The 114498-nt window shown below is 66.8% G+C and carries 103 protein-coding genes, 2 pseudogenes and 3 riboswitches (2 of these 108 running past the window's edge); of the genes and pseudogenes, 34 read left to right on the top strand and 71 right to left on the bottom strand.

The window, feature by feature from the left end; genetic code table 11:
- The 9 genes from MAAFP003_RS28845 to bfr form a co-directional block, all read right to left on the bottom strand.
- Positions 1-1036: the 5' portion of an adenylate/guanylate cyclase domain-containing protein gene (locus MAAFP003_RS28845; protein WP_207768535.1), read on the bottom strand. It extends 899 nt beyond the left edge of the window; the window shows 1036 of its 1935 coding nt (coding positions 1-1036); its start codon is at positions 1034-1036; its stop codon lies off the left edge, out of view.
- Positions 1037-1280: 244 nt separating this feature from the next.
- Positions 1281-1715, bottom strand: coding sequence for an SRPBCC family protein (locus MAAFP003_RS14200; protein ID WP_096287869.1), 435 nt, complete (start codon positions 1713-1715; stop codon positions 1281-1283).
- Positions 1715-2548: a lysophospholipid acyltransferase family protein gene (locus tag MAAFP003_RS14195; protein WP_096287867.1), complete on the bottom strand. Its 834-nt coding sequence runs from the start codon at positions 2546-2548 to the stop codon at positions 1715-1717. Before MAAFP003_RS14195 ends, MAAFP003_RS14200 begins: the two co-directional genes overlap by 1 nt.
- A 114-nt stretch (positions 2549-2662) precedes the next feature.
- Complete coding sequence (locus MAAFP003_RS14190) at positions 2663-4162, bottom strand: multicopper oxidase family protein (RefSeq protein ID WP_096287865.1); 1500 nt, start codon at positions 4160-4162, stop codon at positions 2663-2665.
- 33 nt (positions 4163-4195) lie between these two features.
- Positions 4196-5317 (bottom strand): amidohydrolase family protein, encoded by a 1122-nt coding sequence (locus MAAFP003_RS14185; RefSeq protein WP_096287863.1) that lies wholly within the window; start codon positions 5315-5317, stop codon positions 4196-4198.
- Positions 5318-5319: 2 nt separating this feature from the next.
- The gene (locus MAAFP003_RS14180) at positions 5320-6663 is read right to left on the bottom strand and encodes a type I glutamate--ammonia ligase (RefSeq protein ID WP_096287861.1); all 1344 of its coding nucleotides are present in this window, start codon (positions 6661-6663) and stop codon (positions 5320-5322) included.
- Positions 6664-6693: 30 nt separating this feature from the next.
- Entirely contained in the window at positions 6694-7188 is a 495-nt protein-coding gene (locus MAAFP003_RS14175) for a carboxymuconolactone decarboxylase family protein (RefSeq protein ID WP_096287859.1), read from the bottom strand.
- Between the two features lie 45 nt (positions 7189-7233).
- On the bottom strand, positions 7234-9327 hold the full coding sequence (locus tag MAAFP003_RS14170) for an MDR family MFS transporter (RefSeq protein ID WP_096287857.1): 2094 nt from the start codon (positions 9325-9327) through the stop codon (positions 7234-7236).
- Between the two features lie 89 nt (positions 9328-9416).
- On the bottom strand, positions 9417-9905 hold the full coding sequence (gene bfr, locus MAAFP003_RS14165) for a bacterioferritin (protein ID WP_096291151.1): 489 nt from the start codon (positions 9903-9905) through the stop codon (positions 9417-9419).
- A 241-nt stretch (positions 9906-10146) separates the two neighbouring features.
- Here bfr and MAAFP003_RS14160 point away from each other — a divergent pair, with 241 nt between their 5' ends.
- On the top strand, positions 10147-10344 hold the full coding sequence (locus tag MAAFP003_RS14160) for a (2Fe-2S)-binding protein (protein ID WP_096291150.1): 198 nt from the start codon (positions 10147-10149) through the stop codon (positions 10342-10344).
- Here the strand turns inward: MAAFP003_RS14160 and MAAFP003_RS14155 are convergent.
- The 4 genes from MAAFP003_RS14155 to MAAFP003_RS14140 form a co-directional block, all read right to left on the bottom strand.
- On the bottom strand, positions 10341-11099 hold the full coding sequence (locus tag MAAFP003_RS14155) for an enoyl-CoA hydratase/isomerase family protein (RefSeq protein WP_096287855.1): 759 nt from the start codon (positions 11097-11099) through the stop codon (positions 10341-10343). The genes MAAFP003_RS14160 and MAAFP003_RS14155 overlap by 4 nt on opposite strands.
- Before the next feature lie 37 nt (positions 11100-11136).
- Entirely contained in the window at positions 11137-11580 is a 444-nt protein-coding gene (locus MAAFP003_RS14150; RefSeq protein WP_096287853.1) for a TIGR03618 family F420-dependent PPOX class oxidoreductase, read from the bottom strand.
- A 9-nt stretch (positions 11581-11589) separates the two neighbouring features.
- A complete protein-coding gene (locus MAAFP003_RS14145) occupies positions 11590-12291 on the bottom strand; it encodes a hypothetical protein (protein WP_096287851.1) in 702 nt (233 codons plus the stop codon).
- Between the two features lie 76 nt (positions 12292-12367).
- Entirely contained in the window at positions 12368-13303 is a 936-nt protein-coding gene (locus MAAFP003_RS14140; protein ID WP_096287849.1) for a hydrogen peroxide-inducible genes activator, read from the bottom strand.
- Between the two features lie 107 nt (positions 13304-13410).
- Between MAAFP003_RS14140 and MAAFP003_RS14135 the strand changes: the two genes are divergently transcribed.
- Genes MAAFP003_RS14135 through MAAFP003_RS14125 form a run of 3 tightly spaced genes read left to right on the top strand, consistent with a single transcriptional unit; the run spans position 13411 to position 15872 of the window.
- Positions 13411-13998 carry a peroxiredoxin gene (locus MAAFP003_RS14135; RefSeq protein ID WP_096287847.1) on the top strand — a complete coding sequence of 196 codons (588 nt, stop codon included), beginning with the start codon at positions 13411-13413 and terminating at the stop codon, positions 13996-13998.
- Positions 13999-14012: 14 nt separating this feature from the next.
- On the top strand, positions 14013-14549 hold the full coding sequence (locus MAAFP003_RS14130) for an alkyl hydroperoxide reductase (protein WP_096287845.1): 537 nt from the start codon (positions 14013-14015) through the stop codon (positions 14547-14549).
- A gap of 9 nt (positions 14550-14558) precedes the next feature.
- On the top strand, positions 14559-15872 hold the full coding sequence (locus MAAFP003_RS14125; protein ID WP_096287843.1) for an alpha-amylase family glycosyl hydrolase: 1314 nt from the start codon (positions 14559-14561) through the stop codon (positions 15870-15872).
- On the opposite strand, the gene MAAFP003_RS14120 is transcribed toward MAAFP003_RS14125, so the two are convergent.
- A complete protein-coding gene (locus tag MAAFP003_RS14120) occupies positions 15869-16303 on the bottom strand; it encodes a DUF1810 domain-containing protein (RefSeq protein WP_096287841.1) in 435 nt (144 codons plus the stop codon). The genes MAAFP003_RS14125 and MAAFP003_RS14120 overlap by 4 nt on opposite strands.
- A gap of 18 nt (positions 16304-16321) precedes the next feature.
- On the opposite strand from MAAFP003_RS14120, the gene MAAFP003_RS14115 reads away from it, so the two are divergent.
- The 7 genes from MAAFP003_RS14115 (at position 16322) to MAAFP003_RS14085 (ending at position 22793) form a co-directional block, all read left to right on the top strand.
- On the top strand, positions 16322-17557 hold the full coding sequence (locus MAAFP003_RS14115) for an alpha-hydroxy acid oxidase (protein WP_096291149.1): 1236 nt from the start codon (positions 16322-16324) through the stop codon (positions 17555-17557).
- A gap of 48 nt (positions 17558-17605) precedes the next feature.
- Positions 17606-18154: a CGNR zinc finger domain-containing protein gene (locus MAAFP003_RS14110; protein ID WP_096287839.1), complete on the top strand. Its 549-nt coding sequence runs from the start codon at positions 17606-17608 to the stop codon at positions 18152-18154.
- Positions 18155-18264: 110 nt separating this feature from the next.
- Positions 18265-20583: an endopeptidase La gene (gene lon, locus MAAFP003_RS14105; protein WP_096287837.1), complete on the top strand. Its 2319-nt coding sequence runs from the start codon at positions 18265-18267 to the stop codon at positions 20581-20583.
- A gap of 35 nt (positions 20584-20618) precedes the next feature.
- The gene (locus MAAFP003_RS14100) at positions 20619-21008 is read left to right on the top strand and encodes a nitroreductase family deazaflavin-dependent oxidoreductase (protein ID WP_096287835.1); all 390 of its coding nucleotides are present in this window, start codon (positions 20619-20621) and stop codon (positions 21006-21008) included.
- A gap of 40 nt (positions 21009-21048) precedes the next feature.
- Entirely contained in the window at positions 21049-21381 is a 333-nt protein-coding gene (locus MAAFP003_RS14095) for a TfoX/Sxy family protein (protein WP_096287833.1), read from the top strand.
- A gap of 36 nt (positions 21382-21417) precedes the next feature.
- Entirely contained in the window at positions 21418-22062 is a 645-nt protein-coding gene (locus tag MAAFP003_RS14090; protein ID WP_096287831.1) for an endonuclease, read from the top strand.
- On the top strand, positions 22059-22793 hold the full coding sequence (locus MAAFP003_RS14085; RefSeq protein WP_096287829.1) for a DUF72 domain-containing protein: 735 nt from the start codon (positions 22059-22061) through the stop codon (positions 22791-22793). The genes MAAFP003_RS14090 and MAAFP003_RS14085 overlap by 4 nt, the downstream gene beginning before the upstream one ends.
- On the opposite strand, the gene MAAFP003_RS14080 is transcribed toward MAAFP003_RS14085, so the two are convergent.
- The 3 genes from MAAFP003_RS14080 to MAAFP003_RS14070 form a co-directional block, all read right to left on the bottom strand.
- A complete protein-coding gene (locus tag MAAFP003_RS14080; protein WP_096287827.1) occupies positions 22790-24916 on the bottom strand; it encodes an NAD-dependent epimerase/dehydratase family protein in 2127 nt (708 codons plus the stop codon). The two genes, MAAFP003_RS14085 and MAAFP003_RS14080, sit on opposite strands and share 4 nt — an antisense overlap.
- A 111-nt stretch (positions 24917-25027) precedes the next feature.
- On the bottom strand, positions 25028-26512 hold the full coding sequence (locus tag MAAFP003_RS14075; RefSeq protein WP_096287825.1) for an acetyl-CoA acetyltransferase: 1485 nt from the start codon (positions 26510-26512) through the stop codon (positions 25028-25030).
- 9 nt (positions 26513-26521) lie between these two features.
- A complete protein-coding gene (locus MAAFP003_RS14070; RefSeq protein WP_096287823.1) occupies positions 26522-28918 on the bottom strand; it encodes a CaiB/BaiF CoA transferase family protein in 2397 nt (798 codons plus the stop codon).
- A gap of 132 nt (positions 28919-29050) precedes the next feature.
- Between MAAFP003_RS14070 and MAAFP003_RS14065 the strand changes: the two genes are divergently transcribed.
- The 5 genes from MAAFP003_RS14065 to MAAFP003_RS14045 are packed head-to-tail and all read left to right on the top strand — an operon-like array spanning position 29051 to position 34589.
- Positions 29051-29962, top strand: a complete 912-nt coding sequence (locus MAAFP003_RS14065; protein ID WP_096287821.1) for an undecaprenyl-diphosphate phosphatase — start codon at positions 29051-29053, stop codon at positions 29960-29962.
- Positions 29963-29979: 17 nt separating this feature from the next.
- Positions 29980-30456, top strand: a complete 477-nt coding sequence (locus MAAFP003_RS14060) for a DUF427 domain-containing protein (RefSeq protein ID WP_243394035.1) — start codon at positions 29980-29982, stop codon at positions 30454-30456.
- A gap of 42 nt (positions 30457-30498) precedes the next feature.
- Entirely contained in the window at positions 30499-31347 is an 849-nt protein-coding gene (locus MAAFP003_RS14055) for an SDR family oxidoreductase (protein WP_096287818.1), read from the top strand.
- Positions 31348-31393: 46 nt separating this feature from the next.
- Positions 31394-33781 carry a phosphoketolase family protein gene (locus tag MAAFP003_RS14050; protein WP_096287817.1) on the top strand — a complete coding sequence of 796 codons (2388 nt, stop codon included), beginning with the start codon at positions 31394-31396 and terminating at the stop codon, positions 33779-33781.
- 37 nt (positions 33782-33818) lie between these two features.
- A complete protein-coding gene (locus MAAFP003_RS14045) occupies positions 33819-34589 on the top strand; it encodes a CPBP family intramembrane glutamic endopeptidase (RefSeq protein ID WP_096287816.1) in 771 nt (256 codons plus the stop codon).
- Between the two features lies 1 nt (position 34590).
- On the opposite strand, the gene MAAFP003_RS14040 is transcribed toward MAAFP003_RS14045, so the two are convergent.
- From MAAFP003_RS14040 to modA, 7 genes and pseudogenes are all read right to left on the bottom strand, one after another.
- Positions 34591-35625: a zinc-binding alcohol dehydrogenase family protein gene (locus tag MAAFP003_RS14040; protein ID WP_096287814.1), complete on the bottom strand. Its 1035-nt coding sequence runs from the start codon at positions 35623-35625 to the stop codon at positions 34591-34593.
- Positions 35626-35680: 55 nt separating this feature from the next.
- On the bottom strand, positions 35681-35959 hold the full coding sequence (locus MAAFP003_RS14035; RefSeq protein WP_096287812.1) for a GlsB/YeaQ/YmgE family stress response membrane protein: 279 nt from the start codon (positions 35957-35959) through the stop codon (positions 35681-35683).
- A 186-nt stretch (positions 35960-36145) separates the two neighbouring features.
- Positions 36146-36445 carry a GlsB/YeaQ/YmgE family stress response membrane protein gene (locus tag MAAFP003_RS14030; protein ID WP_096287810.1) on the bottom strand — a complete coding sequence of 100 codons (300 nt, stop codon included), beginning with the start codon at positions 36443-36445 and terminating at the stop codon, positions 36146-36148.
- 78 nt (positions 36446-36523) lie between these two features.
- A pseudogene (locus MAAFP003_RS14025) lies at positions 36524-37511 on the bottom strand (alanine and proline-rich secreted protein Apa).
- 98 nt (positions 37512-37609) lie between these two features.
- Positions 37610-38734: a sulfate/molybdate ABC transporter ATP-binding protein gene (locus tag MAAFP003_RS14020; protein WP_096287808.1), complete on the bottom strand. Its 1125-nt coding sequence runs from the start codon at positions 38732-38734 to the stop codon at positions 37610-37612.
- A 3-nt stretch (positions 38735-38737) separates the two neighbouring features.
- A complete protein-coding gene (locus MAAFP003_RS14015; RefSeq protein WP_096287806.1) occupies positions 38738-39532 on the bottom strand; it encodes an ABC transporter permease in 795 nt (264 codons plus the stop codon).
- Between the two features lie 9 nt (positions 39533-39541).
- The gene (gene modA, locus MAAFP003_RS14010; protein ID WP_096287804.1) at positions 39542-40306 is read right to left on the bottom strand and encodes a molybdate ABC transporter substrate-binding protein; all 765 of its coding nucleotides are present in this window, start codon (positions 40304-40306) and stop codon (positions 39542-39544) included.
- Between the two features lie 256 nt (positions 40307-40562).
- Between modA and MAAFP003_RS14005 the strand changes: the two genes are divergently transcribed.
- Together MAAFP003_RS14005 and MAAFP003_RS14000 are read left to right on the top strand one after the other, a co-directional pair.
- A complete protein-coding gene (locus MAAFP003_RS14005; protein WP_096287802.1) occupies positions 40563-41240 on the top strand; it encodes an SDR family oxidoreductase in 678 nt (225 codons plus the stop codon).
- A 293-nt stretch (positions 41241-41533) separates the two neighbouring features.
- Positions 41534-42922 carry an NAD(P)/FAD-dependent oxidoreductase gene (locus MAAFP003_RS14000; protein ID WP_096287800.1) on the top strand — a complete coding sequence of 463 codons (1389 nt, stop codon included), beginning with the start codon at positions 41534-41536 and terminating at the stop codon, positions 42920-42922.
- Here the strand turns inward: MAAFP003_RS14000 and MAAFP003_RS13995 are convergent.
- Complete coding sequence (locus tag MAAFP003_RS13995) at positions 42919-43560, bottom strand: urease accessory protein UreD (RefSeq protein WP_207768534.1); 642 nt, start codon at positions 43558-43560, stop codon at positions 42919-42921. The genes MAAFP003_RS14000 and MAAFP003_RS13995 overlap by 4 nt on opposite strands.
- Positions 43550-44218 carry an urease accessory protein UreG gene (gene ureG / locus MAAFP003_RS13990; RefSeq protein WP_096287798.1) on the bottom strand — a complete coding sequence of 223 codons (669 nt, stop codon included), beginning with the start codon at positions 44216-44218 and terminating at the stop codon, positions 43550-43552. The genes MAAFP003_RS13995 and ureG overlap by 11 nt, the downstream gene beginning before the upstream one ends.
- 187 nt (positions 44219-44405) lie before the next feature.
- A riboswitch (guanidine-III (ykkC-III) riboswitch) is annotated at positions 44406-44468 on the top strand.
- Between the two features lie 111 nt (positions 44469-44579).
- Here ureG and MAAFP003_RS13985 point away from each other — a divergent pair.
- The 4 genes from MAAFP003_RS13985 (at position 44580) to MAAFP003_RS13970 (ending at position 50580) form a co-directional block, all read left to right on the top strand.
- Positions 44580-45743 (top strand): agmatinase family protein, encoded by a 1164-nt coding sequence (locus tag MAAFP003_RS13985; protein WP_096287796.1) that lies wholly within the window; start codon positions 44580-44582, stop codon positions 45741-45743.
- 467 nt (positions 45744-46210) lie between these two features.
- Positions 46211-47572, top strand: a complete 1362-nt coding sequence (locus MAAFP003_RS29935; protein ID WP_096287794.1) for a PPE family protein — start codon at positions 46211-46213, stop codon at positions 47570-47572.
- The gene (locus MAAFP003_RS13975) at positions 47569-48966 is read left to right on the top strand and encodes a PPE family protein (protein WP_243394033.1); all 1398 of its coding nucleotides are present in this window, start codon (positions 47569-47571) and stop codon (positions 48964-48966) included. Before MAAFP003_RS29935 ends, MAAFP003_RS13975 begins: the two co-directional genes overlap by 4 nt.
- 57 nt (positions 48967-49023) lie before the next feature.
- Positions 49024-50580, top strand: a complete 1557-nt coding sequence (locus tag MAAFP003_RS13970; RefSeq protein WP_096287792.1) for an APC family permease — start codon at positions 49024-49026, stop codon at positions 50578-50580.
- A 21-nt stretch (positions 50581-50601) separates the two neighbouring features.
- Here the strand turns inward: MAAFP003_RS13970 and MAAFP003_RS13965 are convergent, their stop codons facing one another.
- The 5 genes from MAAFP003_RS13965 to MAAFP003_RS13945 are packed head-to-tail and all read right to left on the bottom strand — an operon-like array spanning position 50602 to position 54041.
- Positions 50602-51237 (bottom strand): urease accessory protein UreF, encoded by a 636-nt coding sequence (locus MAAFP003_RS13965; RefSeq protein WP_096287790.1) that lies wholly within the window; start codon positions 51235-51237, stop codon positions 50602-50604.
- Position 51238: 1 nt separating this feature from the next.
- Complete coding sequence (locus MAAFP003_RS13960; RefSeq protein WP_096287788.1) at positions 51239-52960, bottom strand: urease subunit alpha; 1722 nt, start codon at positions 52958-52960, stop codon at positions 51239-51241.
- Positions 52960-53271, bottom strand: coding sequence for an urease subunit beta (locus MAAFP003_RS13955; protein WP_096287786.1), 312 nt, complete (start codon positions 53269-53271; stop codon positions 52960-52962). The genes MAAFP003_RS13960 and MAAFP003_RS13955 overlap by 1 nt, the downstream gene beginning before the upstream one ends.
- Positions 53268-53570 (bottom strand): urease subunit gamma, encoded by a 303-nt coding sequence (locus tag MAAFP003_RS13950; RefSeq protein ID WP_096287784.1) that lies wholly within the window; start codon positions 53568-53570, stop codon positions 53268-53270. Before MAAFP003_RS13950 ends, MAAFP003_RS13955 begins: the two co-directional genes overlap by 4 nt.
- Before the next feature lie 48 nt (positions 53571-53618).
- Positions 53619-54041, bottom strand: a complete 423-nt coding sequence (locus MAAFP003_RS13945) for a PaaI family thioesterase (protein WP_096287782.1) — start codon at positions 54039-54041, stop codon at positions 53619-53621.
- A 335-nt stretch (positions 54042-54376) separates the two neighbouring features.
- Here MAAFP003_RS13945 and MAAFP003_RS13940 point away from each other — a divergent pair, with 335 nt between their 5' ends.
- The 9 genes from MAAFP003_RS13940 to MAAFP003_RS13900 all read left to right on the top strand — a co-directional run bounded on the left by MAAFP003_RS13940 (position 54377) and on the right by MAAFP003_RS13900 (position 66832).
- Positions 54377-54769, top strand: a complete 393-nt coding sequence (locus MAAFP003_RS13940) for a BlaI/MecI/CopY family transcriptional regulator (RefSeq protein ID WP_096287780.1) — start codon at positions 54377-54379, stop codon at positions 54767-54769.
- Between the two features lie 38 nt (positions 54770-54807).
- Positions 54808-55758 carry a M56 family metallopeptidase gene (locus MAAFP003_RS13935; protein WP_096287778.1) on the top strand — a complete coding sequence of 317 codons (951 nt, stop codon included), beginning with the start codon at positions 54808-54810 and terminating at the stop codon, positions 55756-55758.
- A gap of 101 nt (positions 55759-55859) precedes the next feature.
- On the top strand, positions 55860-57338 hold the full coding sequence (gene gndA / locus MAAFP003_RS13930; protein ID WP_423790898.1) for an NADP-dependent phosphogluconate dehydrogenase: 1479 nt from the start codon (positions 55860-55862) through the stop codon (positions 57336-57338).
- A 26-nt stretch (positions 57339-57364) separates the two neighbouring features.
- Positions 57365-58801 carry a GuaB1 family IMP dehydrogenase-related protein gene (locus MAAFP003_RS13925; protein ID WP_096291145.1) on the top strand — a complete coding sequence of 479 codons (1437 nt, stop codon included), beginning with the start codon at positions 57365-57367 and terminating at the stop codon, positions 58799-58801.
- 142 nt (positions 58802-58943) lie between these two features.
- Entirely contained in the window at positions 58944-60311 is a 1368-nt protein-coding gene (locus tag MAAFP003_RS13920; protein ID WP_096287776.1) for a hemolysin family protein, read from the top strand.
- Positions 60308-61348, top strand: coding sequence for a hemolysin family protein (locus MAAFP003_RS13915; RefSeq protein ID WP_096287774.1), 1041 nt, complete (start codon positions 60308-60310; stop codon positions 61346-61348). Before MAAFP003_RS13920 ends, MAAFP003_RS13915 begins: the two co-directional genes overlap by 4 nt.
- A 224-nt stretch (positions 61349-61572) precedes the next feature.
- Positions 61573-63759: a malate synthase G gene (locus tag MAAFP003_RS13910; RefSeq protein WP_096287772.1), complete on the top strand. Its 2187-nt coding sequence runs from the start codon at positions 61573-61575 to the stop codon at positions 63757-63759.
- A gap of 53 nt (positions 63760-63812) precedes the next feature.
- On the top strand, positions 63813-65909 hold the full coding sequence (locus tag MAAFP003_RS13905; protein ID WP_243394031.1) for a substrate-binding domain-containing protein: 2097 nt from the start codon (positions 63813-63815) through the stop codon (positions 65907-65909).
- Between the two features lie 50 nt (positions 65910-65959).
- Positions 65960-66832, top strand: a complete 873-nt coding sequence (locus MAAFP003_RS13900; RefSeq protein WP_096287768.1) for a haloalkane dehalogenase — start codon at positions 65960-65962, stop codon at positions 66830-66832.
- Between the two features lie 12 nt (positions 66833-66844).
- Here the strand turns inward: MAAFP003_RS13900 and MAAFP003_RS13895 are convergent, their stop codons facing one another.
- From MAAFP003_RS13895 to MAAFP003_RS13835, 13 genes are all read right to left on the bottom strand, one after another.
- A complete protein-coding gene (locus MAAFP003_RS13895) occupies positions 66845-68116 on the bottom strand; it encodes an HNH endonuclease (RefSeq protein WP_096287766.1) in 1272 nt (423 codons plus the stop codon).
- 212 nt (positions 68117-68328) lie between these two features.
- Entirely contained in the window at positions 68329-71154 is a 2826-nt protein-coding gene (gene gcvP / locus MAAFP003_RS13890; RefSeq protein ID WP_096287764.1) for an aminomethyl-transferring glycine dehydrogenase, read from the bottom strand.
- 154 nt (positions 71155-71308) lie between these two features.
- Positions 71309-71406: riboswitch (glycine riboswitch) on the bottom strand.
- Between the two features lie 84 nt (positions 71407-71490).
- On the bottom strand, positions 71491-72123 hold the full coding sequence (locus MAAFP003_RS13885) for a MerR family transcriptional regulator (RefSeq protein ID WP_096287762.1): 633 nt from the start codon (positions 72121-72123) through the stop codon (positions 71491-71493).
- A gap of 248 nt (positions 72124-72371) precedes the next feature.
- Entirely contained in the window at positions 72372-72866 is a 495-nt protein-coding gene (locus MAAFP003_RS13880; protein ID WP_036469133.1) for a bifunctional nuclease family protein, read from the bottom strand.
- Positions 72867-72983: 117 nt separating this feature from the next.
- Positions 72984-73730, bottom strand: coding sequence for a transcriptional regulator FtsR (gene ftsR / locus MAAFP003_RS13875; protein ID WP_096287760.1), 747 nt, complete (start codon positions 73728-73730; stop codon positions 72984-72986).
- A complete protein-coding gene (gene garA, locus MAAFP003_RS13870) occupies positions 73730-74203 on the bottom strand; it encodes a glycogen accumulation regulator GarA (protein WP_423790916.1) in 474 nt (157 codons plus the stop codon). Before garA ends, ftsR begins: the two co-directional genes overlap by 1 nt.
- Positions 74204-74414: 211 nt before the next feature.
- Entirely contained in the window at positions 74415-74813 is a 399-nt protein-coding gene (gcvH, locus tag MAAFP003_RS13865) for a glycine cleavage system protein GcvH (protein WP_096287756.1), read from the bottom strand.
- A gap of 24 nt (positions 74814-74837) precedes the next feature.
- Entirely contained in the window at positions 74838-75689 is an 852-nt protein-coding gene (locus tag MAAFP003_RS13860; protein WP_096287754.1) for a DUF881 domain-containing protein, read from the bottom strand.
- Between the two features lie 5 nt (positions 75690-75694).
- Entirely contained in the window at positions 75695-76027 is a 333-nt protein-coding gene (locus MAAFP003_RS13855) for a small basic family protein (protein ID WP_096287752.1), read from the bottom strand.
- A gap of 16 nt (positions 76028-76043) precedes the next feature.
- Complete coding sequence (locus MAAFP003_RS13850) at positions 76044-76958, bottom strand: DUF881 domain-containing protein (protein WP_096287750.1); 915 nt, start codon at positions 76956-76958, stop codon at positions 76044-76046.
- Positions 76951-77571 carry a CDP-alcohol phosphatidyltransferase family protein gene (locus tag MAAFP003_RS13845; protein ID WP_096287748.1) on the bottom strand — a complete coding sequence of 207 codons (621 nt, stop codon included), beginning with the start codon at positions 77569-77571 and terminating at the stop codon, positions 76951-76953. The genes MAAFP003_RS13850 and MAAFP003_RS13845 overlap by 8 nt, the downstream gene beginning before the upstream one ends.
- Before the next feature lie 63 nt (positions 77572-77634).
- Positions 77635-79959, bottom strand: coding sequence for an accessory Sec system translocase SecA2 (gene secA2 / locus MAAFP003_RS13840; RefSeq protein ID WP_096287746.1), 2325 nt, complete (start codon positions 79957-79959; stop codon positions 77635-77637).
- Between the two features lie 35 nt (positions 79960-79994).
- Positions 79995-81635: an acetolactate synthase gene (locus MAAFP003_RS13835; protein ID WP_096287744.1), complete on the bottom strand. Its 1641-nt coding sequence runs from the start codon at positions 81633-81635 to the stop codon at positions 79995-79997.
- Positions 81636-81729: 94 nt separating this feature from the next.
- Here MAAFP003_RS13835 and bacA point away from each other — a divergent pair, with 94 nt between their 5' ends.
- Positions 81730-83649, top strand: coding sequence for a vitamin B12 ABC transporter pemease/ATP-binding protein BacA (gene bacA / locus MAAFP003_RS13830; protein ID WP_096291144.1), 1920 nt, complete (start codon positions 81730-81732; stop codon positions 83647-83649).
- 55 nt (positions 83650-83704) lie between these two features.
- Here the strand turns inward: bacA and MAAFP003_RS13825 are convergent, their stop codons facing one another.
- The 3 genes from MAAFP003_RS13825 to MAAFP003_RS13815 all read right to left on the bottom strand — a co-directional run bounded on the left by MAAFP003_RS13825 (position 83705) and on the right by MAAFP003_RS13815 (position 86554).
- Positions 83705-85195 carry an FAD-binding protein gene (locus MAAFP003_RS13825; RefSeq protein ID WP_096287742.1) on the bottom strand — a complete coding sequence of 497 codons (1491 nt, stop codon included), beginning with the start codon at positions 85193-85195 and terminating at the stop codon, positions 83705-83707.
- A 49-nt stretch (positions 85196-85244) separates the two neighbouring features.
- Complete coding sequence (locus MAAFP003_RS13820) at positions 85245-85745, bottom strand: VOC family protein (RefSeq protein ID WP_096287740.1); 501 nt, start codon at positions 85743-85745, stop codon at positions 85245-85247.
- Between the two features lie 125 nt (positions 85746-85870).
- A complete protein-coding gene (locus tag MAAFP003_RS13815) occupies positions 85871-86554 on the bottom strand; it encodes a TetR/AcrR family transcriptional regulator (protein WP_207768533.1) in 684 nt (227 codons plus the stop codon).
- Positions 86555-86671: 117 nt separating this feature from the next.
- Between MAAFP003_RS13815 and MAAFP003_RS13810 the strand changes: the two genes are divergently transcribed.
- Positions 86672-87115, top strand: a complete 444-nt coding sequence (locus MAAFP003_RS13810; RefSeq protein WP_096287738.1) for a nitroreductase/quinone reductase family protein — start codon at positions 86672-86674, stop codon at positions 87113-87115.
- 6 nt (positions 87116-87121) lie between these two features.
- Here the strand turns inward: MAAFP003_RS13810 and MAAFP003_RS13805 are convergent, their stop codons facing one another.
- Both MAAFP003_RS13805 and MAAFP003_RS13800 read right to left on the bottom strand, forming a co-directional pair.
- Positions 87122-87802 carry an Rv1815 family serine proteinase gene (locus MAAFP003_RS13805; protein ID WP_096287736.1) on the bottom strand — a complete coding sequence of 227 codons (681 nt, stop codon included), beginning with the start codon at positions 87800-87802 and terminating at the stop codon, positions 87122-87124.
- A gap of 119 nt (positions 87803-87921) precedes the next feature.
- Positions 87922-88863 carry a sterol desaturase family protein gene (locus MAAFP003_RS13800; RefSeq protein WP_207768532.1) on the bottom strand — a complete coding sequence of 314 codons (942 nt, stop codon included), beginning with the start codon at positions 88861-88863 and terminating at the stop codon, positions 87922-87924.
- Positions 88864-88943: 80 nt separating this feature from the next.
- On the opposite strand from MAAFP003_RS13800, the gene MAAFP003_RS13795 reads away from it, so the two are divergent.
- The gene (locus tag MAAFP003_RS13795; protein WP_096287734.1) at positions 88944-90140 is read left to right on the top strand and encodes an NAD(P)/FAD-dependent oxidoreductase; all 1197 of its coding nucleotides are present in this window, start codon (positions 88944-88946) and stop codon (positions 90138-90140) included.
- Between the two features lie 3 nt (positions 90141-90143).
- On the opposite strand, the gene MAAFP003_RS13790 is transcribed toward MAAFP003_RS13795, so the two are convergent.
- The 22 genes and pseudogenes from MAAFP003_RS13790 to MAAFP003_RS13685 form a co-directional block, all read right to left on the bottom strand.
- Positions 90144-90854, bottom strand: coding sequence for an MgtC/SapB family protein (locus MAAFP003_RS13790; RefSeq protein ID WP_423790897.1), 711 nt, complete (start codon positions 90852-90854; stop codon positions 90144-90146).
- A gap of 155 nt (positions 90855-91009) precedes the next feature.
- A complete protein-coding gene (locus MAAFP003_RS13785) occupies positions 91010-91339 on the bottom strand; it encodes a DUF732 domain-containing protein (RefSeq protein WP_096291140.1) in 330 nt (109 codons plus the stop codon).
- Positions 91340-91356: 17 nt separating this feature from the next.
- The gene (locus MAAFP003_RS13780; RefSeq protein WP_096287732.1) at positions 91357-91680 is read right to left on the bottom strand and encodes a DUF732 domain-containing protein; all 324 of its coding nucleotides are present in this window, start codon (positions 91678-91680) and stop codon (positions 91357-91359) included.
- 12 nt (positions 91681-91692) lie between these two features.
- Entirely contained in the window at positions 91693-93102 is a 1410-nt protein-coding gene (locus tag MAAFP003_RS13775; RefSeq protein WP_096287730.1) for a PPE family protein, read from the bottom strand.
- A gap of 73 nt (positions 93103-93175) precedes the next feature.
- Complete coding sequence (locus tag MAAFP003_RS13770) at positions 93176-94444, bottom strand: PPE family protein (RefSeq protein WP_096287728.1); 1269 nt, start codon at positions 94442-94444, stop codon at positions 93176-93178.
- 840 nt (positions 94445-95284) lie between these two features.
- Entirely contained in the window at positions 95285-95659 is a 375-nt protein-coding gene (locus tag MAAFP003_RS13765) for a DUF732 domain-containing protein (RefSeq protein ID WP_096287726.1), read from the bottom strand.
- A gap of 6 nt (positions 95660-95665) precedes the next feature.
- Entirely contained in the window at positions 95666-96862 is a 1197-nt protein-coding gene (locus MAAFP003_RS13760) for a PPE family protein (RefSeq protein ID WP_096287724.1), read from the bottom strand.
- Between the two features lie 21 nt (positions 96863-96883).
- Positions 96884-98089 carry a PPE family protein gene (locus MAAFP003_RS13755; RefSeq protein WP_096287722.1) on the bottom strand — a complete coding sequence of 402 codons (1206 nt, stop codon included), beginning with the start codon at positions 98087-98089 and terminating at the stop codon, positions 96884-96886.
- Positions 98090-98442: 353 nt separating this feature from the next.
- Positions 98443-98615, bottom strand: a riboswitch (M-box (ykoK) riboswitch).
- Between the two features lie 132 nt (positions 98616-98747).
- Complete coding sequence (gene eccA, locus MAAFP003_RS13750; RefSeq protein ID WP_096287720.1) at positions 98748-100580, bottom strand: type VII secretion AAA-ATPase EccA; 1833 nt, start codon at positions 100578-100580, stop codon at positions 98748-98750.
- The gene (eccE, locus tag MAAFP003_RS13745) at positions 100577-101776 is read right to left on the bottom strand and encodes a type VII secretion protein EccE (protein ID WP_096287718.1); all 1200 of its coding nucleotides are present in this window, start codon (positions 101774-101776) and stop codon (positions 100577-100579) included. The genes eccA and eccE overlap by 4 nt, the downstream gene beginning before the upstream one ends.
- A gap of 19 nt (positions 101777-101795) precedes the next feature.
- Positions 101796-103611: pseudogene (locus MAAFP003_RS13740) on the bottom strand (type VII secretion-associated serine protease mycosin).
- Positions 103589-105100: a type VII secretion integral membrane protein EccD gene (eccD, locus tag MAAFP003_RS13735; RefSeq protein WP_096287716.1), complete on the bottom strand. Its 1512-nt coding sequence runs from the start codon at positions 105098-105100 to the stop codon at positions 103589-103591. Before eccD ends, MAAFP003_RS13740 begins: the two are co-directional and overlap by 23 nt.
- A gap of 261 nt (positions 105101-105361) precedes the next feature.
- Positions 105362-106264 carry an ESX secretion-associated protein EspG gene (locus MAAFP003_RS13730; protein WP_090602183.1) on the bottom strand — a complete coding sequence of 301 codons (903 nt, stop codon included), beginning with the start codon at positions 106262-106264 and terminating at the stop codon, positions 105362-105364.
- A 91-nt stretch (positions 106265-106355) separates the two neighbouring features.
- Complete coding sequence (locus tag MAAFP003_RS13725; protein ID WP_036469090.1) at positions 106356-106640, bottom strand: WXG100 family type VII secretion target; 285 nt, start codon at positions 106638-106640, stop codon at positions 106356-106358.
- Between the two features lie 48 nt (positions 106641-106688).
- Positions 106689-106985 (bottom strand): WXG100 family type VII secretion target, encoded by a 297-nt coding sequence (locus tag MAAFP003_RS13720; protein ID WP_096287714.1) that lies wholly within the window; start codon positions 106983-106985, stop codon positions 106689-106691.
- 228 nt (positions 106986-107213) lie between these two features.
- Positions 107214-107513 carry a PE family protein gene (locus MAAFP003_RS13715; RefSeq protein ID WP_090602177.1) on the bottom strand — a complete coding sequence of 100 codons (300 nt, stop codon included), beginning with the start codon at positions 107511-107513 and terminating at the stop codon, positions 107214-107216.
- A 346-nt stretch (positions 107514-107859) separates the two neighbouring features.
- Entirely contained in the window at positions 107860-109089 is a 1230-nt protein-coding gene (locus MAAFP003_RS13710; protein WP_096287712.1) for a PPE family protein, read from the bottom strand.
- 88 nt (positions 109090-109177) lie between these two features.
- Positions 109178-110413 carry a PPE family protein gene (locus tag MAAFP003_RS13705; protein WP_096291139.1) on the bottom strand — a complete coding sequence of 412 codons (1236 nt, stop codon included), beginning with the start codon at positions 110411-110413 and terminating at the stop codon, positions 109178-109180.
- A 399-nt stretch (positions 110414-110812) separates the two neighbouring features.
- Positions 110813-112045 carry a PPE family protein gene (locus tag MAAFP003_RS13700; protein WP_096287710.1) on the bottom strand — a complete coding sequence of 411 codons (1233 nt, stop codon included), beginning with the start codon at positions 112043-112045 and terminating at the stop codon, positions 110813-110815.
- Between the two features lie 301 nt (positions 112046-112346).
- Positions 112347-113561, bottom strand: coding sequence for a PPE family protein (locus tag MAAFP003_RS13695; RefSeq protein WP_096287708.1), 1215 nt, complete (start codon positions 113559-113561; stop codon positions 112347-112349).
- 10 nt (positions 113562-113571) lie between these two features.
- The gene (locus tag MAAFP003_RS13690) at positions 113572-113871 is read right to left on the bottom strand and encodes a PE family protein (RefSeq protein ID WP_036469081.1); all 300 of its coding nucleotides are present in this window, start codon (positions 113869-113871) and stop codon (positions 113572-113574) included.
- A gap of 173 nt (positions 113872-114044) precedes the next feature.
- On the bottom strand, positions 114045-114498 hold the 3' end of the coding sequence (locus tag MAAFP003_RS13685; RefSeq protein WP_096287706.1) for a PPE family protein. Its footprint extends 782 nt past the window's final position; the window shows 454 of its 1236 coding nt (coding positions 783-1236); its start codon lies off the right edge, out of view; the stop codon is at positions 114045-114047.

The following is a 114498-nucleotide window of genomic DNA, read 5'->3' as shown; positions in this document are numbered from 1 at the left end:
CGAGCAGCGCGTCCTCGTCCTGGATGACGCTGGACTCCCGACCCAGTGCGATCAGGGTGCCCAGCTTGCGGACGCGCTCGCGCTCGGTGCCGAGCGCCTGCGCGCCCCGCTCGAGGACGGCGACCTGTTGCTCGGACAGCTCGAACCGGTCCGCGAGCCGTGCTGCGGCGGCGCCCGGTGCCACCTGGTCGCCACGCTCGCGGCGCTGCAGCACGTCGACCATCTCCTCCAGCGCCACGGCGTAATCGCGCCGCAGATCGGCGATGGTCTGCTGGGTGGCCAGCGCATCGAACAGCCCCCGGACCGAGCCTTCGCGGCGGAATTGCACCCGGGCGCTGTAGGCGATGAAGCAGAAGGCCAGAGTCATGAGCACGTGCCACAGCCACCATGAGGCGTGCCAGCTCATCCCGAGTGCCAACGCCACCGACGCCTCGGCCAGCAGCACGAAGGCACTGAGCACCGACATGACGACGACGGCGGGGCGTCGCCGATAGATCGGGAAGTAGGCCAACGCCGCGGCCGCGAACAGCACGCCCCCGGCCAGTGCCCCGGCCTGCTCGATGCCTTCCAGCTGCGGTTGATCCGGCAGCCGGTCCAGCGTGCCGCCCACGATCAGCACCGCGCAGGCCGCCATCAGCAACCAGACCAGTGCCGTCAAACGCCGGCGCCATGACCAGAGGCGGGCATTACGGGCCGGCGTGAAATTCACCGACGAGGCCAGCGCGATCACGCCGGCCAAGACGAGACCCATCCGGGTCGGCAACATGAACTCCGCGTCGGACGTGTCCATCAGCACCCCGGGCGTGAACAGCGCATGCACCCCGAAAAAGCCGGCGGTCGTCGTAAACACCAATGACACCAGCCAGAGACGGGCGTCATCCCGGGTGCGCGCCTCCCGGCCGATCAGGACACCCAACGCGACGCATACCAGCGCTGTCGACAGGACGAGCACGAAGTGCGCCATCCGGTTGTCCCATTCCAGGTCGACGCTGGGTATGCCGAGCAGTAACCACAACGCCAGCATCGGAAGGGACATGTGGATCAGCCAATTCGCGGTGCGGACCCGGGATCCGGGGCGTGCGCTACCGCTTGTCGTCCTCGGCCGGCCGTGCCAGCCAATCCGCCGGCTCCTGGCCCGCATCGAAAAGCCACCCCCCTCGCTGGATTGCCTCGAGACCAGCCGCCTGGTTCGATTCCAGCAAACGGGGCGCTGTGCCCGGAAATTCCCACTGATCGGCGATCGCGATGACAACGCGCGCTGTCGATCTCAGACGAATCGACTAGGACTCAGCGAGTTGCTTGAGGCACCTGAGTGTGTCGGACAGCGTGCGCCCCACCTGACGCACCGCGATTCGGTCGGCGATGTAGCCCAGGATTCCACCCGGGGCTTGATACGACAGCCGGAAAGTCACTTTCGTTTGGCCGGCGGCCTCGTCTCGCAGCCGGATGCGCCCCCGCAGCGTGACGCCGGTGATACCAACCCATGCCAGGTCGCGCCGCTCGTCGAATTCGACCACCTCGATCAGGCCGCCAACCGGCACCGACCCGATCTTCCAGTGGACGGTATACCGGGCACCCACGCCGGCCGCCCGCTCGTTCGCCGCTTCCCACCGTTCGAGGTTCGTCATGAACGTCGGGTAGCAGCCCGGGTCACTGACGATTTTCCACACGGACTGGCGGTCCGCCTGGATAACGCATCGGCGTTCGACGCGCATCAGCCGATCACCGGCAGACGACGTTTGGCGGCCAGCCGGTCGACGGCGCCCTGCAGGCTGGCGATGACCTTGTCATGCACCGCTTCGTCGGCGCCGTCGACGTCGATCGGTTCCTGCACCTCGATCGCGATCTTGGTGGGCAGCGGTATGTGGCCCGCCAGGTCGCCGATGTTCAACCCCCAGGGCAACGCCAGTGATATCGGAATGCTCTTGAGCCGCAGCAACTTATCCGCCATCAGAGCTTTGGCCAGCCACTGCCCGCGGTTGAGGAACAGCGCGCTCTCCTGTCCCCCGACGGCGGCGACGGGGACGATCGGCACGCCTGCCTCCCGGGCCAGCCTGACGTATCCCATTCGGCCACCGAAGTCGACCTTGTGGCGCTCCCACGACGGCCGGAACACTTCATAGTCTCCGCCGGGGTACACCAGTAGCGCCGCGCCGGAATCCAGTGCCAGACGGGCATTTTCGGGATTGGCGGCGACGGTGCCGAACTTACGCAACCAGCCCAGCGGCGGTGCTGAGACGACGAGATTGTGAGCCAGCTGGTAGAACGGCCGCTCGACGCCGAAGTACGAACAGAACGCGAGCGTGAAGACGAAGGTGTCGGGGGGCACGTTGCCGCCGCTGTGGTTACCGACCATCAACACCGGACCTTCGCTGGGGATCCGATCCAACCCCTGGACGTCTGCCCGGAAGTACAGCGATGCGAGCAGCCAGGTGCCCGGCAACTGGTCGCGGATGTAGTCGGGATCCCGCTGGTCGAGGTCGGCTTTGGGGACTCTGGACACGACCTGTCGACGGGTCCAGTCAACCGCCTCTCCTACGATCCCCATGTGCGCGTCCTGTCCTCGGCGTGCCTCGGGGTCGACTACCCGGATTGCCGGTCTTTCACACCACCATCCGTATTGCGGACGAAAACCGTTGCACCCCAACGTTGCATCCGGCGGCTAGGCGGCGTTGAGCAGCAGCATCAGCCCGTAGTCCATGTGGATCTGTTGATGGCAATGCAGCAGCGACAGGCCGGGCTGATCGGCGACGAAATCGATCTCCAGGCTTTGGTAGCCGCCGAGCATCGCGACATCCTTGTGCACGCCGGCCGTCGCTGTGCCGGCGAACTGGGTGATTTCGAACGTGTGGCGGTGCAAATGCATCGGATGCAAATCGTCGGTGGCATTGCGAAAGCGCAGCCGGTAGCGCCCGTTGCGCTGCACATCCAGTACGGGTGTGTTGCTGTCCATGGAGAATGAGGCACCGTTCACGGTCCAGATGTTGAAGCCGTTGTCCGCCGCGTTGCGTTTCTCGATCAGCATTTCGATGGTGTGGTCGGGTGGCGGGACCCCGGTGGGAGTACCCGCCGCGAAAAGCCGGTAGTCCCATTGGAACGGAGGGGGCGGTGTCCACAGTGGCTCCCCACCTCGACCGGCATATTCGACCACCACGCCCATGCCGTGGCCACGGTCATCGTCGGAGAGATCGCCGAGTACCCACACTCCCGGCGCGGTCATCTCGACCACCGCCGAGATCCGCTCGGCGGCGCCGAGCCAGAGCACCGGGACTCGCGCCCGATTCGGCACGGGGTTGCCGTCGAGTGCGATCACCGTGAAGGTGTGGCCGGGCAGGGCCAGGCTGCGGCTTTCGGTCGCGCTGCCGTTGAGGACATGGAGCAGCACCCGCTGCCCCGCCTGGACGCGGAGTGGATCGCCGCTGCCCAGCTTGTGCCCGTTGACGGAGAACGCTGAGTAGCTGACCTCATACCCGTGTGGCTCGCCGCGGGCGAGTGCGGTCCTCATCGCCGCTTCGCCTTTCTCTTTCAGCCCTGGGTCTGCGGTGCCGGCCAGGAAGTCGCTGGCCATGTCGCCCCCGCGGCTGAAGCTGGGCTCAAACTCTTTGAGTGTCAGGAACATCTCTTGGTCGTATGCGCCGGGATTCTGCTTGGGTTCGACGTAGACCGGACCCACCAGGCCGCCGTACTGGCCCCGGGACAGGTCGGCTCGCGGGACCACGTGGGTGTGATAGAAGCGGAAGCCCGCCGGGCCGGGCACGAACGTGATCCGACGCATCCCGTGTGCGGGGATATACGGCGTGCCCTCTTCGGCGGCGCCGTCGACGTCCACACCGAGCTGTTGGCCGTGCCAGTGCAATTGCTCGGGGGTGTCGGTGTCGTTGTAGATATCGACCCAGGTTCGTTGGCCTTCTTTCAAGCGCACCAGCGGACCGGGGAACTGACCGTTGTAGACGGTGGTGGAGACAATCAGGTCTGGGGCCAATTCGACGGTGCCGGTGCCGATTCGCAGCGTGTAGTCGGCCTTGCCGTTGGGCGGCGAGGGTGCAGCCGGGCGCGAGCAGGCCTGGACGGGCCCGGCGGCTGCCGCCGCGAGCCCAGCCCATTTGAGGAAATCACGTCTGTCCACGAAACGCCTTGTCTGGGGGAACCGCCGCCGCGCCATCTCCCCCTGCGCACGATAGCCGAAATTCCGGCTTCAGTGACCGGGCGCGTCCAGCCGATAGACACGGGCGGCGTTCTGGTGGGAAATAAGATCGACAACGCGCATTGCATCGCGTTCGCACCATTCGCCGTCGTCGACAAATCCACTCAGTACGCGGTGAATACCCTTGCGCCACAACGCCGCACCCAGATAGTGCAATTCGGCCGGCCCGAAGCCGTCCGACGAGTACAGGATCTTGTGAAACGGTGCCATCTCCAGCAGCCGGGCGATCAACGCCGGCGCCCGGGCGCCCAGGTAGTTGATGCTCAACCCGCCGTCGAGATAGACGTTGTTGAAAGCCTGGGCGAGGTAGCCCGCCTCACGCTCGTAGGGATAGCAGTGCAGCAACATGACCGGGGTGCCGCCGGATTGGCGCAGAAAGTCGAGGAGGTACAGCGGATTGGCTTTGTGCAGGTCGCAGTCGCGGTCGCCGAACCCGACATGGAATTGCAGCGGCTTACCGAGGCGCAACGCCTGGTGCAGCCCGAAACGCAGCAGAACTCGATCCTGTAGCCGGGTTCCGCCGAGGTCCCGCCACCGCTGCGCGGCCTGGGCGACTTCGGCCGGGCGCGGTTCGGTCAGGTCGCCGTCGAAACCGCCGCGGTAGGCCAGGATCGACTTGGTGCCGACGGCACTGGCGGCGCGCGCGTGCAGGATTTCGGCGAATGCCGACGCATAGTCACCGGGCGCCCGTGCGGCCTGCTCGGCCACCTGCTCGAGACGGACGATCTCGTGGACCCGGTTTCCTGACAATGCGCTCAACTCCGGGATGTCTGTGGTGCCGGCGCCTATCCCGGTGTCCACCAGCCAGTCGCTCACTCCGGCCGCCCGCAGAAACAGGCGTGCCAGCTCGCATTCGGTGAATGTGCTGCGGCGCTCCCAATAGCGTTGTGGATCAGTATGTTTCGGTAATTCGAGGATCGGGCCGCAGTGGGCACGCACCGCGAAGCCCAGCTGTGAGTCGAAACCCGAGTCGGTCAGGGGGTCGGTATTGGCCTCGTTGAGGGCGTTCTCGAACCGTCGCAGATCGCCCGGCTCCGACCAGCATCCGTGGACGTGGTGGTCGATCAATGCCACTTCGCCGATGTGGTCGGCCAGAGCCGACGAGTCAGCCACCGCTAGAGACTCCAGGCCATCCGGAACTTGTCGGCCAGTTGCTCGGGGTGCAGGTCGCCGTAGCGTTCGTGTTCCAGGCGCCGGACCGCCGCGATCATGTCGACCGCGGCGTTACCCAGAATAGAGCGTAGCAGCTCCGAATTATCCAGTGCGGCAACAATATCTGGTTGGCTCCGGGTAAGGGATACGATGCCGCGACGTTGGTGCTCCGCATCGGATAGCTGCGCCGGGTCGACGGCGGTTTCCGGTGCCAATGCCGCATTGCGCTGGATGCCGTCGAGTGCGAGTCCCAGGACCGCGGCAGACGCGAAATAGGGGTTCGCCGATGGATCGACGATTTTCACCTCGAAATTCGCCTTACCCTCCCGGCCTTGGATGAATCGCACTGCTGCTTCCCGATTCTCGAGACCCCAGCAGGCGTAGGCTCCCGCCCAGTTGCCCGGTTGCATGCGCAGGCCGGACACGATCGATCCGCACAGCACACCCTGTGCCTGCGGCAATCCGTCCAGCACTCCGGCTATCGCGCTCTCCCCCGCCGGCGTCATGCCCGCGACGCCCGCGCCGCCGGAAAACAGCGGACCCTCGAGCCGTGTCAGCGAGAAGTGCTGGTGTGCACCGGATCCGACTTCGCCGGCGAAGGGTACCGGCGACAGGCTGACGCGCAGCCCATGGCGGCGGGCGGCGCGCCCGACAATGATCCGGGTCAGTACCAATTGGTCGGCGGCGGCCACCGGCGGAAGAGGCGCCAGCGAGATCTCGAACTGATTGGCCCCGTACTCCGGATGCAGCTGCTCGATCCCGACGCCGCTGCTCGCCGCCGCGGCAATGACATCGCGGACGAATGCCTCGCGCTCGAGTACGCCGACCAGACCGTATTGCGCCCAGAGCGTGGACGGCAGCCGCCCACCGTCCGAATCGACCAGAACGAACTCGATCTCGTGGCCGACCGCCGCCTGAATACCCGCTGTCTCGAGTGCGGCTTGGACGCGGCGCAACGTTGTCCGGCTGCACGCCGAAGCCGGTGTCCCGTCCTGTTCGAAGAACGAGCCGGGCGCCCAGGCCAACCCGTCGCCGATGCCGCGCAGCGCCGACAAGTCGATGCGCACGCGCTGATCCCCGATCACACCAACGTCTTCGGTGAACGCGATACCGGTCTGGTCGATGGCGAACCCATGCCACGAAGGGCTGGCGCCCAGGCCGGGTTCGACGAAAGTGTTGGTGCGCCGGATCGGCACGGCCTTGGCGTGGGTGAGCCCGGCGGGATTCACCACGGTGCCGATCACGGTGTCGACACCCTCGGCCTCCAGTTGGGCGACCGAAGCCGCGGCAAGGGGTGTGGTTGTCATCGCCGCCTCATCGGCGGATGCGGTTGGCGTCTAGGCCCGGCTCGGCAGGGTCAGCATGCAGGTCTGGCCGATGTCGAGGGTCCGCAGCATCCGTCCCATGCCGACCCAAAGGGCGCAGGACATGGCGAGGTCGGCGAGTAGCTCCTCGGAGAAGTGTTCGCCGGCCCGGGTCCAGAAGTCTTCGTCATCGCGCAACTTGGTGTGTTCGGTGCCGAACCGGTGCGCGAATTCGGCGGCCAGTCGCTCCTGCTCGCTGAATCCGGGCCACGTGCGCCATTCCAGTGCGTGCTCGTACAGCTCTTCGTCGACGCCCGCGGCCGGCCCGTCGGCGTCGCGGGTGTTCATGCACACGGTGCATTCGTTGTCATGGGCGATCACGGCGCGCGCGATTTCGCGGGTACGCATCGGCAGGCGGTTCTTGGTGTATACGGCCTGGCTGAAGTTGGCGATCGCGCCGCCGAGGTCCGGAGACTTCGTGGCCCAGCTGTAGATATCGTCGTCGGCGAACGTTCCGATTCGGCTCATGGCGTGATGGTACGCCCGCCCCCGCGATTTTTGGAACACGTTCTATTATCTGCTGCCGGTACCCGCCGCCAGCCGGCCCGTGCTGGGCGCGTCGTCGTGCCAATCGCGTTGAGCCAGAACGCGGTGGGCGATGTGCTGCAGCGCGGTTTCCACTTCGCGGCGGTCCGGCCGGCCCTGATAACTGGGTGAACGCGAGAGCTTGTCGACGATCCAGCCCAACAACAACGAATAGACGTAGTCGACTTGCTGGGCCCCGGCCGGGGTCAGCCACATCTGATCGCCGTTGCGTTGGGCGTAGCCGGTGGCGACCAGGCGAGCGAAGGTGGGCTCGATGACCTCGAACGGGATCCGCATCGAGTCGCCGATATCGCTGAGGCGGGCCGTCCCGTACATCTGCCCGAAGCGATAGATGCGCATCACGCCCCACAGGCCGGCCACGTCGAGGCGACAGTCCGGCCGCATCGCGATGCTGCGCAACCGCACGCCGGGGTCGCCACGCAGCATGCGCGCAATCGCGTTCTCCAACAGCCGTTCTGGAGTGTCGGTGGTCGGCATTCCGAATCCGTCGCCGAGATCCACTGCGCTGTTGTGGATGTCGCGCAACGGGATCTCCCGCAGGAACAACGCGAGGACGAAGCCGACCAGAGCCACCGGCGCGGCCCAGAAAAACACCTCGCTCAGTGACTCCGAATAGGCCTGCACGATCGGCGCGGCCACATTGTGTGGCTGACGATGCAGGGCGCCCGGCGAACTCACCGCGTCGGGCGGCGCGCCGCTGGCCGCCAGGGCCGCGGGCATCCGGCCTTCGAGGAAGTTGGAAAACAGCGAACCGAAGATCGCGGCGCCGAACGAACTGCCGATGGTGCGGAAGAACGTCACACCCGACGTGGCCACACCCAGATCCTCGAAATTCGAGGTGTTCTGCACGATGAGGACCAGCACCTGCATCGACAATCCGATGCCGGCGCCCAGCACGACCAGGTAGAGGGACTGAACCAGCGCCGAGGTGGACGGGGTCATCCGCGACATCAGCAGAAACGCCAGAGCCATCAGCGCGGTACCGGCGACCGGAAAGACCTTGTACCGGCCGGTCTTGCCGACCAGGGTGCCGCTGCCGGTCGAGGTGATCAGCATCCCGACCACCATCGGCAGGGTGCGCAGCCCCGACGTCGTGGCCGAGACGCCGTTGACGTACTGCATGTAGGTCGGCAGGAATGTCATCGCGCCCAACATCGCGAAGCCGACTACGAACGACAACACACAGCAGACCGTGAACACCGGGCTGGCGAACAGCCGGGTCGGCAGGATCGGCTGCGGGACACGGCTTTCGACCCAGACGAACGCGGCCAGTGCCACCGCGGCGCCGACGAACAAGCCGATGATCGCCGGCGATCCCCACGGGTAGAGGGTGCCGCCCCAGCTGGTCGCCAGGGTCAGGGCGGCGGCGCCCACTCCGACCAGCACGATTCCGCCGTAGTCGATCACGGGCTTGGTGGACGACGCCAGAGCCGGAATGGCCGCTGCGGCAACGAAGATGACCAGCACCGAGATCGGAACGTTCACCCAGAACGCCCACCGCCAGGTCAGGTAGTCGGTGAAGTAGCCACCAAGCAACGGGCCGACGACCGTCGTGACGCCGAAGACCGCGCCCAGAATGCCTTGGTAGCGGCCACGTTCACGCAGCGGGACAACCTCACCGATCAGCGCGCTGGCCGTGACGGTGATCCCCCCGCCCCCGATGCCCTGCAGCGCCCGCGAGCCCACCAGCATGGCCATCGACTGGGACAGCCCGCACGTCACCGATCCGACGATAAAGAACACGATGGCGGCCTGGAACACGCGTTTTCGGCCGAACAGGTCACCGAGCTTGCCGACCAGCGCGGTAACGATCGTCGACGCCAACAGGTAGCTGGTGACCACCCAGGATTGATGGCCGGCGTCGCCCAGGTCGGCGACGATGGTCGGCAGGGCAGTCGCGACGATGGTCTGGTCCAAGGCCGCGAGCAGCATCCCGAGCACGATCGCGACGAAGATCAGGTTCCGGCGTTGCGGGGTGATCAGCGCACCACTGGCCGATGGATCGACGACGACCGGGTTGGCTTGAGTTGCCGCGCTGGATACTGCTCTCGGGCTCGTCATGCCTGCCTTCCCGTCGGCGTTCGATGCTAACGGGTGCCCAGGGTTAACCCGCGGCAATCGCGCCGCGGGTCAGTGAAGCCAAATCGGAATCAGGCGATCGAGCCCGGCGGCCGGGACACGCATTGTGCCAAGTACAGCTGCTCGCCCAGCTTCTCCATCAGCTGAAGCTGCGTCTCCAGATAGTCGACGTGGTTTTCCTCGTCGGCGATGATCTTTTCCAGCAAGAAGGCGCTGGTGCTGTCTTCTTTTGCGCGGCACATGATCACGCCGGGCTTGAGACGGGCCAAGACCTCGTATTCGATTGCCAGATCCGCCTCGAATTGCTCGCGCAGCGTCTGACCGATGCGCAACGAGAACAGGCGCTGGTAGTTCGGCAGGCCGTCCAGCAGCAGGATGCGGTCGGTGATCGCCTCGGCGTGGCGCATCTCGTCGAAGGACTCCGCGCGGGTGTGCTCGGCGATCTCGGTGAAGCCCCAGTTCTCTTGCATTTTCGAGTGCAGGAAGTACTGGTTGATCGCGGTCAGCTCACTGGTCAACTGCTCATTGAGCAGACGCAGGACGTCTGGATCCCCTTGCATGATCACTCCTCCGGTGGTCGGGGCCGTCGTGGCCGGGCGCGCGAGTGGCTGTGCTGCAGCTCACCCGTGCGGCCAAGCAGCACTTTGCCACGCACATTGGAATTGTTCCAGCAAGGTATGGCTGCGCTCAGTAGCCGAAATGCCCTTCCGCGCCATACTTAGGTTCGTCTAACCTACTTAGGTTAGACTCGGTTAATCCGAAGCGTGTTCGGGCGGGCGTGGGTGATGGGAAGGAGTGCTGATGTACGTGTGCTTGTGCGTCGGCGTCACCAATCACACCGTGGCCGAATGCGTGGCCCGCGGCGCCTCCACCTCGAAGGAGGTCGCCGCGCTGTGTGGTGCCGGTGGTGACTGCGGGCGGTGCCGGCGCACGCTGCGGGCGATCATCGAGTCGTCAAAGCAAGTCGATGCCGAACTCGAAGCCGCGGGGTCGCTCTAACTGTTCTTTCGCTCCGCGAAATCGGCCAAGGCCGCGGCGTTGGCAGCTGCGCCCATCAGCGCGGCGAAGTGCGCATTCTCGCGCGCGGTTGCGGCCGCGATCTCGGGCCGAATCGGTTCTGTGATCGTGTGTTTCACCGCCATCAGGCTCGAAACCGGCCGGGAGGCAAGAACTTCGGCATAGCGACGGGTTTCGGGCAGCAGCTCCTCCGGATCGCAGACCCGCCAGACCAGGCCCATCCGCAGGGCCTCCTGCGCATCCACCCATTCCGAAGACATCAACAACCACGCGGCGTTCTGCCGGCCGACCAGCTGCGGCAGCAGATACGACGACGCCGCCTCGGGGGCCACGCCCAGGCTGGTGAACGGGCACTTCAGCCGCGCCGTCGACGACATGAACGCCAGGTCGGCGTAGCCGAGGATGGTGGCGCCGATTCCCACTCCGATACCGTTCACGGCGCAGATGAGGGGCTTGGGAAATGCGCTCAGCGCGTCGATCATGCCCGGGAATCCGTGTTTGCCGGGCGTGAAGCCTGGGTCGGTGATGCGTGCCTGCATCTCGGCGAGATCGGTGCCGGCCGAAAAGCCGCGCCCGGTCCCGGTCAACACCACGACCGCGATCTCGGGATCGTCGGCGGCGGCCAACAGCGCCTCCGCGGTGGCGTCGTAGAGCGCTTCGTTGAAGGCGTTGAGCGCCTCGGGCCGGTTCAGCGTCAGGGTGCGGACCCGGTTGGTGTCATCGATCAGCAACGTCACCGCTGCAGCCTAACCGCGCCGCGTCACCGGCCTGAGCTCACCCGTTGCTGTAGACGCGGGTGGGCGCGATCAGCACCGCGGCGCGACGCTCCATGGCCATCACGCGGTCGTACTCGTCCCAGTCGTCGTGGGTTCCGCCGGCCGCGGTGAAGACCTCGCGTAGCAACAGCCGCAACCGGTCGGTGTCGGCAAGCCACGGCTGCGGGTCGTCGGGGCCGGCCAGCTCGGCGCGGCCTTCGACGGTCGCCCACTGCCAGCCGTTGCGGAACGTGACGGCCAGCTGCGGTCGATCCCGCAGATTGGCGAGTTTGACTTTGCCGTAGGTGGTGAAACCGAGAACCGATTCACCGGTATCCGGGTGGGGCAACAGTCCGACGTTGACCAGCGATGCCTGCACGGTGCCGTCGGCGCGAACCGTCGAGACCACCGCCAGCCCGCTTTCCGCCGCCGCCAGCACCACAGCGTCCTCGAGTGTTGTCATTTGTGGTCCTCACGCTCCGAAGGCTGCCTTGAACACATAGCGGCTGGTCGGCACCGTATCGATGTTCTCGTTGGCGCCGAATGCGGTCGTGCTGGCGACCATTCGGCCCAGCCGGTCCTGCAGGTCGTCGTCGTCTGCGGCCCCGAAGAATGCTTTGAGATCGGTCACCGCTTCAATGGGGAACAACTCCTCGACGATGCCCGCGATTCCCGGTGCGTCCGGTGTCAGCGCCCGCACGACCCAGTTCTGGGTATATCCGAAGGTCGACTGCGTCTCGATGGCCACCGAGGTGTGGTTGAGCTGCCAGCGGTTAAGCCAGGTTGCCTGGTCCAGCTCCGCGGGTCGGCGCAGCAACGCGACATTGGCGAAACCCGTTGTGCGAGAACCTGGTTCGCCTCCGGGAAAAGGCAGCGGGACCGACTCGGTGACCAGGTAGGCGGCGACGCGGTCACATTCGGCCTCGAGGAGCGCCAGCGCCTTGGTCAGCTGCTCGCCGTAGCACTGCTGCGTCCACATGCTCACGACGGCAACGGCCGGCGGCTCCATGGTCGTCAGCGTCATCAGCGAATGCCGCACCGCGGCGTCCTTCACGTTGACAGCCAGCCCGGGCAGTCCCAGGTCCAACAGCGCGTCCGCGACCGAACCCCGCTGGCGGGCACACCAATCGTCGTCCGCATCGGCGCGCCTGAGCACCGCGATCACCTTTTCCATAGGCAGAACCTACAGTCGGCCCCGCCGAAACCTCGGTGCGGTAGTCCAGGCGCCTCGCAGCTGCTGCCGAATGACGCTATGGGGTCCGTCGTACTTGCTGTTCACCGCCGACCGACTCCCCGATGATCGCGGCGAGTCGCCGATACGATTCGTCGCGGCCACTCGACGAGCGGAACACCAGGCCGATGCGCCGGCCCGGGCGCGGCGACGCGAACTGCGCAAGCCCGAGCTGGCTGCGAGCGGCCTCCACGGGTGCCGCGCTGCGCGGGATCAGGGTGACCCCCAGCCCGCCGGCCACGCACTGCACCGCGGTGGCCAGCGAGGCGGCCCGGGTGTCGGCGAGTTCGGCTCGCACGCCGGCCTTTTGACAGACGTCGAGGGCTTGATCGCGCAGACAGTGCCCTTCGTCCAGCAGCAGCAGCGGCAAGTCTGCCAACGCCGACGCGGGTACCCGGCGCTTGCCGGACAGCGGGTGTCCGGGCGGCACCGCGAGCAGGAAATCCTCCTCGTAGATGCCGACCTCCGTGAGTCCCGCGGCGTCGGCGGGCAGTGCGATCAGGGCGGCGTCCAGGGATCCGCCGCGCAGCGCGGTCAGCAGTCGCTCGGTCTGGTCTTCGATCACCCGCAGGCTCAGCGCGGGAAGGCGGTCGGCGAGGCCGGCCAGCACGGTGGGCAACAGGTAGGGCGCCACCGTCGGGATCATGCCCAGCCGCAGGGTGCCCTGCAACGGATCCGACGTGCCGGCCGCGGCGGCGGTAAACGCCTCGGCCGCTTCAACGACCGCCTGGGCCAGCGGGAGTAGCTGTGCCCCTTCGGGCGTCAAGCGGACACGCCGAGTGGAGCGCTCGACGAGATGGGTGCCCAAGCCAGTCTCCAGGGCCGCCAGCGATTGCGACAGCGTCGACTGGCTGACGCCGAGAGACGTTGCGGCACTACCGAAATGGTGTCGCTCGGCGACCGCGGCGAAGGCGCGCAACCCGGCCAGGGTCGGCTGAAAACTCTTATCGGTCATGGCTATAAGTATAGTGTGATATATCACCTTTACTTCAAGCAGCGCTCCCGGCACCATGGTCACTGGACACTTAAATCTTGACTAATTCCAAATAAGGAGACGCGGACATGGCACTGCTTACGATCGGCGATCAGTTCCCCGCCTACGAGCTCACCGGTCTGATCGGCGGCGATCTATCGAAGGTCGACGCCCAGCAGCCCGAGGACTACTTCAAGACATTCTCCAGCAACGACTACGAAGGCAAGTGGCGGATCGTGTTCTTCTGGCCGAAGGACTTCACCTTTGTGTGCCCGACCGAGATCGCCGCGTTCGGCAAGCTGAACGACGAGTTCGAGGATCGCGACGCGCAGGTGCTCGGCGTCTCGGTGGACAGCGAGTTCGTGCACTTCCAGTGGCGGGCACAGCACGAGGACCTCAAGAAGCTGCCGTTCCCGATGCTGTCCGACATCAAGCGGGAACTCGCGCTGGCCACCGGTGTGCTCAATGCCGACGGCGTCGCCGACCGCGTCACCTTCATCGTCGACCCCAACAACGAGGTCCAATTCGTCTCGGCGACCGCGGGATCCGTGGGGCGTAACGTGGACGAGGTGCTTCGAGTCCTGGACGCTCTGCAATCCGACGAGCTGTGCGCCTGCAACTGGCGCAAGGGCGACCCGACCTTGAACGCCGGCGAGCTGCTCAAGGCCTCGGCCTGACTCTGGAGGCTGTGATGAGCATCGAGAATCTGAAGGAAGCGCTGCCGGATTACGCCAAGGACCTCAAGCTCAACCTTGGCTCGATTGCCCGCACCACCGTGCTGAACGACGAACAATTGTGGGGCACGTTGCTGGCCAGTGCGGCAGCAACGCGAAACTCCCAGGTGCTGGCCGAGATTGGGGTCGAAGCGGCCGACAACCTGTCTGCCGAGGCGTACCAGGCGGCTCTGGGCGCCGCGTCGATCATGGGAATGAACAATGTGTTCTACCGTGGCCGCGGTTTCCTGGAGGGTAAGTACGACGACCTTAGGGCCGGATTGCGGATGAACATCATCGGCAACCCGGGCGTGGATAAGGCGAATTTCGAGCTGTGGTCGTTCGCGGTGTCGTCGATCAACGGGTGTTCGCACTGCGTTGTCGCCCACGAGCACACGCTGCGCGAGGCTGGTGTCGATCGTGAAGTGGTCCTGGAAGCCCTGAAGGCCGCAGCGATCGTTTCTGGTGTGGCACAAGCGATCACGGCCGCGCAGACACTGGCCGGCGTCGGCTGATCATCGCCGGTGACCGCATCCTGGGTAGCGCACGCGATCTGGTGGCAGATCTATCCCCTGGGCTTTGTGGGAGCGTTTCCCACGCCCGAGGGATCGGCGCCGGCGGGTCCGGGCGAACACCGGTTGCGGCGGCTTTCCGAGTGGTTCGATCACGCCATCGAGCTGGGGGCATCCGGAGTTGCGCTGGGGCCGATTTTCGCCTCGCGCACACACGGTTACGACACGACCGACCATTACCGGATCGACCCCCGGCTCGGTGACGACCGCGATTTCGACTATCTGATCGCCGAGGCCCGCTCCCGCGGCCTGCGGGTGTTGCTCGACGGTGTCTTCAACCATGTCGGGTTGGACTTCGGCCGCTACCGGGACGCGGCGCACGACGACGCGGCGGCGCACTGGTTTCGGGGCCGTCCCGGGCGGTTTCACACCTTCGAGGGGCATTCCGAACTCATTACCCTCAATCACGACAACCCGGAAGTCGTCGACTACGTCGCCGACGTGATGTCGCACTGGTTGCAGCGGGGCGCGGACGGCTGGCGCCTGGACGCGGCTTATGCGGTACCACCACAGTTTTGGGCGACCGTGCTACCGCGGGTGCGCGAGCGGCATCCGGACGCATGGTTCGTCGGCGAACTTATCCACGGCGACTATGCCGCGGTCGTCGAGGAGGCCACGTTCGATTCCGCCACCCAGTACGAACTGTGGAAGGCGATCTGGAGCAGCCTCAACGACGGCAACTTCTTCGAGCTGGATTGGGCGCTGCAGCGCCACAACACGTTTCTGGCCAGCTTCGCGCCGCTGACGTTCATCGGCAATCACGACGTCACTCGCATCGCCAGCCGGCTGGAGGACTCCCGTCATCTGCAGCACGCGCTGGCGCTGCTGCTGACGATCGGCGGGGTGCCCAGCGTGTACGCCGGCGACGAGTTCGGGTTCCGTGCCGTCAAAGAGGAGCGCTACGGCGGCGACGACGCGGTGCGCCCGGCGTTCGGTTCGCCTCCTTTGCCATTGGACGACTTTGGTGCCGAGGTGTGGCGGCTGCACCAGTTCCTGGTCGGACTGCGCCGTCGCCATTCCTGGCTCCATTCCGCCACCACCACGTCGCTACGGCTGGCCAACCGGCACTACGTCTACGAGACGCGCAGCGGCGACGACGCCCTGGTGGTGGCGTTCAATATCGGCGGCGAGCCGTTGCGGCTGGTGCTGTCGGAGCTGGGACCGGCGCGCGCAGAGGTGGTCGCCGGATCGGCGGCCCCGCCCAGCGACGTCGTCGGCGAGGTGACCGTCGAGCCGCACGGTTGGCGCATCCTGCGGCCCGCTTAGTCGTGTAGCCGGGCCAGCGTCAGGTCGTCCTGCTCACCGCGGTAGTAATTGTCGAGCAGCGTGCGGAAGTCCTGGGGGTCGTCGGTGGCCAGCGCGAACAACGTCATCGACGAACGCAGCTTGAGATCGTCGGGTGAACCGAAGATCTCCCTGATCGAGCGGCCTCGCACCTGGTTGACCAGCTGGGTGCACTCATGCAGCCGCGGCCCCAGCACCTCGTGTCCAAGGTAGGCCCGAGCCTCCTGCAGCGACGAGATGCCGTAGTGCACCGCCGTCGGACTGCTGCCCAGCCCGCGCAGCTGCGGGAAGACGAACCACATCCAGTGACCACGCTTTCGCCCGTTCCGCAGCTCTTCCACGACGCTGCCGTAGACCGGCTCCTGTGCGACAACGAAACGTGTCAGATCGAAGGAGTCGTCTGCCGAGTCCATATGACTACGGTGACATACATGGCCGTCAAACGACGCATGCCCAAAGCCCGCGACCTGGCCCCGCTCATGCAGTTCAAGCGGCCTCAGCTCAACGCGACCACGCGGCGGCTCAGCGCCGCATTCACGATCGAGGATCTGCGCCGCATCGCCAAGCGGCGTACCCCCAAGGCGGCTTTTGACTACACCGACGGCGCGGCCGAGGAGGAGTTGTCGCTGCAGCGTGCCCGACAAGCCTTCCGCGACATCGAATTTCACCCGACGATCCTGCGTGACGTCAGCAATGTGACCGCCGGGTGGGACGTGCTGGGTCAGCCGGTGGCCTTGCCGTTCGGCATCGCGCCGACCGGATTCACCCGACTGATGCAGACCGAAGGCGAGATCGCCGGAGCGGCGGCGGCGGCCCGGGCCGGCATCCCGTTTTCGCTTTCCACGCTCGGCACCTGCGCGATCGAAGACCTGGTGGCCGCGGTCCCGCAGGGCCGCAAATGGTTTCAGCTATATATGTGGAAGGACCGGGACCGGTCGATGGCGCTGGTCAAGCGCGCCGCCGACGCCGGTTTCGACACCCTGCTGGCCACCGTGGACGTACCGGTCTCCGGGGCGCGGTTCCGGGACAACCGCAACGGGATGACGGTCCCGCCGTCGCTGACGCTGCGCACCGTGCTCGACGCGGTGCCGCACCCGAAGTGGTGGTTCGACCTGCTGACCACCGAGCCGTTGGCGTTCGCGTCGCTGGATCGCTGGCCGGGCACCGTCGCGGAGTATCTGAGCACGATGTTCGATCCCAGCCTGACCTTTGACGATCTGGCCTGGATCAAGGAGCAGTGGCCCGGCAAGCTCGTGGTCAAGGGCATCCAGACGCTCGACGATGCGAAGGCCGCCGTGCAGCACGGCGTCGACGGTATCGTGTTGTCCAATCACGGTGGACGCCAACTGGATCGGGCCCCGGTGCCCTTCCATCTGTTGCCGGTGGTGGCGCGCGAGCTGGGCAAGGACACCGAGATTCTGGTGGACACCGGAATCATGTCGGGCGCCGACATCGTGGCCGCGATCGCGCTGGGCGCACGGTTCACGCTGGTCGGGCGGGCCTATCTCTACGGGCTGATGGCCGGCGGCGAGGCCGGGGTCAACCGCGCGATTGACATCCTGGAGAGCGGGGTGCTGCGCACGATGCGGCTGCTGGGCGTGCGGAGTCTCGAGGAGCTCTCCCCCGCCCACGTCACGCAGCTGCGCCGGCTCGGGCCGATCGAGTAGGTCGGTCGATCTGTTGCGGGGCTGACCGAAACCTGTCAAGGTGGTTACGTGCAATTCGGGTTCGTATGCGGCCGGGCCTGCCTCAACTTCGCGGGCACGCTGAAACACCGCAACACCTCGCGCGAAGAACGGTTGATCGAGCCCGCGGTGTTGTCGGAATGGGCAGTGCAGGCCGGATTGGTGGATGCCGCCATCGCGGTCACCGACGACGATCTGGCCACCGCGATCGCCGTGCGCGAAGCGATCTACCGGACTGTCACCGCGCGGCTGGACGCCCGCGAGCCCGAGCCGGCCGATGTCGAGCTGTTGAATGAGCAGGCATCGCGCCCCGCGCTGACGCCGCGGCTGCTCCCCAACGGCGACACGTCCCGCGAGGGCACCGCTCCACAATTGATCGCCGGCCTGGCCGCGGATTTGCTGGACCTGCTCGCGGGCCCCGACATCGACAACGTCAAGCGCTGCGACCACCCGGACTGCTCGCTGCTCTATGTCGACTCCTCGCGGGCGAAGAACCGGCACTGGTGCGGCATGGCCACCTGCGGCAACAAAGTCAAGGTCCAGGCATTCCGGGCGCGGCAGCGCGCTGCGGCTAATTGAAGCCAATTGAACGCCGGTTGACCCACGCCACACCGCACGCCCGGGAGTCATCGGGAACAAAACCCATTCGCCAAAGGTTGAGCGCAACAGACTAAACCTTTGGAGTATTGATGTCTGAACCCAAATCAGTGCCGGTGCTGTTCGTCACCGTCACCATCGTGTTGCCCGGAATGGTTGTGCCGGTCGAGCTGGACGATGCCGCGCGGGCGGCCATCGACGCGGCGCGGGCCAGTGAGTCCGGTGAACTGCTGATCGCCCCCCGCCTCGAGGACCGCTATCCGTCCCACGGGGTGATCGCGAAGATCCTTCAGGTCGGACGTATCGCCGGCGGTGGTGGCGCCGCGGCCGTCGTGCGCGGTGAGCGCAGGGCGCAGATCGGCGCGGGAGCCTCCGGCCCCGGCCCGGCGTTGTGGGTCGAGGTGACCGAGGTGGCCGACGCCGACGTCACCGACGAGGTCACGGCGCTGGCGGCGGAGTACAAGAAGCTGCTGCTGGCCATGCTGCAGCGGCGCGAGGCGTGGCAGATCATCGACTACGTCAACAGCCTGACCGATCCGTCGGCGCTGGCCGATACGTCGGGGTACGCGTCATATCTGACCGATTTGCAGAAGCGGCAGCTGCTGGAGACGGTGGACGTCGCCGCGCGGCTGCGGGTCCTGATCGACTGGACGGCTGATCATCTGGCCGAAGTCGAGGTCAACGACAAGATCGCCGAGGACGTCCGCGAGGGCATGGAGAAGACGCAGAAGGAGTTTCTGCTGCGCCAGCAGCTCGCCGCGATTCGCAAGGAATTGGGCGAGGAGGGAACGGACGGTTCTGACGACTACCGGGCCCGGGTCGAGGCCGCCGAGCTGCCCGACAACGTCCGCGAGGCCGCGCTGCGCGAGGTCGGCAAGCTGGAACGCGCCAGCGACCAGAGCCCGGAAAGCGGCTGGATTCGCACCTGGCTGGACACCGTGCTGGACCTGCCGTGGAACGTCCGCACCGAGGACTCGACGGATCTGGCGGCGGCGCGGGCCATTCTGGACGCCGACCATCACGGACTGGACGACGTCAAGGACCGCATCGTCGAATATCTGGCGGTGCGTTCGCGGCGCGCCCAGCGTGGGCTGCAGGTCGTCGGCGGCCGCGGCTCGGGCGCGGTGATGGTGCTGGCGGGTCCGCCCGGGGTCGGCAAGACGTCGCTGGGCGAGAGCGTGGCCCGGGCGCTGGGCCGCAAGTTCGTGCGCGTCGCGTTGGGCGGCGTGCGCGACGAGGCCGAGATCCGTGGGCACCGGCGCACCTATGTGGGCGCGTTGCCGGGCCGGATCGTGCGCGCGATCGGCGAGGCGGGTTCGATGAATCCCGTTGTGCTGCTTGACGAAATCGACAAGGTTGGATCCGATTATCGTGGCGACCCGAGCGCGGCACTGCTCGAGGTGCTGGACCCGGGGCAGAACCACACGTTCCGCGACCACTACCTGGATCTGGACCTCGACCTGTCTGACGTCGTGTTCTTGGCTACTGCCAACGTGATTGAGAACATCCCATCGGCGCTACTGGACCGCATGGAGCTGGTGGCGATCGACGGTTACACCGAGGACGACAAGGTCGCCATCGCCCGCGAGTACCTGCTGCCGCGGCAGCGCGAGCGCGCGGCGTTGACCAGCGACGAGGTCACCGTCACCGACGCGGCGCTGCGCAAGATCGCCGCCGATTACACCCGCGAGCCGGGGGTTCGTCAGTTCGAGCGGCTGCTGGCCAAGGCACTGCGCAAGGTGACGACCAAGATCGCGGACGAATCGGTGATTATCGACGAGCCGGATCTAGTGGATTACCTTGGCCGGCCGCGGTTTACGCCGGAGTCGGCCGAACGCACCGCGGTGCCGGGCGTTGCCACGGGACTGGCTGTCACCGGCCTGGGTGGCGATGTGCTCTACATCGAAGCCGGGGCCACCGACGGTGAGCCCGGGTTGCAGCTGACCGGTCAACTGGGCGACGTGATGAAGGAGTCGGCGCAGATCGCGCTGTCCTACGTCCGCTCCCACGCGGCCGAACTGGGTGTTGACCCGGCGACGCTGGACCGGCGCATCCACGTGCACGTGCCGGCGGGTGCGGTGCCCAAGGATGGCCCGTCGGCCGGGGTCACGATGGTCACCGCGCTGGTGTCGATGGCTACCGGTCGCCAGGTTCGCTCCGACGTCGGCATGACCGGTGAGGTTACGCTGAACGGCCGGGTGCTGCCGATCGGTGGCGTGAAGCAGAAGCTGCTGGCCGCCCAACGTGCCGGTCTGTCAACGGTTTTCATCCCGCAGCGAAACGAGCCGGACCTGGATGACGTTCCGGCCGAAGTGCTCGAGGCGCTGAGCGTCAAACCGATGACCGACGTCGCGGAGATCGTCGCGCAGGCGCTGGAACCGGTCGCGCAATCCACCATGGTGGCCGCCTGACCCCGGACAAGCCCGGGTATTGCAGAATGGGCGGTATGAGCGGCCTCGGCGATCTCAAACGGCAAGTAGTGCACCGTGTTCAGCGACTGGTGGTCAATCCGGTCGGTCGACAATTGCCGGTGACAATGCTCGAAACGACCGGCCGCAAGAGCGGGCAGCCTCGCCACACCCCGGTGGGCGGACGTGTGGTAGACAACCAGTTCTGGATGGTTTCCGAACACGGCGAGCATTCGGACTACGTCCGCAACATCAAGGCCAACCCCGGTGTCCGGGTCCGCCTCGGCGGTGTATGGCGCAACGGCACCGCTCACCTGTTGCCCGACGACGACGCGGTGCGCCGGCTGGGCAATCTGCCGCGGCTCAACAGCGCGGTGGTGCGCATCATGGGCAGCGAGCTGCTCACCATTCGGGTTGACCTGGACTGACCCGGCCACGCGTGTCGGTGCGCACGATTAGCGTCGACGCATGGCATACGACCACGACCTGGCCAACCGGATCCGCGAATTACTGGCACCGCAGGCCGGTGTCGACGAGAAGCCGATGTTCGGCGGGCTGGCCTTCCTCGTCGGCGGGAATATGGCGGTCGCGGCCAGCGGGAAGGGCGGATTGATGGTGCGGGTGCCGCCCGAGGACACCGCCACGCTGCTGGGTCGCCCGCACGTCAGCCCGATGGTGATGGCCGGCCGCGAAACCCGGGGCTGGTTGCGGGTCGCCGCCGAGGGTGTGAAAACCAAACGCCAGCTTGCGAGTTGGGTTGACCGCGGCATCGGGTACGCGCGCAGCCTGCCACCGAAGTAACGTTTGCCGCTGCGCGTGGCGGGTACGCGCGCAGCTATGAGCAAGTCGGACGGGTCCAGGCAGCTGGTGCGACGCGTGCTCAAAGCCGGCGGCAGCACGTACGCCCACGAGGCGGGAATCCGGATCAGCGACAAACCGATGCCGCTGTTTCAGCTGCTGGTGTTGTGCATGCTGGCCAGCAAGCCCATCGATGCCGCTATCGCGATGCGTGCGGCGCGCGAGCTGTTCAAGGCGGGCCTGCGCACGCCCAAGGCGATCCTGGCGGCCGACCGGCAAGAGATGATCGACGCGTTCGGCCGCGCGCACTACGTTCGCTACGACGAAAGTTCGGCGACCCGCCTCACCGAGATGGCGCAGCGGGTGAGCGACGAGTATTTCGGCGATCTGCGCGAAATCGCCGAGCGCAGTCATCACGACCCCGCTCGGGTGAAGCGAATGCTGAAAGAATTCAAGGGAATTGGCGATACCGGCGCCGACATCTACCTGCGCGAGGTGCAGGACGTTTGGCCGTGGGTCCGTCCGTACTTCGACGACCGTGCCACCGCGACAGCGAAGAAGCTGGGGCTGCCCACCGAACCGGCCGAGCTGGGAGCACTGGCGCCGCGGGCCAACGCGCGGTTGGCCGCCGCGCTCGTCCGGGCGTCGCTGGACAAGGACCTGCGTAGCCGGATGGCCGGTTGACCGTCCGGATCGGCACTTCGGGGTGGTCGTACGACCACTGGGTTGACGTGCTCTACCCGCGTGGAACGGCATCCGCGCGCCGGCTGGCCCGGTACGCGGAGGTTTTCGACACCGTCGAGCTCAACGCCAGCTTTTACCGCTGGCCCAAGGATTCGACGTTCACGGGTTGGCGCGACCAATTGCCGCCCGGCTTCACGATGTCGGTCAAGGCCCACCGCGGATTGACCCACTACCGCCGGCTGGGCTCGCCCGAGCCCTGGATCGAGCGATTCGAACGGTGTTGGCGCCTGCTGGGCGACCGTCACGGTGTGCTGTTGGTCCAGCTGCATCCAGAATTGCAGCGCGACAACGCATCTCAAGAGCGACTGGATTCGTTCCTGGATCGCGTTCCGGCATCTATCCGGGTGGCCGTCGAGTTGCGTCACCCGTCCTGGGACGACCCCGCCGTCTACCAGTTGCTGGAGCGCCACCGCGCCGCGTACGTGGTGATGAGCGGTGCGGGTTTGGCGTGCATACCGCGGGCCACCACCGATCTGGTCTACATCCGCATGCACGGCCCGGACCCGGAGTCGCGCTACGCCGGTTCCTACCCGGACGACGAGTTGCGGTCCTGGGCAGACCGGGTCGTCGCATGGGACCGCGAGGGCAGGGACGTGTGGATGTACTTCAACAACGACCTGGGCGGCCACGCCGTCCGCAACGCGCTCTCGCTGCGGGATCTGGTGAGTTAGTCCGGCGCGCTGATCTCCTGGGCTGACGGTGGTTCGACCGGCGCCCAGTCGCGGTCGATGACGTCGGGCGGGTGCTGGGCTTGCAAGCGTTCCCGCTCGGCGCGGCGGCGTTTGATCCGCAGCCGGGCATCGGCCGGCATGGTGACCAGTTCATCGCAGGTCAGGTAGTACACGTCATCGACGACGTCGATCAGGTCGGCCTTGACTCGTCGAGATCCCAGCTCGCGCAACGTCACTCGAAGCTCGTGTGTGAATCGCAGGGTGGTGTCGTGGGCGAGCTCGCGTGAGACGCGGGCGTTGGTGGCGATGCGCCGGACCAGCGTCGGGGGCGGATCTGGTTCGGTGGGCTCGCCGGCCGCCTCGGCGGCCGCGGTCAACAGCAGCGTCGGGTCGTCGCCGAAGACTCGGCTGGCCAGCTCGCCCGCCCCGGGCCCGCGGTGCCCGATCCGCGCGATCGCGGCATCCACCAACGCGGCGGTCGGGGACGAAAGCGCACGGATGCTGGCGAGATTGCCTTCGGCGGCCATCGCCCGCAGTGGCGGGTCAGCACGCAGCGCGGCGGCTAGTTCGGCGATCACGTCGGTGACCCGGTTGCTTTCCATGATCGCGTTCACTCCAGGCACGCGGGAGCCCGCCGCGGTGTGTTCGAGTGCCGCCGCGGTGACGCCGGAGTCGATCAACCACAGCGCCGTGAGAATCCAGCCCTGGTGAATGCGGTCTCGCAGCAGCCGAACGCGCACGCCCAGGCCCGCGTCGGGCAACAGACCCAGTTGCGTGGCATCGGCATGTTCGGCGGTCGCGGCGGCGCTGTAGGCCCGCGTGTTGGCCTTGAGATGGCGCATCAGGGCCAGGGATCGCGTCGTCGCGACCGCCTTGGCGACCGACCCGAGCGCTCCGGCCGCCAGCCGGGGTTGACCGAACGGCAGTACGTCTGCGACCTGCGGCTGACCGACCAACGCGCGCGTGACAAGGGCCTGGTCATCCCAGCCGAGCAGCTGGTTTGCGGCGACGACGTTGGCCGAGACCCCGACGTAGGGGCGGTGACCGAACACCGCGATGGCCCTGCTGCCCCATTCGTCGTCGACCACACCGCCCAGCGTCAGTGCCTGGCCCATCACCCGGCTGGCGGTGCGCAGTCCGCTCATCTGCACGTCCAGGGTGATCGGGGTCAGCGGCCCGGGCAGCGCCTCGGTGAGGCCGTCGGTGGCGAATACCGGGAATCGCGGGTCGATGCGGTCGTCGAACTCGCCTTCGACGCCCTCGGGCGCGGCACTGTGCAGTTGGTCGGATGGTGCGGGACGCGGGATGACCTCGACCGGAAGCGCCATCTGCACGCCGTGGCTGGTCGCGCCTGCGGCGCCGAGCTTGCGGCCGACGAGTCCGCGCGCGGTGTCGGCGACCGCGTCGAATGCCGGCCAGCCGAACTCGAACTGCCAATCCTCCTGGGCAGCAACGATATCCACCGAGGGAACCAGCTGCGGCCAGCCGCGAATCCGATGGCTTCGCGACCGGGGGTCTACGGCGCGCAACACCCGCCACGCGGTCACCACGTTGGTGGTATCCGGGGTAGCCAGATCCACGAAGCCGGTGCGGTCGGTGTTGAGCGCCAACACCAGAAACCGCACCAGGTCGTCGAGGTGCAGCACCCGTATCGGCTGCGCGGACACCTTCGTGCGCAGCAAGGTGGCCACGGTGCGGCACACCATCCAGTCGAGTTGTCGGCCCACCGGCGGCGCCATCCGGATGACCAGGCTTGGCCCCAGGCTGGTGGACACCAGGTCCTCGGCCGGCTCGTAGACCTCAGCGGCGCCGGCGGCCTGGGACACGAACACCAGGCGCGCACCGGCCCGTCCGGCCGCATGCGTCACATGCGCCACGCCGTTGATGCCCGCGCTGCCGGGCGCGTCGGGTTCGACCGGCGCCAGATGGATCACCGCGTCGGCTTCGTCGGCCAGTTCTTGCAGGATGGGGTCGTTCAGCGGTGCGCAGACGAACTCGACCGCGGGGTCCAGACGGGCGTCGGGATACTCAGAAATGCCGGAAACCGAATGCCCGGCAGCAATCAGCTGCCGTGCAACCAGCCGCCCGACTGTGCCGGTGGCGTCGGTAACCAGGATGTGCACCTGGGCTCACCTCCCCCAACGTCTGACTCGACAATATGCGCGCCTCTATCGCCGCGCGACTGTTACCGGGTGAACGGCACTGTGGCCTGGCCTTTTAACTCCCCCGCCGGGCTACTGCAGCGTGGCGCTGCCGTCCGCGGTGACGGCCACCTTGGTGCCACCGATATCTTCACGAATAGTCGCCTGCGCCGAGTCGGGATCGGCGATGACCGCCAGCGCCCGGGACCCCTCCGGCGTGCGCACAGCAACGAAAGCCTTCTCCGGCTGCCCGTCGCGATCGAACGGCGTCGTCCACGCTTCGACCGTGCCGACGCCCTCCCATTCCACCAATCCCTCTCGGTTCGGTTCCCGTTCCACCGCGGATTGTGCATTCTCCCAACGGAATTCGGCTGGCGGCTCGGTGCCGTAGACCCCGAAGCTGTGCTTGGTCAGGTAACCGCCGTTGGCGGTGATCAGGGCGCGCCGTCCGGGATTGGCCACCAGCAGTTCGGCCACCGTGGCAATCGAGTGCATCACGTAGTTGCTCCACGGGCCGCCGGCGAAGGTCAGGCCACCGGTGACGGTCAGCGGCCGGGCGGGGTCGTCGGTACTCAATCCGAGCTCGGCTGCCGCCACCTGAACGGCGGACGGAAAGCAGGAGTACAGGTCCACGTAGTCGACGTCGTCGATGCCCAGGCCGGCGAGCCGCAGCGCCCGCGCACCGGCGATTCGGATGGCCGCCGACTGGTGCAGTTCGTGGCGCTCCGCGATCGACGGCGTGTCGTAGGCGTCCGTGCCGGCGTGCGGGTAAATCCAGCGCTCCTGCGGGATGCGCAGGCGTCTGGCCTGCTCGACCGACGTCAGGATCAGCGCCGCGCCCTGATCGACCATGTTGTTGGAGTTCATCAGCTTCGTATAGGGCCAGCTGATCATCCGATTCTGCGGGCCGGGCTGCGCGATCTCGGCCGCGGTCGCGGGTTTGCGGATCCAGGCGTGCGGATTGCCGACCGCGACGGCGTTGAAGCGCGCCCACAACTCCCCGATGCGGTGGCGATGGTCCTCGACCGACTCACCGTTCGCGATGCGAAGGGACTGTTCGAACAGCGGGTAGACGTAGGCCGGCCGGTCCAGTCCGATCCTGAGCTCGGCATCGCCGGCCATCGGCACGTCCTCGCCGCTGACCTGGGCCATCGGCACGGATTCGTCCTGAGCCGTCCACTGCAGCCGGCCGCCCCTGGCCTTCAGCCCCCGCCGGGTGCGCCAGGTTTCGGCGCCGCTCAGCAGCACCACCCCGGCGCGGCCCTGCTGGATGTCCAGGCAAGCCTGGTTGAGCAGTGTTTGCGGGACGTTGCCGCCCACCGGGCTGTACAGCGTCGTGAACTTCGGTGCGCCGATCCGCTCGCCGACCAGCAGCCCGGCGTCACGGTAGGTCGCCGAAAGGACATTGACCACCCGGACGGAGTCCACGGCCCGCAGAACCTCGGCGCCGGCGGCCTGCTGAGCTGCGGCGACCATCAGGTCGACGGGTTCAACCGAACGTGTTTCCGGGTCGATCTCGTCCCGGTGATTGACCTGGCCATAGCCGATCAGCACCGGTGTTTTGGGGTCGACAGGCATGGGACGAACCTATCGTGGCGACGGAACCGCCGCGAACAGCACCTGATCGGTGATCAGGCGATCGATCTCCTCGGCGCTCATGCCGAGCAGAGTCCGGCAGAGCTCCCGGGTGTCCTGACCGGGCAGCGGCGCGGGCCGCTGCGGGGCCGCCGGGATGTGGCGGAACGGCGCCGGCCCGGTCTCGGCCGGCAGCGGGCGCTCGACCAGCGGATGCACCATGTCGCTGAGCAGCTTGCGCTCGACCAGTTGCGGGTCGGCGAGGACGTCCGGCGGACGGTTCATCGGTCCGGCCGCAATCCCGGCCGCCTGCAACGCTTCGGCGGCTTGTGCCGGGGTTCGGGTATGAGTCCAGGCGGCGACCAGCCGCACCAACTCCGCCCGATGGGCCGTGCGCGCCTGGCCGGTCGCGAAGCGCGGATCGTCAGCCAGCTGAGGCTGATCAAAAAAGGCAGTGAGACAACGCCATTCGGTGTCCGAGCAGATCGAGATGACGCACCAATCGTCATCGCCGGCGCACGGGTATACCGCGTGCACGCTGGTGTCGTCGCAGACGGCGGCGCCGGCTCCCAGCGCGGCCTGGGCGACGTACAGGGTGTCCAGCTGATTGACGACGACCTCGGCCTGCGAGATGTGGACATGGGCCGGGTCGCCGGTCCGATCGCGGCGGATCAGCGCCGCCAGTGCCGCGATCGCGGTGACCCGCCCCACGATGTGGTCGGGAAAGATCGTCGTCGCGTCGTAGAACGCGTGCCGTGCCCCGGCGGTACGCGCTTCGGCGGAAGCTTCCTCGGATGTCCACAGACTGGTCACCCCGGTGGTGGCGCGGACCAACGGACCGTAACCCATGCGCCTGCTCCACGGCCCCCGGTTTCCGAACGCGCTGCTGCCCGCGAGCACGATGCGGGGGTTGATCTCGCGCAGGGCTTCGAATGAAAACCCAAGCGAGGTAAGGGTTCCCGGCTTGAAGTTGGCGAACACCGCGTCGGCCTCGGCGACCAGCCGGCGGAAGATCTCCTTGCCCTGCTCGCTACGCAGGTCCAGGCCCAGCGCCAGGTGATTGCGGTGGGTCCAGGCGAACGATTCGCTCATCACCGCGCCGACGCGCGACTGCCGCAGCCCGTCGGGATAGTCGGCGCTTTCGATCTTGACGACCTGCGCGCCCATGTCCCCGTAGAGCCGGCTCAACTCGCCGCCGGCGACGATCACGCCCAGGTCGAGAATCCTGAGGTCCGTGAACGGATACTCGCCGGCCGCGCCCGACGGGGCCGCGGTCACCGGGCCGGCCAGCCAGCGCGGTTCGTCGGCTCCGGCCACCGGAGCTGGGGTCCGCAAGCCGCAGCGTTCGTCGTCGACCACGAAGTATCCGGTGGGCACGTCGATGCGCACCCCGGGCACCAGCTCGGCACTGGTGATCGCGCCGACGGCCTGGAAGTGCTCGGAGGCCAGGATCCGCGACGGCGTCAGCACCGCCGAGATCGGCACTCCGTGCGCCTGGCCCTGCGCAACCAGCTCCTTCATGGTCTTGTCGGCGAACAACGCGTCGACCAGCACGCCGATCCGCGGCCACGCGGCGAACCGGGCGCCCAGCGTGTCGTAGCTGGGGTCCTGGAATTCCTCCGGCTCCCCCAACCACCGGCGCAGGCCACGCCACTGCCGGGGCGCCATCACGCAGAGCCGGACGTAGCCGTCCCGGCACGGGCAGATCGGGTACGGGTCCTGGTTTTTCGGCCGGCCCCGCCACGCGCTGGTGCGTTGTCCCGCGGTGGCCTGCCCATGCGCGCCGAATGCCGGGTCCAGCGCCATCACGACCGCGTCGAAACGTGAGAAGTCAATGTAATCGCCTGTGCCACAACGTAATCTGTTGTAATATGCGACGAGCGCCGCCCAGGTCGCCTGCACGGCGGCGGTGGCCGAGGCGATGCCGTCGGGCGGCAATACCGGGGTGCCGACGGTCGGTCCGGAGCGCGACAGCGCGCCCGACATCGCGAAGAGCACCGGGTCGGTCGCACGCCACGACGAGCGCGGCCCGGTGGCGCCGAAGTCGGTGATCGAAAGCACGACCAGGTGCGGGTGGCGATCGGCCAGCTCGACTGCCGACGTGCCGAGCGTAGCGGCCTGATCCGCCGCGTCGACGACGATGTCGGCTCCCCCGATCAGCTCGAAGAAACTGCGGCGGTCGTCGTCGACGCGCGGATCCAGCACCACGCTGCGCTTGTTGGCGTTGTGCACGGCGAACGGGATGCTGGCACCGGCCAGCGTGGGCCGGTCGTGACGAGCGGGGCTGCCGCCCGGCGGTTCCACCTTGACGACGTCGGCTCCCAGGTCGGCGAGCAGGCGGGTCACCGTGTCGCTACTGCCGCTGGACAAGTCGACGATGCGCACCCCGGCGAGCAACTTGTCGGCCATCCGCCCACCGTACCGGCCCCGAGCGGCCAAATGCACAGCCGCTCAACCTGGTTCGGACGGGCTTCGGATCGGCCCGGCCGACCGGCTACGCTGCGTAGTTTGTCGTCCGCCGAGGAATGGAGGAGTCGGTCCGTGAGTGCGCACTTGAGTTACGTCGAAGCGCTTCTGGTCGGCGCCGCGCAGGGTGTGACCGAGCTGTTCCCGGTGTCCAGCCTCGGCCACTCGATTTTGGTGCCGGCCCTGGTCGGCGGCCAGTGGTCGCGCGACTTGGACGTGTCCGCACCGCAGTCGCCGTACCTGGCGTTCATCGTCGGCCTGCACGTCGCCACCGCCGCCGCGCTGCTGGTGTTCTTCTGGCGCGATTGGCTGCGCGTACTGGCCGGCCTCGGCTCCTCGGCGCGGCACCGCCGGATCCAGACGTCCAACGAGCGGTTGGCGTGGCTCCTGGTCGGCGGCACCATTCCGGTGGGTCTGGCGGGCCTCTTTCTGGAAAAGCTCTTTCGCACCACGCTGGGCAAGCCGATCCCGGCGGCAATCTTCCTGCTGCTCAATGGAATCGCCCTGTACGCCGGCGAGGTGCTGCGCCGCCGCGCCGCGGCCGCGGTCCCCGAACCGGTCGGCGCCCCCGTCGGGCACTCCGGCGAGGCCGTCGACAGCCGGCTCGCCCAGCTACCCATCGGGCGGGGCGTGCTGATCGGTGCCGCTCAGATCCTGGCGCTGCTGCCCGGGATCAGCCGTTCCGGCATCACAATCGTCGCCGGCCTGTGGCGCGGCTTGTCGCACGAGGACGCCGCCCGCTTCTCCTTCTTGCTGGCGACGCCGATCATCCTGGCCGCCGGCGTGTACAAGATCCCGGATCTGTTCGGGCCGCTGGGCAGTGGCATCGGTGGCCAGGTGCTGGCGGGCAGCATCGCGTCTTTCATCTGCGCCTACCTCGCGGTGCGCTTCCTCACCCGGTACTTCGAAACCCGCACGCTGACACCGTTCGCCGTCTACTGCGCGGTGTTCGGGGCCGGTAGCCTGGCCTGGCTCTGCTTGCGTTGAGCAGGAGGTGTCTTGAGGTGAGCGATCAGGAATCAGTGTGGGACTACCCGCGGCCTCCGCGCGTCGAGCCGTTCACCGGCTCGATCACCGTTGAGCTGGGCGGCCACGTCATTGCCTCGACCAGCCACGCCTGGCGAGTCCTGGAGACCAGTCATCCGCCGACCTATTACCTGCCGCGTGACGCGTTCGCCGACGGCGCGGTGCGTTCTGCATCCGGTAGCTCGTGGTGTGAATGGAAAGGCCGCGCAAGCTATTACGACCTGGTCGGCGGCGGCGGCGACGTCGTCGCCCGCAAGGCGGCGTGGAGTTATCTGAATCCAACCCCCGGCTTCGAGTCGATCGCCGGTGCGCTGGCCGTGATGGCCGCCGCCGTCGACCGGTGCACCGTCAACGGCGAGGTCGTCACCGCGCAGCCCGGTGGCTTTTACGGAGGCTGGATCACCAGCTGGGTCATCGGGCCGTTCAAGGGTGTCCCCGGTTCGGCGGGCTGGTGAAAGGTCATTGCGCGGCACGACATCGAGTGCTGTGCTAACCGGATGGCAGACAACGCGGCGCACGCTCTCAAGATTCGCGACAAGGTCATCGTGATCACCGGCGGCGCGCGGGGAATCGGGCTGGCCACCGCGACCGCGTTGCACAACCTGGGCGCCAAGGTCGCGATCGGCGACATCGACGAGGTCCGGGTCAAGGAGTCGGGTGCCGCTCTCGGCCTCGACGTGTACGGCAAGCTCGATGTCACCGATCCGCACTCGTTTGCGGAATTCCTCGACGAGGTGGAGCGCCAGCTCGGCCCCATCGACGTGCTGATCAACAACGCCGGCATCATGCCGCTCGGCCGCATCATCGAGGAGCCCGATGCGGTCACCCGGCGCATTCTGGACATCAACGTCTACGGCGTGATTCTCGGCACCAAGCTGGCCGTCCAGCGCATGGTGCCCCGCCACACCGGACACGTCATCAACGTCGCCTCGCTGGCCGGGGAGGCGAACATCCCCGGGGCGGCCACCTATTGCGCCAGCAAGCACGCGGTGATTGGCTTCACCGACACGGTCAGGCTCGAATCCCGCGGCACCGGCGTGCAGTTCTCGCTGGTCAATCCGACGTTCGTCAACACCGAACTGATCGCCGGAACCCAGGGGGCGAAGGGCCTCAGAAACGCTGAACCGTCCGACATCGCCGACGCGATCATCGAGTTGATCGCCCGGCCCAAGCCGCGGGTCCGGATCACGAAGGTGATGGGGGCGCTGGCCGTTTCCGCGAAGTTCATGCCCCGATCGGTATCCGAGGGCCTCAACCGTCTCCTCGGCGGCGACCACGTCTTCACCGACGCCGTCGACACCGAGAAGCGCAAGGCCTACGAGGACCGCGCCCGCGGCGAGCAGTGATCGGCTCGCATGGCGGTGTTCATCGGGGGCGCGGACAATCGGGCACGTGAGCCTGCAAACCCCGACAACCGCGCCCGAAGCACTCTCCGACGACGAACTCACGCTGATCGACAAGTATTGGCGGGCCGCCAACTATCTGTCGGTCGGGCAGATCTATCTGCTCGACAATCCCCTGCTCAAACAGCCGCTGGCGGCTGAACACGTCAAACCCCGGCTGCTGGGGCATTGGGGCACCACGCCCGGGCTCAACCTCATCTACGCGCACCTGAACCGGATCATCCGCAACCGGGATGCCAATGTCATCTATGTCACCGGACCGGGCCATGGCGGCCCGGGCCTGGTCGCCAACGCCTACCTCGAAGGCACCTACACCGAGATCTACAGCGCCATCGGCGAGGGCACCGAGGGGCTGCGCAAGCTGTTTCGCCAGTTCTCGTTCCCCGGCGGCATCCCCAGCCACGTCGCGGCCCAGACCCCGGGCTCCATCCACGAGGGCGGTGAACTCGGCTACGCGCTGGTGCATGCGTTCGGTGCGGCGTTCGACAACCCCGACCTGGTGGTTGCCTGCGTGATCGGCGACGGCGAAGCCGAGACGGGTCCGCTGGCGGCCGGCTGGCACTCGAACAAATTCCTCAACCCGGCCGTCGACGGGGCGGTGCTGCCGATCCTGCACCTCAACGGTTACAAGATCGCCAATCCGACCGTGCTGGCCCGCATCCCGCACACCGAACTCGAATCACTGTTGCGCGGCTACGGTTACCGGCCGATCACGGTCGCCGGTGACGACCCGGCCACCGTGCACCGCGCGCTGGCCGCCGCGCTGGACGACGCGTTCGACGAAATCGCCGGCATCCAGCACGCGTCGCGCAACGGCACGACCGCCGAGCGCCCGGTGTGGCCGATGATCGTGCTGCGCACCCCGAAAGGCTGGACCGGCCCCAAGGAGGTCGACGGCAAGCACGTCGAGGGCACCTGGCGGTCCCACCAGGTGCCGTTGTCCGAGACGCACGACAACCCCGCGCACCGCGCGCAGCTCGAAGAGTGGATGCGCAGCTATCGGCCCGACGAGTTGTTCGACTCCCACGGCGTGCTGCGTCCCGAGCTGCGCCAGCTCGCCCCGAAGGGGCAGCGGCGGATGAGCGCCAACCCGCACGCGAACGGCGGCCTGTTGCTGCGCGAGCTGGACCTGCCGGACTTCCGCGACTACGCGGTGCCGGTCGAAAAGCCGGCCGCGTCCACCCACGAGGCGACCCGGGTGCTGGGGACCTTCCTGCGCGACGTCATCACCCACAACCCCGACCGCTTCCGGCTGATGGGACCCGACGAAACCGCGTCCAACCGGCTGTCGGCCGTGTTCGAGTCGACCGACAAGGTGTGGATGTCCGAGGTCGAGCCCGACGACGAGGGCCTGGCGCCCGACGGCCGCGTGATGGAGGTGCTCTCCGAGCACCTGTGCCAGGGATGGCTGGAGGGCTATTTACTCACCGGACGGCACGGGCTGTTCAACTGCTACGAGGCGTTCGTGCACATCGTCGACTCGATGCTCAACCAGCACGCGAAATGGCTGGCTACCAGCCGCGAACTGCCGTGGCGGCAGCCGATCGCGTCGCTGAACTACCTGTTGAGCTCGCATGTGTGGCGTCAGGACCACAACGGCGCATCACACCAGGACCCGGGGTTCATCGACCTGGTCGCCAACAAGCGCGCCGAGATCGTGCGCGTCTATCTGCCGCCGGACGGCAACACACTGCTGTCGGTGGCCGATCACTGCCTGCGCAGCCGCGACTACATCAATGTCATCGTCGCCGGCAAGCAACCCGCCCTGGCCTACCTCGGCATCGACGAGGCGATCGCCCACTGCACCCGCGGCCTGGGGATCTGGGATTGGGCGAGCACCGCGACCGGGGAACCCGACGTGGTGCTGGCCTGCGCCGGCGACATCCCCACCCAGGAGGCGCTCGCCGCGGCCGACATCCTGCGCCGCGAGCTGCCCGACCTGGCCGTGCGGCTGGTCAACGTCGTCGACCTGATGCGCCTGCAGCCGGACTCCGAGCATCCACATGGATTGCCGGATAAGGAGTTCGACGCGTTGTTCACCCGCGACAAGCCGGTCATCTTCGCGTATCACGGCTATCCGTGGCTGATCCATCGGCTGTGCTATCGCCGCACCAATCACCCGCACATCCATGTCCGCGGGTTCAAGGAGCGCGGCACCACCACGACGCCGTTCGACATGGTGATGCTCAACGACCTCGACCGTTTCCACCTGGTCATCGACGTCATCGACCGGGTTGACGGGTTGGCGGGCCGGGCCGCGCTGTTGCGGCAGCGGATGGTCGACGCGCGGCTGAACGCCCGCCGCTACACCCGCGAGCACGGCGAGGACGACCCGCAGATCGCGAACTGGAAGTGGGAATCTCAGCCGTCGTCGTGACCTGGGCGGCAGGGGCGCGCAGGTAAACTCGGCCGGGATGTCTGAGCACGCCACGGCCCTCGATGCCGTCGACCTGCACCCGGTGGTGTCGCAATTGTCGGCGCTGCACCGGCTGCGGCTGTACTTCGACATTGCCGTGGTGGTCGTGGTGCTGGTGCTGACCAACCTGGTCGCACACTTCACCACGCCGTGGGCGAGTGTCGCGACGGTGCCGGTGGCAGCGGTCGGGCTGGTCGTGTTGATGCGTGCCACCGGTTTGGACTGGGTCGACCTGGGCCTCGGCCGGGAGCACTGGAAATCCGGGCTGGGCTACGCGCTGGCCGCGGTGGCTGTCGTGGCGTCGGTGATCGCGGTCGGCGTACTGCTGCCCATGACGCGGCCGATGTTCCTGAACAACCACTACGCAACGGTTTCCGGCGCGCTGATCGCCTCGATGGTCATCATCCCGCTGCAGACCGTGATTCCCGAGGAGCTGGCCTTCCGGGGTGTGCTGCACGGCACGCTGCATCGGGCCTGGGGATTCCGCGGGGTCGCACTCGCCGGCTCATTGCTGTTCGGCCTGTGGCACGTCGCCACGTCGCTGGGACTGACCAGCAACAACGTCGGCTTAGCCCGGCTGTTCGGCGGCGGGTTCGTCGGCATGGCCGCCGGCGTGACATTGGCCGTGGTAGCGACCGGCAGCGCGGGCTTCGTGTTCAGCTGGTTGCGCCGGCGCAGCGGCAGCCTGATCGCGCCGATCGCGCTGCACTGGTCATTGAACGGGCTGGGCGCCCTAGCCGCGGCCCTGGTCTGGCATCTGTCCACCTGACCTACACCAGCAGCACTGCTGCCCCGGCGATGCGACCGCCGGCCAAATCGCTCAGTGCCCGGGCGGCTTGATCGAGTGGATACTCCGGTGTCGTCACCTCGATGCGGTGACGGCCGGCGAAGTCGAGAAACTCGCGCGCGTCGGCCCGGGTATTCGAGGTGACCGAGCGAATCTGGCGCTCCTGGAACAGGTGACGCTGATAGTTCAGGGCCGGGATATCGGACAGGTGGATTCCGGCGATCGCCAACGTGCCGCCGCGGTCCAGCGCCTCGCAGGCGGGCAGCACCAGATCTCCGACCGGGGCGAACAGGATCGCGGCATCCAGCGGCACCGGCGGCGGATCCGCCGCCCCCTGAGCCGATGCCGCGCCGAGGGCCAGCGCCAGCTCGCGTGCCTGCTCGCCGCGGGTCATCACGTGCAGCTCGGCACCCTGGGCCAACGCGACCTGGGCGGTGATGTGCGCGCTGCCGCCGAAGCCGTAAATGCCCAGCCGGCCACCCGGCGGCAGCTGTGCCCGCAGCAGCGAACGGTATCCGATGATGCCGGCACACAACAGCGGCGCGAGCTCGCTGTCGCTGTACCCGCTCGGCAGGTGGTGCGCGAAAGCCGCTGGAACCGTCGCGAATTCGGCGTACCCGCCGTCGGCATCCCAGCCGGTGTAGCGGGACTGCGGGCAGAGGTTTTCGTCGCCTCGGCGGCAGTATCTGCACACACCGCAGGTGTGGCGCAGCCAGGCAATGCCGACCCGGTCCCCCACGTTGAACCCGTCGCCGGCCTCGACGCCCACCGCCGATCCGACCTCAACGACCTCGCCCACCACTTCGTGGCCGGGGGTGACGTGCTCGCGGTGCACCGGAAGGTCACCCTCAGTGACGTGCAGGTCGGTGCGGCACACCCCGCAGGCCCGCACGGCCACCAGCAACTCCGAGGGCGCCGGCCGCGGCACTTCGGTGGTGACCCGCTCCAGCGGGTCGGTGTCCATCGGGCCGGGCCGACGCACCCGCCACGCGTCCATTGTGGTCGTCGCTGAGGCCATCACCCCATCATGCCGCTATGCGCCGCCACCACGCATGGGCCCAAAGGCCCTGGTGCTACAGGGTCTTCGTGCGCGAGGTGGCGAACTTGTAGATCAGCAACAGGATCACCGCGCCGACCAGCGCACCCAGGAAGGAGTGCTGAATGGGCGGGTGAATGTCGAACTGGTGCGGCGGGAAGACGATGCTGCCCAGGGTGCCGCCGACATACGAGCCGACGATGCCGAGCAGGGCGGTGGCGACCCAACCCATCGGCTGCTTGCCCGGCACCAGCAGGCGCGCGACCAGGCCGACGATCAGACCCAAGACGATCAGCCAGACGATATGCAGAATCATGACCGGCTCCTTCGATTTAACTGACAGACGGGACGTGTGGCCGTATACCCCGTCGGAGCCGACTCAACCGCCTCGGCGAAACGCCCCTTCTCATGCCGCAATTCGGCCTGATGCGGCGACGCGGGAAGCCCCCAGGCGGGTCGGCGATTCGCGCCGCACCCGATTTGCCACAGATCGCCCGGCCGATCAGCTCCTGCGCACCAGGCCGACGATCCAGAGCAGAATCACCGACCCCAGTAACGCGGTGAAGAAGGTGAAGATCCAGCCGCCGGCCGCGGTGTCGAAGAAGAAGCTGAGCAAAAAGCCGCCGATCAGTGCGCCGACGATACCGATCACGATGTTCATCAAGATTCCGGAGCCGGAACCCTTCATGATCTTGCCCGCGGCCCACCCCGAAAGACCGCCGATGATGATGTAGCCGATCAGGCCGACGCTCGTCGTCGTGGTCGATCGGGCCAGGTACTCGGTAGCCGCCATGACATCCATGCGAGTCTCCTTGCGGTTCGTTGGCAGAGCTCAGCGTAAAAGCCGGCGCCGTCGTGGCGGTATACCCCCGTTTACGGGTCAGGCACTAAACGACGTCGGTTGCGGCGCCGGGCTCGGGGTAGGAGTGACCTCGCTCGCGGGTGCCTGGCCGGGCACCGGGGCGGGGGCTCCCGGTGCCGGAGTTGCCGGAGCCGGTGCGGGCGCGCCCGGAGCCGGTGGTGCGCCCGGAGCCGGTGGTGCGGTGAACGGCAGAATCGATTCCGCCAGTGCCTTGGCACCGACCTTGTCTACCGGGTTGTTGCCGGTACCGAGCCACACGACAAACCAGCGTTGGGGCGGACCGGCGGTAGCTGCGTTGGGAGCGCTGACCACACCGGTCCAGATCTGTCCATTGGGTTTGCTCGGATCGCTGAACTTGACCTCGTAGAACGACGAGCTTCCGGTGATGCCGTTAGCTCCGGTGAGCGGGGCGGATTCCTGATTGATCCGGGTGCCGGGGTACGGCATGAAGAACTCACCCATGTCCGAGCCCAGCCGGACGGCGGCCTTGGCGTCATTGGCTTCTGCACTGGCGTAGAGCTTTTGGTCCAGGCGGCCCATCACAATGCGGGTGTCGTTTGCCACCGGCGCGGGCTGACCGGGCTGCGGCGGCGGACCGATCATCTTGCTGAGCAGCGCGGAACCATAGTCGAGGTGCGAGGCGTCCGACTCGGCCCACCCACCGGGAAGCAGGTAGCTGAAGCCGCCGACGACGTTGGTGATGCGGGCGGCGTTGGGGTCGACGGGCGGCGGCGGCGCAGGGCACCGGCGCGTTCGGGTCACCGGCCGCCGGCTGCCCGGCAGGTGCCGGGCCGCCCGGCGCGGGCGCCGCGGTCGTCGGCGCGGGTGCGCCCGGGGCCGGGGACGGGGCGGAGGTCGTTGCCGGCACCGGAGTCGGGACCTCGGGATCGGCATAAGCGGGGGCCGGCAACGCGAAGGTGACGGCACTGGCACTGGTCACCGTGGCGATCGCCAGCGTCGCCCACAGGCCTTTGCGACGTGTCGAGTGTGAGTCCACCTGATCCATGGCGACGAACCTACCGTGTTACCGCTGCGACGCAAGGATGCCGTGCTGGCGATGCGCGCGTTGTTGCCGGAGCGCAACCTTCGGTGGGTCTGCGCAGTTCACTGCGGGTTGGTGCGACGGGGTGTCGCCGGATACAGCGCCACTTCGCGCGCTTTGACCGAAAACCACACCCGGTCTCCGGGGGTCAGTTCCAGCTCGGCGGCGGCCTCGGCGGTGATCTCGGCGGCCAGTCCGGGGGCGCCGCCGGGCTGTTCCTCGCCTCGCACCACGACCGCGGGTCCGCGAATGTCCAGCTCTGAGACGGTGACCTCGACCCAATTGCGGGGGCTGCCGTGCGGCAGGTCGCGGTAGACCGCCACCGCCGTCGGCCCGAACACGGCGATCGCATCCTGCCCGTCGGTCAGCTCGGCGCCCAGCTGCTCGGCGGGGGTTCCGTACCAGCGGACGCCGGAGCGGGTCCGCAGCGAGCCCCCCGGCCCGATGGTTCCGTTGACCAGGTTGACGCCGGCAATGCGGGCCCCGAAATGGCTGCGCGGCGCGGTGAGCACTTCGGGGACCGGGCCGACTTCGGCGATCCTGCCGCCCTCGAGCACCAGCGCCCGATCGGCCAGGGTGAACACGTCGAGCAGGTCGTGCGTGATCAGGACGACCGCGCAGCCGCTGCGGGCGACAGCGGTCCGCAACACCGCGCGGATGGCGGCGGCCGCCCCGACGTCCAACCCGGTCAGCGGCTCGTCGAGCAGCAGCACCTCGGGCTCGGCGGCCAACGCTCGTGCGATCGCCACCCGCTGAGCCTGACCGCCGGACAACTGTCTCGGTTTGCGGTCGGCGAACTGCTCGGCATCCACCTCGCGCAGCCAGCGCAGGGCCGTCTGCTTCTCGGTGGCGCGAGCCGATTGGAAAAGGCCACGACGGCTTCGCAGCCCGAACGCCACGTTGGCGGCGACGCTCAGGTGCGGGAACAGCAGCGGGTCCTGCAGCAGCAGCCCGACCCGGCGGTCGTGTGTCGCCACGTCGACCCCGGCGGCGGTGTCGGTCAGCACCCGATCCCCCAACCGCACCACGCCCTCATCAGGGCGAAGCAGACCGGCGATGACGTGCAGGGCGGTCGACTTTCCCGCGCCGTTGGGTCCCAGCACCGCGAGCACCTCACCCGGGGACACCGAAAACTCCACGTCCAACTCGCGGTCGGCGACGACCGCGCGAAGCTGCAGCTCGCTCACGGGCTACCCGGCCTCCGTTCCGGTCAGCCGGCGAGCGCCCAGGCCGAGCACCACCAGCGCGGCCACCGCGACGAGCAGAATCGACAGTGCGACAGCCGCATTCGCGTCGGTCACCCGTTGCAGATAGATCTCCAGCGGCAGGGTGCGGGTGACCCCTTGGCGCGAACCCGCGAAAGTCAGCGTCGCGCCGAACTCGCCCAGCGAGCGGGCGAACGCCAGCACCGCGCCGGACGTCAGTCCGGGCAGCAGCAGCGGCAAAGTGACCCGCCACCACACCGCGCTGGGGCGAGCCCCGAGCGTGGCCGCGACCACCTCATAGTCGGCGCCCGCCGTACGGGCCGCGCCATCGAGGGAAATCACCAGAAACGGCAACGAGACAAACGTCTGCGCCAACACCACCGCGGTGGTGCTGAAGGCGATGCGCAAGCCCGCGGCTTCCAGGTACTGCCCCAGCAGTCCGAGCCGGCCGAACGCGTAGAGCAACGCAATGCCTCCCACCACCGGTGGCAGCACCAGCGGCAGCAGGATCAGGGGCCGCAGCAGCCGGACCAGCAGGGCCGTACTGCGGGCCAGCACCAGTGCCATCGGCACGCCCAGCAGCACGCACAGGACGGTGCTCGCGGCCGCGGTCTTGAGGCTGAGCAGCAGTGCCGTCTTGGACGACGCGCTGGTGATCAGCGACCAGAAATCCGGCCAGTCGACCTTGATCGCGATCGCCAGCAGCGGCAACACCACGAAGGCGGCGCCGATGGTTGCAGGGACATACACCCAGCGGGGCAGATGCGTGGGCGCGTGCACGGCTGCGGGTCAGGGTTTCGCGAAGCCGAATTGAGCCAGGATCTTCTGGCCGGCCTCAGACGTCACCAGCGTCACGAACTTTTGCGCGGTGGCCGGCTGCGGTGCCTTCCTCAACACCCCGATGGGGTAGACGTTCACCGCACCCGCGGCTTCGGGAAAGTTGACCGTCGCGACGTTGTCTTTCGCGTTCTTCGCATCCGTGACATAGACCAGCGCGGCATCGGCCTGCCCGGTGGTGACCTTGTTGAGGACGTCGGTCACGCTGGTTTCCTCGCTGACCGGATTGAGATGCACCCCGGTGCTGTCCTCGATGCGCTGGGTCGCCGCCCCGCATGGCACCGGCTTCTGGCAGATCACGACGTTGAGGCCCGGCTTGGCCAGATCGGCGAAGGAGCCGATGTGGCGCGGATTGCCCGGCGCGGTGACGATGACCAGCGTGTTGGCGGCGAAATTCGTCGGGTTTCCGGCGACAAGCCCGGCCTTGACGACGGTGTCCATCTGCGCGGTGTCCGCCGACGCGAACACATCGGCGCTCGCACCCTGCGTCAGCTGGACGGCGAGTTCGGAGGAGCCGGCGAAGTCGAATTCGACGCCGCTACCGGGATTGTCGGCCTTGAACTGCTGACCGAGCTGGGTGAACGCCGGCTTGAGCGAGGCCGCGGCGAACACCACAATCGAGGCGGACGGCGACGAGGACGGTTTCGGACTACAGGCGACCAGGCCCGCGACGAGGATCGCGCATATCAACCAGGCCAGGACCGCGATCCGACGCATGCTCAGACCCTAGCTCGCGGCGGATGAAGCGGTGACGACCAAAGAGTTATCGAAAATTGTCCGCGCGTCGTGGCGTCCTTAGTTTCCCCTTAGAACTACTGTCCAGTAACATTCGGCGTAGATTGACGCCATACGCGCTGAGATCCCAGGCATCGGTCCTGTGGCGTGACACCATCGGAACCACGATCACATCGCCGAGCGGAGCGTTAACGCTGGTGAAGGCCAGGGTCTGGGTTCAACGTTGAACACGAGGAGGATGGCTGTGGAGGTGCTGGTCACCGGCGGCGACACGGATCTGGGGCGGACAGTAGCCGAGGGATTTCGCGATGGCGGTCACAAGGTGACCCTCGTGGGTGCGCGGCGCGGCGACCTCGAGGTCGCCGCGAAAGAGCTCGACGTCGACGCGATCGTCTGCGACACCACCGACCCGGCCAGCCTCGAAGAGGCTCGTGGGTTGTTCCCCCACCACTTGGACACCATCGTCAACGTGCCGGATAGCGGCTGGAGCGATGGCGACCCACGCACGTATTCGCTGTCCGACACCGCCGCCGTATGGCGCAGTTCGCTCGAGGCGACCGTGCTGTCGGCGGTGCTGACGGTGCAAGCCGTCGGCGATCACCTGCGCTCCGGTGGCTCCATCATCAGCGTCGTGCCGGAAAATCCGCCCGCGGCCAGTGTCGACGCCGCGATCAAAGCGACGCTGTCGAGCTGGATCGCCGGACAGGCCGGCATTTTCGGCACTCGCGGGATCACGGTGAACGCCGTGGCGAGCGGGCGCAGTGCCCAGGCCGGTTACGAAGGTCTCTCGCGCACACCGCCTTCCGTCGCCGACGAGGTCGCGCGGTTGGCCTTGTTCCTGACGACCCCGGCGGCCCGCCACATCACCGGCCAGACGCTGCACGTCAGCCACGGCGCCCTCGCGCGTTTCGCCTAGGAAGTACCCAAACGGGGACCAGATCCCCTGTGCGCCTAGGTATTTGGTGACGCACCAACCGGAAACCATTGCCGAACACATCAAAAGCAACGTCTGCGGCTTTTGTTCGGTATGTAACCGGCGTCGCATTCGATGCCGGACATGACGCGAATCACGTTGGCGCGACCAGCGGCAATGCATTGGTGTGGTTGATTGCACAGGCTTACTATCTGGGTTTCCGGGCGGCGGGGTGACTAGCGTTGTAGCTAACTGAGACCGCGCCCGACGAAGCCCCACCAGGAGCATTCAAACCAATGAGCCCCCAGCAAGAAGGCACAGCTGATCCGAAGCGACGCCATCAGGTCGTCATCATCGGATCGGGATTCGGCGGACTCAACGCGGCAAAGAAACTCAAGCACGCCGACGTCGACATCAAATTGATCGCCCGCACCACTCACCACCTGTTCCAGCCGTTGCTCTATCAGGTGGCCACCGGCATCGTGTCCGAAGGCGACATCGCGCCGCCCACCAGGGTCGTGCTGCGCCGGCAGCGCAATGTCCAGGTGCTGCTCGGTGACGTCACCCACATCGACCTCGCCGGCAAGTTCGTCGTATCGGACTTGCTGGGTCACACGTACGAAACTCCTTATGACAGCCTGATCGTCGCGGCCGGCGCCGGCCAGTCTTACTTCGGCAACGACCAGTTCGCGGAGTTCGCCCCCGGCATGAAGTCGATCGACGACGCACTCGAGGTGCGGGGCCGAATCCTGAGCGCCTTCGAGCAGGCCGAGCGGTCTCGCGATCCGGAACGGCGGGCCAAACTCTTGACGTTCACCGTCATCGGGGCCGGACCCACCGGCGTCGAAATGGCCGGGCAGATCGCGGAATTGGCGGCCCACACCCTGAAAGGTTCGTTCCGGCACATCGACTCCACCCGGGCCCGGGTGATTCTTCTCGACGCCGCGCCCGCGGTGCTGCCGCCGTTCGGCGAGAAGCTGGGCGCCCGGGCGCGTGCTCGGCTGGAGAAGATGGGCGTCGAGATCCAGTTGGGGGCGATGGTCACTGACGTCGACCGCAACGGCATCACCGTCAAAGATTCCGACGGCACCATTCGACGTATCGAGTCCGCCTGCAAGGTCTGGTCCGCGGGTGTCCAGGCCAGCGGTCTGGGCAGTGACCTCGCCGACCAGTCGGCGGCCGAACTCGACCGTGCGGGACGAGTCAAGGTGCTGCCCGACCTGTCCGTGCCCGGATACCCCAACGTCTTCGTGGTCGGAGACATGGCCGCGGTCGAGGGCGTGCCGGGAGTCGCGCAGGGCGCGATCCAGGGTGCCAAGTACGTCGCCGGCACGATCAAGGCCGAACTCGCGGGCGCCGACCCGGCCGAGCGAGCGCCCTTCCAGTACTTCGACAAGGGTTCCATGGCCACCGTGTCGCGCTTTTCGGCGGTGGCCAAGGTCGGGCCGCTGGAGTTCAGCGGTTTCATCGCGTGGCTGATGTGGCTGGTGCTGCACCTGGTGTATCTGGTCGGGTTCAAGACCAAGGTCAGCACGTTGCTGTCCTGGACCGTGACCTTCCTCAGCACCCAGCGCGGGCAGCTGACTATCACCGAGCAGCAGGCGTTCGCCCGCACCCGCATCGAACAACTTGCGGTGCTGGCCGCGGAAGCGAAGCGACCTGTCGCTGCCAGAAAGGCGAGTTAGCCGACTAGTCGGTCGGCCTGCCACGTCCGGAGCGTGCCGCCGCCTGCCAGCGCCAAAACCGTGGATTCGCTCGGCATATCCGTGAATTCTGTTGCTGGATAGCATAGTTCACTGATCGTTGCTCGCGGGGCAGCGATACCGTCGTCGGCGGCCGACCCCGCACCCAATTCCACCCGGTGCCGCAATAGCGGGCGATCATGCCGGTCGGCGCGTAGCGATCCCGACCAGAAGCCGTCGCGCTCATTGTATCTGCCTATCTGCACTCGCTCGCGGAATCGAACCCGGCCGTCCTCGCGCAGCGCCAGCGTCACCGTCGACACATGGCGCGCGTCAGCGGCTATGACGGTGGGCTCGAGGTCGACATCCAGGTTTCCGCTCACCTCGATGTCCCAATTAGCTTGTGAAGTAGGTGTTTTCGGCCCTGGTAGGGCCAGGGTGGCGGCGGCGCTACGTAGCTTCAGCACCGCACCGGGCTCGACGACGACGCGGATCTCGATGGTGTCGCCGCCCAGCGGGGTGGCGGCCGCCGACACCAGGTGAACCGTGTCGGGCGCGGTGCAGCGGGCCTGAATTCCGCCGCAGCACTGAATGCGCGGCAACCGGTTACGCAACGCGAGCAGCAAGACCTCAGAGTGCATCGGCGGACAATTGCGCGTGCACCCAGGCCAGCACCTCCGTGGCGGCGGGGTCTTTGGTCAGTGACTGCAGTACCGTCGGGCGCCCGTCGCGCACCGCGTCGGCGTCGCGCGCCATCACGTCCAGGTCGGCGCCGACCAATGGTGCCAGATCAATCTTGTTTACTACCAGCAGATCCGAATACGTCACTCCCGGCCCGCCCTTGCGGGGAACTTTGTCACCGCCGGCCACGTCGATGACGAAGATCTGGGCGTCCACCAAGCCCGACGAGAAGGTGGCGGTGAGGTTGTCGCCACCGGATTCGACCAGGATCAAGTCGAGTGTGTCGTGGGCGGCGATCAAGTCGTCGATCGCGTCGAGGTTCGCGGTGATGTCGTCACGGATCGCGGTGTGCGGGCATCCGCCGGTCTGCACGGCCGCGATCCGGTCGTTCGGCAGCACAGCGTGTTTGCGCAGAAAGTCAGCGTCTTCGGTGGTGTAGATGTCATTGGTCAGCACGGCCAGCGACACCTCGTCACGCAGCTGCCGGCACAGCGCGGCGACGAGTGCCGTTTTTCCCGAGCCGACCGGGCCGCCGATGCCGATGCGCAGCGGCTCCCCGGGCTGCCTGACGCGCTTCGGCCGCTCAAGGTGTGAATAGCTATGGGAATGTGCTGACATGTCGTGTCTTTCGGGAGATGAATAGGAATCGTTCGCGCTTAGCGCAGTTGAAGCCAGCGTATCGACGAAAAGATGGCCCGGTCGGCCAGGTAGGCACACGGCCGCAGGGGTCCTTCCCAGGAAAGTCACAGCCGTCTGACCGCTAAGTCAGACTTCAACTTGAGGTCGAGCAGGTACGTTGAACCCTGGCGCGCCGAGACGGCCGCCCGGACGAGTTCGCCGTACCCGGAGTGCGACAAGACGGTGACCGCGGGATGCCTTGCGCGCCAGTCAACCGAGAAACGGCTTTCGAACTCACACGTTTGAATTTGGTCGTCGGGGCATCCTCCACCGTCAGTTGGTACTCGACGAGAGGAAAACGATGTTTAACCCGTTTGCCGGCCAGGCCGATATTCCCAACCGCGAGGGTGCGTGGGCACAGCAAGCCGAGGCCGAGCTGTCGACCCGGCGCCACCAGGAAGAGATCGAGCGCTGCCTGTCCCATGGGCTGGAAGCCGCCCCCACCATCAACGATCGCACGCTGTCCACCTTCTCCCGCGGCGAGCTGCCGCACTTTGCCGGGGAACGCGGGACGTTTCTGAAGTGCCCGTTCCTGGAGGACGTGCATGACGTGGGCGACGCCGAAGTGGCCGTCTTCGGCGCCCCGCTGGACGCGGGCACCACGTACCGCCCGGGTACCCGATTCGGCCCGATGGGAATTCGCCGCTCCACCAACCTGTTTGGCACGTATTGCTACGAACTGGGCGTCGACCTGCGCGAGCAGCTCAACATTGTCGACATCGGCGACGTGGTGACCATTCCCGCCAACATCGAGAAGTCGTTCGACCAGATCAGCACGGCCATGTCCCACGTGGTCTCGCAGGGCGTGTTTCCGGTGATCCTGGGCGGCGACCACTCGATCGGGTTCCCCACCGTGCGTGGCCTGGCCCCGCACATGGACGGCAATGTCGGCATCATCCACTTCGACCGCCACGTCGACACGCAGGAAACCGATCTCGACGAGCGAATGCACACCACGCCGTGGTTCCACGCCACCAACATCAAGAACGCTCCGGCCACCAACCTGGTACAGATCGGCATCGGCGGGTGGCAGGCGCCACGCGCGGGCGTGCAGGTCGGACGGCGGCGCGGCAGTACCGTCATCACGGTCGGTGACGTCGAGCGCGTCGGGATCGAGAAGGTCGCCGAGATCGCGTTGGAGACGGCGTGGAAAGATGCCAAGGCCGTATATCTGTCGTTCGACATCGACGTGATCGACGCCGGATTCGTGCCGGGTACCGGCTGGCCGGAGCCGGGTGGTCTGCTGCCGCGCGAAGCGCTCAATCTCATCCGGCTGATCTCCGAACCGGGACTCAACGGCATTGAGGTGGTGGAGTGCTCACCGCCCTACGACTGGGCTGAGCAGACCGCGCTGATGAGTAGCCGGGTGATCCTGGACAGCCTGGCCGTCATGGTCCGGGCAGGCAAACTCGGCAAGAAACCGGCCGCGCTGAAGCGTCAGGCCTGGGGACCGTACGCCGACTAGTTCGGCAGATTGTCGACCATGAACACCGAATACGAGTGACCGAATTGCCTGTCATCCCTTAAAACCGCAGACTTTGTAATTGAAGCCAGTGAGTCAATAGCTCAGTGGCCATACAGCAAACTGCAGTTACAGAGTTTATGCGCAGTCGGGCGGCGTTGGGTGTCGTCGTATGCAATGTTCAAGCCCTAGCGTTCTGCCGTTCATTCCATTTGAGTGCACCTCCAGTTTCATTCCCAGCTAATTCTCAGTCGTTAACCATAGTTATTGCAGCCGCTCAGTTGGATATTGCTAATTGTGCGAAATGGTCGACGTCACGGCGCCGCTTTGTAAGTGCGTGCAGTGACGATCACATGGGGGCATCGCACAAATCGTGCGTCGGCGATCGCGCACGAACCTGAGCGCCAAACCATCGCCCGACTCGGGCCGGCTGCGTTTGAGATGGCGCCTCGACCGTTGGGGGTTGGCTAGTGGATTATGCGACGCTCCCGCCCGAGGTCAACTCTGGGCGGATGTACGCGGGGGCGGGGGTCGGACCCCTGGTGGCGGCCGGTGCGGCCTGGGATGCGTTGGCAGCCGAATTAAGTTCTGCGGCAACATCTTATTGGACGGTGATGACCGAGCTCGCCAGTGGGCCGTGGGTGGGCCCGTCGTCGGGGGCGATGGCCGCCGCGGTCGCTCCGTACGTGTCGTGGATGAATTCGACTGCGGCGCAAGCTGAACAGACGGCCAGCCAGCTCGGCTCCGCGGTTGCGGCCTACGAGGCCGCGTTCGCCGCTACGGTCCCGCCGCCCGAGATCGAGGTCAATAGGGCGCTGTTGGCGTCCTTGGTGGCCACCAACGTGCTCGGGCAGAACACCTCGGCGATCGCGGCTACCGAGGCGCAGTACACCGAGATGTGGGCACAGGACGCCGCGGCGATGTACGGCTACGCGGGAGCCTCGGCAACGGCAACGAGGTTGACTCCCTTCAACTCTCCACCACAGACGACCAACACCTCCGGTACGGCCCAGCAGGCCGCTTCGGTGGACCGCGCTGCGGCCTCGTCGGCCGGTCCGAGCACGCAATCGGCACTGGCGAATGTGCCGAACGCGCTGCAGAACCTGTCGACTGGCTCGATCGCCACGCCATCCGATCTCGACCCGGAGCTGGGCAGCCTGCTCGACACTCCCACCGGCGGGCCGACCGGCCTTAACTTGTTCACCCAGAACGTCGGCAACTGGGCCCTAGTGATCAGTGGCCCGTTGTTCACGGCGTCGGGTATCACTCCCCTGCTAGGTGGGTTGTACGGGCTGGCATTGCCGACGGCGGCGGCGGTCGCCGGTGACATCAGTCCGGCCGACGCCGGGCTGGGCACCCTGGTGGATTCGCACGCGGGTGGCACGGGCTCGGTCGCGGCGAGCCTGGGCAGGTCGGCCGCGGTCGGTCAGCTGTCGGTGCCGCAAGCCTGGGGCAGCTCCCCCGCTGTCCGATTGGCGGCCAGTGCATCACCATTGTCGCCCGCCGCGCTGGGCGGCGTGCCCGCGGCCGGGGCGGCCGCACCCGGAGGGTTCTTCGGTATTCCGCCGATCGGCAGCCTGGTCAACGCCCCCGGGGGCGAACGGGCCCGGGCTCGCGGCGGCCCGGAACCGAAAGTCATCCCGGCATTGCCTGGCGAATCCGGGGCTGCCGAGCCGCCGGTGGCCAACCGGGCGCAACCGGCCCGCCGCCACGTCGTCAGCGCGTTGAGCGAAAGCGAACGCCAGGAGCTGGAGAAGCTGCGTAAGGACATCGCCGACGCGGCGACGGAGCGCGATGCAGCCGCCCGTCTGATCAAGGAGGCGATGTCGTGACCGCCCCGATGGACTTCGCGGGAATGCCTCCCGAGGTCAACTCCGCGCGCATGTATGCCGGCGCCGGGCCGGGGTCGTGGACCACGGCCGTGGCGGCCTGGGCCAAATTAGCCAGCGAATTGAGCTCGACAGCAGCGTCCTATCGCGCGGTGGTGTCTGAGTTGACCGGTGAGCCGTGGGTGGGTCCGTCGTCGCGGGCGATGGCCGCCGCGGTCACTCCATATGTGTCGTGGATGAACAGCGCTGCGGCGCAGGCACAACAGACCGCCGCTCAGCTCGGTTCGGCGGTGGCCGCGTACGAGGCGGCGTTCGCAGCGACCGTGCCGCCGCCCGAGATTGAGGTCAACAGGGCGCTGTTGGCGTCCTTGGTGGGCACCAACGTGCTCGGGCACAACACCCCGGCTATCGCGGCCACCGAGGCGCAGTACTCCGAGATGTGGGCGCAGGATGCCGCGGCGATGTACGGCTATGCCGGCGCATCCTCAGTGGCAACGAGATTGACGCCGTTCAACTCTCCGCCGCAGACCACCAACCAGACCGGAACCACTGAACAGAACAACTCGGTCGCCAGGGCCGCGCTTTCGGGCACCAACCAAAGCGTCCAATCAACGCTGTCCAGCGTGCCCAGTCTGCTGCAGAACGCCGCGACCGGATCACCTTCGGCGTCGCCGTCCGCCACCCCAGGGACGCCTTCCGGTGGATCGCTGCTGGACTTGTTCAACAACTTCAGCGCGAACACCATCGGCTACCAAATCCTCTCCGAGGGATTGAACTTCGACGCCTCCGGCACGTTGCTCACCCTCGCGCCGCCGGTGGCCGCAGCTTGGAATCCGTTAGTCAGCTCGCTCTCCGCGCCCGCGACTGCGGCGTCTTCGGTGTCGGGTTCCGGCTCCACGCTCGCCAATTCGTACGGAGGCTCGGCGGGTCTGGGCAACGCCGGAGTTTCGGCGGACGTGGGTCGGGCGGCGACGGTCGGCGGGCTGTCGGTGCCTCAGTCGTGGGGCGAGTCCCCGACGATTCGGCTGGCGGCCACCCAATTGCCAAGCACCGGCCCGGGTGGTCTGCCCCAGGCCGGGCCGATCGGCCCGGGTTTCTACGGCGGCGTGCCTCCGATGGGGCCGGTAGCCAGCGTGGTCAATGCACCGCGCGGCGAGCGGGGTCGTCTTCGCGCCGGCGCACGCCACAAGGTGATTCCGGCCGCCGCGGAATCCGGCATGGACCAGGACCCCGCCGCCCGCCGGGTCGAGCCGGGGACACCCGCGCACGGCGACGGCGCGGTCAGTGAGCGCGACGAGCTGATCCAGCTGCGTAAGGCGATGGCCGATGTGACCAGGCAGCGCGATGTCCTCAAACGCACGGCGGCGACCTTGATCAAGGAGGCAACACAGAAATAGCGGCGTGAGTACAGGTGCACACCTCGTTTGACACTCGACGATTGGAACTCAGCACAGATGTTCTTCACAAAACCGGCCGCGCGCTCTGCGGGACGTTGGGATGGCGATGTAGCGGTCGACTCGAGCCCTGCTGCAGTCGAAGGGGCCGCCACGGATTCCTCGCTCGACGACGAGGACCAGGCGCAGCTCAAGGCCCTCGGATTCCAGTCCGATTTCAAGCGAGACATGAGTCCGTGGGCCAACTTCTCACTTGGCTTCACCTACTTGTCGCCGGTGGTCGGCATCTACACGGTGTTCGCCTTCGCGTTATCCGCCGCCGGCCCGCCGATGATCTGGAGCCTGCTGATCGCCGGCGCTGGGCAGTTGCTGGTCGCACTGGTGTTCAGCGAAGTGGTAGCGCAGTTCCCGGTGGCCGGCGGTGTCTATCCCTGGGCCCGCCGATTGTGGGGACGTAAATGGGCCTGGATGACCGGATGGGTCTACATGTTCACGCTGTTGGCTCTGCTGGCCGACGCGGCATACGGGGCGGGCCCGTACGTGGCCGACGTATTCGGATTCACGCCATCACCACATGCCACCGTCGTGTGTGCACTCGTCATGCTGGCGCTGGCGACCGCGATTAACCTCACCGGCACCAAAATGCTCAGTTACTTCGCCATCTTCGGCTTCAGCGCAGAGCTGATCGGCGCTCTGGCAGTGGGCATCTGGCTGCTGTGCACCCAGCGCCACCACAACCTCGGAGTGTTGTTCCACAGTTTCGGCGCCGAAGGCAACCACAGCTACACCTATGCATTCCTGGCCGCCAGCCTGATCGCTCTCTACCAGTTCTTCGGCTTCGAGGCCTGCGGCGATGTCGCGGAGGAGGTCCGCAACCCGGGCGTGCAAATCCCCAAGGCGATGCGCCGCACCATCTACATCGGCGGCTCGGCAGCCACTTTCGTCTGCCTGAGCCTGATTTTGTCGGTGACCGACTTCGGCGCAGTGATCAGCGGCAAGGACGCCGATCCGATCGACACCATCCTGAAAACGGCATTCGGCGGTGTCGGCTCCAAAGTCGTCCTGTGCATCGTCCTGATCTCCTTCGTCTCGTGTGCGCTGAGCTTGCAGGCCGCCGCTAGTCGGCTGATCTACTCCTATGGCCGGGACGACATGATCATCGGCTCCAGGTTGTTGGCTCGCTTCGATCACAAACGCCACGTGCCACCGTTCGCCCTGCTGATCGCGGTGATCATCCCGGCTCTCCTGATAATCGGATCGCTGGTGTCCCGCGACGCGCTCACCAAGCTCGTCAGCTTTGGTTCGGTCGGCGTGTACATCGCGTTCCAGATGGTGGTGCTCGCTGCATTGCGCGCGCGGATCAAAGGTTGGGTGCCGACCGGTAAGTACCGGCTCGGAAAGTGGGGAGGGCCCGTCAACATCGGAGCTCTGATCTACGGCGTCGCGGCTATCGTCAATCTGTCCTGGCCGCGGGACTCCCACCAGCCCTGGTATGACGACTACATCATTGTGTTGATGTCGGGGACGATTATCGGGCTCGGCATTGTGTACTTAGTCGCCACTCGAGCCCACACCAAGAGCGACGCGCCCCATGCTGACGCCATCCCGGAACCGTAAACCTTTGGCGTCGAACCGCTTTCAAGACACGAAAAGCGGCCGCTCACGTTGGGCGTGGCGCTGAGCCAACGTGTCGAGCAGCGGGTCCGATAGATCGGCCAGTCCGGCGGCCGCGGCCGCGGCGGTGCCCTCACACATGTCAGCCAGCCGGAAGGTGAGGGCCGCCACGTCGGCGGGATCCAAAGCCAACAGCCGCTGGGCCGCGGTCGCCGAGCCCGTCATCGTGGTGTAGACGATCGCCAGCGCGCTGTGTTCGGGACTCAGGCCGCTGACCGCGCCGACGCGTCCGGCCGCGACGGCCAGGTGTGGCCGCGCGCCGAGGTCGTGCCAGCACGCATCCGGCCAGACCCGCCGTGCCAGCCTCGCCAGTCCGCGGCCCTGGCTGCGCGACGCCTGCCGAGCCGCCGGTGCCGGCGTTCGAGCGTCGGTCTCCAGATCGGCTTGCTCGGGGCTGAGGTCACCGCGTTGAACCGCCGCCGTGACAGACGCCGTCACCAGCCCGTGGGTGCGAATTCTGCGCTGCAAGAACGCTTCTAGCGTCTCCAGATCGATCACCAGACCGCTGGTGACGGCCTCCTCCACGCCGCCCGAATGCACGTGCGATCCGGCCGGCAATCGCGAATCGGCCAGGGCGAGCAGCGTCGCCAGTGCAGACATTTCAGAACAGGAAATAACGTTGCGCCATTGGCAGTTCGGCGGCTGGCTGTTCTTGCCAGACCTCGCCGTCGATACGCACGGTGAACGTGTCCGGATCCACTTGTATGTCAGGCAGCGCGTCGTTGAGCGGCAACGAAGCCTTGCCCAGCCCGGTGGTACTGCAGACCGGGACCAATGGCCGGTTTACCGCGAGATTGTCGGCCAGGCCGGCCTCGATGGCCTGCGGCGCCACGAAGTGCACGGACGTGGCCGCGGCCGCTGCCGGCGCGGCGCCGAACATCGGACGCGGCAATACGGGTTGCGGGGTCGGGATTGACGCGTTGGCGTCACCCATTGCCGCCCAAGCGATCATGCCGCCCTTGAGCACCGCGTGCGGGCGTACCCCGAAGAATTCCGGCTCCCACAGCACCAGGTCGGCCAGCTTGCCCACTTGCACCGAGCCGATCTCGCCATCGAGCCCGTGCGCGATGGCTGGACAGATGGTGTATTTGGCGATGTAGCGTCGCACCCGCGTGTTGTCCGCGGCACCGTCACCGGGTAGTGCTCCGCGCCGGCGCTTCATCACGTGCGCAGTCTGCCAGGTGCGTAGCACCACTTCCCCGATGCGGCCCATCGCCTGCGAGTCACTTCCGATCATCGAGATCGCGCCGATGTCGTGTAGCAAATCTTCGGCCGCCATCGTCGACGGCCGAATCCTGCTCTCTGCGAACGCCAGATCCTCGGGCACCTGAGGGTTGAGGTGATGGCAGACCATCAACATGTCCAGATGCTCGTCGAGGGTGTTCACCGTGTGCGGGCGGGTCGGGTTGGTGGAACTGGGCAGCACATTCGGCTGGCCGGCAACCCGGATGATGTCGGGAGCGTGGCCACCGCCGGCACCCTCGGTGTGATACGTATGGATCGAACGTCCCGCGATTGCGGCCAGTGTGTCTTCGACGAAACCCATCTCGTTGAGCGTGTCGGTGTGCAACGCCACCTGCACCCCGGCCGCTGCGGCGACGGTCAGGCAGGCGTCGATGGCGGCCGGCGTCGACCCCCAATCCTCGTGCAGCTTGAAACCTGAAGCGCCACCGCGCAATTGCTCCCACAGCCCCTCGCTGCTGACGGTGTTCCCTTTGCCTAACAGTGCGAAGTTCACCGGCCAGCCGTCGAGCGCCTCAAGCATCCGGGCCAAATGCCACGAGCCCGGTGTCACGGTGGTGGCCTTGCTCCCCTCGGCGGGACCGGTGCCACCGCCGATAACCGTCGTGATCCCGGTGCCCAGCGCCTCCGACATCAGCTGCGGGCAGATCAGATGCACATGGCAGTCGACGGCGCCTGCGGTGACGATGCGGCCGTTGCCGCCGATGACTTCGGTGCTGGGCCCGACCACCAAATCCGGATGAACGCCCGTCATGGTGTCGGGGTTGCCGGCTTTGCCAAGTGCGACGATTCGACCGTCACGAATACCGATGTCGGCCTTGATGATTCCCCAATGGTCGATAATCACAGCGCCGGTGATCACCGTGTCGGGTGCGCCCTCGCCGCGAGACGTCCTCCCCTGGCCCATCGACTCGCGCAGTACCTTGCCGCCGCCGAACACTGCCTCGTCGCCGGCCAGTCCCGGTCCACCGCTGCGGTCTTCGGTGATCTCGACCAGTAAATCGGTGTCCGCCAGCCGGATTCGGTCGCCGGTGGTGGGGCCGTACAGCTGGGCGTACTGCTCTCGGGACAGGTGTGGCATCAGCTATCCAGCCGCCCGGGCGGGTTCAGGCTCAGCCCATACACTTCGCGACTCCCCCGTAATGGCAACAACTGAACATGTTGGGGCACACCGGGTTCGAAGCGCACTGCGGTGGCAGCGGGTACGGCGAGCCGGTGCCCGTAGGCAGCGGCGCGATCGAACGACAGTGCCGAGTTGGCTTGCGGAAGGTGGACGTGGCTGCCCACCTGAACCGGGCGGTCCCCGGTGTTGAGGATCTCCATCTCACGCAGCGGAGCTCCCGCGTTGATCTCGATATCGCCGCTGCCGTAGAGGATTTCGCCGGGAATCATGCTATCGGGTGGTGTACGGTGACCAGCTTCGTGCCGTCCGGGAACGTTGCTTCGACCTGCACGTCAGCCAGCATTTCCGGCACCCCCTCCATCACATCGTCGCGGGCGAGCACATCGCAGCCACTGGCCATCAGTTCGGCAACCGAGCGGCCGTCACGGGCACCTTCGAGAAGGTGGTCGCTGATGATCGCGACCGCCTCCGGATGGTTCAATCGCAAGCCCCGGGCCCGACGACGGCGAGCCAATTCGGCGGCGTAGGACAAGAGCAATCGCTCCTGTTCGTGCGGCGTCAGGCGCATGGTCTGTCATCCTGCCATGCCGGCCTTGGGGAAGCCTGTGACGCCTGATCAGCCTTCGCGGGGCTCGAGATTCTGCAGTCGCACCTGACCGCGGGCGACGACCTTCTGATTGTCGTCGGTGATGGTAACCAACCACAGCTGCTGGCGCCGGCCCCGGTGAATCGGCTCGGTGACGCCGTAGACGGTTCCCGAGCCGATCGAACGCAGGAAGTCCGTGTTGTTGTTCACGCCAACGACCTCGCCGCCGCCCTGGGTGGCGAGCCACGTATAGGCCGACACGCTGGCCATGCTCTCCACCATCGAGCAGTACACACCGCCGTGGACCAGGCCCATCGGCTGCAGCAGTTTCGGTGTGACCTCGAGCTCGGCGCGGGCACCGTCCGGGCCGAGCTCGGTAAATCGCAGGCCCAGCTCGGTATCGAATGGTGCGGTGAAATCGGGCGGGATCACCGCGTCTGGTGACGTTGACACGCTCTGTTGTCTACACCATCGCCGAATCCGGTGATCACGGTCGGTCGTGAAGTGGCGGCAAAGAACAGGCGAGCCCCGTGCGCAAAGGCACGGGGCTCGCCGATCGAGTACGACCGGGGGTCACTGCAGCCCTCAGGACACTCCGGCGGTCTGTTGCGCTCGACCTCCTTGAGTATAGGCAAGGCTGCCCTAACTTTGCAAGAGGTAGGCTGTAAACCGTGCCGGCCGGGTACACGTGTAGCCGTGGTCGCATAACGAATAGCCCGGCGGTCTTTACGACCGCCGGTAGTAAGCCGGAGTACGCTTGTTTCAACGCTGATGGAGATGAACGAACTATGGCCAAGCTGACACGGCTAGGGGACCTGGAACGCGCAGTGATGGACCACCTGTGGTCCACACCCGAACCGCAGACGGTCCGTCAGGTGCATGAAGCCCTGTCCGCGCGCCGCGACCTCGCCTACACCACGGTGATGACCGTGCTGCAGCGGCTGGCCAAGAAGAACCTGGTCTCCCAGATCCGTGATGACCGGGCGCATCGCTACGCACCCGTGCACGGCCGTGACGAACTGGTCGCCGGGCTGATGGTGGATGCCCTGTCGCAGGCCGAAGACCCGGGCGGCAGGCAGGCCGCGCTCGTGCATTTTGTCGAGCGCGTCGGCGCTGATGAGGCCGAAGCGCTGCGCCGTGCCCTTGCCGAACTGGAAGCAAATCAACGCAATACGCCATGAGCTGGCGCTAGACCGGCGGCCTGAGGGACACTAGTGATGTGTCCGCGATGGCCTTCACCTTCCTCGCGGTGCTGCTGATTGGCCCAACGCCAGCCCTGTTAGCGCGCGCGTCCTGGCCACTGCGCGCCCCGCGTGCGGCGATGGTGCTGTGGCAGGCCATCGCCGTGGCCGCCGTGCTCTCCACGTTCAGCGCCGGTATCGCGATTGCCACCCGCATTCTGATGCCGGGCCCCGACGGCCGTCCCACGGCCAGCGTCGTCGGCGCCGCGGGGCGGCTCGGTTGGCCCCTGTGGACGGCCTACATCGCGGCCTTCGCGCTGACCGTGCTGGTCGGTGTGCGTCTGGTGGTGGCCGTCCTACGGGTCGCCATCGCCAACCGGCGCCGGCGGGCGCACCACCGAATGCTGGTCGACCTGGTGGGGGTCGGGCACGACGCGGCCCTTTCCCAACCCTGTGCCCGCACCCGCGACCTGCGCGTGCTGGAGGTGGACGAACCGCTGGCCTACTGCTTACCGGGCGTCCGCAGCCGGGTCGTCGTCAGCGAAGGAACACTCACCAAGCTCAACAACGACGAAGTCTCGGCCATTTTGACCCATGAGCGGGCGCATCTGCGTGCCCGGCACGACCTGGTGCTGGAAGCGTTCACCGCGGTGCATGCGGCGTTCCCGCGGCTGGTCCGCAGTTCCAATGCGCTGGGCGCGGTGCAGCTGCTGGTCGAGCTGCTCGCCGACGACGCCGCGGTGCGTGCGGCCGGGCGCACTCCCCTGGCCCGCGCACTGGTGGCCTGCGCAGCCGGGCGGGCGCCGTCGGGGGCGCTGGCCGCTGGTGGTCCCAGCACCGTGGTGCGGGTCCGCCGGTTGTCCGGGCGGGGCAACAGCGTGGTGCTTTCGGCGGCCGCGTACCTGGCCGCGGCGGCCGTTCTGGTGGTGCCCACCATCGCACTCGCGGTGCCCTGGCTCACCGAGCTCAAGCGACTGTTCAACCTCTAGCGCAGCCCACAGCGAATCCCTTTGGCGGACCGCAACTCCGCTGTGCCACAGTGTGACGGAAACCGTGTAGCAAAAAGTTCTCCAACCTGAGAGGCGAAGACATGAGTGCCTTGGACTCCAAGGATTCGAAGACTGGTACCGCGCAGATCGGCGTCACCGGGCTGGCGGTCATGGGCTCGAATCTCGCCCGCAACTTCGCCCACCACGGCTACACCGTGGCGCTGCACAACCGATCGATCGCCAAGACCGACGCACTGCTCGCCGAGCACGGCGACGAGGGCAAGTTCGTGCGCTCGGAGACGATCGAAGAGTTCCTGGACGCGCTCGAGAAGCCGCGTCGGGTGATCATCATGGTCAAGGCCGGCGACCCGACCGACGCGGTGATCAACGAGCTCGCCGACGCCATGGAAGAAGGCGACATCATCATCGACGGCGGCAACGCCCTCTACACCGACACCATCCGCCGGGAGAAGGCGATCCGCGAACGCGGGCTGCACTTCGTCGGCGCCGGCATCTCCGGCGGTGAAGAAGGCGCGCTCAACGGGCCGTCGATCATGCCCGGCGGGCCGGCCGAGTCATACAAGTCGCTGGGCCCGCTGCTCGAGGAGATCTCCGCGCACGTGGACGGCGTGCCGTGCTGCACTCACATCGGACCCGACGGCGCCGGGCACTTCGTGAAGATGGTGCACAACGGCATCGAGTACTCCGACATGCAGTTGATCGGCGAGGCCTACCAGCTGCTGCGCGACGGACTGGGCAAGTCCGCACCCGAGATCGCCGACGTCTTCGCCGAGTGGAACTCCGGCGACCTGGACAGCTATCTCATCGAGATCACCGCCGAGGTGCTCAAACAGACCGATGCCAAGACCGGCAAGCCGCTGGTGGATCTGATCCTGGACGAGGCCGAACAGAAGGGCACCGGTCGCTGGACGGTGAAGTCCGCGCTTGACCTCGGCGTGCCGGTCACCGGTATCGCCGAGGCGGTCTTCGCCAGGGCACTGTCGGGTTCGGTGGCCCAGCGCAAGGCCACCACCGGACTGGCCTCCGGGGATCTGGGACGGCGAATCAGCCCGGAAGGTGAAGACGCAACGCAATTCACAGAAGACGTACGTCGCGCGCTGTACGCCTCGAAGATCATCGCCTACGCCCAGGGCTTCAACCAGATCCAGGCCGGCAGCATCGAGTACGACTGGAACATCACCCCCGGCGACATGGCCACCATCTGGCGAGGCGGCTGCATCATCCGGGCCAAATTTCTCAACCGCATCAAAGAAGCCTTCGACGAGAACGCCGACCTGCCGTCGCTGATCGTCGCGCCCTACTTCCGCGAAGCCATCGAGGCTTCAATCGACAGCTGGCGCCGCGTCGTGGTGACCGCCACGCAGCTGGGCATTCCGATCCCCGGGTTCGCCTCGGCGCTGTCGTATTACGACGCCCTGCGCACCGAGCGGCTGCCCGCCGCCCTGACCCAGGGCCTGCGTGACTTCTTCGGCGCCCACACCTACGGGCGCATCGACGACGACCCGGACAAGCGCTTCCACACGCTGTGGAGCGGCGACCGCACCGAAGTGCCGGCGTAGCGGAGACATACCAGGGGGCGAGTGCGATGAAGTATCTGAACGGCGACCGGCCCGGCTACGACCTGACCTATAACGACGTGTTCATCGTGCCGAACCGGTCCGATATCGCGTCGCGGTTCGATGTCGACCTGTCCAGCAGTGACGGCTCCGGCACCACGATCCCGGTGGTCGTCGCGAACATGACGGCGGTGGCCGGGCGGCGGATGGCCGAAACGGTCGCGCGGCGCGGGGGCATCGTGATCCTGCCGCAGGATCTTCCGATCACGGCGGTTCAGCGGACCGTGGAGTTCGTGAAGAGCCGGGACCTGGTGCTCGACACCCCGGTCGTGCTGTCCCCCGACGATTCGGTGTCCGATGCGCTCGCGCTGATCCACAAGCGGGCGCACGGCGCCGCGGTGGTGCTCTTCGAGGGCCGCCCCATCGGCCTGGTCACCGAGGCGTCCTGCTTCGGCGTGGATCGTTTCGCCCGGGTGCGCGACGTTGCGGTGTCCGACTTCGTCAGCGCCCCGCTGGGCACCGAGCCGCGCAAGATTTTCGACCTGCTGGATCACGCGCCGATCGAGGTCGCCGTCATCACCACCGCGGACGGCAAACTCGCGGGGATCCTGACTCGTACGGGGGCGGTGCGTGCCGGTCTCTATACCCCCAGTACCGACGCCGTGGGCCGGCTGCGCGTCGGCGCGGCGGTCGGCATCAGCGGTGACGTGGGAGCCAAAGCCCGTTCGCTGGCCGAAGCCGGCGTCGACATGCTCGTCATCGACACCGCGCACGGGCACCAGCACCGGATGCTTGACGCGATCAGCTGCGTGGCGTCGCTGGACCTGGGCCTGCCGCTGGCGGCCGGCAACGTCGTGTCCGCGGAGGGCACTCGTGACCTGCTGAGCGCCGGAGCCGGCATCGTCAAGGTCGGCGTCGGGCCCGGCGCGATGTGCACCACCCGGATGATGACCGGTGTCGGGCGCCCGCAGTTCTCTGCCGTCCTCGAATGTGCCACTGCTGCAAGGGAACTCGGCGGACATGTGTGGGCCGACGGCGGGATACGGCATCCGCGTGACGTCGCGCTGGCGCTGGTCGCGGGAGCGTCGAACGTCATGATCGGGTCGTGGTTCGCCGGCACCTACGAGTCGCCCGGCGACCTGATGCGCGACCGTGACAACCAGCCGTACAAGGAGAGCTACGGCATGGCGTCCAAGCGCGCGGTGGTGGCGCGCAACGCCGCGGACAGCGCGTTCGACCGTGCCCGCAAAGCGTTGTTCGAGGAAGGCATTTCGCGGTCGAGGATGAGCCTGGACCCCGACCGTGGCGGCGTCGAGGACCTGATCGACCACATCACCTCGGGCCTGCGCAGCACCTGCACCTATGTCGGTGCCACGAACCTGGCGGAGCTGCATGAGCAAGCCGTCGTCGGGGTTCAGTCGGCCGCGGGCTTCGCCGAGGGCCACCCGCTGCCGCTGGGGTGGTAATCGGGCCAGCTGTCTTCGCTACCATGTGAATTTCTAGATCTGCACGCCCGTAGCAGCGTGCTGCGAGGCATCAAGCGAAAGGGATGACGTGCCGCAGGCACCCGTCGAACCCCCATGCTGACCCAGGTGCGATAGCTCAGACATGAACCTCACAATCGTCATCAGCGTGCTCGCCATCGCGCTGCTCATCTTCGGCAACGCGGTCTTCGTGGCGGCCGAATTCTCGCTGACCGCGCTGGACCGCGCCACGGTCGACGCCAACGCCCGCAAGGGCGGTCGGCGCGACCGCTACATTCAGCGCGCCCAGGACCGGCTGTCTTTCCAGCTCTCGGGTGCCCAGCTCGGCATTTCGATCACCACGCTGGTGACCGGTTATTTGACCGATCCGATGGTCGCCGACCTGCCGCACCCGTGGTTGGACGCCCTCGGCGTGTCGGATCAGCTGGCCGACGGCATCACCGCGTTCATGGTGATGGTGATCGTCACCTCGGTGTCGATGGTCTTCGGCGAGCTGGTCCCGAAGTATCTGGCAGTGGCTCGGCCGCTGTCGACCGGGCGCGCCGTCGCCGGTTTCCAGCTGATGTTCTCGCTGCTGTTCACTCCGGTGATCCGGCTTACCAACGGCGCGGCGAACTGGATCGTCCGCAAGATGGGTATCGAGCCGGCCGAAGAACTGCGGTCGGCGCGCTCACCGCAGGAATTGCTCTCGCTGGTGCGTAGCTCGGCTCGCGCCGGAGCCCTGGATCCCGCCACCGCCGCGCTGGTCCGGCGGTCGCTGCAGTTCGGCGCCCGGACCGCCGAGGAGCTGATGACGCCGCGGTCGAAGATCGTGGCGCTGCAGACCGACGACACCGTCCGGGACCTGATTGCCACCGCGGCCGAATCCGGGTTCTCCCGCTTCCCCATCGTCGACGGCGATCTCGACGAAACCGTGGGCATCGTGCACGTCAAGCAGGTGTTCAATGTCCCGCCCGCCGAGCGCGCCTCGACGCTGCTGACCACGCTCGTGCAGACAGTGCCGGTGGTGCCGTCGACCCTGGACGGTGACGCGGTGATGGCCGAGATCCGGGCCAACCCGCTGCAGACCGCGATGGTCGTCGACGAATACGGCGGCACCGCGGGGATCGTGACGGTCGAGGACCTGATCGAAGAGATCGTCGGCGACGTGCGCGACGAACACGACGACGCCACACCGGATGTCGTGGCCGCCGGCAACGGCTGGCAGGTTTCGGGTTTGCTGCGCACCGACGAGGTGGCCGCCGCCACCGGGTACCGGGCTCCGGATGGTCCGTACGAAACGATCGGCGGCCTGGTGCTGCGCCAACTCGGCCACATCCCGGTGGTCGGCGAGACCGTCGAGCTGACCGCGCTCGACGGGGATGGCTTGTTGGACAGCGAAATCCGCTGGCAGGCGACCGTGATCCGGATGGATGGCCGGCGGATTGACCAGGTCGTGCTGACCGAGCTGAGCAGCCGCAGCGAAACACACGCCGAGCAGGGCCGGCGATGAACGACACGCTCGGAGTGCTGGTGGCGCTCCTGCTGATCGCCACCAACGCGTTCTTCGTCGGCGCGGAGTTCTCGCTGATCTCGGCCCGGCGCGACCGGCTGGAAGCGCTGGCCGAACAGGGCAAGAAGCGGGCGGTAACGGTGATCCGCGCCAGTGAGCAACTGGCCTCGATGCTGGCGGGATCGCAGCTGGGCGTCACGGTGGCCTCGCTGCTGCTTGGCCGCATCGGTGAGTCAGCGGTCGCCAACCTGCTGCATTCGGCTTTCGGGTTGACCGGGATTCCCCTGGCATTGCGACACACGTTGTCGTTCGTGATCGCGCTCGCGCTGGTGGTGACACTGCACGTGCTGTTGGGCGAGATGGTGCCGAAGAACATCGCACTGGCCGGCCCGGAGCGCACCGCGATGCTGCTGGTGCCGCCGTATCTCGCTTACGTACGCGTCGCCCGGCCGTTCATCGTCTTCTACAACAAATGCGCCAACGCGGTCCTGCATCTGCTGCGCGTGGAACCCAAGGATGAGCTCGACATCACGGTGTCCCCGGACGAGCTGAGCGCGATGATCGCCGAATCGGTGTCCGAAGGCCTGCTGGACCCCGAGGAGCACACCCGGCTGACCCGGGCACTGCAGATCGGCAGTCGCGTGGTGGGCGACGTGGCCGTCCCGCTCGAGGAGGTCCGGGCGGTGCCGGTCGCGGCGCCGGGGTCCGGGCCGACGGTCGGCGACGTCGAAAGTGCCCTGGCGGAGACCGGCTACTCCCGCTTCCCGGTTGCGGCCGCCGACGGCAGATTCATCGGGTACCTGCACATCAAAGACATGTTGCCACTGGGCGATGACCCGCAGACGGTCATCGACCTCTCGCTGGTGCGCCCGCTACCGCGGGTGAGCATCACGTTGCCGCTGGCCGATGCCCTGTCGCGGATGCGTCGCACCAACAGCCATCTGGCGCTGGTGACCGACGGCCGCGGCGTCGTGGCCATGGTGGCGATGGAGGACCTGATGGAGGACCTGGTCGGCAGCATGCGCGAGGCGCACTGAAGCCGCCGCCCACCAAAGGGGGTCCCGTCCAGCCCGTATGATTGAACGGCGCCAGTCCAAGAAGGGGCGAGGGCAGGGTGCGGCGGGAACACGCGTTGCCAGAAGGCGCTCCCCAGGGCCCGTCGGGAAGCCTACGGCGAAGCCCGTCAACCGCACCGTGACCTAGCTAGTTGGGGCCAGTCGGGAGTCGAGTGGGACCAATCAGGCAACTATGGAGGAGAAAAATGACTGACCGCGTGTCGGCGGGGAATTTGCGCGTCGCCCGAGTGCTCTACGACTTCGTGAACAACGAGGCGCTGCCCGGCACCGACATCGACCCCGACAGCTTCTGGGCCGGCGTCGACAAGGTGGTCACCGATCTCACCCCGCAGAACCAGAGTTTGCTGAATACCCGCGACGAACTCCAGGCGCAGATCGACAAGTGGCACCGGCAGCGCGTCATCGAGCCGCTCGACGCCGAGGCCTACCGCCAGTTCCTCACCGACATCGGATACCTGCAGCCCGAACCCGACGACTTTACGATCACCACGTCCGGGGTGGACGACGAAATCACCACGACCGCCGGCCCGCAGCTGGTGGTGCCGGTGCTCAACGCGCGTTTCGCGCTGAACGCGGCCAACGCGCGCTGGGGCTCCCTGTATGACGCCCTGTACGGCACCGACGTCATCCCGGAGAGCGACGGCGCCGAAAAAGGCAGCAGCTACAACAGGATTCGCGGCGACAAGGTGATCGCCTACGCCCGCAATTTCCTCGACCAGGCGGCGCCGCTGGCGTCGGGCTCGTGGGTGGACGCCACCGGCCTGAGCATCGAAGACGGCCAGCTGAAGATCGCGCTCGGTGCGCAGGCCACCGAGCTGGCCGACCCGGAGAAATTCGTCGGGTACAGCGGCGAGCTCGGCTCCCCCAATTGGTCGGTGCTGCTGGTCAATCACGGGCTGCACATCGAAATCCTGATCGACCCCGAGTCGCCGATCGGTCAGACCGACGCGGCCGGCATCAAGGACGTGGTCCTGGAATCGGCCATCACCACGATCATGGACTTCGAGGACTCGGTGGCCGCCGTCGACGCCGACGACAAGGTGCTGGGCTACCGCAATTGGCTCGGCCTGAACAAGGGCGACCTGTCCGAAGAGGTCAGCAAGGACGGCAAGAGCTTCACCCGCGTGCTCAACGCCGACCGCACCTACGCCACCCCGGACGGCGGCGAGCTGACCCTGCCCGGGCGCAGCCTGCTGTTCGTCCGCAACGTCGGGCACTTGATGACCAACGACGCGATTATCGACGCCGAGGGTAACGAGGTGTTCGAGGGCATCATGGATGCGCTGTTCACCGGTCTGACCGCGATCCATGGCCTCAAGACCGGCGACACCAACGGCCCGCTGACCAACAGCCGCACCGGTTCGATCTACATCGTCAAGCCGAAGATGCACGGCCCCGCCGAGGTGGCGTTCACCTGCGAGCTATTCAGCCGGGTCGAGGACGTGCTGGGCCTGCCGCAGGGCACGATGAAGGTCGGCATCATGGACGAGGAACGCCGCACCACCGTCAACCTCAAGGCCTGCATCAAAGCGGCCGCCGACCGGGTGGTGTTCATCAACACCGGCTTCCTGGACCGCACCGGCGACGAGATCCACACCTCGATGGAGGCCGGTCCGATGATCCGCAAGGGTGCGATGAAGAACACCACCTGGATCAAGGCCTACGAGGACGCCAACGTCGACATCGGGCTGGCCGCCGGATTCTCCGGCAAGGCCCAGATCGGCAAGGGCATGTGGGCGATGACCGAGCTGATGGCCGACATGGTCGAGCAGAAGATCGCCCAGCCGAAGGCGGGCGCCACCACCGCGTGGGTGCCTTCGCCGACGGCGGCCACTCTGCACGCGATGCACTACCACCAGGTGGACGTGTTCGCCGTGCAGAAGGAGCTCGAGGGCAAGAAGCGCACGACGATCGACGAGTTGCTGACCATCCCGCTGGCCAAGGAACTGGCCTGGGCACCCGAGGAGATCCGCGAGGAAGTCGACAACAACTGCCAGTCGATCCTGGGCTACGTGGTGCGCTGGGTCGACGAGGGCGTCGGCTGCTCGAAGGTGCCCGACATCCACGACGTGGCCCTGATGGAGGACCGCGCCACGCTGCGGATCTCCAGCCAGCTGCTGGCGAACTGGCTGCGCCACGGCATCATTACCAGCGAAGACGTCCGCGCCAGCCTGGAGCGGATGGCCCCGCTGGTCGACCAGCAGAACGCCGGCGACGCCGCCTACCACCCGATGGCGCCCAACTTCGACGACAGCATCGCGTTCTTGGCCGCCCAGGAACTAATCCTGTCCGGTGCGCAACAGCCCAGCGGCTACACCGAGCCGATCCTGCATCGGCGACGGCGTGAGCTCAAAGCCCGCGCCGGTGCCTGATTCGGGCTCACCGGGACAGATGACGATTCGACGGAGAGGCAGCGGTCGCCGCAATGGGTAGGCACAGCATGCCCGGGAAGTCGGCCGACGAGCCTTCCGACGAGTCCACGACCAAGTTCACCGCCCGTGACCTGGTGTCTCGCTACCAAGAGGAACGGGACAAGCCGGGCCCACGGAACTCCGGCGAGGACGAGGACGACTACGACTACCCGGACGACGACGCCGACCGGGACGAGCACGGCGAAGCGCACTTCGCGGACGACGAGAACTACCAAGACGACGACCAAGCCGACGAGGATTTCCCCGCCGACAAAGATCACTACGCCGCCGATCGCATCGACGACGAATATCCTGAGTTCCCTTCTCGGCCAGCCAGTGCCGGGCCGGAGGAACCGAAGCAGGGCCGCGTCCTGGGCGATTGGCGTGGCGGGCACCGCAGCGCCGGCGGGCGACGGGGAGTCAGCATCGGCGTGATCGTGGCCCTGGTCGCGGTGATCGTGGTGGTCGGCACCGTCATCCTGTGGAGTTTCTTCGGCGACGCGTTGTCGCATCGCTCGCACAACGCGGCCGCACGGTGCGTGGGAGGCAAGGAAAACGTTGCCGTCGTTGTCGATCCATCGATCGTCGACCAGGTGCGGCCGTTCGCGGAAAGCTACAACTCCTCGGCCGGCCCGGTCGGTGACCACTGCATGGTGGTGGAGGTCAAACCGGCCGGCTCCGACGCCGTCATCGCCGGCTTCATCGGCAAGTGGCCGGCGGATTTGGGTTCCCAACCGGCACTGTGGATCCCGGGCAGTTCGGTGTCGGCCGCCCGGCTAGCCGCGGCCGCTGGCCAGAAGACGATCAGCGACAGCCGCTCGCTGGTGACGTCTCCGGTGCTGCTAGCCGTTCGGCCCGAACTGCAGCAGGCGCTGTCCAACCAGAACTGGGCCGCCCTGCCCGGCCTGCAGACAAATCCAAACGCGTTGGCGGGACTGAAGTTACCGGCGTGGGGATCGTTGCGACTGGCGTTGCCGACGAGTGGCAACAGCGACGCGTCCTATCTGGCGGGTGAAGCAGTGGCTGCGGCGTCGGCACCTCCCGGCGCACCGCCCACGCAGGGCACGGCCGCCGTGCGCTCGTTGACGAGCGCCCAACCCAAATTGGCCGACAACTCGCTCACCGAGGCGATGAACGCACTGCTGAAGCAGGGTGACCCGGCTACCGCTCCGGTGCATGCCGTCATCACCACCGAGCAGCAGCTGTTCCAGCGCGGCGAATCGCTGTCGGACGCCAAGAACACATTGGCTTCCTGGCTGCCGCAGGGGCCGGCGCCGGTCGCCGACTATCCCACGGTGCTGCTCAGCGGCTCGTGGCTGTCGAAGGAACAGACCTCGGCGGCCAGCGAGTTCGCCCACTTCATGCGCAAGCCCGATCAACTCGCGAAGCTGGCCAAGGCCGGCTTCCGCGTGAACGGCGTGAAACCGCCGAGCAGTCCGGTGACCAGTTTCGCCGCACTGCCTGCCACCCTGTCGGTGGGCGACGACACCATGCGCGCCACGCTGGCCGATGCGATGGCCGCACCGACGAGCGGGCTGGCGGCGACGATCATGCTGGACCAGTCGATGCCCGGCGACGAAGGCGGAAAAACCCGGCTGGCCAACGTGATCGCGGCGCTGCAGGACCGGATCAAAGCGCTACCACCGACGGCGATACTGGGACTGTGGACGTTCGACGGCCACGAGGGCCGCTCGGAGGTCGCGACGGGACCGCTGTCCGACCCGGTCAACGGCCAGCCCCGCCCGGCGGCGTTGGCGGCGGCGCTGGACAAGCAGTATTCCTCGGCCGGCGGGGCGGTGTCATTCACCACGCTGCGCATGCTCTACCAGGATATGCAGACCAACTACCGAGCTGGACAATCGAATTCGATTCTGCTGATCACGGCGGGGCCGCATACCGACCAGTCCCTCGACGGGCCGGGACTGCAGAATTTCATCCGCACCAGCGCTGACCCGGCCAAGCCGATCGCCGTCAACGTCATCGACTTCGGTGCGGACCCGGACCGCGCCACTTGGGAAGCGGTCGCCCAGCTCAGCGGTGGCAGCTATCAGAACATGGCGACGTCGGCCTCCCCCGACCTGACCAACGCGATCGGCACATTCCTGAGCTGACGCCCTATCGCGGGCCTACCATCGTGAACATCGATGGAGCAGGGAGGGTCATGGAGCAGGAGTTCAAACCGGATTTCACCCCGGATCCACGGCTGTATCCTTTCGAGTCGCGCTGGTTCGACAGCTCGCGGGGCCGCATTCACTACGTCGACGAAGGAACCGGCCCGCCGCTGCTGCTGTGTCACGGTAACCCGACGTGGAGTTTCCTTTACCGTGACATCATCACGGCTCTTCGTGGCCAATTCCGTTGCATCGCACCGGACTATCTGGGGTTCGGGCTGTCGGATCGCCCGGCCGGATTCGGGTATAAGGTCGATCAGCATGCCCAGGTGATCGGCGAGTTCGTGGACCATCTGGGACTGGACGGCTATCTGACGATGGGTCAGGACTGGGGCGGACCGATCAGCATGGCGGTCGCGGTCCAGCGCGCCGAGCGGGTGCGCGGTGTCGTGCTGGGCAACACCTGGTTCTGGCCGGTCGACGTGCTGACGACCAAGATCTTCTCGCGTGTGATGTCCAGCCCCCCACTGCAAAAAGCGATCCTGCAGCGCAACTTCTTCGTCGAGCGGTTGATCCCCGCGGGCACGGCGCAACGGCCCGCAACCGCGGTGATGGACCACTACCGCGGCGTGCAGCCCAGCCCGGCCGCACGCTTGGGGGTGGCCGAGATGCCCAAAGAATTGTTGGCCGCCCACCCGCTGCTGGAACGGTTGAGCCGCGAGGTCCCGGCCAAGCTCGGCGCCAAGCCGACCCTGCTGCTGTGGGGCATGAAAGACTTCGCGTTCCGGCCTGGTCCGACCATTCCGAGGATGCGGGCGACGTTCCCCGATCACATGCTGGTGGAGCTGCCCACAGCCAAGCACTTCATCCAGGAGGATGCGCCCGACGAGATCGCCTCGGCAATCATCAAATGCTTCGGCTGAACTGTGTTGAACCTAGGCGGCATGCCTAGCCAGTGCGATACCGACGCGCACTTCGATGGCGCTGAGGGTGATCGTGGGTGCCCGCGGTGGGGCCGCTGACCGGTAGGTCTGTCCCGTTGGTGTGGTGAATTCGGCCGTGTGGGTGTGGGTCTCGTCGATACCGGTGGTGACCCGCCAGCCGCCGGCTTCCTTGGCGTAGTTGCACCGTTCGCACGAGCCGAGACCGTTGGCCGCGGTGGTCGCTCCGCTCGCGGCCCATGGTTGCGCATGGTCGCGATGCCGGATCGGCGCATCGCAATAGGGCGTGCGACAACGTTGATCGCGCAACTCGATGAAGCTGGCCAGACCGCGCGGGAAGAGCCGCGCCCGCGACTCCATCGCGACCAGCGCGCCGGAGCGAGGATGAGCGTAGAGCCTCCGCAGCGTCGCCCGGGACCGCCCGTCGGCGACGGCGTCAGAGACCAGTGCGCGGGCGACCGCGGCCGGAATGGGGCCGTAGCCGCCGACGTCGGCCGGTGTGGTGCCATCGCCGAGCAGCGTTTCGTCCGAGAGGACGAGGTTGACCGCTATCGGCATCGGAACCGCCGCGTCACGCCCGGTGACCCGTCCGACGAGGGTGTCGGCCATCACTTGTCCCCGCGAGCGTCCGTCCACGCGCATGTCAGCTTCGCGGCGCAGCGCCGCATACACCGAAACCCCTTGGGCCACCGGCAATAACGCGGTCAGATAGGTCATCGTGTCGGGGGCCGGCCGGATGGTGACGGTGCGTTCGTTCTCGGCCCTGGCGGCTCGTTCGACCACGGCGTGGGGGTCCAGTCGATAGGCGATCGCCTTGGCGGCGGCGGCCACTCGCGCATCGCCCATTCCGTCCAGGCCGGCCACGTCCGCGCACAGTTCGGCATCCAGGGTGCGACGGTCTTCGACGTCCAGGCACGCGCTCTCGCGCACGATCAGGGTGGCCCGCCACTCCGAGAGCGCGCCGCCTTCGAGCGCCGCGAGAGTATGAGGCATCTCGTGCACGAGGGCTTTGGCGAGGCCAAGATGTCGGCTGCCCCGGGCCGGCGAGTCCCGTCGCGCGAGTGCGATCTCGCTGGCCACCCCGCGCCCACGCTGCGCCGCGGGCATTCCGAGGGCCGCTTCGGTTGCCCGGCGCGCCGCGTCGAGGGCGGCCGCAGCCCGGGCCTGGGCCGCCGCGGCGGCGGATTTAATTCTTTCCAGCTCCGCGATGCGCTCGATCAGCGCCGATTGGTCGGCCAACGGATCGATGGCAAGTCTATCGAACATGCGTTCGAGTATAGGACGACCCACCGACACAGCCGCGGACTAGGTGACATCACAACTAGGCGCCGCGTTGCTGCCGAGGCCGGCCGAACGGGCTGGACAACTCGTACTTGAGCGCTGCCCGTTCGCGCGACAAGCGCACGCAACCGTCCACGAGCTCCATCAGCTCCGGAAACGTCGCGCCGCGGCTCAGGCCCGCTTGCAGGTAGGGTGCTTTACTCGTACGTCTCGATCGGTGGGCAGGAGCACATGAGGTTGCGGTCCCCGTAGGCGCCGTCGATGCGGCGCACCGGCGGCCAGACCTTCGGCCGGAAGCCCTTGCCCAGCGGGTAGGCGGCCTCCTCGCGCGTGTACGGGTGATCCCAGTCGGAGACCAGCAGGCACTCGGCGGTGTGCGGCGCGCCCCGCAGCGGATTGTCGTCGGCGGACCACTCCCCCGAGCCGACGCGATCGATCTCACCGCGGATGGCGATCATGGCGTCGCAGAATGCGTCGATCTCGTTGAGGTCCTCGCTCTCGGTGGGTTCCACCATCAGCGTGCCGGAGACCGGGAAGCTCATGGTCGGCGCGTGAAAACCATAGTCCGCCAACCGCTTTGCCACGTCGTCGACGGTCACGCCGGTGGCCTTGGTGATGCCGCGCAGATCCAGGATGCATTCGTGGGCGACCATGCCGTTCTCGCCGGTGTAGAGCACCGGGAAGTACTCGTCGAGCCGGCGGGCGATGTAGTTGGCCGAGGCAATCGCGGTCAGCGATGCCGCCCGCAGTCCGTCGGCGCCCATCATCCGGATGTAGGCCCAGCTGATCGGCAGGATCGAGGCCGATCCGTACGGCGCTGACGACACTGAGTGCCCCGCGGGCAGTTCGGGTGCGTGCGGATGGCCCGGCAGGAACGGGGCCAGATGCGCACGCGCGGCGACCGGACCCACACCGGGGCCACCGCCACCGTGCGGGATGCAGAACGTCTTGTGCAGGTTCAGGTGGCTCACGTCGCCGCCGAACTTGCCCGGCCGGGCCAGGCCGACCAGCGCGTTGAGGTTGGCCCCGTCGACGTACACCTGGCCGCCGGCGTCGTGCACCGCCGCGCAGATCTCGGCGATGTCATGCTCGTACACCCCGTGCGTGGACGGGTAGGTGATCATCAGCGCTGCGAGCCGGTCGGCATGTTCGCCGACCTTGGCGCGCAGATCGTCGAGGTTCACGTCACCGTTGTCGTGGCAACCCACCACGACCACCCGCATGCCGGCCAGGGCGGCCGACGCCGCGTTGGTGCCGTGCGCGCTGGACGGAATCAGGCATACGTCGCGGTGCGGTTCGCCGCGGCTGGCGTGATAGTCGTGGATCGCCAACAGGCCGGCGTACTCGCCCTGCGACCCAGCGTTCGGCTGCAGCGAGACCGCGTCGTAGCCGGTGATGTGCACCAGCCAGGTCTCCAGGTCGCTGATCAGCCGGCGGATGCCCGGGGTGTCGGCCGCCGGAGCGAACGGGTGTAGCCGGGAAAATTCCGGCCAGGTGATCGACTCCATCTCGGCGGCGGCATTGAGCTTCATCGTGCACGAGCCGAGCGGAATCATGCTGCGGTCCAAGGCGATGTCCTTGTCCGCCAGGCTGCGCAGGTAGCGCATCATCGCCGTCTCGGTGTGGTACTGCGTGAAAGCGGGATGGGTGAGGAATTCCGATGTGCGGGTGGCGATGTCGGCCCCGGATGGTTCGGCGGGTGCCACCCCGAACGCGTCCAGGACCGTCGCCACGTGGGCGTCGGTGGTGGCCTCGTCGCAGGACACCGACACATGGTCGGCGTCGACGCGCCAGAGATTGACGCCCCTGGCCTTGGCCTTGGCCAGCACTTCGTCCGCGCGTCCCGGCACGCGGGCCAGCACCGTGTCGAAGTACCTCTCGTGCACCAGCGCCTCACCGAGCGCGGCAGCGACGGATTGGGCGCGGCCGTGGACTCGGCGGGCAATGGCGGTCAGGCCGTCGGCGCCGTGGTAGCTGGCGTACATCGCGGCCATCACGGCCAGCAGCACCTGCGCGGTACAGATGTTGCTGGTCGCCTTATCGCGGCGGATGTGTTGTTCGCGGGTCTGCAACGCCAGGCGGTAGGCCGGTGAACCGTCGCTGTCGACCGAGACGCCGACCAGTCGGCCCGGCAGCTGACGCGCGTGTGCGGTGTGCACCGCCAGATACCCGGCGTGCGGGCCGCCGAATCCCATTGGCACACCGAATCTTTGGGTGCTACCGAACGCGACATCCGCACCGATCTCGCCCGGCGGGGTAATCAATGTACACGCCAGCAGGTCGGCGCCGATCGCGACCAGCGCGCCCCGCTCGTGCGCGTCGGCGACCAGCGCGGACCAATCAGTGATCCGGCCGCTGGCGCCGGGCAGTTGGGTGATGACACCGAAGAAGTCACCGGCTGGCAGGCCGTCACGCAGGTCAGCGGGGACGATCTCGATCCCCAACGGTTCAGCGCGAGTGGTCAGCACGGCCGCGGTCTGCGCGAAGACGTCGGCGTCGACGGCCAGCCGGCTGGTCTTGGCACGCGATGCCCGGTGCATCAGGGTCATGGCCTCGGCGGCCGCGGTCCCTTCGTCGAGCATCGAGGCGTTGGCGATCTCGAGCCCGGTCAGATCGGCGACCATGGTCTGGAAGTTCAGCAGCGCTTCCAGCCGGCCCTGGCTGATCTCGGGCTGGTACGGCGTGTAGGCCGTGTACCAGGCGGGATTCTCCATGATGTTGCGCAGCAACACCGGCGGGGTGAGCGTGTCGTAATAGCCCTGCCCGATCATCGACACCGCGACCGTATTGGTGTCGGCCAGCGCCCGTAATTCGGCCAGCGCCTCGGCCTCGCCGGCGGCAGGCGGCAGTGCGCTCAGACCCGGTGCGAGGCCGCTGTCGGAGAGTTTGTCGAGGATGCCGGCCGGTACGGCCTTGGCCGCCAGCTCGTCGAGCGAGCCGACCCCGATCACGTCGAGCATGGCCTCGATGGCCTGGCTATCCGGTCCGATATGACGGTCGGCGAAACTGGATTGGTCGAGCACGGGTACTCCTGACGTCGGCAGAGGGACTATCGGCCCTCTCCCTCTGTCCTTACCCAGTCATGGGCGCCTGAGAGATTCGGCGCGTAGTCCCCCCAAGCGCCTTTCCCCATCGGCGGGTGCCGCTCGAGGCGGCACCGCTTTCCAGAGGCATCGTCACCTTGACGCGGTCCGGGTGCCTGAGAGGTTGACGGAGAGGTGTTGCTCCTTCGGCGTCCATGGCTGGCTGCCACAGAACTCTCCCGCGCGGGCGTGATGCAACGCCCAGTTTACCCGTGAGTGACGCCCGGTACATGAAATACCCCAACAATGCGTGTCGGGATAACGAACAGTGAGTTGCTATCCGATTTTGCGGTCGCGGTGCTTGCGCCGCGACGCCAGCTCGTCTTCGGGTGCGGCGATCGACTCGCCGCCGTCGGCGCGCTCACCCGGGAAGTCGGCAATCACGCCGGTCAGCTCGCGCATGGCGCCCGAGACGGCGATGCCGAACACGCCCTGGCCGCCTTGCAGCAGGTCGACGACCTCTTCGGCGGAGGTGCACTCGTAAACGGTGGTGCCGTCGGAGAACAGGGTGATGTTGGCCAGATCCTCGACGCCGCGCTGACGCAGATGGTCGACGGCGACGCGGATGTTGTGCAGCGAAATGCCGGTGTCCAGCAGCCGCTTGACGATCTTGAGGACCAGAATGTCTTTGAAGGAGTACAGCCGCTGGCTGCCGGAACCGGCCGCGCTGCGAATCGACGGCACCACCAACGACGTGCGTGCCCAGTAGTCCAGCTGCCGGTAGGTGATTCCGGCGATCTGGCAGGCGCTCGGCCCGCGGTAACCGACGAGCTCGTCGGGCACCGAATCGTCAGGAAACAGGCCGGGCTGCACGGGGCCGGCGGCCACGGTGACGCTCGGTTCACCATTGGCAGCGGCATCCGTTTGGTCAGCAAGGTCCAGCTGTTCTTGACGTGGCTGGTCGCTCACAGTGAATCCTCTCGCCGATCGCGCTCTAGTCACTAGCTGCGTCCACTGGCTGCCTTTACAGCCGCGTTGGCCAAGGCCCGAGTGTTAGAGAGCTTACGCTGTCCAATCGCTGCCGTGCCTTAACTTGTCCTCAAAGTATGGCGGCCGTAACGGCAAGGGGCGTGCTATCCATCAGGCGTGTCGACATCACAGTGTCAGATGAGACGGATCCGTGATGTCGGTACCCACCTTAACGCGGGATTTCCCGGCTAGGTGGCCTTGAAATCGTCGGGCGACACGCTGTCCAGAAATTCCTTGAATTTCTCCACCTCGTCTTCGCGAACGGCGGTGTTGGATTCCTCGTCGCTCTCGTCCGGGATCAGCAGACCAGCCTGGGCGAGAACGGCCTCCTCCACGTAGATCGGGACACCGACGCGAAGCGCTATTGCCACCGAGTCCGACGGGCGCGCCGACACCGTGATGTTGCGGTCGAAGACGAGGTCGGCGTAGAAGGTGCCTTCCTGCAGATCGACGATCCGGACCTCTTTGAGTGAATGGCCAAGTGCTGCAATGAGATCGCGAATCAGGTCATGCGTGAGCGGGCGGGGTGGCTCGACGCCTTGTTGTTCGAGCGCAATGGCGGCCGCTTCGGACTGGCCGATCCAAATCGGCAGGTAGCGGTCTCCGTTGGCCTCGCGCAACAACAGCACCGGCTGGTTCTGCGGCTGCTCGACGCGAATGCCGACAACACGAACTTCACCCATTTGTGTCTGCCCTCCGCACATGCCGCCGTGTCCGACTTTCGCCCGGCGTGACGACCCGGTGGGGCACCATTCCTCTCCGTGTCGTCGAACGCCAAGCTGTTGAGGGAAGTCTAGTCCTCAGCGTCGCAGAACGTCGCGAACGGCGGACTTGATCAGCGACGTGTGCAAAGTAATTGCGAGCGCGGCAACCTCACGCGCCAGATCGTCGGCGCGATCACGGGCGCCGGCCTTGTCGGCTTTGATGAGCGGCCCCGCGATCTGGGCGATTAGATCGGACTGCCGGTCGGCCGCCGAGCGGAACGCACGCAAATGCCGCGGCTCGACGCCGTAGTCGGACAGCGCCCGGGCGCACTGCAAGATCACGACGGTGTGTTCGTCGAAGAATCCGCCCGGACCGGTGGTGACGACGCCCGCTTTGAGCAGCGCGGTGAGCAGGTCTTCGTCCACGCCCGCGCGTTCGAGGAGGTCTTCTCGACTCAACCGGACGCGAGTGGGTGCCACCGCGGCCGCGTCGGATCCCGTTTCGGGGGCGGCGTCGCCGTCGCTCACCGAAACCAATCGCGGTACGCCATAAGGCGATCCGAACGGCGGCAGCTCGCCGTCGGGCTGGGCGTCGAGCTGAGCCCGGATCACCTTCAGCGGCAGGTAGTGGTCGCGCTGTGCGGTGAGAATGAAGCGCAGTCGCGCGCAGTCGTAAGCGGTGAATCTGCGGTATCCCGACGCGGCGCGTTGCGGCGTCACCAGTCCTTCGGCTTCCAAGAACCGAATCTTGGAAATCGTGACATCGGGGAAATCCGGCCTCAACAGGTCCAAGACCGCCCCAATCGACATCCCGGCAAGAGCCGAGCTATCGGGTGCGCTCACTAGCCTCCGGATCCTCCGTCGTCGTCCCCTTTGGGCCCCGTCAGGAACACCAAGCGGAACTTGCCGATCTGTACTTCGTCGCCGTTCGCCAGCACCGCCGAGTCCACCGGCTCGCGATTGACGTATGTGCCGTTGAGGCTACCCACATCGACCACGTGGAATTCGTTGTTTTCCAACCTGAATTCGGCGTGGCGGCGGCTCACCGTCACGTCGTCGAGGAATATGTCGCTGTCGGGGTGCCGTCCGGCCGAGGTGATGGCCTGGTCGAGCAGGAAGCGCGATCCGGCGTTGGGCCCCCGTTTGACGACGAGCAACGCCGAGCCCGCGGGCAGCCCTTCAACCCCGGAGACCGTGCTCTCGGCGCCCGACTGGGCGGGCGCGTCCAGTTCGTTCAGGAAGTCGGCGCGGAAGACCGAAGTCGTCTCCACAGTGACTTCGTCCGAAGTCTGGTCTTGTGAACTTCCTGAGTCCATATCCGTCACGCGCTGCTCCTCACTGGCCGCTGTGGCGTCGTCTGACCGGGCCGTTCGGCCGGCTTCCCACTAGGTTTCTGCAACCCTGTATTGCCGATTACTTGCCTTCTAACGCTGATGTGTTGACCGTACCGCGCGGTGGTTCCGAATGCGCTAGCCACCGGCAGGATCGCTAACCGGCCAGCCCCCGTGGCAGGGACACTAGCAACCGTCACTCCGTCAATGTGCCGCGGTAGGCCTCGGCATCGAGCAGCGTTGAAACGGCGGACTCCCACTGCGAGCCGTCGGTGACCTGAATATCCAGCAGCCAGCCGGCACCGTACGGGTCGGAGTTGACCAGCTGCGGGTCGCCTTCCAGATCGCCGTTGACGGCGCTCACCGTGCCGGACACCGGCGCGTACAGGTCTGAGACGGATTTCGTCGATTCCACTTCGCCGAAGGATTCGCCCGCGGTCACTTCGGTGCCGACGTCGGGCAGCTGGACGAAAACAACGTCGCCCAGTGCCGATTGCGCGAAGTCGGTGATCCCGACCCGCACGGTGTCGTCACCGCTCCGGCGAACCCACTCATGTTCGGCGGTGTAGTGCAGATCGGGTGGGATATCGCTCACGGCAGTCCTGTTCTATTCGGCGTCTCACTTGACGGGCTGAGCGTATTGGTGCGGTTTTGGTTGTCGCAAGGTGGTCACGTCGATGCGGTCGCCCTGCTGCACGGACATCTTTCCGCCGACTCGCTTGATGCTGTCCTCGGCACCGCCGGGAATGTTCATCGCCGCCGCCAGCGTGGGCGGATCGCCAATCGCCAGAATCGAATACGGCGGCGACAGCGCCTTGGTGTCGATGGTCAGCGCACCGGGCGTGCCGACCACCCAGGTGTCGACACCGACCCGCACCGACTGATGTCCGCCGTTGACCTCGATCGCCTCGGCTCCGGCGGCGCGCAACTCATTGATCACGTCGAGCATTACTTCCGGAGATATCCCCGGTCCGGGATCATCGATCGTGATGGTGACGCCGGGCCCGGTCGCGCCGACCGCGCCCACCAGGATGGACAGCGCGGCCAACCGGGCCTGCGCGCTTTGGATCGCGGCCTGATCGGTGTTGCCGGACGCCTGCAACGAATTCAGCGTGTTCTGCAGCTCGTTGACCTCGCCGTTCAGCGTGCCCTCGCGCTGCCGCAACGAATCAAGCAGCACCAGCAGATCCGCCGGACGCGCGGTGTCCAGCGAGTCGCCCGACCGGGTCTGGCGGACCTGGGTGACGATCGCGACTCCCAGCAGCAGACAGAGCAGGACCGCCAGCGTTCCGAACATCAGCCGCGATCGCCCGGTCCGCCCGACCGCGCCGATCTCGGGGCGCGGGCTGTGCGCCGGTAATTCGTGACGACCATGCTGTGCGGCATCGTCGGCCCCGGGCCTCGGATCGTCGTGTCGGGTTGGCGCGTCCCGACTTTCGTCGGCCACGCCGTCGGGCGGATCCTGGCTCATTCCCGTTACGCCCCGAACAGCCTGCGCCGCAACGCGGCGGCATTGCCGAAGATCCGGATGCCCAGCACGACGATGATGGCCGTGGACAACTGCGTGCCCACGCCCAACTGATCGCCGACGTAGACGATCAGCGCAGCGACAAAGACGTTGAACACGAACGAAATCACGAAGACTTTGGAGTCGAAGATCCGCTCGAGGTAGGCCCGCAGCCCGCCGAAGACCGCGTCGAGCGCAGCGACCACCGCGATGGGCAGATACGGCTGGACGACCTCGGGCACGGCGGGGTGGAAAACCAGGCCCAACACGATGCCGACCACAAGCGCCGCGATACCGATCATGCGAGGACTTTTCTCACTAGGGCCCAATCTGCTTGGCGAACTTGACTTCCCGGACCGATCCGGCCGGCAGCGAGAGACCGTCGGAGACGTCGACGGTGATGCCGACACCGTAGGAGACCTCCAGCAGCCTGAGGCGCTGCAAACCGGGGCTGTTCTCGAAGACGTCCCGCATCCCGTTCGGCGGCCCGACCGCGAGGATCGTGTACGGGCTGCTGGTGGGGTTGTTGTCGACCAGGATCGCTCCCCCGGCCTGGCGGATCGTCACATTCGGCCCGATGCGTACCCCACCGACCGAGATCGCCTCGGCGCCACTGGCCCACAACGAATTGACCACGAGTTGCAGGTCGCGGTCGAGGATGATTTGCCGGCTCCCGTTCACGCGCTGCTTGGACACGTCGGAAAGGTTCGGGCTGGCACCGGGATCGGTCACTTTCACGGTCAGGCCGGGACCGATGATCGCTGTGCTGGCCGCCGCCAGGCTGAGACTGTCCAGCCGGCTCAGCAGGCGCTGGCCCTCGGCGTCGTCGGCCAGCGCGAGCCGTTGCACGTCGTAGACCTTGCGCGACAGCATGCTGCGCTGCTGAGCCAATTTCGTGTCGGATTCTTCCGTCGATCGCACGCTGCGCGCCAGCAGCTGCTGAGCGGTGCGCACACCCGGCTCGACCGAACGGGCTTGCGCGACCGCGGCGGCGAAGACCGTGGCGACGAGCATTGCCGCCAGGGCTTGCCAGAACCAGCGGGTGCGACCACGCTGCGGTGCGCCCGCAGCGGCGCGCCGCTGCGCTGCCGCGGCGTATCCGGGATCCAGATGCTCCGACAGCAGCGCGCGCAACAGCGAGGGCACCGGAATCAGTGTGGGGCGCGCGGCGGCGTGCGCGCTGCGGCCCGCGTTGGGGTCGTAGCCGCCGAGCAGGCGATCCGGTTCAGCCATGCTCACCCGCTTTGCGGGCGGTCGCCGCGTGATGGGTGACCTTGGGCATTCGTCGCATCACCAGGACCATCTGCACCGCGTACAGGACGAATGACCACAGGTAGGCGTACATACCCCAGATCAGAAAGCCCCAACCGCAGGCGCCGATCACCCGGCTCCACAACGTGTCCCAGGTGCCCAGCAGCACGAGCGGGAAGCCGGACATCAAGGCGAATGTCGCGGCCTTGCCGAAGTAGGTCACCGGCAGCGCCGTCAATCCGCGACTGCGCAGCAGCGGCAGCGTCGCCGCCAGCAGTGCGTCACGCACGATCAGGGTGATCACGAACCACCACGGCACAATGCCGCTGATCGCCAGCACGACGGGAACGGTCACCATGTAGAGCCGATCGACCGCCGGGTCCAGCAGCACGCCCAGTCGCGACGACTGATTCAGCGAGCGGGCGATCTTGCCGTCGGCCCAATCGGAGGCGCCGCTGAACATCAGGATCGCCACCGCCCAGCCGTGGGCGTGTGCGACCAACAGCAGGTAGATGAACACCGGGATGAGGACCAGGCGCAGCGCGCTCAACAGGTTGGGCACTGTCAGCACCCGGTCTGGCGGAACCGGCTCCATGAGGCGTGACATTAGCTCGGTGACAAAGTGGTCCGCACCGCGGGACGAGCCGCGCGACGCCGTTTAGCGGAATACCCCGGGCAGGCTCAGCGTGGACAGCGTGTCGTCGGACAGCGGGTTGTCGTTGACCATGTAGGTCCACGTCGACGTCGGTCGCGCCAGCTTGGACAGATCCAGGCCGGGCTCCTTCTCGAGGATGTTGGCGGTTTCGAACGTCTGCTGAGCCGCCTCGATCGCGTCGGCGGCCAGCGACGCGAACGCGTCGACGGCCATCCGGTGGAATTCGTCGAGCGGGTTCTGCCGGCCCAGCGCGCGCAGGTGGATGCTCTCGCGGATGTCGGCCAGGAACGCCAGGTGGTCGGCCCAGCCGCGGTCCAGGTGGTAGAGCATGATCTGCCGGCAGATGGTCTCCAGGCGTTCTTCCGAGATCTGCTCGGACAGCTCCTCGTACCGCTTCGGCGCCAGCTCGGCCAACTCTTCGCGCGCGGTTGCGGTGCGCAGCAACGTGTTTCGACGATCCACGATGATGGCGCGCTGCTGGGCGGTCAGTTGGTTGTATCGCCACGTGTTCGCGTGCACGTCGAGCATGCGGCCCTCCGCGACGCGCTGGGCGTGGTCGAGCAACCCGGCTGCCTTGGGGCTGACGATCCGGCCGTCCTCGTCGGTCTGCTCCGGCAGCTTGTTGCGGTCGAGGTTGGCCGCGACGACGTCGTCCTCCCAGCTGGAGAAGAACACCGACGAACCGGGGTCGCCCTGACGTCCGGCCCGGCCGCGCAGCTGGTTGTCCAGCCGCTCGGTGTGGTGGCGGCCGGTGCCGACCACGTGCAGCCCGCCCAGCTCGGCGACCCGGTCGTGGTCGGCTTCGTCTGATCCGCCGAGGCGGATATCGGTTCCGCGCCCGGCCATTTGGGTGGACACCGTGACGACGCCGTACTTGCCGGCCTCGGCGATCACCTGAGCCTCCTCGGCGTCGTTCTTGGCGTTGAGCACCACCGCCGCCACCCCGCGGCGGACCAGGCGCTCGTGCAGCTCCTCGGACTCGGCCACATCGCGGGTGCCGACCAGCACCGGCTGTCCGGTCTCGTGCACCTGGGCGATGTGCTCGACGATCGCGTCGTTCTTGGCCGCGGCGGTGATGTAGACCCGGTCGGTCTCGTCCTCGCGAATGTTGGGAGTATTCGGCGGGATTGGTGACACACCAAGCTTGTAGAACTGACGCAGCTGCTCCCCGGCGGCCAGCGCGGTCCCGGTCATTCCGCACACCGTCGTGTAGCGGTTGATCAGCGCCTGCACCGTGATGGTGTCGAGCACCTCGCCGGTCTCGGTGGTCTCGATGCCCTCCTTCGCCTCGACGGCGGCCTGCAGGCCGTCCGGCCAGCGCTGCAGTTGCGCGATGCGGCCACGCGAGGCGTTGATCAGGTGCACCGCATCGTCGCGGACGATGTAATGCACGTCGCGCTGCAACAGCACGTGGGCGTGCAGCGCCACGTTCACCTCGGTCAGGGTGGTGGCGACGTGCTCCTCGGAGTAGAGGTCGATGCCGCCGAGCGCCTTTTCGACCTTGCGTGCGCCGACATCGGTGAGGTGTACGTTGCGGCTGTCGGAGTCGGTGTCGTAATCGATCTCCGGGGCGAGCTCGCCGACCAGTTTGATGATCTCGAGCCGCGGCGTTTCCCGGTGCGTGGTGCCGGCCAGCACCAACGGCACCAGCGCCTCGTCGACCAGCACGGAATCGGCCTCATCGATTAGGGCCACATCGGGATTCGGCGACACCAGGTCGTCGACGTCGGTCACCAGCTGATCCCGCAGGACGTCGAAGCCGATCTCGTTGACCGAGGCGTAGGTGACGTCGCAGTCGTAGGCGGCGCGGCGTTCCTCGCTCGTCGACTCCGCGGTGATCCAGCCCACCGTCAGACCCATCGCCTCGAGCAGCGGGCCCATCCATTCCGCGTCCCGGCGGGCCAGGTAGTCGTTGATGGTCACCACATGGACGTGCCGGCCGGCGATCGCGTATCCGGCGGCCGCGATCGCGCCGGCCAGGGTCTTGCCCTCGCCGGTCGCCATCTCGATCACGTCGCCGTCGAGCATGCGCAGCGCACCCAGCAGCTGAACGTCGAAGGGCCGCAAACCCGTTGACCGCTCCGCGGCCTCCCGCGCGATCGCCAGGAACTGCGAGATGTCGTCGGAGTCCGCGAGATCGTCGAGGTTGAGCAACCCGGTCGCCTTGCGCAGTTTCTCGTCGGAGAGGTCGGCTGCCTTCTCGTCGTATTCCGAGGAGTCGCTGACCTGCGAGAGCGAGCGCGAGCGGTTCTTTTCCGTACTGGCGCCGAGTAGCTTCCAGAATCTGCTGCTCAGGCGGCCCGGTTGGGTGCGGATGGTCTTTGGCACAGGTCAACGGTACGCGGTGAGCTGCGCTGACCCCGTCAGGCCAGGTTGCTTCGGCGCGGATAGGCGATGCTCGGGTCGGTGAGCACGTTGACGACCGCGGGCAGGCCGCTGGCAAACGAGCGCTCCAGCGCGGGACGCAGCTCGACGGGCGCCGCGACCAGCTCGCCGTGGCCGCCCAGGGCGCGCACCACCTCGTCGTAGCGGGTGCCCGGACGCAGCTCCGCCACCACGGAGTAGCCGTAGATCGCCTCCATCGGGTGCTTTTCCAGCGCCCAGATTCCGTTGTTGCCGATCACCGATACGACCGGAACCTGATGGCGCACCAGGGTGTCCCACTCCATGCCGCTGAAGCCGAAGGCGCCGTCGCCCTGCAGCAGCACGACCTGACGCTCGGGATGGGCCAGTTTGGCGGCCAGGGCGTAGCCGGGGCCCGAACCCAGGCAGCCGAACGGGCCGCTGTCCAGCCAGCAGCCGGGCAGATAACTGTCGATCATCCGGCCGGCGTAGGAGCCGAAGTCGCCGGCATCGATGACCACGATCGCGTCGCGGTCCAGCATCGGCGCCAATTCGGCGTACACGCGCATCGGGTGCAGCGGGATTCGGTCGTCGCCCAGATCGGCGGTCTCCTGATCACGGGCGGCGGTCTCGGCCGACCGCAGCGACGCGATCCAGTCGTCGTGATCACCTGCGCTCCCGGACAACGCCGAGAGAATGCCCGTCAGGTCGCCGTACAGGCCCGCCGCGATCGGCCGCGGATGCTCCCGGTCGGGTTCGGCCCGATCCGCGACGACGAGCTGGGTTTCCGGTCCGAACACCTTGCCGAAGCCGAGCCGGAAGTCCATCGGCACCCCGACGACCAGCGCGACGTCCGCCTCGCCCAGCGCTTTGGCACGTGCCCGCGAGAACGCCAGCGGGTGATCGGCGGGCACGACGCCGCGGGCCATCCCGTTCATCAGCACCGGGATCCCGCGCTCCTCGGCCAGCCGAAGCAGCGCCGCCTCGGCGTGTCCCCACCCCACGTTGGTGCCCGCCATGATCACCGGCCGCCGCGCCCCCGCCAGCAGCTGCGCGGCGCGATCCAGCGCGTTGCCATCCGGAGCTTGCGGCGGTGGTGGCACGGTGAGCGCGCCGGGGCGGCCGTCGTCCTCGGCGACGGCGAACACGTGATCCATCGGAAAGTCGACGAATCCGACTCCTGACGGCGCGCCGACGGCGGCCCGCAGCGCCTCGTCGACCAGTCGGCCCGCGTCGGCGGCGGACTGCGCGGTAGCCGCAAAGCGCGCCAGCGGTGCCACAAACGGCAGGTGGTCGATCTCCTGTAGCGAGCCCATGCCCCAGCGCTGCGCGGGTGCCCGTCCGCCGAGCACCACCAGCGGCGACTGGTTTTGCTGCGCGGCCGCCATCGCGCTCATGCCGTTGGTGACGCCGGGGCCCGCGGTCAGCGCGGCCACGCCCGGCACCCTGGTCACCTTCGACCAACCCTCGGCGGCGAACGCCGCGGTCTGTTCGTGGCGGGTGTCGACGAGTCGAATGTCCTCGTCGCGGCAGCCGTCGTACATGGAGAACAGGTGGCCGCCCGACAACGTGAAGACGGTGTCGACACCGCTGGCCCGCAGGCGCCGGGCGATCAACCGGCCGGCATGGACAATCTGGCTGGACGGAGCGTCGATGCTCATGCTGGCAGCCTATCGGCCGGTCTCGGGTACCTTCGCGGGGAAGCATTCGCCACGAGGCTCCTCGAGATGCCTCGATAGCAAGGAGACGTCGAAGTTGGGTCCCACGCTATTCAAGCCATCCATCAACTGGTCGTCGGCACTTGTGGACTCGTTGCAATGGGTCGCCATCGCCTGGGCGATCGGCGCTGTGTGTCTGATCGTCGTGCTGGCAGCGTTCAGGTTCTTCACACCGTGGGGCCGCCAGTTCTGGCGGATCACCCGCGGGTATTTCGTCGGCCCGGCCAGTGTCAGGGTGTGGCTGGTACTCGGGGTGCTGCTGCTGTCGGTGCTGCTTGCGGTACGGCTGACGGTGCTGCTCAGTTACCAGGGCAACGACCTGTACACGTCGGTTCAGATCGCGGTCCAGGGCATGGCCGCCGGCGATGACACCGTCAAACAGTCTGGTATTCACGGCTTTTACATGTCGCTGTGGATTTTCAGCATACTGGCCACTCTCTACGTCGTCCGATTCATGCTCGACATCTACATCACTCAGCGGTTCATGATCGCGTGGCGCATCTGGCTGACCGCTCACCTGACCGATGACTGGCTGCACGGCAAGGCCTATTACCGAGATCTGTTCATCGACAACACGATTGACAATCCTGACCAGCGGATCCAGCAGGATATCGACATCTTCACCGCCAACGCCGGTGGCACTCCGAACAATCCGTCCAACGGCACCGGCGGCACCCTGCTGTTCGGGGCCGTCAACGCGGTCGCGTCGGTGATCTCGTTCGCCGCCATCCTGTGGAACCTGTCCGGAGACCTGACCCTTTTCAGTATCACGTTGCCGCGGGCCATGTTCTGGACCGTGCTGGTGTATGTGCTGATCGCAACAATCGTCGCGTTTTGGCTTGGGCGCCCGCTGATTTGGCTCAGCTTCAACAACGAGAAGCTCAACGCCGCGTTCCGGTATGCGCTGGTGCGGCTGCGTGACGCCGCGGAAGCGGTCGGCTTCTACCGCGGCGAGCGGGTGGAGCGGTCACAGTTATGGCGGCGCTTCACCCCGATCATCGACAACTATCGCAAGTTCGTCCGCCGGACCATCATCTTCAACGGCTGGAACTGGTCGGTGTCGCAGGCGATTGTGCCGCTGCCGTGGATCATTCAGGCACCGCGATTGTTCGCCGGCAAGATCAACTTCGGCGACGTGGGACAGACGGCAACGGCTTTCGGCAACATCCACGACTCGCTGTCCTTCTTCCGGAACAACTACGACGCGTTCGCGTCGTTCCGCGCCGCCATCATCCGGTTGCACGGGTTGGTCGACGCCAATGCCCAGGGCCGCGCGCTGCCCGCGGTGCTGGTCAAACCGAGCCAGGACAAAGCGGTCGAGCTGGCCGGAATCGAGGTCCGCACGCCGGCGGGAGATCAGCTGATCGATTCGCTCGACGTCGAGCTGGACACCGGCGACTCGCTGGTGATCACCGGCCGTTCCGGCGCCGGCAAGACCACGCTGCTGCGCAGTCTGGCCGAACTGTGGCCGTACGCCTCGGGAACGTTGTGCCGCCCGGACGGCGACAACGCGACCATGTTCCTCTCGCAGTTGCCATACGTGCCGCTGGGCAGTCTGCGCGGCGTGGTGTGCTACCCGAATCCGCCGGAATCCATCAGCGACGGCGAGCTGCACGAGGTGCTGACGAAGGTGGCCCTGGCCCCGCTGATCCAACGGCTCGACGAAGAGCAGGACTGGGCCAAGGTGCTCTCGCCGGGTGAGCAGCAGCGTGTTGCCTTCGCCCGAATTCTGCTCACCAAGCCGCGCGCCGTCTTCCTCGACGAGGCCACCTCCGCGCTCGATGAGGGGCTGGAATTCGCGCTGTATCAACTACTGCGCAACGAACTTCCGGAGTGCGTCGTGGTCAGCGTCAGCCATCGCCACACCGTCGAGCAGCATCACGAACAAGAGCTGCAACTGCTCGGCGGCGGCCGTTGGCAGCTCGGACCGGTCGGCCAGGAGCCCGCGACGGTGTAGTGCTACGCGCCCGCGGCGTGCGCCGCGTGCGTTCCGGCGCGGTGCCGTAACGCGCCTATGCGCCCGCGGCGTGCGCCGCGTGCGTTCCGGCGCGGCGACCGAAGAACGAGCCCTCGCCGAGCTGGGTGCCGCTGGCGTAGCCCTTGCCGTCCTGGGCGATGTTGGACGCACACGCCGCGACCGCGTAGAGGCCGGGCACCGGCGTGCCGTCTTCGCGCAACACCTCACCGTCCACCGACGTGGCCAGCCCGCCCATCGTGAACCCCGAGTACATGGCCCGGCCCAGCGACAGATCGAAGACGGCCCAGGGCCCATTGTCTTGCGCCGCAAGGTATTCCGGTTGCTTGTGGAAATCCGGATCCTCGCCCTTGGCCGCGAACTCGTTGTAGCGGTCCAGGGTGGCCGCCAGGTTGCCGCTGGGGATGCCCAGCGCGTCCTCCACTTCGGCGATGGTCTCGTAGCCGTCGAGGAATTTGATCAGCGGCATTTCCGGCATCTCGGTGTGCGCCTCGTCGACGATCAAATAAGCGGTCTGCTCCGGTTGCTCGAGAACGAATGCCGAGGTGCGCGAATGGTAGGAGTCCTCGGTGACGAAGCGCTGGCCGTCCTTGTTGACGATTAACCCGGTCAGCAGAATCGCGGGCGGATACGCCGCCGCGGTGATGAACAAGTCGTCCATGTTCTTGGCGACTCCGCCGACCGAGACGCCCATCCTGATGCCCAGGCCGTCGTCGTTCGGGTTGCCCAGGATGTAGGGCGCCACCGTGCCGTGATGCTTGGTTTTCCGTTCCTGGGCCAGCGCGGGGGTGTACTCGGCAACCATCTCCGGGTTCATCGCAAAACCGCCGGCGGCAATGATGACCGACTTTGCTTTGATCGCACCGGTTTCGGTGAAGTGCTTCCAGGCGACGCCGACCACCGCGCCGTTGTCGTCGACGACGAGGTTGGTCGCCCCGGTCTCGTAGCGCACTTGCACTCCCACGTCGGCGGCGCGCTTGACCAGGAGGTCGATGACCATCGCCGCGCCGCCCAACTCACCGGGCACCGGCACCGAGTGCCCGCGCGGTGCGGGCTTGGCCCGCTCGCAGAAGGGCCACACTTTTTCGTTGCCCGTGTAGCTCAGACCCTCGGTCCCGGGTGGGACGACGACCTTGCCCGGGTAGTAGCTGCGTTCGAACTGGAAGCCCAGATCCTCCAGCCAATTGAAGTGCTCGACGCTGTCGTCGGAGTACACCCGGATCTTGTCGAGGTCCGGCTCGCGAGACACCGCGACGAGGTACTTGTACATCTCCTCGGGGGTGTCTTCTTGGCCGGTGGCCTGCTGGACCGCGGTGCCGCCGCCCAGGTAGAAGTGGCCGCCGGCCATGGAGGAGGTTCCGCCCGCCGCCGCGGCGCGCTCCAGGACCAGCACCCGCGCGCCGGCGGCCGCCGCACTCACCGCGGCGCAGCCACCGCCAATGCCAAAGCCGATCACGAGCACGTCGACGTCGTCGGACCACGACGTCACGGTGTCCGCCTTGACGGCTGCTGGAATCTCGGTGCTCATTGGCGCCACTCCTCCTCATTGCTGCGCGCTGCATCGTCGCCGGCGCGGCTCACCCTTGCTCTTGTTTGATGTAGTCGTAGAACGCCCTCATCTCGGGCGACAGGTACGCGATCTCCACGAACGGCACACCTGCCTGCGGCGCTGCGATGTACGCGAAGTGGATTCCGCCGGGCATCACGCCCTGCTGCACCACCTCGGCGCCGTGCTTGGCGGCGTCGGCCAGTGCCGCGTCGAATTGCTCGGGGGTTTCGGCCGCCATGCAGATGTGGTGCAGACCCGGCCCGCAGTCACGGAGAAATTCACTATAGATGTTCTCCCCGCTGACCGGTTCTATGAGCTCCAGCTGCATGTCGCCGAGATAGCTCAAGGAGATGTGGGCGACGAAGTCGGCCGGCTTGCCGCGGTAGCTGCAGCTGTCCGGAGCAAAGTGCACGTCGGGTATCCGCACCCACTTCCGGGCGCCTAACAGGCCGGTGAGAGCCGTTTCGGTGGCATCCAGATTTTGGGTGACCCAGGCGATCTGTATCGGTGATTGAACGGGTAGCGTCATCGTTTGGCAGGATAGCCCAGTCCGTCGGCCCTCAGAAAGGCCCGGAAATTCTTTGCCGTAATCCGGCGCTCGGTGTCCGGAATCGCCGGGTGAACACGTTCTAATTCGGACCCCGATGAGGTGGGTCAGTGCTGGGCGAGCATGTCCACCAGCAGCCCGAGTTGGGTGTTGAAGACAGCTTCCGGGTCGGTCAGGGTGTCGGCGCCGTATTGTCCGAACACCTCGAGACTGATGGCGCCCAGTACCCCGGCCCAGAATAAGAAGCACTTGGCGATGACGGCGTCGTCGCCGGGAAAGCTGAACTCTTGCCGGATCCGGTCGAAGTCCGATGACATCGGTTGCGGGACAACGGTATTGGTTAACCGGATATCCCCGGTGGTGATCCCGGCGGCGATGGCATCGAAGAGGGCTCCCACTACGCGGGTGCCTACTCCGACGGTGCGTTCCGCGGGCGCGTGGTATCCGGGGACCGGGCTGCCGTACAGCAGGGCCCACTGGGCGGGATGCTCCACGGCCCAGTGGCGCGCCGCCCGGGCGATCGCGACGAGGTCGTGGCTCCACACTTCGTCGGCGGAGTCGCGGGCTCGATCCACCGCGTCGGCCAGGTCGGAGTAGGCGTCGATGAGCAGCAGGGTGAGCAGTTCGTCTCGGCTGGACACGTACCGGTACACCGCCGAGGAGACCATGCCCAGGTCGCGGGCGATCGCGCGCAGCGACAGCCCGGCCGCGCCGCGATCGACCAGGTGCCGACGGCCCAGCTCGACGATGCGCGCCTCGATCTGTTCCCGCGACTCCTGGCGTTTGCCCACGTCATCAGTCTTGCACAATCCGAGAACACCGCTCTTGCTTTTCCGCGGGTGTTGTGTCATCGTGACCAAGCAAGAGAGCACTGCTCTCACGTTCCAGGCCGCTCGAGAGGATCCCCCATGTCCACCCGCTACGAGGAACCCAACCGTGTCGCCCGCGCCGGAAACGCCGTGATCCGCTGGCTCGCCGAACTCGGGGTCAGCATCGCGGGAACCCGTGCGCTGCGCGTCCGTGGGCGCAAGTCGGGAAAGCCGCGCGCGGTGGTGATCAACCTGCTGACCATTGACGGCGTGGACTATCTGGTCTCGCCGCGAGGCAATACCCAATGGGCACGCAACGTGCGCGCCGCCGGCGTGGTCGAGGTGGGGCCGCGGTGGCGTCGCAAACGCCTGACGGCCACCGAGGTCGAGGATGCGGCCAAGCCCCCGGTGTTGAAGCGCTACCTGGACAGGTGGTACTGGCAGGTCAAGGGTTATGTGGCGGGCCTGACGCCGGATTCGACGGAGGACGAGTTCCGCGCGGGCGCCCCGTCCATACCGGTGTTCGTGCTCGGGGCGCGGTGATGCGCGTCAGCCGCCGTTGAGTTGCCCCGCCATGTCCTGGTGGACCTGCTCGGAAGTGGACCGCCACGACACCGCCGCGGGAAAGTCGCCCCACATGCTGTTGAAGATCCCGACGATCTGCCCCGGACCGGCGGCCGAGGCGAGATACACCGGTCCGCCGGAGTCGCCCGGATGACTCTGGACACCGTGGGACATGGTGAACCAGCCGTTGTTCACCGCTTCGACGGTCCCGCAGGTTTCACCGGTGGAGACGCCGAAGTGGCAGACCGCTTGCCCGGGCTGCAGCGCCACGTTCGGGCTCGACACCAGCGGCCGTCCGCCCGGCAGCGTGTTGTTCAGCGCGATATTGGGATCCAGCGCGATCACTTCATAGTCGCTGATGGCCTGGTCGACGGCTACGGTCGAGCCGCTGGGGGTGTCGTCGCGGAAGGTCGCGAGATGGCCGATCGGGTTGCGGTTTCTGTCGGTGACGATGTTTCCGGTGCTGCGGCAATGCCCGGCGGTGTAGGCGATTCTCGCGGCCTGATCGACGTAGCCCAGGGTGCACAGCCGGTTGTCCTGCAGGATCTCCATGCCCGGGGACACCACCACCGGGTCAGCATGGGCGGCGCCGGCCGGCACGCCCGGGGTGCAGGCCAGGGCGGCGATTGTCGCGGCCAGTACGCGAAGTGTCATGCGGTACACCATGGACGGACTCCGTTCCGTCAAGGCCGGCGCGTGCTCCGACCACAAGTTGAGATTACGTCGTTACTGTTTCGTCATCGACCTTTTCGCGCTAGCCCGGGCTAGCGTTACAGCGACGTCAGTTACGACGACGTCGCCAGCCGAACGGAGTCGTCGGTGGCAGCGGCCGGGCGCGGAGTCCAGCCCGGCGGTCCGAATACGTAACCCAGTCGGTCGCGCAACCCGCTCGCCGAGCGCCAGTCGCGCGCGATCGCGACGTATTCGCGCGTCTGCAGCTTCCAGATGTTGAAGGTGCCCACCTGCTTGGTGAGCCCGTAATGCGGACGGAACAGCTCGGCCTGGAAGCTGCCGAACAGGCGGTCCCAGATGATCAGGATGCCGCCGTAGTTTTTATCGAGGTACACCTTGTCCATGCCGTGGTGCACGCGATGGTGTGACGGCGTATTGAAAACGAACTCGATCGGTCGAGTGAGCTTGCCGATCCGCTCGGTGTGCACCCAGTACTGGTAAATCAGACTGACCGAGAAGGCGAAGAACACCATCCAGGGCGGAATCCCCAACAGCGGCAACGGAATCCACATCAGGATCTCGCCGCTGTTGTTCCACTTCTGGCGAAGGGCGGTCGCGAAGTTGAAGTATTGGCTGGAATGGTGGGCCTGGTGAGTGGCCCAGATCAACCGCACCCGGTGGGCGATTCGGTGGTAGGCGTAGTACAGCAGGTCGACGCCGAGGATCGCGATCACCCACGTGTACCACTGGTCTACCCGCAGGTGCCACGGCGCCAGGTAGGCATAGATCGCCGCATACCCGAACAGGGCCAAGGTCTTCCAGCCGGCGGTGGTGGCGATCGACACCAGCCCCATCGAGATGCTGGCCCACGAATCGCGGGTCAAATACGCGCCCGACGCCGGCCGGGGATCCTCGGCGGCGGCCACCAGCCGGTCGAGCTTGCGCGCCGCTGTCCACTCGAGAAGCAGCAGCAGCAGGAAGAACGGGATCGCGAACAGCACCGGGTCCCGCAGCTGCGGGGGCAGCACGGCTAAAAATCCGGTGATCGCACTCACACAGACAGGTTACGGCCTCGTGACGGCGGTCATCAGCCCGATCTGTTGCTCCGGCCACCGGACAGTCCAGACTGTGGCTGATGGCGGACAAGCTGGCGGTGCTGATCATCGGCTCCGGATTTGCGGGATTGTGGGCGGCGTTGGGCGCTGCCCGGCGACTCGACGAGCTCGCGGTGCCGGCGGGGACCGTCGGCATCACCGTGCTCAGCGCGACGCCGTTCCACGACATCCGGGTGCGCAACTACGAGGCCGACTTGAGCGGCTGCCACCTCCCGCTGGCCGAACTCCTGGACCCCGCCGGCGTGGCCCACGTCGTGACCGAGGTGACCGCGATCGACGCCGGCGCGCGCACTGTCGGCACGGCCGATGGTGCGACGTACGGCTACGACCGGCTGGTGCTGGCCTCGGGCAGCCGGGTGCTCAAACCCGCGGTGCCGGGGCTGCGGGAGTTCGGTTTCGACGTCGACACCTACGACGGCGCAATCGCGCTGCAACGGCATCTGCAACGGCTCGCCGAGGATCCGCCGCCGGCGGCGGCGACGGTCGTCGTGGTCGGCGCCGGGCTGACCGGCATCGAGACGGCATGCGAGCTGCCGAACCGGTTGCGCGCGTTGTCCTGCGGAATTCCCCGGGTGATTCTCGTCGACCGAAATCCACTGGTCGGATCCGATATGGGTGCTTCGGCGCGGCCGGTAATCGAAAAAGCGCTGTCGGACAACGGGGTTGAGACGAGGACCGGAGTCGGTGTCGACGCGGTCAGCCCGCACGGCGTGACGCTGTCCTCGGGTGAGCGGCTGGAGGCGGCCACGGTCGTGTGGTGCGCCGGGATGAGGGCGAGCTCGCTGACCGAACAATTGCCGGTCAAGCGCGACGGCTCCGGCCGGGTGCCCGTCGATGACTATCTGCGGGTGATCGGGGTCGGGTCGATCTTCGCCGCGGGCGATGTGGCGGCGGCCCGCATGGACGACGAGCACCTGTCGGTGATGTCGTGCCAGCATGGGCGGCCGATGGGCCGTTACGCCGGCTACAACGTCATCAGCGATCTGTGCGGGGAGCCGATGCTCGCTCTTCGGATCCCTTGGTATGTAACGGTTCTCGATCTAGGACCGGCCGGCGCCGTCTACACCGAAGGGTGGGACCGCGTGGTTGTCGCCACGGGCATGGACGCCAAGACGACCAAGCGGACCATCAATTCCAAGCGGATCTATCCCCCACTGACCGGCGTCCGGGCCGACCTGCTGGCCGCGGCCGCACCGGAGTTGCAGGCGCGACCGTAGCCGTCAGTCGGCCTGTGCGTCGTCACCGGCGTACCACTGCACCGCGCGAACGCCGGGCTGCAGGGACAGCTCGGCGACTAAGCGCTCGAGCTTGGCCGGTGTGTGGCCATCCACGAGAAGGTGTGCGGTCAAAGTGATCTCGTCGTCGTCGGACTGCCCGGTGTGGATGCCGCGCAGCGTCAGGTCGTTGCTGCTGGCGTGCTGGACCAGCTGGGCGCGGGCGTACTTCTCGGATTTCGGGCGACAGACTGCCTGCACCAGGAAGGGTTGACGGCCTTCGTCGTCCTCGGCGTCGTTGTCATGGTCGATGACGCGCCCCAGCGGGCGGCCCACCACGTGGATGCTGATGACGGCGAGGGTGGCGATCAACGTGAACACCAGGTTTCCGGAGGCGGCCAGCACACCTATCGCCGCGGAGCACCACAGGGTGGCGGCGGTGTTGAGGCCCCGGACATTGACGCCCTCGCGCAGGATCACCCCACCGCCGAGGAAGCCGATACCGGACACCACGTAGGACGCGACCCTGGTGGGGCTGCTGTCCGGGGTGGCGACCGCGTACAGCACGAACAAGGTCGCACCTGCGGCCACCAGTGCGTTGGTCCGCAGACCGGCCCGTCGGGCTCGCCACTGCCGTTCGATCCCGACCAGGGCGCCACAGCCCACCCCGACGCCCAGCCGGAGCGCGAAATCGGCGACGCTCAACATCTGCGACATACCGGACTCCTTCCCCCCGACGGCGTGGCCGCGTCGTCGCCGTGCCGGTGGCGACCAGCTAACCACTCACAGGTGAACAGTGTATGGATGTCAACCATGCCGGTTGCCCGGTGGACATTCTCGCGCAACCTCTGCGCCGCCGGCGGTTGGCGTCACTACCCCGCCGGGGCCGGCTTGTTGAGCCGCTGCGGGCAGTAGTACTTCGCCGCTATTCCCACGAACAGGGTGGCGTGGTCGGTCGTCAGTCCGGGGTTGTCGCGCTGCAGGTGCTGAATCAGTTCCGGCCCGGATTTGCCGGCGCCCATCAAGCCGCACACCGTCTTTCCGAATGCGACGGCCTGAGCCGAGTCGGTATAGGTGATGCCAGCGCCGCGTACCGTCGCAAGGAAGTCGGCGTCGTCGGAGCCGCCGGCCGGATCGCTGTGGGCGGGCGCGGCCACGCCGAGCATCGCGGCAGCACCCAGTAGCGCCAGCAGTGATCGCATTGGGAACCGGCTCTCGTTCATGCCTTCGAAAGTTGGTGCGGGCAATAGAATTTCGCCGAGATCACCGCGAAGTTCGATGCCATCTCCATATCCATCCCGGGATTGCGGCTTTTGACGTCGTGGAGCAACTCCAGATTGTCCTCGCCGTTGTTCAAGCATGAGCACACCGCCCGGCCGGCCGCGACCGCAGCACCCTCGCTGGAAAAGCTGAACCCCGCCTGGCGAAGTGCCGCAAGGAAACCCGCGTCGTCGCCGTTGGGCTCCGGAACGGGATCGGCGTACGCCGGCGCCGCGAAGCCGATCATCGCGGCAATGCCAAGTGCTATCAGTAGCCGTTTCATATCACCTGTCCCCTATCCTGATTGCGCTTCTTCGGAAGGAACGACCTTGGACTTGCCCTTTTTCAGGTGCACCGCGTGGATTCCGGGCTTCTTCGCCAGCTGTTCGAGCAGCGCATCGAGGCCTTCTTGATCGACATTGTGGTGCTGCACAGTTTCGGGCTTCTCCGATATCTGCGCTACCAGATGTTTCAGGTGCTCCGGTGAGTTCTTGTCCTTGAGGTCTTTGATCGGGGTCATCCGGTTTCGGATGCCCGCGCGCACCACGGTCGGACCACCAGCGCCCATCGCGCTACCCAACATTCCGGCCATCCCCATCGAACTGAACAAACTGCCCTGGCCGAGGGCGGCCGCCGGGATCGCCTCGGGGCCCGCGGCAGTCAGGGCGGCCGCCACCGTCCTGATTGCCGGGGTGGCCGAGGCCCAGCTGGGTGGGACCGTCAACGATCCGACCAACGTGCCACGAGCGAAACCGGCTGTCGGGCTGATGGAGTCGAACAGCGTGCCGCGGGTAAAGCCCAACGCGCCCAGGCCAGCGCCCAGCGCGTCTTTCGGCAGCGCGCCGTATGCGACCGGCGGGGCGAATTTGAGCCACTGCGAGACCGGGAAGTTGATCAGCAGCCCGATGTCGTTGAACTGCGTGGTCAGCCCGATTGGCACCTTCACCGCGTTGTACATGGCGGTGTAGAAACTCGCCCCGCCCGGGATGGTGTTCAGCAGATTCGTCCAGAAGGTCTGGTAGGCGGTAGCGATGTCGGCTAGCCCCGCCAGCGGCCCGGTGGCACCGGTTGCTGCGGTGGCCAAGTTTGTTGTTCCTGCCAGGTTGGATACCGCCCTTCCGGCCGCATTACCGGAGGATTGGGTGAGCGCGGCGGCCTGCATCTCCGGGCCGGCCGCGTTGGTGGTTTGCGGCGCGGGGCTGAACTCTGCCAGGTTGTTGGCGGTGGTTGCCGAGGAGGCGAAGTAGGTGTCCATCGCTTCGGCGTCTTGAGCCCACATGTCCCCGTATTGCGCTTCGGTGGTCGCTATCGCTGCGGTGTTCTGCCCGAAGAGGTTGGTCGCCATCAGCTGCGTCAGCAGTTCACGGTTGGCCGCGATGAGCGGGGGCGGCACGTGCGCGGCGAACGCCGTCTCGTATGCGGCGGCCGCCTGGGTTGCCTGGGCGGCGGTCTGTGCGGCCCGCGTTGCGGTTTGTTCCATCCAGGCCACGTAAGGAGCGGCGGCGGCCGCCATGGAAAGCGACGCCGGGCCCACCCATGGCCCGGTGGTCAGATTCGAGATCACCTCGGAGTAAGACGTCGCGATCGACTGCAATTCGACGGCCAGGTTCTCCCACGCCGTCGCTGCCGTCACCAGTGACTCCGCTCCCGGGCCGGCGTACATGCGGCCCGAATTGAATTCCGGTGGAAAGGCTCCGTAAAACATGTCGTTACCCCTTACCTAGCTGCGCGAGTATGGGTGAACCGTGCCGTGTTGCTATGCGTCGTGTTCATCGCCATCAGTCCTCCAGAGCCGGTATGACGATGATGGTGGCGGCTGCGGGGTCTGCCTCGGCCACCAGACCGCCGAGCGCGGACGCCGTCGCGGCATTGCCGCTCACCGTGTGGGTTGCGGTCGCGGCGACGGCGCGGCCAGCCAGGCTGGACAACGCCCTCTGGCTGAAGACGCCTTCCTCGCCGATCAGTGAGGCGGCCGGCGCGGCCGCCAAGGTGGTGGGCAGCGACTGCGCCAGCATCCGGATGTTCGGAGCGGCTTCGGTCCAACCCTGCGGTACCGACATGCTTCCGACCAACGCCGACTTACCCATCGACCCGCTGACCTGAGCTTCGCTGACGGCGGAGCTGAGCATCGGATGGATGCCGGCGGCGCTCCTCGTCAGCGGCTCCAACGCCCCTTTGATTAATTTCGGTCCAGACAGATAGGCCGCGGCGCTTTGCCCGTTCTGGCCCCACGCGTATGCCTGACCGAACGAAAGGAAAGGGCCACCAGGAATCGTGCTCCACGACTGGGGCGAATACACACCCGTGATAGCCGACCAGATCGTGTTCCAGTTGGTTACGGCGGGCGGCACCGTCAGTCCCGTCGACGGGTCGGCTGCCGCGGTGGTGGTCGTCGACATGGTTTGCAAGGCCGGTTGCATCGTGCTGGCGAGCTGAGATAGATGAGTGCCGGTTTCGGTGCCCGAGGTAGTGCTCGACTGGGCCAGTGCGGCCGCCTGCATCCCCGTCCCGGAGTCGCTCGTGGTCCGCGGCGGCTCGGCAAACGGCTGCAGCTGCGACGACGCCGTCGCCGACGACCCGGCATAGCCGTACATCGCGGCAGCGTCCTGCGCCCACATCTCCATGTACTGGGCTTCGGTGGCCGCGATCGCAGGCGTGTTTTGTCCCAGGATGTTGGTCGCGATCAACGTAGCCAGCAAGGAGCGGTTGGCCGCGATGACGGGCGGCGGCACCGTCGCCGCGAAGGCCGCCTCGTACGCGCCCGCGGCAAGTTTGGCCTGGATGCCCGCTTGCTCTGCCTGAGCCCCCGTCGTGCTCATCCATTGCACATACGGTGCGGCGGCGGCGGCCATCGCGATCGAGGAGGGGCCGGTCCATGGCCCGACTGAGAGGCTCTGGATCGTCGAGCCGTACAGCGCCGCCGTGGAGAACAGCTCCGCGGCTAACTCGTCCCAGGCGGCGGCGGCGACCAACATCGGCCCCGATCCCGCACCGACGTACATCCGACCGGAGTTGATCTCCGGTGGTAACGCCCCGAAGTCCAACATTTTTACCTCCGCTCCCTCATTTGGCCGCCATGGTAGGCCCGGTTTCATGGCCCTCGCCGCAAACGCGCCGCAGCTCTAATGAAATACATCGAATCCACGTTGTATGACACGTGTTTAACGACAGCATGTCTGGTCCGGTCCTGACTCGTTCACAACGCCTCGATGTTGCGAATGTTATAGGCAAAAATCATGCGAGGCACGTTCACTTCGGTAATCACGCTGTAAAAAAGAAATGTCACCGCGCGGACCGCCCGTGTGAGATCGTCAAAGTGATATAGCTAACACATGTGCTGAAGTAAGCCCATTATAAACGCCATGCATCCACTTTTCAGCGAAGTGTACTATAGCAGGCCCTGGGTATTCAAAATTCGGGAAATGTAGCGCCTGCCGACACAGTTCGCAATCGCGTTCCGCTTATTTGGCCTCCCATCGATGAGCCCAGAATAAGCGTTTATGAGGAAATAAAAATTCCCGCATTAACAGTAGCCAAGCGTCTGACTTATGGCTGCCTGAAATCCGCGCCGCATTTATCCGGAACGGCATGAAATACGCACGGCGTGTCGTCGAAATCGCAATTAACCGTGACTGCTATTAGTCCGTAGATATTCCCGTGCGGCGCCAAAAGTCCCCTGCGGCAAGCGCATCGCCGGTGCCGGGCTAGGGCTCGGCGCCGGAGCAGGTGGTCTGGGCACGGATCGACGCCCTTTGTCCCACGGCAGCGCCGCATGGGTACGCAATGGTCATATGCAGCTCCCCTACATTTCACCTAACGTAAACATGTAGAACTGCTACGCGGCTTATCGACGTCTGCAGGTTTGCTGTGAGGGCGAAAGGGCGAGATCAGCCGCCACCGCCGCCGCCACCGCCACCGCCCGGGTAGGTGCCGGCACCACGGGGGTCGTTGCCGCCGCTGTCGGTGGAGAGGCGTTCTGGGCAGTAGGCCATGGCGGCCGCCTTGGCGAACTGCGCGGCCTTCGTCATGGTGAATGCCGGGTTGAGATCGCGGATGTCGCGGATGATGTCGAGCTGCGAGGTCCCGGAATTGGCCAGGTCGCAGACCTTTTGGCCGGCTTTGATCGCGTGCTCCGGGTCGTGATAGGTGATGCCCGCGTTGTTGAGCGCCGCGAGGAAGGCGTCGTCAGCCGGATCGGCGTGTGCCGGTGCGGCCAGGCCGATCAGGGTGACGACGCTTGCCAGAAACGGTAGGGCCTTCATATGTCGTTAACCGGCGGCGGGTGGGCGCCCGATGACGCGGGGCCGGAACCCGTAGATCGGGTCCGCGAACTCATCCTCGTGTGCACCCGGAACACCGGCCAGCGGCACCCCGGGCATGCCCACTGCCCCGGCTTCTTCCATCACCATCGGGGTGGCGGCGCCAAAGCTGTGGTACGCCCCGGCTCCGACCTGAGTCGTGGCCGCAACCGTGCTGACGGTCGCTCCGCTGCCGGCCCAGGTCGGCGGGACAGACAGGGCCCCAACGAGACTCGCCTGTCCTACCGCCGCGGTGGCAGCCGCGCCCGGCAGGCTCGTCGTCGATGACACAGCAGCCGCGCCACCGAGGCCGGCGGCCAGATCCTCTAAGCCTGACGTGGTCGCGCTTTGTACGGCGCTGTTCGCGGCCGCCGTGGCGGCGGGATCGATGATCGTCGTCGGGTTCAGAATGCCGTTGGTGGTGAAGGCGTTCGACAGGCCGGAGACGCTGTTGTTGTTGAGGAAAGCACCCAGCAGATTCGGGTTTGAATTGCTGAAGATGTTCAGCAACCCGGAAAGTCCGGTGGTGTCCGAACCCGAGCCGGGCGTGAATATGCTGTCCCCCGCGCCGGCAGCCAGCGGGGCGGCCAGGGCATTGGCGTTGTTGACCGCGTCGGCCTGCAGGACCGTTGCATCCGGGGTGGTGTCGGACTGCGGGTCGCTGAACGGCGTCATCGCAGTGGCGGCCCGCGACGCCGCGGTGTAGCTGGTCATCGCGGAGGCATCCTGCGCCCACATCTCGCCGTACTGGGCCTCGGTGGTCGCGATCGCCCCGCTGTTTTGGCCAATGATGTTGGTAGCCACCAGGTTCGCCAGCAGCGTGCGGTTGGCGGCCACCAACGGCGGAGGCACCGTCGCGGCGAACGCGGCCTCGTACGCGGCAGCGGCCGCGTTGGCCTGAGCGCCGGCCTGCTCGGCCTGCGCGGCGGTGGTGCTCATCCACTCGAGATACGGCTGCAGCGCGGCCGCCATCTTCGCCGACGCCGGCCCCAGCCAGCCCTCGCTGACCAGCGACTTGATCACCGCTTCGTAATTGCTTGCCGCCGAACGCATCTCAGCAGCGACCGCGTTCCATGCCGCCGCGGCGGCCAGCATCGATCCGGACCCAGGTCCGGCGTACATCTTGGCCGAGTTGACTTCCGGCGGTACCGCCCCAAAGTTCAGCATGACATCTCCTCCTGAAGTCTCTTATCCGGCGGCCGGCGGGCGCGGCATGACGACGGGCCGAAACCCGTACCTGGGGATGGCGCGGCGCAACCTCTTCCCGGTGCCACCCAACGGCCCGGCAACACCGCCCGGTCCGCCCGCGGCCGGCGTCCCGGCGGACCCGATGTCACTGAGGCCGGTGACCGGCGCCGGTCCCTGACCGGCACTGATCGTGGCGGCGTTGCTCCAGCTGGGCGGTACCGACATCGAACCGATCAGATGCGCATTACCGATTCCCGCCGAAGCACCACCCATGCTCACCGACCCCACCGAGTTGGCCGTCAGGCTGGTGGTTGCGGCCTCGGCACCGCCAGTGAAATCGTCCAGACCGCCGAGCGTTGTGGCCGTCGTCTGCAAGAAGTTGAAGCCCTCGACCGTTCCGATGATGGACTGCGGGTTGAACGGGCCGCCGGCGATCGAACCGTTCAGGATCGAGTTGGCGAAGAAGTTGCTGCTCAAGAACTGGCCCGCGGCTGTGTTGTTCGTGTTGCCGAAGAATTGGGTGAGGTAATCGTAGAGCGATCCCGACGCCTGCGGAGCGGCCGGGGCGTTGACGTCATTGGTAGACAAGGTGTTACCCGACAACAACGACTGCGTGTTCCCGGTCGCTGAGTTCAATGCCTGAGAGACCGCCTGGTTTTGTCCGGTTGCCGCATCCGGAGTGGTGTTCGTCTGCGGCGAGGTGAACGGTGTCATCTGCGCAGCCGCGTTCGAGGCGGTCGCGTAGCCGTTCATCGCCCCGGCGTCCTGCGCCCACATCTCCATGTACTGAGCTTCGGTGGCCGCGATCGCCGGGGTGTTCTGCCCGAAGATGTTGGAGGCCACCAGGTTCGCCAGCAAAGTACGGTTGGCCGCGACGACCGGTGGGGGTACCGTCGCGGCGAACGCGGCCTCGAAAGCGGTGGCGGCCGCGTTAGCCTGCATACCCGTCTGTTCGGCCTGGGCCGCAGTGGCGTTCAGCCACGCCAGGTACTGCGCGGCCGCGGCCAACATCGACGCCGACGACGGACCGATCCAGCCCGCGCTGCTCAGTTCCCGGAGCACCGACTCGTAATCGGTTGCCGCGGAACGCATTTCAGCGGCAAGCGCATTCCAGGAGGCGGCAGCGGCAAGCAAGGGCCCCGACCCGGGGCCAGAATACATTCTGGTCGAATTGACTTCCGGCGGTAACGCCGCAAAATCCAGCATGGTTCCCCCTCGGCGCTTAACAGGTGGCCGTTACGTTGGCTGCCTTGGTGGCCGCACACGAACCGGCAGTGGTCTGTACGTCGGCAGAGGTCATCGGAGTTCTCCTCAGGAATAAGGGTGAGCCGGAGGCGCGACCCTTGCCAGGACGTACACCGATTGCGCAACGTGGCTAGGCGACTCGGTGCAAGCCGACAGGCAAGTGCGAAGCCTTGACCGGCTCGAACGAAACGTCATCGATCGAGAAATAGGACTATCACCGGGATTAATTTCGTTCTCACCTCCTTGCGGCCTGGGCACACCGATATGCCTTTATTCTGCACGAAGGGATGGGGACACAGGCGCGTTCGCCGGATCCGGCACCCCTCTCATCAGAGCTTCGGCACCACACTGCGTATCCGGCCGAAGCCAGAAGCCACTTGGGCTCAACCCTTAAGCCGGGAAGAGCTGTCCTGACCCTGGGCGTCTTTCGACGTTTGAGGTCAGTGGCCTATATCCGTAATGGAAGCCTCACCTAACGAGGTGCTTGCACAGGCCATCGTGGCATTCGAGACAGAGTGAGTCAAGCTTGCTGCGAGGCGTTCGCAACAATTCACTGCGCCGCCACACCAAATCCATTCGGCCGCCCCGCGGCCGTGTTAGGAGTCTAGTGAGCGGGCGTTCAGCTCGACTTCTTCTCCGCGACTGCCGCGCTGAGGCCCTCGAGCAGATCATCACCGCTGAGTTCCTTGAACCGCAGCAGCTGAAGCTCGCTGAATTCGGTGGTGTCGCTGGCCAGTACCGCGTCGAGGTCCTCGTCGTCGAGGCGGAAGCTCCGGTGGTCGCGGGCCTTTTCCACCACGTTTCGCACGAAGCCGGCGTTACCGAGTGTGTCGATGCCGCGGATCAGGTCCCCGTCTTCGGAGTAGCTCTCGTCGGAGTAGAACTTGGTGTACGACGGCAGCAGAGCCTCGGCTGCTTCCTCGGTGATGACGTCTTCGTTCTCCTGGCCCATCAGGCGCGTCAACGCGACCAGCTCGTCGGGCGTGTAGCTGAAGAACTCGATCACGGTCGAAAAGCGCCGTCGCAGACCCTGGTTCACGTCGAGCATCTTGTCCATTGCCTTGGCGTAGCCGGCGCCGAAGACCACCAGGTCGTCGCGATGGTTCTCCATGTACAGCAGCAGGGTGTTGATGATCGCGTTGCCGTACGGGTCGCCCTGTTGGTAGCCCTTCTCGTGCAACGTATGCATCTCGTCGAAGAAGACCGCTCCGCCCAGGGCTTCCTCGAGCATCTCCTCGGTATTCTTCTCCGCGTCGGCCATGTAGCGGCCCAGCAGCTTGGTGCGGCTGGTCTCCACCACCACGGGCTTGCGCAGCACCGTCAACCCGCACAGTTGCTTGCTGAAAGCACGCGCCACCGAGGTCTTTCCCGTTCCGGGCGGGCCCAGCAACAGGGTGTGGCGCGAGGTGACCGGCACCGGAAGTCCCATCTTGGCGCGCGCCAGGTTCACCTTGGTCGTGGACTTGATGAGTTTGATTTCCCGCTTCGCTCGCTCCATGCCCAGCATGGCGTTGAGCTCGGCGTCACCCTCTTCCAGGTACTTGGCCGCCGTCTCGGCTTGCTTGGCCGCCTCGGTCTGCGCGCGGGTCGGTGCGCTGTCCGGGTCCCACGGGTCGGTGCGCGCCTCGATGGTTTCGGGGTCGGTCAGCACCAACTGGTAGTTGGGGTTGTCGAGGGCTTCGCGGGCGGGGCCGAACTTCGGGTCGCGGGAGTACACCCGGCGCAGCACCTCGACGGCTTCTTCCTCGCGTCCGAGGTGTCGCAGGCACATGCCCTGGGTGTACAGCGCGACGTTGGCCGCTCCCGGTACCCGATCCGCCTCGATGGCGTCTTGGCTGCGCCGCACCGCCTCCTCGAAGACGCCGAGCGACGCCAGCGCCGTGGTCGCCATCGCCGCGCCGGCCGCCTTCAATTCGGGGTTGCGCCAGATCTTTCCCTCGGGGAATTGCGCGAGGACATCCGGCCATCGTCCGGCACGGAAGTAGAGGACCCCTCGCACGTAGGCGATCAGCTCTTCGTCGATGGGTTGGCGCGGCTCGACGCGGTCGAGCAGTTCGGCGGCTTCCTCGTAGCGCTTTGCCTCCGCGAGGACCGCGGCGTACGCGCACGCGAGCGACTCCACGCTGAGCACCGCCAGCCGCAGAAACAGCCCGTCGGAGACGTCGGGATGAAACTGCATTTCCGTGACGCCGAGCCGACGGGTCTCCCAGCCGAACGTGCTTACCGCCGCCCAGGCTCCCGCGATCACCTCGATGCTCTGGTCACCGGCCAACAGCCGTGCCAGCCAGGCGTCGCACATCGCCGGGTCGAGCGTGGTGGCCGTGCTGAACATCCGCAGCGCCACTTGCGGGTTGTGGCTGGGCTGAAGACCGTTGACGGAGATTCCCGACGCCAACAGCCCGGCGACCATTGCGTTACGGGCGTCCTCCGCCGTCGATTGCGGGCGGCTCATTGACCCGCGAGCAAGCGCTCAGCGTCCTCCCGCACCTGGCCCACCTGAAGCACTAGGTCGTCGTCGGGGAGCAGTCCTCGAGTGGGCACGACCAGCAGTGGGCGAGTCGTCGGAGCAGGCAGGCTCGCGCGCACCGCGGCCAGCTGGCGGCCGGTGAGCCGGTTCAGTCCCGACGACACTCCCCTGGGCAACCTGCTGTCGCTGTGATAGCGCACCCAGCCGGAGACCTCGGGGTGGCCGTCGTCTGCGGTGAGCTGGATGGTCACCACGGTCGCCTCGGCGTCGGGCAACCACAGCTCCTCCAGCGTCTCGGTGGTGATGTCCGACGGCGTCAACCAGAAGCTGGTCGCGAACCCGTTGAAGTGCTTCAGGTAACGCCAGCCGGGACGGCTCCAGGTCGGCTCCAGGTCCGCCAGCACGGCGCTGTCGACCTCGGCGATCTCCTCGGAGGTCAGCGGCCGGGGCGTGCAGCCCGGTGCGTCCAGATCCTGGACCAGCCGCTCGGTGGCCGCGACCAGCGTGGAAGCCAGCGAATCGCGGGCCGCTACCGCGGCGACGTTGGACTGCGGATTCATCCGCAGCACCAGCCAGGTACGGCGCACGTACGAGGCGGGCTGATCGCTGACCAGTCCCCACTCCTCGGGACCCAACTTGTCGAGCTTGGACAACTCGGCGGCGTTACCGCCGCGGCGCATCTGCACCGACACGATGTCGATGCCGTCCAGGATGACATCGAACTGGCGCAGTCCGGCGGCAACCGATCGCACCAGCACGCTGGCCGGCGGCGCGCTCTTCTGGCGGTGGTGGCGCGATGTGGCGTCGTCGTCGCCGTCCAGCGCGATCACGGTGACCAGCCGGCCGTCGTATTCGCGCACCCCGACCTTGTCGCGCCCGAACCGGCGCTGGTAGTCGAGCGCGGGCGTGCAACCGGCGGCCAGCGTGGTGCCCGGGTCGGCGGACCAGTCCCAGAGCCAACCGGCCAGGCCGGAGGTCACCGTCAGGCCGTGATGGGTGACCAGCGACAGCAACGTGATGATCACCGAGATGCCGACACCCACCCACCAGGCGATGTGGTACTTGCCCTGCCACGACTCGGGGCAGTGGCTGGCGATCAACAGGATCCCGACGACGACCAAGAACACGACCGTGACCCGCGCCCACGACAAGGACAACCCAAACCTGCGCTGAGCCTTCATTGCTGTTACTGCTCCGCCCTTATTGTTGCTGCCTACGACGCTTCATCAACGTCGCGATACCGAATACGGCGCCGCCTATCAACAGTGCGCCGGTCAATCCCCCGGCCGCCACCCACACCGGCAGCATGTCGCGATGCGGAGGCGCCTTCGGCACGTTCAACGGTATCGACAGTTGCTGCGGCGGCTTGAGCGGGCCGTCGGGAATGTCCCAGGTCAGTGCCGCCACCGGGTCGACGACACCGTAACCGAGTTGGTTGTCGACGCCGCGGGCCGGTGCACGCGCTGACCGCTCCAGCCGGTTGATCACCTGATACGCCGACAGCTGCGGGTACTTGGCGCGTACGAGTGCGGCCACGCCGGAGACAATCGCGGCCGAGAAGCTGGTGCCGCTGGGGACCAGCAGCGAGTTGTCCGGTCCGTCGATCGCGTTGATCAGCCCGTCGTCGCGCGGCGAGAGCCCGATGACGTCGCTTCCGGGCGCGGCGATCCCCACCCACGGTCCAGCCACGCTCGACGGGCCCTGCCCGTTGCTGCCCTGGGTCTGCGGGTGACCCTCGGAATCCACCGCGCCGACGGTCAATACGTAGTCGCTGAACCAGGAGGGCGTCACCACGGTGGTGACAGCGTTCCAGTCGCGGGGGTCCTTGGGCTTCAACGGATCGAAGATCGGGTTCTGCTTGCAGTCCTTCTTGCTGGTGTCGCCGGCGGCGGCGACGATGACGGCGTTGCGGTCGACCGCTGCGTAGCGAACAGCGGCTCCCAGCGCTCGCTGGTCGATAATGTTGCGCGCACTCATGCAGGTCACGTCGGAGATGTTGATCACCGAAGCCCCCATGTTGGCGGCGTGCACGATGGCCCGTGCCATGGTCTCGACGCCGGAGATCTTCGCCGAGGTCTGCGGGTCCTCGTCGCCGGTGTAGGCGTCCTTGAGGCCGAAGGCCTGGCTGGACTGGCGGATCGAGATGATGTCGACATCGGGAGCGATGCCGCTATAGGCATCGGGCCCCGCGGACCCGGGCGGTGGTGGCGGAGGCGGCGGTGCGGGCGTCGGCGTCGGCGCCAGCGGGTGCGGATTGCCGATATGAATCGTCTGCCCGCCACCGGAGTAGGCCGGGATCGTCACCGTGCCGCCGCCATGGTTGGCGGCTCCGGGAGCCGCCGGTGCGGGTGGCGGCCCCGGCCGACGGCGGTGGCTGCGGCATCCACGGTGGCGGCGGCGGGCCCTCGGATGGCGGCGTGGCCGGAACCATGGTCACGGTCTGCGGTAACGGAGACAGGGTCACCGTCTGCGGCGGTGGCGCTTTCGGCGGCGCCTCGGTAGTCGGAATCGTCACCGGCTTGCGCGGTCCCGCCACCGGCGGCGGTGCCGCGCCGTTTGCCTGTGCCGCGCCGATCATCGACGCCACGATGGTGCCGTGCGCGTCACAGTCGGACAGCCCGTCGCCGCCCATGATGTAGTCCCCGCCAGGGATCAGGTGCGGGAACCTGGGATGCGGGGTCACACCCGTGTCGATGACGGCGACCTTGATCCCGGCGCCGCGGCCGAACTGCCATGCCTCCTGCATGTTCAGCATGTCCATGTACTTCGGCTGCAGCTTGAAATCGGTGCCGGGCAGCACCCCGACCTCGGTGCAGTACGAGTTCTGCTTCATCGGCGCCGGCGGCCCGGGCGGACCGTCCGGCGGCACCGCCGCCGGGTCGATCGTCGGCGGCGATATCGCGTAGGCGGGCGGTAACCCGGCTAGTGAACCCGATGTGAGCAGGAGTGCGGCGATCGCCGCACGGGATGCGCGCCTACGCCACACCTTGCCGTTACCGGTACCGGATTGCTGCATAGACATTCATCAACCACAACGCCAGCGGGAAGATCGGCATCAGGCAGACGTATTCAATCCATTCCACAAACTTGCGGAACAGCGGGCTGTAGATGCTGTTCGGGACGACTGCCGCGGACACCAATCCCGCCGCGGGCAGCAGCACCAGGATCCCCACGCAGACAGACACCGACAGCGGCGACTGCAGTTCCAGCGCGTAGCGCACCACGACCGTCGCGACGATCATCACCGACGTGCCGGCCAGGGTGATCGCCTGCAGGCGATCCACGTAGGAGCGGCCGCGCAGCATCAGGAAGCCGGCGCTGAAACCGGCCAGCAGCAGCGGCAGCCACCGTTCCCCGGTGTGCGGGTCCGATAGCCCCGCCAGCGAGACCACCATCAGCACGCCGAAGCCGAGCAGCAGACCGGACAGGAACGATCGGGCACGTTCGGCTTGCAGCAGCACGTCGCGCACCGACGCGGGTCCCTCGAGGACCGGCGGGCCGCCGCCGGTGCGGGTCACGGTGGTGGGCAGATCGGGCCGTGCCTCGAAGACCCAGCGGCTGGTGGCCGACGGGAACACCGGCAACCGGATGCCGGACAGCCGTCGCGCCATGGCGGGCGCGCACTGGTAGCCGATGACGGAGACCAGCACGATGGTCGTCAGCATCGTCACGGCGCTGGTCATGGCGACCATCCGAGCCAGGGCCGCGATCGTGGTCAGCGAGCTGACGGTGATGATCGCGGTGTACAACCCCAGCCTGCGTCCGGTGAACCGGAGAGCCAGTATCGCGGCGATGGTGAGGACGCCGAAGCCCAGCACCGCGTGCGGCGATCCGACACCGCCCGGTGGCGCCCCGGCCGCGGCGATCGAAAGCGGGGCCAGGCTGCTGACCAGCATGATGTCGGCGATGCGCCGATCGGCCTGCGTCTGGGCGCGCATCAACAGCATCATCGATACGCCCAGGACGACCGCGGCGATGACCGCGGCGTAGATCGTGGTCAGCCAAGAGTTGTGGTGCCAGCGCCACCAGCCCAGCAGGGCCGCGGCGAGGAAAACGCCGCCGGACACCATCGCGGCGCCGACCTGCACGGCGACGACCGGGTCGATCGCGGCGAACCGCTTGCTCAGGTTCTGCGAGACGGCAGTCGAGATGTGCTCGATGACCTGCGAGCGCTTTTCGGTGTCGGGGACGAACCGGATCCACAACCGGTCGCCGTCGAGAACGTCCTGCTCGGACAGCGACTGGGTGGCGCGCAACGGCGAGCCGTCAACCAGGCACAGCGCCCACTTGCCGCGACCCGTCGCCTCCAGCGGAGTCTCGCCGAGCTCGCGCAGGCGGCTGTTGACCACCTTCAACAGCGGGTCCGTCATCACCGACACCGGGGCGTTGGCGTCCAACAGGACGCCGATCTGGACGCCCTCGCCGGCCATGATGCCGACTACGACTGCCCGTGGCTGTGAGATCCCCTCAATATCAGCCTGTGGCGCATCAGCTACCGCAGTCATCGGGCTGCACCCCCTGTCGTGGTGAACGTGTGGCTCTGGATCGCCAGTCGCGTGAAGGGCTCTGTCGACCTACTTGCCGAGGCTCCGGAAAGTAGTGGTTCGACCTTTTCCAATTCCATTTACCCCGCCTCGCGATTGGTGAATCCGCCGACTCTGACATTCTTTATTTGCTGCTTATTCATAGAGCAGTATGACGTGTTCGTGGCCTGGCCGCACCCTGAGTTCAAAAGCGTTACAAGCCTTAACATTTGATACTTCTTGTTACACCCTGCTGTGGGTCTTCCACTCGCCGTACGGAAGTGTGTCCAGCACGGTCTTGACCCCGACTTGCACCAGTTGCGGAGTCGCCGGACAGATGGCCAGCCAGGCCTCCCCCGAACCCGCGGTCCGCGCCTGTTGGTAAAGCGCGATACGGCCGCCAGAACCGTCCTTTAGTGACAGCACCGAGGCGCTGGGCCCCTTGGCGTCGTCGCGGTATTGGCGCGCATACACAGCAACCTCGGCTGCCGGATCCGAAAGCGCCTGGCCCAGCGCGGCGACGGTAGCGGCGCTGATGCCCATGCGGCGCAGGTCGCCGCCGGAGAACACGTTGAAGCCGGACTCTTGCCACGACTTGGTGGCTTCCAGCATGTCGTCTAACGGCACGTTGACCGCGTTGATCGCGGCGGGCTCGGCGTGGTGAATCGACTCCAGGCCGTCCAGTACGAGGGCGGCGATCGACGCGCTGTCCGCGACGGCGACGTCGTCGACGGTGATGTCGGCGCCGACGCGAACCGCCGAGACCCAATGCTGGCCACGCCGGGCCAGGACCACCCGGAACTCGTTGTCCGGGATGTCGCGGGAGCCCGGGGGCTGGTTTTCGTCATCGACGACGCCGTAGAGCAGCTTGCCCCGAGACAGCAGTGCGATGACCTCAAGATCTGGCGCGGCGAGCACCCGCATCCGCGCCGCTACTTCTTCATTGACATCGTCGCCGACGACAATGCCCTGCTCCCGCATCACCTTCATGCCGGGGTGATCGTTGAGCCAGTCACTGCTGTCGGTGGATACGTAGGGCCGGCACCGCAGCTCCGGAGCGACGTGTCGGATGTCCAGTAACGCCTGGAGCATCCAGAAGCCGTCGACGTTGACGGTGATGTCGGTGCGAGTGCTCTGCTGGTCCATTAGTACCCCGGATAGTTGTTGTGCACGGTAACCGCAGGACGCGGCAGCACACCGAACCGATGGTGTGCTGCCGCGCCTGAAGTTTCGGGTGTCAGGCCCAGCTGGACCCGACGGCGCTGTCGGTGCTGGCCATGTTGTTGCCCGCGGTCTGCACCTTCTGCCCGTGCTGGTTGGCCTGCTCGTAGATGACCTGGAAGTTGCGACCCAACTGGGTGATGAACTCCTGGCACGCCACCGAACCGGCGCCACCCCAGAAGTCGCCGGCAGCCAGCACATCGCGAACGATGGCCTGGTGCTCGGCCTCCAACGAAGCGGCCTGCGCGCGGATGAGGGCGCCGTGCGCGTCCACATCTCCGAACTGGTAGTTGATCGACATTGTCTATCCTCCTGAGTGAAAAGTGTTGGGTTGATCCGCTTTTCGCGGCTACTGGCTGAGGATCTGCTGCGAGGCCTGCTCTTGCGTCTCGTAGTTGTTGGCGTCACGGATCAGTCCGTCACGCACGCCGTGGAGCATGTTGACAATGTTGTTGAACGCCTGGTTCATCTGACCCATCGTGTCGTACGACGTGGCCTGGGCCTGACCGCTCCAGCCCGCACCGGCGATGTTCATCGACGACGCCCACATCTTGCGAGCCTCATCCGACACCGTCTGCGCGTGCATCTCAAAACGGCCCGCCATCGCACGCATCGCGTGCGGGTCGGTCATAAAACGTGTTGCCATGTTGCCTTTCTCCTTAATATTGCGACTCGAGATTTTGTTGTGTTGGACAGTGGCTGGGTCCGGTCAGTTACAACCGTGACGTAATGGCCGGACCGAACACCTAAGGATGATCCCCCTCCTGACCAGCACCCCTCGGACCGTCTACTCGTAGACGGCTTGCCCGACCGCTGGGTGGCTGGCGTGACCCACTCCGATGTGGGTGTCCTTAGCCTCAAATGAAGAAACCAGTTAGCCGGCAGCGGCTGCGTTGGCTGCTTCAGTAGCGGCGTACGAGCCCGAACTCATCGACAGCGTGTTCACGAACTGCTCGTGAATCGCCGTGGCCTGAGCGCTGACGGCCTGGTACATCTGCGCGTGCGCGGCGAACTGAGCCGCAGTGAGCGCTGAAACTTCGTCGGCAGCCGCCGGCACCACCCCGGTCGTCGGGGCCGCCGCAGCCGCGTTTTGGGCGCTAAGAGCAGATCCGATACCCTGCAGGGTCCCGGCTGCCGCGGCCAAAGCCTCCGGCTGTGTCGTCACGAACGACATGATTTTTCCTCCTCCATAATCCCCAAACTCTCTGATGAGAGTAGATGACCGTGATCCGTAAAGCCTGATCCGTGGACCGCCCGTTCGCAATTGTTCACGGAACGGTACGGCGAATTCACTTTTAGTAACGACACAGTAACAGCGTAAGGCCTAGTTTGGGGCCCCTGAGCAGCGAAATCACCAGACTGACACTGTCTGACCTCCCTCGTTGTCGATAGCCTGCCGGCAGGGGCGTTGCCGGAGAGCCGCGCGGGCAACCGCGGGGATGAGATCCCATCGCCGGTCGCGCACCCTGGCCGCATCGACTTAGCTAACTGTTCTTCGCGGCCCGAGCTGCGGCGCTTCCTCAGCCGGCGAACGGTGGGCGGGCCATCACGGTGGGGCGGAAACCGTACCGCGGCCCGGCGGCGCCGATGCCGCCCTGGCCGCCCATGCCGGCCAGTGGCACGCCACCGAGCAGGTTGCCCGAGCCGGCGGCTTCGGGCGCTGCGGTGATGGCGCTGACGGGCACCGCGGCGGCGTGGCTGACCGCCGGAGCGGCCCCGGACCAGACGGCCGGGACCGACAGGCGACCGACCGAGCCCGCGTTGCCCAGACCCGCCGCGACCGCCGGCGCCGCGTGGGCGCCGCCGCCGAGCATGCCGCCCAGACCGGCCAGGCCCTTGGGAGCCGCGGACGCCGCGCTGGCGGCCGCGCCTCCCAGGGCGCCGGTACTTTTGGCGATCTGCACACCACTGTTACCCATACCGACGGAGAAGTACGGCAGACCCTCGGTGTTATACGCGAACCCGACGAACGGGCTCAAACCGTTCACGAAGGTGGCGAAACTGCTCGGCAGAATGGTCTGCCCGGTCAGCAGGAACCACGCCTGGGTGAACGGATCCGTGGTGGTGGTGGCGGCGGCTGCGGCCGCGGCGGGTGTCGCCGCGGCTTGCAGGGTGCTGGGTGTCTGAGTGATCGCGTTGGCTGTCGTCTGCGCGGCGTTGCCGGCCGCGGAGCTCGAGGCCGACGAGGTCGCCGCGGCCTGCTTGGCCCCGGCGTCCTGAGTGGACACCTCGGGCGCCGACTTGAACGGGGTTACCTTGGTCGCCGACGACGACTGCCCGGCGTAGTTGTACATCGTGCTGGCGTCCTGGGCCCAGAACTGACTGTATTGGGCTTCGAGTTGCGCGATCACGCCGGTGTTTTGTCCCAGCACGTTGGTTTCCATGGCCTGGGTCAGCAGTGCCCGGTTCTGCGCGATCACCGGCGGCGGTACCACCGAGGCGAACGCGGTCTCGAACGCCGCCGAGGCTGAGGACAGCTGCTGGGCGGCCTCTTCGGCTTGGGCCGCAGTGGTTTTCACCCACGTCACATACGGCGTCAGCGCCTGGACGGCGGCGGCCGAAGCCGGCCCCAGCCACTCCTCGCTAGACAATTGGGAAATCACGCTCTCATAACCCAGCGCAGCCGAATTCAGCTCGGCAGCAAGGGAATTCCATGCCGAGGCCGCCGCGATCAACGACGTCGAGCCGGCGCCCGCGTATAGACGCGCAGAGTTGACCTCTGGCGGCAACGCTCCAAAATCAATCGACATAGCTGAGCCTCCTGGATGCTGAGCGGACTGCACGGTGGTGTGAATCGCTGACGGGTGACTGCACGACGGTGGATCGAGTGGGCACGGGTCATCCAGCCGATGGTGGTCGGATAAGGACGTTGCGTTTGAAGCCGTATTTGTGGGTGAAGCCGGTGGCGGCCCGTCGCCCCGCGCCGGTCATCGGCATGCCTTGCAGGACACCGTTGTTGGCGGGTCCGGTGGCGCTGGTGGCGTAGTTGACGGTGGTGGCCTGGATGGCTCGCTCTTCGAGCGCAGCGGGTGCGGCGTTGCCCCACGCGTTGGGGACCGAGAGTCCGCCGACCTTGGCCGAGGAGGCCAGGTGTGCGGTGGCCGCGAGGCCGCCGGGGTGGCCACCGCCCAGCGCGGCCAGGCCGGAAAACTGCGGCGTCGGATACCACGCGCCACTGGCGCCGGCCGTCGACCCCAAGCCGAACGTCGTCTGCTGCTGGATGGAATAACCGAAGGCGCCCAAACCCGTCCCGAAGTAGGGAAGGCCGCTGAGCTGTTTGAAGATAGTCTGCGGGACGCTGGGACCCCATCCCATCGGGTTGTCCGGAGTGGGGATGGTGAACCAATTGGACCACCACGGTGGATCGGTCGCCGTGGCCGAAGGACTGGCAGCCGCCGTTACGTTGGTCGAAAGTTGTTGCGCTGCTTGCGGAACGGCATTGGTGGCGGCCGCTTGCGTGGTGGCGTTGGCTGCGGGCTGACCCGACTGGCTCGCCGGCTCGGAGACCGCTTTTGCCACCGCTTGCGCCTGGTCCGTCGTCCCCTCCGGGTCGGTGGTTCGGGGGGAGGGCGTAAACGGGGTCAGTTCCGTCGCGAGCGTCGATGCGGCCGCATAGCCGAACATGGCGGCGGCGTCCTGGGCCCACATCTCCATGTACTGGGCTTCGGTCGCCGCGATCGCCGGGGTGTTCTGGCCGAAGAAGTTGGTCGCGATCAGGGTCGCCAACAACACGCGGTTGGCCGCGATCACCGGCGGTGGCACCGTCGCCATGAACGCCGCCTCGAACGCGGCGGCGGCGGCCCGGGCCGGCGGGCCGGTCTCCCCGGCTGGGGCGCCTGCCGCCCCGAGCCAACTCACGAATGGTGACACCGCCGAAATCATTGACGCCGACGCCGGCCCGATCCATGGCCCGCTGCTTAGTTCGGAGATCACCGAGCTGTAGCCGCTGGCCGCGGTTGCCAGCTCGGTTGCCAGCCCATCCCATCCAGCGGCCGCGGCCATCAGCGGCCCCGACCCGGGACCCGTGTACATCAGGGCCGAGGTGATCTCTGGCGGTACGGCGCCGTAGTCCATCGACGCAGCGCCCGGTTCGAACGGCATGTGTTCCTCGCAACTGGAATTTGTCGATGACCTTGACCGAAATGGTTGGTTGCGAGGCTAAGGCGCGGCCCCGGCGGTTGTGGCCGGGCGAGTCCGCGGGTCAGGCGAAGGCTGCGCGGGCGCGTGGCGCTATCCGACAGGAGTACAAGATCCCACCGGTGGCTTACCGCGTCGCGAATGCGGGCTGCCACCTGGGCGAATGCGAGATGCCGTCGCGTCGCGGCACCCGGCGCGCGCGGAGGTTAGGGGTGCCATCAATAGGGAGAGAACTTGACCGACGGATAAAAATCCGCCCGCGGATAAAACCCACGGAGCATCGCTGCTCGGTGGCGCTTCAGGGGCCGCAAACGTGCAGTTTGCAGCGGATAACCGCTAGCCGGCGAAGGGCGGGCGGGCCATGACGGTGGGTTTGAAGCCGTAGCGGGGTCCCGCGCCGCCGACGCCATGGGCGCCGCCCATGCCGGCCAGGGGCATGCCACCGAGCAGGTTGCCCGAGCCAGCGGCTTCGGGAGCCGCGCTGATCGCGCTGACCGGCACGGCCGTCGCGTGGCCGATCGCCGGCGCGGCGCCGTTCCAGACGGCTGGGACCGACAGGCGGCCCACCGAGCCCGCGTTGCCCAGACCCGCGGCGACCGCAGGCGCCGCATGGGTCGCGCCGCCGCCGAGCATGCCGCCCAGACCGGCCAATCCCTTGGGGGCTGCCGACGCCGCGCTCGCGGTGGCCGAGACGATGCCCCCGGTACTTTTGGCGATCTGTACACCGCTGTTGCCCATACCAACGGAGAAGTAGGGCAGACCCTCGGTGTTATAGGCGAAACCGGCGAACGGGCTCAGGCCGTTGACGAACGTGGCGAAGCTGGTGGGCAACGTCGTCTGCCCGGTCAACAGGAACCACAGTTCGGTGAACGGGTCCGTGGGCGTGGCCGCTGCGGCAGCCGCCGCCGCGGGCGTAGCCGCCGACTGCAGCGTGCTCGGTGTCTGGGTGATCGCATTGGCCGTCGAATTCGCGGCATTGCCGGCTCCGGTGGCCGCCGCCGACGAAGTCGCCTCGCCCTGCTTGGCCTGCCCGGAGGGGTCGGTGACCTCTGGTGCCGATTTGAACGGGGTCACCTTGGTCGCCGATGCGGACTGGGCCGCGTAGTTGTACATCGTGGTGGCGTCCTGGGCCCACATCTTTGCGTATTCCGCCTCGAGCTGGGCGATCAAACCGCCGTTTTGGCCCAGCGCGTTGGTTGCCATCGCCTGGGCCAGCAAGGCGCGATTTTGCGCGACGACCGGTGGCGGTACCACCGAGGCGAACGCGGTCTCGAACGCCGCCGAGGCCGCGGAGAGCTGCTGGGACGCGTGCTCGGCCTGGGCCGCAGTGGTTTTCACCCATGTCACATACGGATTCAGAGCTTGGACGGCCTTGGCCGAGGCCGGCCCCAGCCACTCCTCACTCGATAGCTGAGTGATCACGTTTTGGTAGCCCATCGCAGCCGAGTTCAGCTCGGCCGCAAGGGAATTCCACGCCGAGGCTGCCGTGATCAACGACGTCGCGCCTGCGCCCCCATATAGGCGCGCAGAGGTGACCTCTGGCGGCAACGCCCCAAAATCAATCGACATGACTGAGCCTCCTGGATCCCGGTCGGATTGCGCGTGGTGCTTAGATTCCATCGCGAATAGCCCAGCGGATCTACGAGATTCGACCCTTGACGACAGGCGTTGTCGGGTGCCTACATCCGTTGCCGAGGTGCGCGACGCGCTGGCAGTCTGGGACCTGTGACTCGGAGCGTGACAGAACTAGGGCACGTGAAACCCGTTCAACTGCAACGGGTTTCGGCCGCTCACATCGAGTCGGGACAAACAAAATGCACGCATGACGGCCATGCGGCCGTCATGCGTGCATTCGCAGTGAATCGAATGGCTACCCGGCGAAGGGCGGGCGGGCCATCACGGTGGGGCGGAATCCGTAGCGCGGACCGGAGGCACCGAAGCCTTGGCCGGCGCCCATGCCCGCCAGTGGCATACCACCGAGCAGGTTGCCCGAGCCCGCGGCTTCGGGGGCCGCGGTGATGGCGCTGACGGGTACGGCGGCGGCGTGGCTGACCGCCGGAGCGGCTCCAGACCACACGGCCGGCACCGACAGCCGACCGACGGAGGCCGCGTTGCCCAGACCGGCTGCCACCGCCGGCGCCGCGTGGGCACCGCCGCCGAGCATGCCGCCCAGACCGGCCAGGCCCTTGGGTGCCGCGGAGGCCGCGCTGGCGGCCGCACCGCCGAGGGCCCCGGTACTTTTGGCGATCTGCACACCACTGTTACCCATACCGACGGAGAAGTACGGCAGACCCTCGGTGTTATAGGCGAAACCGACGAACGGGCTCAGACCGTTGACGAAGGTCGCGAAGCTGCTGGGCAGGACGGTCTGCCCGGTCAGCAGGAACCACCCCTGCGTGAGCAGGTCCGCGTTGTTGGTGGCTTGAGCGGGCGTGGTGATCGCCGCCAACGTTTGGGGCGTCTGCTGGATTGCCTGCGCCGTGGTAGTGGCGGCGTTGCCGGTGCCGGTCGCCGACGCGGCTGAGGTCGCTGCGGCTTGCTTGGCCCCCGCATCTTGGGTGGATACCTCGGGCGCCGCAGCAAACGGGGTTACCTTCGTTGCCGACGACGATTGCCCGGCATAGTTGTACATGGTGCTGGCGTCCTGAGCCCACATCTGCCCGTACTGCGACTCGAGCTGGGCGATCACACCGGTGTTCTGACCTAACACGTTGGTTTGCAGAGCCTGGGTCAGCAGGGCGCGGTTCTGGGCGATCAGTGGCGGAGGCACCACCGAGGCGAACGCCGTCTCGAACGCCACGGAGGCCGCATCGAGCTGCTGGGCAGCCTCTTCGGCCTGAGTGGCGGTGGTCTTCATCCACGTCACATACGGCGTCAGCGCCTGGACCGCGGCGGCCGAGGCCGGCCCCAGCCACTCCTCGCTGGACAACTGAGTGATCACGTTGTCGTAGCCCAACGCGGCCGCATTCAGCTCCGCGGCAAGCGAACGCCAGGCCGAAGCCGCCGTCGTCATCGACGTCGAACCCGCGCCCGAATACATGCGGGCGGAGTTCACTTCTGGAGGGAGAGCCCCAAAATCAATCATCGTGATCCCCTTAGCCGGCCGCGGCCGCGTTGGCCGCCTCTGTCAGCGCATATGACCCCGAGCTCATGCTCAAGGTGTTGACGAATTGCTCGTGGATGGCGGTGGCCTGTGCACTGACCGCCTGGTACATCTGCGCGTGTGCAGCGAACTGTGCCGCGGTCAGCGCCGACACCTCATCGGCGGCGGCCGGTACCACACCCGTCGTCGGAGCAGCGGCCGCAGCATTCTGGGCGGTCAGCGCCGAACCGATCCCCTGCAATGTGCTCGCCGCCGCCGCCAACGCTTCTGGCTGCGTTGTCACAAACGACATGTGATTCCCTCCTCAGTAACCGTCCGGTGCGCGCACCGACGGGTTTTCCCGATAATGACGTTAGTTCGCCCGCTGTTGGACTTGCCCTGTCCATGCGAACTGTTCAGACCCGGACAATCTCTGTTCATCTGGCCGTCACTTCTGTTCCTCGAGATTCGAATTCGTCATGGCCGTTATCCCGCGGACGGTGGACGGACAAGCACGTTGCGCTTGAACCCGTATTTGTGGGTGAAGCCGGTGGCGGCGCGTCGTCCGGTACCGGTCATGGGCATGCCCTGCAGGACGCCGTTGTTGGCGGGTCCGGCGGCGCTGGTGGCGTAGTTGACGGTGGTGGCATGGATGGCCGGTTCCTCGACGGCGGTGGGTGCCGCACCGGCCCAGGCGTTGGGGACCGAGAGTCCGCCGACCTTGACCGAGGTGGCCAGGTGCGCGGTGGCCGCGAGGCCGCCGGGGTGGCCACCGCCCAGCGCGGCCAGACCGGCGAACTGCGGCGTCGGGTACCACGCACCACTACCACCGGCCGTGGTACCGATACCGAAGGTCAACTGCTGCTGCATCTGGTAGCCGAAGGCTCCAAGACCAACGCCGAAGTAGGCCTGCAGGCCCTGGCGCAGCGTGTTGAAGAAG

Source organism: Mycobacterium ahvazicum (assembly GCF_900176255.2).
GTDB classification, from domain to species: Bacteria; Actinomycetota; Actinomycetes; order Mycobacteriales; family Mycobacteriaceae; genus Mycobacterium; species Mycobacterium ahvazicum.
This window is presented reverse-complemented; position numbering and strand designations above follow the sequence as displayed.

What these genes read in the sequence shown, in the direction of transcription:
- MAAFP003_RS14200 (WP_096287869.1), bottom strand. Translation starts at nt 1,715, where the DNA reads ATGCGCGTCGAACGCCGATGCGTTATCCAGGCGGACCGCCAGTCCGTG.
- MAAFP003_RS14195 (WP_096287867.1), bottom strand. Translation starts at nt 2,548, where the DNA reads ATGGGGATCGTAGGAGAGGCGGTTGACTGGACCCGTCGACAGGTCGTG.
- MAAFP003_RS14190 (WP_096287865.1), bottom strand. Translation starts at nt 4,162, where the DNA reads ATGGCGCGGCGGCGGTTCCCCCAGACAAGGCGTTTCGTGGACAGACGT.
- MAAFP003_RS14180 (WP_096287861.1), bottom strand. Translation starts at nt 6,663, where the DNA reads ATGACAACCACACCCCTTGCCGCGGCTTCGGTCGCCCAACTGGAGGCC.
- MAAFP003_RS14175 (WP_096287859.1), bottom strand. Translation starts at nt 7,188, where the DNA reads ATGAGCCGAATCGGAACGTTCGCCGACGACGATATCTACAGCTGGGCC.
- MAAFP003_RS14170 (WP_096287857.1), bottom strand. Translation starts at nt 9,327, where the DNA reads ATGACGAGCCCGAGAGCAGTATCCAGCGCGGCAACTCAAGCCAACCCG.
- bfr (WP_096291151.1), bottom strand. Translation starts at nt 9,905, where the DNA reads ATGCAAGGGGATCCAGACGTCCTGCGTCTGCTCAATGAGCAGTTGACC.
- MAAFP003_RS14160 (WP_096291150.1), top strand. Translation starts at nt 10,147, where the DNA reads ATGTACGTGTGCTTGTGCGTCGGCGTCACCAATCACACCGTGGCCGAA.
- MAAFP003_RS14150 (WP_096287853.1), bottom strand. Translation starts at nt 11,580, where the DNA reads ATGACAACACTCGAGGACGCTGTGGTGCTGGCGGCGGCGGAAAGCGGG.
- MAAFP003_RS14145 (WP_096287851.1), bottom strand. Translation starts at nt 12,291, where the DNA reads ATGGAAAAGGTGATCGCGGTGCTCAGGCGCGCCGATGCGGACGACGAT.
- MAAFP003_RS14140 (WP_096287849.1), bottom strand. Translation starts at nt 13,303, where the DNA reads ATGACCGATAAGAGTTTTCAGCCGACCCTGGCCGGGTTGCGCGCCTTC.
- MAAFP003_RS14135 (WP_096287847.1), top strand. Translation starts at nt 13,411, where the DNA reads ATGGCACTGCTTACGATCGGCGATCAGTTCCCCGCCTACGAGCTCACC.
- MAAFP003_RS14130 (WP_096287845.1), top strand. Translation starts at nt 14,013, where the DNA reads ATGAGCATCGAGAATCTGAAGGAAGCGCTGCCGGATTACGCCAAGGAC.
- MAAFP003_RS14120 (WP_096287841.1), bottom strand. Translation starts at nt 16,303, where the DNA reads ATGGACTCGGCAGACGACTCCTTCGATCTGACACGTTTCGTTGTCGCA.
- MAAFP003_RS14115 (WP_096291149.1), top strand. Translation starts at nt 16,322, where the DNA reads ATGGCCGTCAAACGACGCATGCCCAAAGCCCGCGACCTGGCCCCGCTC.
- lon (WP_096287837.1), top strand. Translation starts at nt 18,265, where the DNA reads ATGTCTGAACCCAAATCAGTGCCGGTGCTGTTCGTCACCGTCACCATC.
- MAAFP003_RS14100 (WP_096287835.1), top strand. Translation starts at nt 20,619, where the DNA reads ATGAGCGGCCTCGGCGATCTCAAACGGCAAGTAGTGCACCGTGTTCAG.
- MAAFP003_RS14095 (WP_096287833.1), top strand. Translation starts at nt 21,049, where the DNA reads ATGGCATACGACCACGACCTGGCCAACCGGATCCGCGAATTACTGGCA.
- MAAFP003_RS14090 (WP_096287831.1), top strand. Translation starts at nt 21,418, where the DNA reads ATGAGCAAGTCGGACGGGTCCAGGCAGCTGGTGCGACGCGTGCTCAAA.
- MAAFP003_RS14075 (WP_096287825.1), bottom strand. Translation starts at nt 26,512, where the DNA reads ATGCCTGTCGACCCCAAAACACCGGTGCTGATCGGCTATGGCCAGGTC.
- MAAFP003_RS14070 (WP_096287823.1), bottom strand. Translation starts at nt 28,918, where the DNA reads ATGGCCGACAAGTTGCTCGCCGGGGTGCGCATCGTCGACTTGTCCAGC.
- MAAFP003_RS14055 (WP_096287818.1), top strand. Translation starts at nt 30,499, where the DNA reads ATGGCAGACAACGCGGCGCACGCTCTCAAGATTCGCGACAAGGTCATC.
- MAAFP003_RS14045 (WP_096287816.1), top strand. Translation starts at nt 33,819, where the DNA reads ATGTCTGAGCACGCCACGGCCCTCGATGCCGTCGACCTGCACCCGGTG.
- MAAFP003_RS14040 (WP_096287814.1), bottom strand. Translation starts at nt 35,625, where the DNA reads ATGGCCTCAGCGACGACCACAATGGACGCGTGGCGGGTGCGTCGGCCC.
- MAAFP003_RS14035 (WP_096287812.1), bottom strand. Translation starts at nt 35,959, where the DNA reads ATGATTCTGCATATCGTCTGGCTGATCGTCTTGGGTCTGATCGTCGGC.
- MAAFP003_RS14030 (WP_096287810.1), bottom strand. Translation starts at nt 36,445, where the DNA reads ATGGATGTCATGGCGGCTACCGAGTACCTGGCCCGATCGACCACGACG.
- modA (WP_096287804.1), bottom strand. Translation starts at nt 40,306, where the DNA reads ATGCGTCGGATCGCGGTCCTGGCCTGGTTGATATGCGCGATCCTCGTC.
- MAAFP003_RS14005 (WP_096287802.1), top strand. Translation starts at nt 40,563, where the DNA reads ATGGCTGTGGAGGTGCTGGTCACCGGCGGCGACACGGATCTGGGGCGG.
- MAAFP003_RS14000 (WP_096287800.1), top strand. Translation starts at nt 41,534, where the DNA reads ATGAGCCCCCAGCAAGAAGGCACAGCTGATCCGAAGCGACGCCATCAG.
- MAAFP003_RS13995 (WP_207768534.1), bottom strand. Translation starts at nt 43,560, where the DNA reads ATGCACTCTGAGGTCTTGCTGCTCGCGTTGCGTAACCGGTTGCCGCGC.
- ureG (WP_096287798.1), bottom strand. Translation starts at nt 44,218, where the DNA reads ATGTCAGCACATTCCCATAGCTATTCACACCTTGAGCGGCCGAAGCGC.
- MAAFP003_RS13985 (WP_096287796.1), top strand. Translation starts at nt 44,580, where the DNA reads ATGTTTAACCCGTTTGCCGGCCAGGCCGATATTCCCAACCGCGAGGGT.
- MAAFP003_RS13970 (WP_096287792.1), top strand. Translation starts at nt 49,024, where the DNA reads ATGTTCTTCACAAAACCGGCCGCGCGCTCTGCGGGACGTTGGGATGGC.
- MAAFP003_RS13965 (WP_096287790.1), bottom strand. Translation starts at nt 51,237, where the DNA reads ATGTCTGCACTGGCGACGCTGCTCGCCCTGGCCGATTCGCGATTGCCG.
- MAAFP003_RS13960 (WP_096287788.1), bottom strand. Translation starts at nt 52,960, where the DNA reads ATGCCACACCTGTCCCGAGAGCAGTACGCCCAGCTGTACGGCCCCACC.
- MAAFP003_RS13955 (WP_096287786.1), bottom strand. Translation starts at nt 53,271, where the DNA reads ATGATTCCCGGCGAAATCCTCTACGGCAGCGGCGATATCGAGATCAAC.
- MAAFP003_RS13950 (WP_096287784.1), bottom strand. Translation starts at nt 53,570, where the DNA reads ATGCGCCTGACGCCGCACGAACAGGAGCGATTGCTCTTGTCCTACGCC.
- MAAFP003_RS13940 (WP_096287780.1), top strand. Translation starts at nt 54,377, where the DNA reads ATGGCCAAGCTGACACGGCTAGGGGACCTGGAACGCGCAGTGATGGAC.
- gndA (WP_423790898.1), top strand. Translation starts at nt 55,860, where the DNA reads ATGAGTGCCTTGGACTCCAAGGATTCGAAGACTGGTACCGCGCAGATC.
- MAAFP003_RS13925 (WP_096291145.1), top strand. Translation starts at nt 57,365, where the DNA reads ATGAAGTATCTGAACGGCGACCGGCCCGGCTACGACCTGACCTATAAC.
- MAAFP003_RS13920 (WP_096287776.1), top strand. Translation starts at nt 58,944, where the DNA reads ATGAACCTCACAATCGTCATCAGCGTGCTCGCCATCGCGCTGCTCATC.
- MAAFP003_RS13915 (WP_096287774.1), top strand. Translation starts at nt 60,308, where the DNA reads ATGAACGACACGCTCGGAGTGCTGGTGGCGCTCCTGCTGATCGCCACC.
- MAAFP003_RS13910 (WP_096287772.1), top strand. Translation starts at nt 61,573, where the DNA reads ATGACTGACCGCGTGTCGGCGGGGAATTTGCGCGTCGCCCGAGTGCTC.
- MAAFP003_RS13905 (WP_243394031.1), top strand. Translation starts at nt 63,813, where the DNA reads ATGGGTAGGCACAGCATGCCCGGGAAGTCGGCCGACGAGCCTTCCGAC.
- MAAFP003_RS13900 (WP_096287768.1), top strand. Translation starts at nt 65,960, where the DNA reads ATGGAGCAGGAGTTCAAACCGGATTTCACCCCGGATCCACGGCTGTAT.
- MAAFP003_RS13895 (WP_096287766.1), bottom strand. Translation starts at nt 68,116, where the DNA reads ATGTTCGATAGACTTGCCATCGATCCGTTGGCCGACCAATCGGCGCTG.
- MAAFP003_RS13880 (WP_036469133.1), bottom strand. Translation starts at nt 72,866, where the DNA reads ATGGGTGAAGTTCGTGTTGTCGGCATTCGCGTCGAGCAGCCGCAGAAC.
- garA (WP_423790916.1), bottom strand. Translation starts at nt 74,203, where the DNA reads ATGGACTCAGGAAGTTCACAAGACCAGACTTCGGACGAAGTCACTGTG.
- MAAFP003_RS13860 (WP_096287754.1), bottom strand. Translation starts at nt 75,689, where the DNA reads ATGAGCCAGGATCCGCCCGACGGCGTGGCCGACGAAAGTCGGGACGCG.
- MAAFP003_RS13855 (WP_096287752.1), bottom strand. Translation starts at nt 76,027, where the DNA reads ATGATCGGTATCGCGGCGCTTGTGGTCGGCATCGTGTTGGGCCTGGTT.
- MAAFP003_RS13850 (WP_096287750.1), bottom strand. Translation starts at nt 76,958, where the DNA reads ATGGCTGAACCGGATCGCCTGCTCGGCGGCTACGACCCCAACGCGGGC.
- MAAFP003_RS13845 (WP_096287748.1), bottom strand. Translation starts at nt 77,571, where the DNA reads ATGGAGCCGGTTCCGCCAGACCGGGTGCTGACAGTGCCCAACCTGTTG.
- MAAFP003_RS13835 (WP_096287744.1), bottom strand. Translation starts at nt 81,635, where the DNA reads ATGAGCATCGACGCTCCGTCCAGCCAGATTGTCCATGCCGGCCGGTTG.
- MAAFP003_RS13825 (WP_096287742.1), bottom strand. Translation starts at nt 85,195, where the DNA reads ATGAGCACCGAGATTCCAGCAGCCGTCAAGGCGGACACCGTGACGTCG.
- MAAFP003_RS13820 (WP_096287740.1), bottom strand. Translation starts at nt 85,745, where the DNA reads ATGACGCTACCCGTTCAATCACCGATACAGATCGCCTGGGTCACCCAA.
- MAAFP003_RS13810 (WP_096287738.1), top strand. Translation starts at nt 86,672, where the DNA reads ATGTCCACCCGCTACGAGGAACCCAACCGTGTCGCCCGCGCCGGAAAC.
- MAAFP003_RS13805 (WP_096287736.1), bottom strand. Translation starts at nt 87,802, where the DNA reads ATGGTGTACCGCATGACACTTCGCGTACTGGCCGCGACAATCGCCGCC.
- MAAFP003_RS13795 (WP_096287734.1), top strand. Translation starts at nt 88,944, where the DNA reads ATGGCGGACAAGCTGGCGGTGCTGATCATCGGCTCCGGATTTGCGGGA.
- MAAFP003_RS13790 (WP_423790897.1), bottom strand. Translation starts at nt 90,854, where the DNA reads ATGTCGCAGATGTTGAGCGTCGCCGATTTCGCGCTCCGGCTGGGCGTC.
- MAAFP003_RS13785 (WP_096291140.1), bottom strand. Translation starts at nt 91,339, where the DNA reads ATGCGATCACTGCTGGCGCTACTGGGTGCTGCCGCGATGCTCGGCGTG.
- MAAFP003_RS13780 (WP_096287732.1), bottom strand. Translation starts at nt 91,680, where the DNA reads ATGAAACGGCTACTGATAGCACTTGGCATTGCCGCGATGATCGGCTTC.
- MAAFP003_RS13775 (WP_096287730.1), bottom strand. Translation starts at nt 93,102, where the DNA reads ATGTTTTACGGAGCCTTTCCACCGGAATTCAATTCGGGCCGCATGTAC.
- MAAFP003_RS13770 (WP_096287728.1), bottom strand. Translation starts at nt 94,444, where the DNA reads ATGTTGGACTTCGGGGCGTTACCACCGGAGATCAACTCCGGTCGGATG.
- MAAFP003_RS13765 (WP_096287726.1), bottom strand. Translation starts at nt 95,659, where the DNA reads ATGAAGGCCCTACCGTTTCTGGCAAGCGTCGTCACCCTGATCGGCCTG.
- MAAFP003_RS13760 (WP_096287724.1), bottom strand. Translation starts at nt 96,862, where the DNA reads ATGCTGAACTTTGGGGCGGTACCGCCGGAAGTCAACTCGGCCAAGATG.
- MAAFP003_RS13755 (WP_096287722.1), bottom strand. Translation starts at nt 98,089, where the DNA reads ATGCTGGATTTTGCGGCGTTACCGCCGGAAGTCAATTCGACCAGAATG.
- eccA (WP_096287720.1), bottom strand. Translation starts at nt 100,580, where the DNA reads ATGAGCCGCCCGCAATCGACGGCGGAGGACGCCCGTAACGCAATGGTC.
- eccE (WP_096287718.1), bottom strand. Translation starts at nt 101,776, where the DNA reads ATGAAGGCTCAGCGCAGGTTTGGGTTGTCCTTGTCGTGGGCGCGGGTC.
- eccD (WP_096287716.1), bottom strand. Translation starts at nt 105,100, where the DNA reads ATGACTGCGGTAGCTGATGCGCCACAGGCTGATATTGAGGGGATCTCA.
- MAAFP003_RS13730 (WP_090602183.1), bottom strand. Translation starts at nt 106,264, where the DNA reads ATGGACCAGCAGAGCACTCGCACCGACATCACCGTCAACGTCGACGGC.
- MAAFP003_RS13725 (WP_036469090.1), bottom strand. Translation starts at nt 106,640, where the DNA reads ATGTCGATCAACTACCAGTTCGGAGATGTGGACGCGCACGGCGCCCTC.
- MAAFP003_RS13720 (WP_096287714.1), bottom strand. Translation starts at nt 106,985, where the DNA reads ATGGCAACACGTTTTATGACCGACCCGCACGCGATGCGTGCGATGGCG.
- MAAFP003_RS13715 (WP_090602177.1), bottom strand. Translation starts at nt 107,513, where the DNA reads ATGTCGTTCGTGACGACACAGCCGGAGGCTTTGGCCGCGGCAGCCGGG.
- MAAFP003_RS13710 (WP_096287712.1), bottom strand. Translation starts at nt 109,089, where the DNA reads ATGTCGATTGATTTTGGAGCGTTGCCGCCAGAGGTCAACTCTGCGCGT.
- MAAFP003_RS13705 (WP_096291139.1), bottom strand. Translation starts at nt 110,413, where the DNA reads ATGGACTACGGCGCCGTACCGCCAGAGATCACCTCGGCCCTGATGTAC.
- MAAFP003_RS13700 (WP_096287710.1), bottom strand. Translation starts at nt 112,045, where the DNA reads ATGTCGATTGATTTTGGGGCGTTGCCGCCAGAGGTCACCTCTGCGCGC.
- MAAFP003_RS13695 (WP_096287708.1), bottom strand. Translation starts at nt 113,561, where the DNA reads ATGATTGATTTTGGGGCTCTCCCTCCAGAAGTGAACTCCGCCCGCATG.
- MAAFP003_RS13690 (WP_036469081.1), bottom strand. Translation starts at nt 113,871, where the DNA reads ATGTCGTTTGTGACAACGCAGCCAGAAGCGTTGGCGGCGGCGGCGAGC.